The 111,125-nt window shown below is 70.4% G+C and carries 109 protein-coding genes, 1 pseudogene and 1 riboswitch (1 of these 111 running past the window's edge); of the genes and pseudogenes, 60 read left to right on the top strand and 50 right to left on the bottom strand.

The features are described 5' to 3' along the window. Positions 1–835: the 3' portion of an alpha/beta fold hydrolase gene (locus Pmi06nite_RS24575; protein ID WP_203955466.1), read on the top strand. The gene continues 23 nt to the left of window position 1, outside the view; the window shows 835 of its 858 coding nt (coding positions 24–858); its start codon lies beyond the left edge, outside the window; the stop codon is at positions 833–835. Further along, positions 828–1,211, top strand: coding sequence for a DUF4180 domain-containing protein (locus Pmi06nite_RS24570; RefSeq protein WP_203955465.1), 384 nt, complete (start codon positions 828–830; stop codon positions 1,209–1,211). The genes Pmi06nite_RS24575 and Pmi06nite_RS24570 overlap by 8 nt, the downstream gene beginning before the upstream one ends. A 164-nt stretch (positions 1,212–1,375) precedes the next feature. Here Pmi06nite_RS24570 and Pmi06nite_RS24565 read toward each other — a convergent pair whose 3' ends face one another. Beyond that, positions 1,376–1,942: an NADPH-dependent FMN reductase gene (locus tag Pmi06nite_RS24565; protein ID WP_203955464.1), complete on the bottom strand. Its 567-nt coding sequence runs from the start codon at positions 1,940–1,942 to the stop codon at positions 1,376–1,378. Between the two features lie 143 nt (positions 1,943–2,085). Here Pmi06nite_RS24565 and Pmi06nite_RS24560 point away from each other — a divergent pair, with 143 nt between their 5' ends. Further along, positions 2,086–2,535, top strand: coding sequence for a MarR family winged helix-turn-helix transcriptional regulator (locus tag Pmi06nite_RS24560; protein ID WP_203955463.1), 450 nt, complete (start codon positions 2,086–2,088; stop codon positions 2,533–2,535). On the opposite strand, the gene soxR is transcribed toward Pmi06nite_RS24560, so the two are convergent. After that, positions 2,520–2,996 carry a redox-sensitive transcriptional activator SoxR gene (gene soxR, locus Pmi06nite_RS24555; RefSeq protein ID WP_203955462.1) on the bottom strand — a complete coding sequence of 159 codons (477 nt, stop codon included), beginning with the start codon at positions 2,994–2,996 and terminating at the stop codon, positions 2,520–2,522. The two genes, Pmi06nite_RS24560 and soxR, sit on opposite strands and share 16 nt — an antisense overlap. 119 nt (positions 2,997–3,115) lie before the next feature. Between soxR and Pmi06nite_RS24550 the strand changes: the two genes are divergently transcribed. Further along, complete coding sequence (locus tag Pmi06nite_RS24550; RefSeq protein WP_203955461.1) at positions 3,116–3,964, top strand: NAD(P)H-binding protein; 849 nt, start codon at positions 3,116–3,118, stop codon at positions 3,962–3,964. Between the two features lie 42 nt (positions 3,965–4,006). On the opposite strand, the gene nicT is transcribed toward Pmi06nite_RS24550, so the two are convergent. Continuing rightward, positions 4,007–5,080: a Nickel transporter NicT gene (gene nicT, locus Pmi06nite_RS24545; protein ID WP_505882077.1), complete on the bottom strand. Its 1,074-nt coding sequence runs from the start codon at positions 5,078–5,080 to the stop codon at positions 4,007–4,009. A gap of 174 nt (positions 5,081–5,254) precedes the next feature. Beyond that, positions 5,255–6,097: an alpha/beta fold hydrolase gene (locus Pmi06nite_RS24540; RefSeq protein ID WP_203955459.1), complete on the bottom strand. Its 843-nt coding sequence runs from the start codon at positions 6,095–6,097 to the stop codon at positions 5,255–5,257. 135 nt (positions 6,098–6,232) lie between these two features. On the opposite strand from Pmi06nite_RS24540, the gene Pmi06nite_RS24535 reads away from it, so the two are divergent. Next, positions 6,233–6,796 (top strand): TetR/AcrR family transcriptional regulator C-terminal domain-containing protein, encoded by a 564-nt coding sequence (locus tag Pmi06nite_RS24535; protein WP_203955458.1) that lies wholly within the window; start codon positions 6,233–6,235, stop codon positions 6,794–6,796. 70 nt (positions 6,797–6,866) lie between these two features. On the opposite strand, the gene Pmi06nite_RS24530 is transcribed toward Pmi06nite_RS24535, so the two are convergent. From Pmi06nite_RS24530 to sucC, 8 genes are all read right to left on the bottom strand, one after another. Further along, a complete protein-coding gene (locus tag Pmi06nite_RS24530) occupies positions 6,867–7,898 on the bottom strand; it encodes an NAD(P)/FAD-dependent oxidoreductase (RefSeq protein WP_203955457.1) in 1,032 nt (343 codons plus the stop codon). Between the two features lie 557 nt (positions 7,899–8,455). Further along, entirely contained in the window at positions 8,456–9,688 is a 1,233-nt protein-coding gene (locus Pmi06nite_RS24525) for a glycerate kinase (RefSeq protein ID WP_203955456.1), read from the bottom strand. Positions 9,689–9,803: 115 nt separating this feature from the next. After that, complete coding sequence (locus Pmi06nite_RS24520) at positions 9,804–11,342, bottom strand: aldehyde dehydrogenase family protein (RefSeq protein WP_203955455.1); 1,539 nt, start codon at positions 11,340–11,342, stop codon at positions 9,804–9,806. 11 nt (positions 11,343–11,353) lie between these two features. Further along, a complete protein-coding gene (gcl, locus tag Pmi06nite_RS24515; RefSeq protein WP_203955454.1) occupies positions 11,354–13,078 on the bottom strand; it encodes a glyoxylate carboligase in 1,725 nt (574 codons plus the stop codon). Positions 13,079–13,154: 76 nt separating this feature from the next. Continuing rightward, positions 13,155–14,024 (bottom strand): 2-hydroxy-3-oxopropionate reductase, encoded by an 870-nt coding sequence (locus tag Pmi06nite_RS24510; protein ID WP_203955453.1) that lies wholly within the window; start codon positions 14,022–14,024, stop codon positions 13,155–13,157. Then, positions 14,021–14,806 carry a hydroxypyruvate isomerase family protein gene (locus Pmi06nite_RS24505; protein ID WP_203955452.1) on the bottom strand — a complete coding sequence of 262 codons (786 nt, stop codon included), beginning with the start codon at positions 14,804–14,806 and terminating at the stop codon, positions 14,021–14,023. The genes Pmi06nite_RS24510 and Pmi06nite_RS24505 overlap by 4 nt, the downstream gene beginning before the upstream one ends. A 91-nt stretch (positions 14,807–14,897) precedes the next feature. Continuing rightward, on the bottom strand, positions 14,898–15,782 hold the full coding sequence (gene sucD / locus Pmi06nite_RS24500) for a succinate--CoA ligase subunit alpha (RefSeq protein ID WP_203955451.1): 885 nt from the start codon (positions 15,780–15,782) through the stop codon (positions 14,898–14,900). Between the two features lie 79 nt (positions 15,783–15,861). Next, on the bottom strand, positions 15,862–17,025 hold the full coding sequence (sucC, locus tag Pmi06nite_RS24495) for an ADP-forming succinate--CoA ligase subunit beta (RefSeq protein ID WP_203955450.1): 1,164 nt from the start codon (positions 17,023–17,025) through the stop codon (positions 15,862–15,864). A 100-nt stretch (positions 17,026–17,125) separates the two neighbouring features. Here sucC and Pmi06nite_RS24490 point away from each other — a divergent pair, with 100 nt between their 5' ends. The 3 genes from Pmi06nite_RS24490 to Pmi06nite_RS24480 all read left to right on the top strand — a co-directional run bounded on the left by Pmi06nite_RS24490 (position 17,126) and on the right by Pmi06nite_RS24480 (position 19,874). After that, positions 17,126–18,427, top strand: a complete 1,302-nt coding sequence (locus tag Pmi06nite_RS24490) for an MFS transporter (protein WP_203955449.1) — start codon at positions 17,126–17,128, stop codon at positions 18,425–18,427. Positions 18,428–18,546: 119 nt separating this feature from the next. Beyond that, entirely contained in the window at positions 18,547–19,284 is a 738-nt protein-coding gene (locus Pmi06nite_RS24485) for a GntR family transcriptional regulator (protein ID WP_203955448.1), read from the top strand. Between the two features lie 410 nt (positions 19,285–19,694). Beyond that, a complete protein-coding gene (locus Pmi06nite_RS24480) occupies positions 19,695–19,874 on the top strand; it encodes a hypothetical protein (RefSeq protein ID WP_203955447.1) in 180 nt (59 codons plus the stop codon). A 58-nt stretch (positions 19,875–19,932) separates the two neighbouring features. Here the strand turns inward: Pmi06nite_RS24480 and Pmi06nite_RS24475 are convergent, their stop codons facing one another. From Pmi06nite_RS24475 to Pmi06nite_RS24445, 7 genes are all read right to left on the bottom strand, one after another. After that, entirely contained in the window at positions 19,933–20,919 is a 987-nt protein-coding gene (locus tag Pmi06nite_RS24475; RefSeq protein ID WP_203955446.1) for a TerC family protein, read from the bottom strand. Beyond that, positions 20,916–21,455 (bottom strand): hypothetical protein, encoded by a 540-nt coding sequence (locus Pmi06nite_RS24470; protein WP_203955445.1) that lies wholly within the window; start codon positions 21,453–21,455, stop codon positions 20,916–20,918. The genes Pmi06nite_RS24475 and Pmi06nite_RS24470 overlap by 4 nt, the downstream gene beginning before the upstream one ends. Continuing rightward, on the bottom strand, positions 21,455–22,960 hold the full coding sequence (locus tag Pmi06nite_RS24465) for an Nramp family divalent metal transporter (RefSeq protein WP_203955444.1): 1,506 nt from the start codon (positions 22,958–22,960) through the stop codon (positions 21,455–21,457). Before Pmi06nite_RS24465 ends, Pmi06nite_RS24470 begins: the two co-directional genes overlap by 1 nt. 75 nt (positions 22,961–23,035) lie before the next feature. Then, positions 23,036–25,180: an acetate--CoA ligase family protein gene (locus Pmi06nite_RS24460; protein WP_203955443.1), complete on the bottom strand. Its 2,145-nt coding sequence runs from the start codon at positions 25,178–25,180 to the stop codon at positions 23,036–23,038. Then, positions 25,180–26,406 (bottom strand): formyl-CoA transferase, encoded by a 1,227-nt coding sequence (gene frc / locus Pmi06nite_RS24455; RefSeq protein WP_203955442.1) that lies wholly within the window; start codon positions 26,404–26,406, stop codon positions 25,180–25,182. Before frc ends, Pmi06nite_RS24460 begins: the two co-directional genes overlap by 1 nt. A 9-nt stretch (positions 26,407–26,415) precedes the next feature. Further along, positions 26,416–28,101, bottom strand: a complete 1,686-nt coding sequence (locus tag Pmi06nite_RS24450; protein WP_203955441.1) for a thiamine pyrophosphate-binding protein — start codon at positions 28,099–28,101, stop codon at positions 26,416–26,418. A 122-nt stretch (positions 28,102–28,223) separates the two neighbouring features. Then, the gene (locus tag Pmi06nite_RS24445; RefSeq protein ID WP_203955440.1) at positions 28,224–29,465 is read right to left on the bottom strand and encodes a molybdopterin molybdotransferase MoeA; all 1,242 of its coding nucleotides are present in this window, start codon (positions 29,463–29,465) and stop codon (positions 28,224–28,226) included. A gap of 71 nt (positions 29,466–29,536) precedes the next feature. Here Pmi06nite_RS24445 and Pmi06nite_RS24440 point away from each other — a divergent pair, with 71 nt between their 5' ends. The 5 genes from Pmi06nite_RS24440 (at position 29,537) to Pmi06nite_RS24420 (ending at position 34,026) form a co-directional block, all read left to right on the top strand. Further along, positions 29,537–30,541, top strand: a complete 1,005-nt coding sequence (locus Pmi06nite_RS24440; RefSeq protein WP_203955439.1) for a 2-dehydropantoate 2-reductase — start codon at positions 29,537–29,539, stop codon at positions 30,539–30,541. A gap of 85 nt (positions 30,542–30,626) precedes the next feature. Further along, positions 30,627–31,460, top strand: a complete 834-nt coding sequence (gene fdhD, locus Pmi06nite_RS24435) for a formate dehydrogenase accessory sulfurtransferase FdhD (RefSeq protein ID WP_203955438.1) — start codon at positions 30,627–30,629, stop codon at positions 31,458–31,460. A 50-nt stretch (positions 31,461–31,510) separates the two neighbouring features. Next, on the top strand, positions 31,511–31,825 hold the full coding sequence (locus Pmi06nite_RS24430) for an ArsR/SmtB family transcription factor (protein ID WP_275409599.1): 315 nt from the start codon (positions 31,511–31,513) through the stop codon (positions 31,823–31,825). Beyond that, positions 31,825–32,349, top strand: a complete 525-nt coding sequence (locus tag Pmi06nite_RS24425) for an SRPBCC family protein (RefSeq protein WP_203955437.1) — start codon at positions 31,825–31,827, stop codon at positions 32,347–32,349. The genes Pmi06nite_RS24430 and Pmi06nite_RS24425 overlap by 1 nt, the downstream gene beginning before the upstream one ends. A gap of 210 nt (positions 32,350–32,559) precedes the next feature. Beyond that, the gene (locus Pmi06nite_RS24420; protein WP_203955436.1) at positions 32,560–34,026 is read left to right on the top strand and encodes an SDR family oxidoreductase; all 1,467 of its coding nucleotides are present in this window, start codon (positions 32,560–32,562) and stop codon (positions 34,024–34,026) included. 3 nt (positions 34,027–34,029) lie between these two features. Here the strand turns inward: Pmi06nite_RS24420 and Pmi06nite_RS24415 are convergent, their stop codons facing one another. After that, a complete protein-coding gene (locus Pmi06nite_RS24415; RefSeq protein WP_203955435.1) occupies positions 34,030–34,521 on the bottom strand; it encodes a hypothetical protein in 492 nt (163 codons plus the stop codon). Positions 34,522–34,915: 394 nt separating this feature from the next. Between Pmi06nite_RS24415 and Pmi06nite_RS24410 the strand changes: the two genes are divergently transcribed. Then, positions 34,916–37,402 (top strand): hypothetical protein, encoded by a 2,487-nt coding sequence (locus Pmi06nite_RS24410; RefSeq protein WP_203955434.1) that lies wholly within the window; start codon positions 34,916–34,918, stop codon positions 37,400–37,402. On the opposite strand, the pseudogene Pmi06nite_RS24405 reads toward Pmi06nite_RS24410, so the two are convergent. Beyond that, positions 37,354–37,554 (bottom strand): annotated as a pseudogene (locus Pmi06nite_RS24405) (helix-turn-helix domain-containing protein); the annotation flags it as partial. The gene Pmi06nite_RS24410 and the pseudogene Pmi06nite_RS24405 sit on opposite strands and share 49 nt — an antisense overlap. A gap of 91 nt (positions 37,555–37,645) precedes the next feature. Between Pmi06nite_RS24405 and Pmi06nite_RS24400 the strand changes: the two are divergent. Beyond that, positions 37,646–38,734, top strand: coding sequence for a winged helix DNA-binding domain-containing protein (locus Pmi06nite_RS24400; RefSeq protein ID WP_203955433.1), 1,089 nt, complete (start codon positions 37,646–37,648; stop codon positions 38,732–38,734). An 85-nt stretch (positions 38,735–38,819) separates the two neighbouring features. Here Pmi06nite_RS24400 and Pmi06nite_RS24395 read toward each other — a convergent pair whose 3' ends face one another. The 3 genes from Pmi06nite_RS24395 to Pmi06nite_RS24385 are packed head-to-tail and all read right to left on the bottom strand — an operon-like array spanning position 38,820 to position 41,707. Continuing rightward, positions 38,820–39,719 (bottom strand): GNAT family N-acetyltransferase, encoded by a 900-nt coding sequence (locus Pmi06nite_RS24395; protein WP_203955432.1) that lies wholly within the window; start codon positions 39,717–39,719, stop codon positions 38,820–38,822. 42 nt (positions 39,720–39,761) lie between these two features. Further along, a complete protein-coding gene (locus tag Pmi06nite_RS24390; protein ID WP_239114172.1) occupies positions 39,762–40,448 on the bottom strand; it encodes a response regulator in 687 nt (228 codons plus the stop codon). Beyond that, positions 40,445–41,707 (bottom strand): sensor histidine kinase, encoded by a 1,263-nt coding sequence (locus tag Pmi06nite_RS24385; RefSeq protein ID WP_203955430.1) that lies wholly within the window; start codon positions 41,705–41,707, stop codon positions 40,445–40,447. The genes Pmi06nite_RS24390 and Pmi06nite_RS24385 overlap by 4 nt, the downstream gene beginning before the upstream one ends. 178 nt (positions 41,708–41,885) lie before the next feature. Here Pmi06nite_RS24385 and Pmi06nite_RS24380 point away from each other — a divergent pair, with 178 nt between their 5' ends. After that, the gene (locus Pmi06nite_RS24380; RefSeq protein WP_203955429.1) at positions 41,886–42,116 is read left to right on the top strand and encodes a hypothetical protein; all 231 of its coding nucleotides are present in this window, start codon (positions 41,886–41,888) and stop codon (positions 42,114–42,116) included. On the opposite strand, the gene Pmi06nite_RS24375 is transcribed toward Pmi06nite_RS24380, so the two are convergent. After that, complete coding sequence (locus tag Pmi06nite_RS24375) at positions 42,111–42,416, bottom strand: hypothetical protein (protein ID WP_203955428.1); 306 nt, start codon at positions 42,414–42,416, stop codon at positions 42,111–42,113. The genes Pmi06nite_RS24380 and Pmi06nite_RS24375 overlap by 6 nt on opposite strands. A gap of 135 nt (positions 42,417–42,551) precedes the next feature. Between Pmi06nite_RS24375 and Pmi06nite_RS24370 the strand changes: the two genes are divergently transcribed. Further along, entirely contained in the window at positions 42,552–42,935 is a 384-nt protein-coding gene (locus Pmi06nite_RS24370; protein ID WP_203955427.1) for an FAD-dependent oxidoreductase, read from the top strand. Here Pmi06nite_RS24370 and Pmi06nite_RS24365 read toward each other — a convergent pair. Further along, the gene (locus tag Pmi06nite_RS24365) at positions 42,895–43,788 is read right to left on the bottom strand and encodes an NAD(P)-dependent oxidoreductase (protein ID WP_203955426.1); all 894 of its coding nucleotides are present in this window, start codon (positions 43,786–43,788) and stop codon (positions 42,895–42,897) included. The genes Pmi06nite_RS24370 and Pmi06nite_RS24365 overlap by 41 nt on opposite strands. Positions 43,789–43,938: 150 nt before the next feature. Between Pmi06nite_RS24365 and Pmi06nite_RS24360 the strand changes: the two genes are divergently transcribed. Next, positions 43,939–44,523: a CGNR zinc finger domain-containing protein gene (locus Pmi06nite_RS24360; protein WP_203955425.1), complete on the top strand. Its 585-nt coding sequence runs from the start codon at positions 43,939–43,941 to the stop codon at positions 44,521–44,523. Between the two features lie 145 nt (positions 44,524–44,668). Further along, positions 44,669–45,637: a zinc-binding dehydrogenase gene (locus Pmi06nite_RS24355; RefSeq protein ID WP_203955424.1), complete on the top strand. Its 969-nt coding sequence runs from the start codon at positions 44,669–44,671 to the stop codon at positions 45,635–45,637. A gap of 30 nt (positions 45,638–45,667) precedes the next feature. On the opposite strand, the gene Pmi06nite_RS24350 is transcribed toward Pmi06nite_RS24355, so the two are convergent. Further along, positions 45,668–46,378, bottom strand: coding sequence for a YoaK family protein (locus Pmi06nite_RS24350; RefSeq protein WP_203955423.1), 711 nt, complete (start codon positions 46,376–46,378; stop codon positions 45,668–45,670). Positions 46,379–46,414: 36 nt separating this feature from the next. Then, the gene (locus Pmi06nite_RS24345; RefSeq protein ID WP_203955422.1) at positions 46,415–47,206 is read right to left on the bottom strand and encodes a TetR/AcrR family transcriptional regulator; all 792 of its coding nucleotides are present in this window, start codon (positions 47,204–47,206) and stop codon (positions 46,415–46,417) included. Positions 47,207–47,284: 78 nt separating this feature from the next. Between Pmi06nite_RS24345 and Pmi06nite_RS24340 the strand changes: the two genes are divergently transcribed. From Pmi06nite_RS24340 to Pmi06nite_RS24260, 17 genes are all read left to right on the top strand, one after another. Then, a complete protein-coding gene (locus tag Pmi06nite_RS24340) occupies positions 47,285–48,247 on the top strand; it encodes an ATP-binding cassette domain-containing protein (protein WP_203955421.1) in 963 nt (320 codons plus the stop codon). Further along, positions 48,244–49,068, top strand: coding sequence for an ABC transporter permease (locus tag Pmi06nite_RS24335; RefSeq protein ID WP_203955420.1), 825 nt, complete (start codon positions 48,244–48,246; stop codon positions 49,066–49,068). The genes Pmi06nite_RS24340 and Pmi06nite_RS24335 overlap by 4 nt, the downstream gene beginning before the upstream one ends. A 184-nt stretch (positions 49,069–49,252) precedes the next feature. After that, on the top strand, positions 49,253–49,669 hold the full coding sequence (locus Pmi06nite_RS24330; protein WP_203955419.1) for a hypothetical protein: 417 nt from the start codon (positions 49,253–49,255) through the stop codon (positions 49,667–49,669). Between the two features lie 246 nt (positions 49,670–49,915). Then, complete coding sequence (locus Pmi06nite_RS24325; RefSeq protein ID WP_203955418.1) at positions 49,916–52,372, top strand: ATP-binding protein; 2,457 nt, start codon at positions 49,916–49,918, stop codon at positions 52,370–52,372. Beyond that, the gene (locus Pmi06nite_RS24320; protein ID WP_203955417.1) at positions 52,369–52,653 is read left to right on the top strand and encodes a helix-turn-helix domain-containing protein; all 285 of its coding nucleotides are present in this window, start codon (positions 52,369–52,371) and stop codon (positions 52,651–52,653) included. The genes Pmi06nite_RS24325 and Pmi06nite_RS24320 overlap by 4 nt, the downstream gene beginning before the upstream one ends. Before the next feature lie 202 nt (positions 52,654–52,855). After that, a complete protein-coding gene (locus Pmi06nite_RS24315) occupies positions 52,856–53,656 on the top strand; it encodes an alpha/beta hydrolase (protein WP_203955416.1) in 801 nt (266 codons plus the stop codon). Between the two features lie 180 nt (positions 53,657–53,836). After that, positions 53,837–54,442: a DedA family protein gene (locus tag Pmi06nite_RS24310; protein ID WP_203955415.1), complete on the top strand. Its 606-nt coding sequence runs from the start codon at positions 53,837–53,839 to the stop codon at positions 54,440–54,442. Positions 54,443–54,644: 202 nt separating this feature from the next. Next, positions 54,645–55,610, top strand: coding sequence for a GntR family transcriptional regulator (locus tag Pmi06nite_RS24305; RefSeq protein ID WP_203955414.1), 966 nt, complete (start codon positions 54,645–54,647; stop codon positions 55,608–55,610). A gap of 33 nt (positions 55,611–55,643) precedes the next feature. Continuing rightward, a complete protein-coding gene (locus tag Pmi06nite_RS24300; RefSeq protein ID WP_203955413.1) occupies positions 55,644–57,323 on the top strand; it encodes an APC family permease in 1,680 nt (559 codons plus the stop codon). 49 nt (positions 57,324–57,372) lie between these two features. Next, complete coding sequence (locus Pmi06nite_RS42675) at positions 57,373–59,427, top strand: PfkB family carbohydrate kinase (RefSeq protein WP_203955412.1); 2,055 nt, start codon at positions 57,373–57,375, stop codon at positions 59,425–59,427. After that, positions 59,424–60,239, top strand: coding sequence for a nucleotidyltransferase family protein (locus tag Pmi06nite_RS24290; protein WP_203955411.1), 816 nt, complete (start codon positions 59,424–59,426; stop codon positions 60,237–60,239). Before Pmi06nite_RS42675 ends, Pmi06nite_RS24290 begins: the two co-directional genes overlap by 4 nt. Next, on the top strand, positions 60,226–61,185 hold the full coding sequence (locus Pmi06nite_RS24285) for a metallophosphoesterase family protein (protein WP_203955410.1): 960 nt from the start codon (positions 60,226–60,228) through the stop codon (positions 61,183–61,185). The genes Pmi06nite_RS24290 and Pmi06nite_RS24285 overlap by 14 nt, the downstream gene beginning before the upstream one ends. Beyond that, a complete protein-coding gene (locus tag Pmi06nite_RS24280; RefSeq protein ID WP_203955409.1) occupies positions 61,160–61,756 on the top strand; it encodes an LOG family protein in 597 nt (198 codons plus the stop codon). The genes Pmi06nite_RS24285 and Pmi06nite_RS24280 overlap by 26 nt, the downstream gene beginning before the upstream one ends. Further along, positions 61,749–63,140: an allantoinase AllB gene (gene allB / locus Pmi06nite_RS24275; RefSeq protein WP_239114171.1), complete on the top strand. Its 1,392-nt coding sequence runs from the start codon at positions 61,749–61,751 to the stop codon at positions 63,138–63,140. The genes Pmi06nite_RS24280 and allB overlap by 8 nt, the downstream gene beginning before the upstream one ends. Continuing rightward, positions 63,137–63,889 (top strand): aspartate/glutamate racemase family protein, encoded by a 753-nt coding sequence (locus Pmi06nite_RS24270; RefSeq protein ID WP_203955407.1) that lies wholly within the window; start codon positions 63,137–63,139, stop codon positions 63,887–63,889. The genes allB and Pmi06nite_RS24270 overlap by 4 nt, the downstream gene beginning before the upstream one ends. Then, complete coding sequence (gene alc / locus Pmi06nite_RS24265; RefSeq protein WP_203955406.1) at positions 63,889–65,076, top strand: allantoicase; 1,188 nt, start codon at positions 63,889–63,891, stop codon at positions 65,074–65,076. Before Pmi06nite_RS24270 ends, alc begins: the two co-directional genes overlap by 1 nt. Before the next feature lie 1,215 nt (positions 65,077–66,291). Beyond that, entirely contained in the window at positions 66,292–66,699 is a 408-nt protein-coding gene (locus Pmi06nite_RS24260; RefSeq protein WP_203955405.1) for an Imm10 family immunity protein, read from the top strand. On the opposite strand, the gene Pmi06nite_RS24255 is transcribed toward Pmi06nite_RS24260, so the two are convergent. Both Pmi06nite_RS24255 and Pmi06nite_RS24250 read right to left on the bottom strand, forming a co-directional pair. Further along, complete coding sequence (locus tag Pmi06nite_RS24255) at positions 66,675–67,445, bottom strand: Imm32 family immunity protein (RefSeq protein ID WP_203955404.1); 771 nt, start codon at positions 67,443–67,445, stop codon at positions 66,675–66,677. The two genes, Pmi06nite_RS24260 and Pmi06nite_RS24255, sit on opposite strands and share 25 nt — an antisense overlap. A 37-nt stretch (positions 67,446–67,482) precedes the next feature. Continuing rightward, a complete protein-coding gene (locus Pmi06nite_RS24250; protein ID WP_203955403.1) occupies positions 67,483–67,920 on the bottom strand; it encodes a GNAT family N-acetyltransferase in 438 nt (145 codons plus the stop codon). A 114-nt stretch (positions 67,921–68,034) separates the two neighbouring features. Here Pmi06nite_RS24250 and Pmi06nite_RS24245 point away from each other — a divergent pair, with 114 nt between their 5' ends. From Pmi06nite_RS24245 to Pmi06nite_RS24225, 5 genes are read left to right on the top strand one after another with little or no spacing between them, the layout of a single operon-like run. Beyond that, positions 68,035–69,186: an AAA family ATPase gene (locus tag Pmi06nite_RS24245; protein WP_203955402.1), complete on the top strand. Its 1,152-nt coding sequence runs from the start codon at positions 68,035–68,037 to the stop codon at positions 69,184–69,186. Beyond that, positions 69,183–69,581 (top strand): bpX5 domain-containing protein, encoded by a 399-nt coding sequence (locus Pmi06nite_RS24240; protein WP_203955401.1) that lies wholly within the window; start codon positions 69,183–69,185, stop codon positions 69,579–69,581. Before Pmi06nite_RS24245 ends, Pmi06nite_RS24240 begins: the two co-directional genes overlap by 4 nt. Then, entirely contained in the window at positions 69,578–71,290 is a 1,713-nt protein-coding gene (locus Pmi06nite_RS24235; protein ID WP_203955400.1) for a hypothetical protein, read from the top strand. The genes Pmi06nite_RS24240 and Pmi06nite_RS24235 overlap by 4 nt, the downstream gene beginning before the upstream one ends. Further along, positions 71,287–73,998, top strand: coding sequence for a bpX6 domain-containing protein (locus tag Pmi06nite_RS24230; RefSeq protein WP_203955399.1), 2,712 nt, complete (start codon positions 71,287–71,289; stop codon positions 73,996–73,998). The genes Pmi06nite_RS24235 and Pmi06nite_RS24230 overlap by 4 nt, the downstream gene beginning before the upstream one ends. A gap of 58 nt (positions 73,999–74,056) precedes the next feature. Then, the gene (locus Pmi06nite_RS24225; RefSeq protein ID WP_203955398.1) at positions 74,057–75,016 is read left to right on the top strand and encodes a tyrosine-type recombinase/integrase; all 960 of its coding nucleotides are present in this window, start codon (positions 74,057–74,059) and stop codon (positions 75,014–75,016) included. A 35-nt stretch (positions 75,017–75,051) separates the two neighbouring features. On the opposite strand, the gene Pmi06nite_RS24220 is transcribed toward Pmi06nite_RS24225, so the two are convergent. After that, positions 75,052–75,582: a GNAT family N-acetyltransferase gene (locus Pmi06nite_RS24220; protein ID WP_203955397.1), complete on the bottom strand. Its 531-nt coding sequence runs from the start codon at positions 75,580–75,582 to the stop codon at positions 75,052–75,054. 221 nt (positions 75,583–75,803) lie between these two features. Between Pmi06nite_RS24220 and Pmi06nite_RS24215 the strand changes: the two genes are divergently transcribed. The 3 genes from Pmi06nite_RS24215 (at position 75,804) to Pmi06nite_RS42670 (ending at position 78,422) form a co-directional block, all read left to right on the top strand. Continuing rightward, complete coding sequence (locus Pmi06nite_RS24215; protein ID WP_203955396.1) at positions 75,804–76,010, top strand: hypothetical protein; 207 nt, start codon at positions 75,804–75,806, stop codon at positions 76,008–76,010. 32 nt (positions 76,011–76,042) lie between these two features. Next, positions 76,043–76,693 (top strand): lysophospholipid acyltransferase family protein, encoded by a 651-nt coding sequence (locus Pmi06nite_RS24210; protein ID WP_373317332.1) that lies wholly within the window; start codon positions 76,043–76,045, stop codon positions 76,691–76,693. Positions 76,694–76,799: 106 nt separating this feature from the next. After that, positions 76,800–78,422 carry a penicillin-binding transpeptidase domain-containing protein gene (locus Pmi06nite_RS42670; RefSeq protein WP_203955395.1) on the top strand — a complete coding sequence of 541 codons (1,623 nt, stop codon included), beginning with the start codon at positions 76,800–76,802 and terminating at the stop codon, positions 78,420–78,422. Positions 78,423–78,492: 70 nt separating this feature from the next. On the opposite strand, the gene Pmi06nite_RS24200 is transcribed toward Pmi06nite_RS42670, so the two are convergent. Together Pmi06nite_RS24200 and Pmi06nite_RS24195 are read right to left on the bottom strand one after the other, a co-directional pair. Further along, positions 78,493–79,353 carry a helix-turn-helix transcriptional regulator gene (locus tag Pmi06nite_RS24200; RefSeq protein WP_203955394.1) on the bottom strand — a complete coding sequence of 287 codons (861 nt, stop codon included), beginning with the start codon at positions 79,351–79,353 and terminating at the stop codon, positions 78,493–78,495. Positions 79,354–79,459: 106 nt separating this feature from the next. Beyond that, positions 79,460–79,726 (bottom strand): DUF3040 domain-containing protein, encoded by a 267-nt coding sequence (locus tag Pmi06nite_RS24195; protein WP_203955393.1) that lies wholly within the window; start codon positions 79,724–79,726, stop codon positions 79,460–79,462. 136 nt (positions 79,727–79,862) lie between these two features. Here Pmi06nite_RS24195 and Pmi06nite_RS24190 point away from each other — a divergent pair, with 136 nt between their 5' ends. The 3 genes from Pmi06nite_RS24190 to Pmi06nite_RS24180 all read left to right on the top strand — a co-directional run bounded on the left by Pmi06nite_RS24190 (position 79,863) and on the right by Pmi06nite_RS24180 (position 83,082). Next, a complete protein-coding gene (locus Pmi06nite_RS24190; protein ID WP_203955392.1) occupies positions 79,863–80,897 on the top strand; it encodes an Rv2578c family radical SAM protein in 1,035 nt (344 codons plus the stop codon). A gap of 50 nt (positions 80,898–80,947) precedes the next feature. Further along, the gene (locus tag Pmi06nite_RS24185; protein ID WP_203955391.1) at positions 80,948–81,715 is read left to right on the top strand and encodes a class I SAM-dependent methyltransferase; all 768 of its coding nucleotides are present in this window, start codon (positions 80,948–80,950) and stop codon (positions 81,713–81,715) included. A gap of 77 nt (positions 81,716–81,792) precedes the next feature. Next, positions 81,793–83,082: a glycosyltransferase family 4 protein gene (locus Pmi06nite_RS24180; protein ID WP_239114170.1), complete on the top strand. Its 1,290-nt coding sequence runs from the start codon at positions 81,793–81,795 to the stop codon at positions 83,080–83,082. Here Pmi06nite_RS24180 and Pmi06nite_RS24175 read toward each other — a convergent pair. Further along, positions 83,062–84,039, bottom strand: coding sequence for a helix-turn-helix transcriptional regulator (locus Pmi06nite_RS24175; protein ID WP_203955390.1), 978 nt, complete (start codon positions 84,037–84,039; stop codon positions 83,062–83,064). The two genes, Pmi06nite_RS24180 and Pmi06nite_RS24175, sit on opposite strands and share 21 nt — an antisense overlap. 42 nt (positions 84,040–84,081) lie before the next feature. Here Pmi06nite_RS24175 and Pmi06nite_RS24170 point away from each other — a divergent pair, with 42 nt between their 5' ends. Then, positions 84,082–84,807: an alpha/beta fold hydrolase gene (locus Pmi06nite_RS24170; protein WP_203955389.1), complete on the top strand. Its 726-nt coding sequence runs from the start codon at positions 84,082–84,084 to the stop codon at positions 84,805–84,807. A 24-nt stretch (positions 84,808–84,831) separates the two neighbouring features. Here the strand turns inward: Pmi06nite_RS24170 and Pmi06nite_RS24165 are convergent, their stop codons facing one another. Beyond that, complete coding sequence (locus tag Pmi06nite_RS24165; RefSeq protein ID WP_203955388.1) at positions 84,832–85,746, bottom strand: S1C family serine protease; 915 nt, start codon at positions 85,744–85,746, stop codon at positions 84,832–84,834. A gap of 142 nt (positions 85,747–85,888) precedes the next feature. On the opposite strand from Pmi06nite_RS24165, the gene Pmi06nite_RS24160 reads away from it, so the two are divergent. The 5 genes from Pmi06nite_RS24160 (at position 85,889) to Pmi06nite_RS24140 (ending at position 90,357) form a co-directional block, all read left to right on the top strand. After that, positions 85,889–86,776, top strand: coding sequence for an ABC transporter ATP-binding protein (locus tag Pmi06nite_RS24160; RefSeq protein ID WP_203955387.1), 888 nt, complete (start codon positions 85,889–85,891; stop codon positions 86,774–86,776). Continuing rightward, complete coding sequence (locus Pmi06nite_RS24155; RefSeq protein ID WP_203955386.1) at positions 86,776–87,501, top strand: ABC transporter permease; 726 nt, start codon at positions 86,776–86,778, stop codon at positions 87,499–87,501. The genes Pmi06nite_RS24160 and Pmi06nite_RS24155 overlap by 1 nt, the downstream gene beginning before the upstream one ends. A gap of 22 nt (positions 87,502–87,523) precedes the next feature. Then, the gene (locus Pmi06nite_RS24150; protein WP_203955385.1) at positions 87,524–88,657 is read left to right on the top strand and encodes a sensor histidine kinase; all 1,134 of its coding nucleotides are present in this window, start codon (positions 87,524–87,526) and stop codon (positions 88,655–88,657) included. Beyond that, positions 88,654–89,259, top strand: coding sequence for a response regulator transcription factor (locus Pmi06nite_RS24145; protein WP_203955384.1), 606 nt, complete (start codon positions 88,654–88,656; stop codon positions 89,257–89,259). The genes Pmi06nite_RS24150 and Pmi06nite_RS24145 overlap by 4 nt, the downstream gene beginning before the upstream one ends. A gap of 168 nt (positions 89,260–89,427) precedes the next feature. After that, positions 89,428–90,357: a lysozyme family protein gene (locus Pmi06nite_RS24140; RefSeq protein ID WP_203955383.1), complete on the top strand. Its 930-nt coding sequence runs from the start codon at positions 89,428–89,430 to the stop codon at positions 90,355–90,357. 110 nt (positions 90,358–90,467) lie between these two features. On the opposite strand, the gene Pmi06nite_RS24135 is transcribed toward Pmi06nite_RS24140, so the two are convergent. Next, a complete protein-coding gene (locus Pmi06nite_RS24135) occupies positions 90,468–91,298 on the bottom strand; it encodes an SGNH/GDSL hydrolase family protein (RefSeq protein WP_203955382.1) in 831 nt (276 codons plus the stop codon). Positions 91,299–91,464: 166 nt separating this feature from the next. Here Pmi06nite_RS24135 and Pmi06nite_RS24130 point away from each other — a divergent pair, with 166 nt between their 5' ends. Further along, positions 91,465–92,688, top strand: a complete 1,224-nt coding sequence (locus Pmi06nite_RS24130; RefSeq protein ID WP_203955381.1) for an isochorismate synthase — start codon at positions 91,465–91,467, stop codon at positions 92,686–92,688. 74 nt (positions 92,689–92,762) lie between these two features. Here the strand turns inward: Pmi06nite_RS24130 and Pmi06nite_RS24125 are convergent, their stop codons facing one another. Then, positions 92,763–93,383, bottom strand: a complete 621-nt coding sequence (locus tag Pmi06nite_RS24125; protein ID WP_203955380.1) for a YigZ family protein — start codon at positions 93,381–93,383, stop codon at positions 92,763–92,765. Positions 93,384–93,409: 26 nt separating this feature from the next. Beyond that, positions 93,410–93,892 carry a cupin domain-containing protein gene (locus Pmi06nite_RS24120; RefSeq protein WP_203955379.1) on the bottom strand — a complete coding sequence of 161 codons (483 nt, stop codon included), beginning with the start codon at positions 93,890–93,892 and terminating at the stop codon, positions 93,410–93,412. 264 nt (positions 93,893–94,156) lie between these two features. On the opposite strand from Pmi06nite_RS24120, the gene Pmi06nite_RS24115 reads away from it, so the two are divergent. Then, positions 94,157–94,894: a GntR family transcriptional regulator gene (locus Pmi06nite_RS24115; RefSeq protein WP_203955378.1), complete on the top strand. Its 738-nt coding sequence runs from the start codon at positions 94,157–94,159 to the stop codon at positions 94,892–94,894. Positions 94,895–94,908: 14 nt separating this feature from the next. Here the strand turns inward: Pmi06nite_RS24115 and Pmi06nite_RS24110 are convergent, their stop codons facing one another. The 3 genes from Pmi06nite_RS24110 to menB all read right to left on the bottom strand — a co-directional run bounded on the left by Pmi06nite_RS24110 (position 94,909) and on the right by menB (position 98,210). Beyond that, positions 94,909–95,559, bottom strand: coding sequence for a DedA family protein (locus Pmi06nite_RS24110; RefSeq protein WP_203955377.1), 651 nt, complete (start codon positions 95,557–95,559; stop codon positions 94,909–94,911). Between the two features lie 102 nt (positions 95,560–95,661). Beyond that, the gene (gene menD, locus Pmi06nite_RS24105) at positions 95,662–97,311 is read right to left on the bottom strand and encodes a 2-succinyl-5-enolpyruvyl-6-hydroxy-3-cyclohexene-1-carboxylic-acid synthase (RefSeq protein WP_203955376.1); all 1,650 of its coding nucleotides are present in this window, start codon (positions 97,309–97,311) and stop codon (positions 95,662–95,664) included. A 68-nt stretch (positions 97,312–97,379) separates the two neighbouring features. Beyond that, a complete protein-coding gene (gene menB / locus Pmi06nite_RS24100) occupies positions 97,380–98,210 on the bottom strand; it encodes a 1,4-dihydroxy-2-naphthoyl-CoA synthase (protein ID WP_203955375.1) in 831 nt (276 codons plus the stop codon). A 129-nt stretch (positions 98,211–98,339) separates the two neighbouring features. Between menB and Pmi06nite_RS24095 the strand changes: the two genes are divergently transcribed. After that, on the top strand, positions 98,340–99,446 hold the full coding sequence (locus Pmi06nite_RS24095) for an AMP-binding protein (protein WP_203955500.1): 1,107 nt from the start codon (positions 98,340–98,342) through the stop codon (positions 99,444–99,446). A 149-nt stretch (positions 99,447–99,595) separates the two neighbouring features. Further along, on the top strand, positions 99,596–100,933 hold the full coding sequence (locus Pmi06nite_RS24090; protein WP_203955374.1) for an RNA polymerase sigma factor: 1,338 nt from the start codon (positions 99,596–99,598) through the stop codon (positions 100,931–100,933). 95 nt (positions 100,934–101,028) lie between these two features. Here Pmi06nite_RS24090 and Pmi06nite_RS24085 read toward each other — a convergent pair whose 3' ends face one another. Both Pmi06nite_RS24085 and Pmi06nite_RS24080 read right to left on the bottom strand, forming a co-directional pair. Continuing rightward, the gene (locus Pmi06nite_RS24085; RefSeq protein ID WP_203955373.1) at positions 101,029–101,796 is read right to left on the bottom strand and encodes a VOC family protein; all 768 of its coding nucleotides are present in this window, start codon (positions 101,794–101,796) and stop codon (positions 101,029–101,031) included. Positions 101,797–101,897: 101 nt separating this feature from the next. Next, positions 101,898–102,293 carry a hypothetical protein gene (locus tag Pmi06nite_RS24080; protein WP_203955372.1) on the bottom strand — a complete coding sequence of 132 codons (396 nt, stop codon included), beginning with the start codon at positions 102,291–102,293 and terminating at the stop codon, positions 101,898–101,900. Between the two features lie 114 nt (positions 102,294–102,407). Between Pmi06nite_RS24080 and Pmi06nite_RS24075 the strand changes: the two genes are divergently transcribed. Next, positions 102,408–102,983 (top strand): TetR/AcrR family transcriptional regulator C-terminal domain-containing protein, encoded by a 576-nt coding sequence (locus Pmi06nite_RS24075; RefSeq protein WP_239114169.1) that lies wholly within the window; start codon positions 102,408–102,410, stop codon positions 102,981–102,983. 382 nt (positions 102,984–103,365) lie between these two features. Next, the gene (locus tag Pmi06nite_RS24070; RefSeq protein WP_203955371.1) at positions 103,366–103,566 is read left to right on the top strand and encodes a DUF5999 family protein; all 201 of its coding nucleotides are present in this window, start codon (positions 103,366–103,368) and stop codon (positions 103,564–103,566) included. Here Pmi06nite_RS24070 and Pmi06nite_RS24065 read toward each other — a convergent pair. Continuing rightward, positions 103,553–104,149, bottom strand: a complete 597-nt coding sequence (locus Pmi06nite_RS24065; protein WP_203955370.1) for an alpha/beta hydrolase family protein — start codon at positions 104,147–104,149, stop codon at positions 103,553–103,555. The genes Pmi06nite_RS24070 and Pmi06nite_RS24065 overlap by 14 nt on opposite strands. A 93-nt stretch (positions 104,150–104,242) precedes the next feature. Between Pmi06nite_RS24065 and Pmi06nite_RS24060 the strand changes: the two genes are divergently transcribed. After that, positions 104,243–104,617: a hypothetical protein gene (locus Pmi06nite_RS24060; protein ID WP_203955369.1), complete on the top strand. Its 375-nt coding sequence runs from the start codon at positions 104,243–104,245 to the stop codon at positions 104,615–104,617. Here Pmi06nite_RS24060 and Pmi06nite_RS24055 read toward each other — a convergent pair. From Pmi06nite_RS24055 to Pmi06nite_RS24030, 6 genes are all read right to left on the bottom strand, one after another. Further along, positions 104,595–105,140 carry a hypothetical protein gene (locus Pmi06nite_RS24055; protein ID WP_203955368.1) on the bottom strand — a complete coding sequence of 182 codons (546 nt, stop codon included), beginning with the start codon at positions 105,138–105,140 and terminating at the stop codon, positions 104,595–104,597. The two genes, Pmi06nite_RS24060 and Pmi06nite_RS24055, sit on opposite strands and share 23 nt — an antisense overlap. Positions 105,141–105,271: 131 nt before the next feature. Then, entirely contained in the window at positions 105,272–108,097 is a 2,826-nt protein-coding gene (gene gcvP, locus Pmi06nite_RS24050) for an aminomethyl-transferring glycine dehydrogenase (protein ID WP_203955367.1), read from the bottom strand. 178 nt (positions 108,098–108,275) lie between these two features. Beyond that, positions 108,276–108,366: riboswitch (glycine riboswitch) on the bottom strand. 74 nt (positions 108,367–108,440) lie between these two features. Beyond that, positions 108,441–109,058 (bottom strand): MerR family transcriptional regulator, encoded by a 618-nt coding sequence (locus Pmi06nite_RS24045; RefSeq protein WP_203955366.1) that lies wholly within the window; start codon positions 109,056–109,058, stop codon positions 108,441–108,443. 143 nt (positions 109,059–109,201) lie between these two features. Then, entirely contained in the window at positions 109,202–109,672 is a 471-nt protein-coding gene (locus Pmi06nite_RS24040; RefSeq protein ID WP_203955365.1) for a bifunctional nuclease family protein, read from the bottom strand. A gap of 76 nt (positions 109,673–109,748) precedes the next feature. Further along, a complete protein-coding gene (gene ftsR / locus Pmi06nite_RS24035; RefSeq protein ID WP_203955364.1) occupies positions 109,749–110,405 on the bottom strand; it encodes a transcriptional regulator FtsR in 657 nt (218 codons plus the stop codon). A 19-nt stretch (positions 110,406–110,424) separates the two neighbouring features. Beyond that, complete coding sequence (locus Pmi06nite_RS24030; protein ID WP_203883930.1) at positions 110,425–110,928, bottom strand: FHA domain-containing protein; 504 nt, start codon at positions 110,926–110,928, stop codon at positions 110,425–110,427. Positions 110,929–111,125: the final 197 nt, after the last annotated feature.

Genomic DNA, 111,125 nt, shown 5'->3' with positions numbered 1-111,125 from the left:
GGAGGGCGCGCGGGAAGTGGAGCGGCGCTACCGCGAGTTCCTGGAGCACTGGCCGGTGCCCAGCGAGCACCTGCGCGTCCCGACCCGTGAGGGCGAGACGTTCGTCGTGTCCTGCGGACCACGGGACGCCCCGCCTCTGGTGCTGCTGCACGGGTCGAAGGCGAACACCGCGATGTGGGCGGCCGACGCCGCCGTCTGGTCCGCGCGCTTCCGCGTCCACGCGATCGACATGATCGGCGAGCCGGGTCTCAGCGCGCCGTCGCGACCCGCCCTCGGGTCGGACGCCTACGCGTCGTGGCTCGACGACGTGCTGGACGCGCTCCACGTCGAGCACGCGTCGGTCGCGGGAGTCTCGCTCGGCGGATGGCTGGCCGTCGACTACGCGACCCGGCGTCCGGAGCGGATCGACCGCCTGGTCCTGCTGTGCCCCGGCGGCATCGGCAGGCAGAAGTACGGCGTGCTGGTCGCGGCACTGCTGCTGGCGCCGTTCGGGCGACGCGGACGGCGGGCGCTGATGCGGTTCGCCCTCGGAGCCCGGCCGCCCGCGGAGCCCCACCAGGAGCCTGAGGGCGCACGGGCCCTCGCCGACTTCGTCATGCTCATCGCCCCCGTGTTCGGCGACGACCTGCTGCGGCGCCTGACCAAGCCCGTCCTGGTGATCGTCGGCGGCAGGGACACCATGCTCGACTCGTACGGCACCCGCCGGCGTATGGCGCGGAACGTGCCGCAGGCGACGGTCGACCTGCTGCCGGAGGCCGGGCACCTCCTGCGGGGACAGGCCACGCGGATCCTCGAGTTCCTGCGGGCGACGGAGGGGACCCGGCACCATGTCTGACTCGCTCCGGCACATCAGTGGTGTCCCCGTGCTCGTCTGCGAGCCTGACGGGCCGGTTCTGCGTGGCGAGCGTGACGCGCTGGACCTCATCGGCGAGGCGTTCGGCGCCGGCGCCGAGTGGGTCGCCGTGCCCGCGAGCCGTTTCTCCGAGGAGTTCTTCCGGCTTCGCACGCGCGTCGCCGGCGAGATCATCCAGAAGTTCGTCAACTACCGGCTGGGCCTGGCCGTACTCGGTGACGTGTCGCGGCACACGACCGCGAGCCCCGCTCTGCGCGACTTCGTGTACGAGAGCAACAGGGGCGCGCAGACGTGGTTCGTCCCCGACGCCGAGTCCCTCGCCAACCGGCTGGCAGGCGCCGGCTCCGCCGGCGGGTGAGGCGGCGGGGAGGGCGCCCGGCTCCCATTCTCCGTCCGCGGCCCGAACGATGAAGCCGCCCCCCGCGGTGTGTTTCACCACGGGGAACGGCTTCACCCGGCGACGCCGCGGTACGGCGCGCCCGACGGCGTCACCACGGTACGGCGCGCCGTTGTCCGGGAACCTCAGACGGCCGGCGCGCGGAGCGGCTCCAGGGCGCGGCTCCAGGCGACCAGCTGGTCGAACAGGGTGGTGAGGTTGTCCTCGTGGTAGGCCGCCGGGGTGAAGATGTGGTAGTTCTCGAAGTCCGTGGCCAGCGACAGCGCCACCTGCGCGCGCACGTCCGCGATCTGCAGCTCGGCCATGATCAGGCGAAGGTGCTCCACTGCCCGGGTGCCGCCGACGGAGCCGTAGCTGACGAAGCCGGCCGCCTTGTTGTTCCACTCGCCGTACAGGAAGTCAATGGCGTTCTTCAGGGCGCCGGACGTGGAGTGGTTGTACTCCGGCGTCACGAAGATGTAGCCGTCGTAGGACGCGATCTTCGCGGCCCACTCGTGGGTGTGCGGCTGGGAGTACTGGCCCATCGACGGGGGGATGGCCTCGTCGAGGTGGGGCAGGTTGTAGTCCTTCAGGTCGACCAGCTCGAACTGGGCGTCGGTGCGCTTGCTGGCGTGCTCGTGGACCCACTTGGCCACAGCCTCGCCGTTGCGGCCGGGGCGGGTGCTGCCGATGATGATCGCGATCTTGGTCACGGAAGATGCACTCTCTTTCAGGCCGGGGCGCTCGCCCGTTCGGGGGGACGAATGGGCAGGTCAAGGCGGCGCGCCCCAACTAGTTGCTGAACTAACTAAAAGGTAGCACGGTCGTTGCTTAGTCAAAGAAGTAGACTGGGGCCATGGCAGCCACACACCCCCAGCCCCTGTCAGCTCAGGAAGAGGCCGCCTGGCGGGCGCTGGCTCAAGCGATGGTCGTCCTTCCGCGCGCCCTGGACGCCGACCTCATGGCCAGCCATGGCATGAGCGTGAGCGAGTACGGCGTGCTGGTGCAATTGTCCGAGGCGCCCGACCGGCAGCTCCGAATGAGCGAGCTGGCGTCGGTACGCAGCTTCACCCCCGCCGGGATGACGCGCATCGTCGACCGGCTCGCCGCCCACGGATTCGTCGAGCGCCGCAAGTGCGCCGAGGACGGCAGAGGATCGTTCGCGGTGCTCACCGAGGCCGGGTTCCGCCGTCTTGAGGACGCCTACCCGAGCCATCTCGCGAGCGTTCGCCGTCACGTCATAGACCACGTCGACCCGGCCGACCTCGACGCGTTCATCCGGGCCCTGAGTCACATCCGGGAGTAGGCGGAGGGCTGATCCCGGTCCCCCGCGTCGTCGACGGCCCGATCGGCCGCGTCCGCGCCCGGGTTCACCAGGGCGCACCGGTCGAACGCCAGACAGCCGCAGTTCGCGCAGCCGCCGAACGCCTCGCGGGCGCGCTCCAACCGCGATATGCGCTCGTCGAGGTGTGTGCTCCAGCACTGGGCGGCCCTGATCCAGAACCCCTTGGTCGGAGCGGCGCCTTCGGGAAGGAACGCGAGGACTTCCCCGATCATCGCCAGCGGCACGCCGGCGCTCTGCGAGGCGCGGATGAACGCGATCCTCCCCAGTGCCGCCCTGCCGTACCTGCGCTGGTTCCCTGGGGTGCGGCGGCTTTGGAGCAGGCCCTGCCGCTCGTAGAACCGCAGCGTCGTCGCCGGCACACCGCTGCGTCCTGCCAGCTCGCCGATCGTCAGCTCGCCGGCCTCCCTCGGTAACGACGTCACGCGATCACCCTAGCTTGACTTACACCATTGTTTAAGTCCGAGCCTTTCCCTGAGGTTCCCGCGCGGGTTCCTCCCGCCGGCCGATGCGGCCGGCGGTCTCGACATATGAGGGGATTCCCATGCCTGATTTCCTGGTGATCGGCGCCACCGGCAACGTGGGGAGGCACGTCGTCTCCCATCTGCGGGACGCCGGAGCCGGCGTACGGGCCCTTGCCCGCAGGCCGACGGCCGGAGGTCTCCCCGCCGGAGTGCGCGCCGTCCAGGGCGACCTCACCGATCCGGGCACGCTCGACGCCGCGCTGGACGGGGTGACGTCGGTCTTCCTGCTCTGGCCGTTCCTGACCGCCGAGGCGGCGCCCGCGGTGGTGGACGCACTCGCCGGGCACGCCCGCCATGTCGTCTACTTCTCCGCGATGTCGGTGCGCGACGACCTGGAACCCGAGGAGAACGGGATCTGGGGCGAGGTCGAGCACCTCATCGAGCGGTCGACGCTCGACTGGACCTTCCTCCGCGTGGGCGGCCTCGCGGCCAACACCCTCGGGTGGGCGGACCAGATCCGCGCCGAGGGCGTCGTGCGATGGCCGTACGGCGCGGCGCCCCGGTCGCTGATCCACGAGCGGGACATCGCGGCCGTGGCGGCGCGAGCCCTCCTCGAGGACGGCCACGCGGGCGCGAAATACGTCCTCACGGGACCGGAGTCGGTCACTCAGGCCGATCAGGTGCGCATCATCGGCGAGGAGATCGGCCGGTCCGTGCGCTGGGAGGAGTTGCCCCCTGAGCAGGCGCGGGAGCAACTGCTGACCTCGTGGGGCGACCCCGCCTTCGTCGACGGCGCGCTGGGGTACTGGGCCTCGCTCGTCGCCGAGCCGGAGCGGGTGACGCACACGGTGGAGGAGGTCACGGGCACCCCGGCGCGGACGTTCCGCGAATGGGCGCGCGAGCACGCCGGCGACTTCTCCCCCGTGTGACCGCACCCGGCGCGTCCGCGCTCAGGAGTGAGCGCGCCGGGGTCACGCGTCGGCGTCGGCCGGCCGCACCGAGGCCGACCATCGCTGCTCGATCCGACCGAAACGCCAGACGGCCAGCGCGACGACCCAGGTGAGCACGAACAGCGCGACGATCCCGTAACCCACGTAGTTCAGGTCGAGACCGGCGATCGCGGCCAGCGGGCCGGTCTCGATCCCGAGCTTGTCCGCCAGCAGCCCGAGTAGTTCGACCGCTCCGATGATGACCGCGACCGCGACCGACAGCGCCGTGATCGTGATGTTGTAGTAGACCTTGCGGACCGGCTTGGAGAAGGCCCAGCCGTACGCGAAGTTCATGAAGCAGCCGTCGATGGAGTCGAGCAGGCTCATCCCGGCGGCGAACAACACGGGCAGCGTCAGCACGGCGTACCAGGGCAGGTTGAACACGGCCGCGCCGCCGGCGAGGACCAGCAGGGACACCTCGGTGGCCGTGTCGAATCCCAGCCCGAACAGCAGGCCGATCGGATACATGTGCCAGGGCTTGCGCACCGCCTTGGTGGCGCCGGACAGGATCCGGTTCATGAACCCGCGCTTGTTGAGCTGCTCCTCCAGGGCTGCTTCGTCGAAGGCGCCCCTGCGCATCTGACGGAACACCTTGAGGATCCCCCACAGGACCACCGTGTTGATCAGCGCGATGATCACGAGGAAGACGCCCGACACGAGCGTGCCGATGAGCCCGGTCACGTTCTGCAGGGTGGAGGACTCGCTCTCGACCTGGCCGGCCAGGGTCCGCACGCCGAGGCTCAGGAGCAGGCACAGGCCGAACACGATCGAGGAGTGGCCGAGGGAGAACCAGAACCCCACGGAAAGGGGGCGCTGCCCGTCGGCCATCAGCTTCCTGGTCGTGTTGTCGATGGCGGCGATGTGGTCGGCGTCGAAGGCGTGCCGCATGCCCAGCGTGTACGCGGTGAGGCCCAGGCCCACGGTGAAGGCGCCGGACGCACCGAGCTGGTAGTGCTGCGGGACGACCAGCGCGAGGAGGGAGAACCAGCCGGCGATGTGCAGGGCGATGACGAAGGCCGCCATTCCCGCTATGCGAATCCACTCCTCGCGCGACATCCCCGACATTCGGCGCCTTATTGTGGCCGCCGTACTTCCCATAGGAGCCCCCCTCCGGACATTCCGGATATTAGGGCTATTGCAAGTTCTTTGCAATTGGGAACCGGCTGTGGAACGACACCGTCGCCGACGCCGACGCGAAGGCCGCGCTGACGAACCACGGCAAGGCGCCCGTCATCGCGCGCCGAAGAAGTCACGCAGAGCCTGGGCCACCACGAGGGGGTCGTCGTCCGGCGCCGAGTGCCCGACGCCCGGCAGAGTGATGCTCCGCGCATGCGGCACCACGGCGGCGAGTCTCTGCAGCGCGGCGTCGAAGTAGGCGGGACTCCTCGTCCCGCCGAGGAGCAGCACGCTCGCCCTGAGCGTGGCGTAATCCTCGAGGGTGTCGGCCACTTCCCTGATGATGTGCATGTCGTAGTGCTGCGTGGGGACGAGTTCGGCGACGGGCACGTCGTCTTCCGGAAGGTCGCGCCGCAGGCCCGAGCCGAACGCCATGAGCGGCACGAGGACGAATCGCGGGACGCGCACGAACACCGGTTCTGCGCCCAGGCCCTTCATCACCGTGACCAGGGCTGAGCCGATCTTGCCCGCGGCGACCTCCCGGTCGTAGCGCGGCACCCAGTCCATCGGCACCGAACCCGCCAGAGACAACGGGGGCTCGTACAGGGCGAGCCGGTCGATCTCGGGCATGACGAGGGCCGTGCGCAGCGCGACGAGCGCACCTGAGCTCAGGCCGAAGACCCGCGTGGCCTCGGTCTCCGCGACCAGCGCCTGGAGGTCTTCGACCTCCCGCGTGACGCCGAAGTCGTCCCCGTGGGGTCCGCTGAGCCCGCGTCCACGCCGGTCGGGCACGTGGACGGTGAAATCGTCCGACAGGGCGCCGGCGAGCTTCATGAGGTGCTGCGCGGCCAGCATCCCGCCGTGCATGAGGATCAGTCCGGGGCCGCGGCCGACTCGCCGGTACCCGATCGCCGTCCCGTCGCCCGAACGAACCTGGCCTTTGGTGTATCCGTGCACCGCAATCCCTCCGTCGATGTGATCGATGCGCGGTGACCCCAGGGTCACCACCCTCGACCGCCCACGTGAACAACGTTCACGTGTACATTGTTCACGTACGAGGAGCCGAACTGTCAACCCGATCAGGAGGACCCAGTGGGAGAGCGGCGCGCCCAGGTGCTTCAGGCGGCGATCGAGTTGCTCGACGAGGTCGGCCTGGACGGGCTGACCATGCGGCTTCTGGCGAGCCGGCTGGGAGTGCGGGCAGGCGCCCTGTATCGGCACTACGCCAGCAAGCAGGCCCTGCTGGACGCCATGGTCGCGCACCTGGCCACGGCACCGGCCGACGCCGGCCCGTCCCCCGACAGCCCCTGGGACGAGCGGCTGCGCGGGGTCGCGACCGGCCTGCGCGAGGTCATGCTGGCCCACCGCGACGGCGCGCGCCTCATGTCCACCTTTCACCACCCGGGTGGCGAGGCCGTCGCCACTTTCCACGGGCTCGTCGCCACCCTGGCCGCCGCGGGCGTCCCCGCGGACACGGCCGTCGTCGCCATGGACACCGTCCTGGCCTACGTCAACGGCTACACGATCGAGGAACAGGCCCGCGAGGCCGTCACCGGCGCCCGGACGAGAGAACGTCGCGACCGCGCATTCGGCGACGGCCTCGAATTGATCATCGCCGGCATCAGGGGATTTGCCGCGCTGTCCGATTCTCGTTGAGGCGACCGCCACGAAGCTCGGCATTCCCGGCGTCGCCGCCGGTGTGGGGTCGGGCGGCAGGCCCGCCCTGTCAGAGGCCGTGCCGGCGATCGCCGAGCACGGCCTCGCAGACCTCGCGTTCCATCGCCGCGGAGAACGGAGCCCGGCGGGCGGCCACCGCGCGGCGCGTCTCCTCGGCGATCAGGTCGGCGTTGATCGCCGCACCGGCGCGCACACCCGCGGCGGCTGAGCCGATGACCTGATCCATCAGGTTGGCCACGTTGCCGGCCACCCACACACCGGGCACGCCGGTGGCTCCTGACGGGTCGGCGGCGATGTAACTGCCGATCACGTGGCCGCCCATCTCCTGGTCTGTCGTCTCGAGGCCGAGACCGGTGAGCAACTCGGCCCGTGCGGTGAACCGCGGAGTCGTCGCGAGAGCCCTGCGGGAGACCACCCGGCCGCCTGCCAGCCGTACGCCGGTGAGTCTGTCATCCTCGACCTCGAGTCCGGTCACCTGTCCTTCCACCACGGCGACGTCGCGGGCGGCCAGTCGTTCCCGCTCGTCGTCGGTGGGCGCGGGCGCCGTGTGGAGGAAGAGGATCACGTCCTTGCTCCACTGCCGCCACAGGAGCGCCTGGTGGACCGCCATCGGGCCGGTGGCGATGACGCCGATCGGTTCGTCGCGCACCTCCCAACCATGGCAGTACGGGCAGTGCAGCACGTCGCGTCCCCACCGCTCCGCCAGCCCGGGCACCTGAGGCAGCTCGTCGACCAGACCGGTGGTCACCAGCAACCGGTCCGCGGCCACCGTCGACCCGCCTTCGAGCACGACCAGGAAGCCTCCGGCGTCCTGGCGCTCGGCCGCCACGACGTGGCCCTTCACGACCTCCCCGCCGTAACCGGCCACCTCGGCGCGGCCCGTGGCCAGCAACTCCGAGGGCGGCGTCCCCTCACGGGCCAGGTAGGTGTGCACCTGCGCGGCCGGGGCGTTGCGCGGCCGTCCGCCGTCGATCACCAGCACAGAACGACGTGCCCGTGCCAGGGTGAGGGCCCCGCTGAGGCCGGCCGCTCCCCCGCCGACGACCACGACGTCATAACGCTGTACTTCTTCTGCGGTCATGGGTTGTACCTCCATTCGCCGAAATGGTCGGCGACTGAGGCGGCAGCTGGCAAAGTTTGTTGCCATACCGGCAAGCCAACACATGATGACGCGTGATCATGCACAGGTTCGTGATCATGGCCACCAACCTGCCCCTCCCTAGTTGGTGATCATGCACAGGTTCGGCGAAAGCCCCACTGAACTGCGCCTTCACCCGGCGTGATCATGCACAGGTTCGGTGAAGGCCCTGTCTGCCTGGACGTTCCCACTCCGTGATCATGCGCAGATTCGCATTCACCCCTGCCGACCTGCACTTGAGGGCCACGCGATCATGCATTCACCCCATCGCCACGCAACCGCCAAACGCCCCCAAGGCCAGCACTCCGTCCAGGAACGCCCCTCGAAGACCATCTGCATGATCACGCAGGGTGTTTCCCCTGGTCCGCCCACCTCTCGGCGAGCTTGCGCATGATCACGACGCGAGAATGGCCAGGCAGGCAGGGCCTGCACCGAATCTGTGCATGATCACGCCGGGTGAAGGCGCAGGTGGGAGCACTTGATCACGAACCTGTGCATGATCACGGCAAATGGGTGGCGGCGATGGTGTGGGCGACGCGTTCGAGCAGCGGTCCCGCCTCGGCGATGCAGCGCCGGACGTCGGACTCGATGTCGGTCAGGGCGTAGACCGCCTCGATCCCCACCGCCTGAAGCTCGGCGTCGCCGATGGACCGCCGTCCGCACACGGCCACGACCGGCACCCCGTGCTTGGCGGCCGCCGCCGCGACGCCCACGGGGGTCTTGCCGCGCAACGACTGTTCGTCGATCGATCCCTCTCCCGTGACGACCAGGCGTGCGCCTTCGACCTGCCGGTCGAACTCCAGCAACTCGAGGAGGTATCCGATCCCGGGGCGGATCTCCGCCCCCAGGAAGGCGAGCGCGGCGAAACCCACTCCCCCTGCCGCCCCGGCTCCTGGGCGGCCGGCCACCCCCATGCTCCGCACAACGCCGTCGTGCTCGATCGATCCCGTGAGACCGTGCGTGTGCACCGCGACCGCGGCCAGCCTGGCCAGCCCCTTCTCCAGGACCGCCACATCCTGCGGCGAGGCCCCCTTCTGCGGGCCGTAGACGGCGGCCGCGCCGTACGGCCCGAGCAGCGGATTGTCCACATCGCTCGCGACGACGAACTCCACCCCGCCGACGCCGGTTCCTCCCCCCGCTGGGTCGCCCGGGGCCGGCTGAGCGAGCGCCGACACATCGATCCTGTCGAGACGCCGCAGCGCGGCGCCGCCGAAGGGCAACTCCTCGCCGTCCTCGTCCAGCAGCCGCGCGCCCAGCGCCTGCACCATGCCCGCTCCCCCGTCGGTGCAGGCGCTGCCGCCCAGCCCGAGGACGATCCTCGTCGCGCCGTGCCGTACGGCATGGGCGATGAGCTCCCCGGTCCCGTAACTGGTCGCGGTGAGCGGGGCGGGCGCACCGGGCAGCCTCCGCAGCCCTGACGCCTCCGCGAGCTCGATCACCGCCACCCTGCCGCCAGGCCGGGGGGACGCCGTGCTTTCGTCCGCCGCGTCATGAGGCTCGTCGCGCACGGCGTACGAAGCGGGGACCGGCTCCCCCGTCGGGCCGGTCACCTCGACCTCGACCCGGGTGAAGCCGGAGGCCACCACGGCGTCCACCGTTCCTTCGCCGCCGTCGGCCACCGGCAGCCCCACCACCGGCACCCTCCCCAGCCCCGCCGCCACATGGGCGACCACCTGGGGCGCGGTCAGCGACCCCCTGAACTTGTCCGGCGCGATGACGACGTGGCCCTTCATGGTCCCCTTCTTGCGGCTCGGCGGTGATGACGCCGTCCATCATCCCGCCGGGTCCCGGTGCGTGCGCACCAGAACCCCGGCCCGGGAACACCTTTTGACGCGAGGCGTGCGCTCCCTAGTGGGGCAGGCCGGTGTAGCCGGGGAAGTTGCCGGGCAGGCGTTCGCCCTCCGGCCCGAGCGTGACGGCCCTGACCAGCAACTCCCCTCCGACGAACGCTCCGCGCCACGAGGCGCCGAGACCGCCGAACAACTCCTCCCGGTCTCCTCGCGAGCGAGGCGCGTTGACCCCCACCTTGAAGGCGCGCACCTCGGAGGCCAGCCGCATGGCGGTCTCCTCCTCGTCACAGGAGATGGTCGCCACCAGCGCGCCGTTGCTGGCGTTCATCGCGGCCAGCAACTCCGCCTCGGTGTCGACCACCACGATGGTGTCGACCGGCCCGAACGGCTCCGCGTGACGCAGGGGCGACGAGCCGGGCGGTGCCAGGATCGCCACAGGCGCCAGGTACGCGGAGGTGTCCTGGCCGGGAAGGAACCGGCCGTCGGCCAGCGAACCCCGGTAGAGCGGCACCCCGCCCTTCGTGATCGCCTCGTCGACCTGGTCGGCCAGGTCCTTCACCTTGGTGTTGTTGATGAGCGGGCCGAAGTCGAGCTCCGGCAGCGGGTCGTCGGGCGACTCCACCGCGAGCGGATGCCCGAAGCGGACCGATCGGACAGCCGGGAGGTAGGCCGCCAGGAAGTCGTGGAACAACGCGCGCTGGACGATGAACCGCGGGTAGGCGGTGCACCGCTGCTTGCCGTAGTCGAAGGTCTTGCGGATCTGGCCCGCCAGCCGGTCCCAGTCGCTGTACTCCCAGACCCCCCAGCAGTTGAGGCCCTCCTGTTCCAGGATGTGCCTCCTGCCGAGGTCGGCGAGCGACGTCGCGACCTTGGCCCCCGCGTCGCGCCCCCCGACGAACGAGACGCACCCGAGTTCCCGGCTGCGGACCAGTGCCGGGGACAGCTCGGCGCCTCCGCCGCTCACCAGGGTGATCGGCAACCCCTCGCTCACGGCCAGTGCGCACGCGAGGGTGAGGCACGCGAGCCCGCCGTCCGTGGGCGTCTTCGCGATCGCGGCGTTGCCCGCGAGGGTCTGCACCAGCATCGCGTGCATGAGCACGCTCAGCGGATAGTTCCAGCTCGCGATGTTGCTGACCGGCCCCTGCAGCGGGGCGCGCCCCTCCACCATGGAGTCGACCTCGTCGACGTACCAGCGCACCCCTTCGATGCACCGGTCCACGTCGGCGAGGGCGAGCTTCCAGGGCTTGCCGATCTCCCACACCAGCAGCAGGGCCAGCAGCTCCCGGTGCGCGGTCATCGCGTCCAGCGTGGCCGCCACACGAGCTTTGCGCTCGGCGAGCGGCACGTGCCGCCACTGCTGGTGCTCGTCGAGGCTCGCGCGCACCGCCCTCGACGCGGTGGACCGGTCGAGGCGCGGGGGGCCCGCGATGGTGGTCCCGTCGACGGGCGACGCCGCCGGCGCCGGGCGGCCGTCACGCTGCCACATCCCGGCCCAGTGGTTGAGCACCCTGTCGTCGTGGAAGGCTTCCGGCGCCGCCGTACGGCATCGGCTGTAGGCGTCGGTCCAGGTGGTGCCGGGCTTGAGCAGGAGTGGCATGCGCGTTCTCCTCAGTCGGACCAGTCGATGGCGAGGGCGAGTTCCGGGAGCGGTTCGAACTCCTTGATCGCGTCGAGGGACGGCCCCATGGCGGCGTTGGCCTCGCGTTCGACCATCACCTCGACCAGCACGGGCAGTTGTGCGTGCTCCGCCTCGGCGGTGGCCCAGGCGAGGGCGTCGCGGATGTCGCCGGGCACCTCGACCCTGCGCGCGGGACAGCCGAAGGCCTCCATGACCTTCACATGGTCGATCCCGCCTTCGCCGTAGTGGAGGTCCACGGCGTAGTTCATGTCGTACGGCAGTTCGGCCTGCCGGATCAGCCCGAGGTACTCGTTGTTGATCATCACGATCACGAACGGGATGCGGTACTGCGCGGCGACCGCGACCTCCTCCATCAGGAACTGGAAGGAGTAGTCGCCGACGACGGCCACGACCTGCCGGTTCGGATAGGCGCACTTGACGCCCATCGCGGCCGGCACCTCCCAGCCCAGCGGTCCCGCCTGCCCGCACACGAGGTAGCGCCGGGGAAGGTAGGTCTTCTGGAACTGCCCCGACCAGATCTGGTAGAGGCCGATCGCGGTGACGAAGGTCGTGTCCTGGCCGAAGAACTCGTTGATCTCCTTGAAGACTCGGGGCGGCTTGATCGGCACGTCGTCGAAGTCGTCCCGTCGCGGCAGCGCCGTGCGCAGCTTCTCGACCTTCTTCACCCAGCGTCCCGGCTTCCTCTGCGGGGTGTGGCGCCGGGCCTCCTCGCTGAGGGCGGCCAGCGTCGGCCGCGCGTGGCCGACCAGCCCCAGGTGGGGCTCGAAGACCTTCCCGATCTGGGTGGGCTCGATGTCGGCGTGGATGAAGGTGCGGCCCTTCCTGTAGACGTCCAGGTCTCCGGTGTGCCGGTCGCCGAAGCGCGCGCCGACCGCCAGGACCAGGTCGCTCTCCAGGAACGCCGCGTTCCCCCAGCGGGTCTGGGTCTGGATTCCGGCCATGCCCGCGAAGAGGGGATGGTCCTCGGGGAAGGCGCCCTTGCCCATGAGGGTGACCTGGACCGGCACCTGCAGGTGCTCGGCGAGGGCGCGCAACTCGGCCGACGCGTCCCCGATGACGACGCCGCCACCGGCGAGGATCAACGGCCGCTGCGCCTCCATCAGCAGGTCGACGGCCGCCCGGACGGCCTCCGCCCGCGGCTCGGGCACGTCGACCGGGAACGGGCCGTCGAGCTCGGGGTCGTAGAGGCAGGTCCCGCGTTGCACGTCGATCGGCAGGTCGATGAGGACAGGCCCCGGACGGCCGGAGCGGGCGATGCGGAAGGCCTCGCGGAACACCCAGGGGGCCTGTGCGGGCTCCTTGAGCTGCACCGCCCACTTGGTCACCGGCTTGGCGATCTCCACGATGTCGACGGCCTGGAACGACTCCTGGTGCAGCTTGCTCCGCATCGCCTGACCGGTGATGCAGATCATGGGGATCGAGTCCGCCAGCGCGGTGTACAGCCCGGTGATCATGTTCGTGCCGGCCGGTCCCGACGTGCCGATGCAGACGCCGACGTTGCCGGTCACGCGGGACCAGCCGTCGGCCGCGTGGGTGCCGCCCTCCTCGTGCCGGACCGTGATGTGCCGGATGGAGCTGTGCTGCAGCGCGGCGTAGAGCGGCAGGATGGCCGCGCCGGGGATGCCGAAGACGGTGTCGACGCCCTCGGACTCCATGACGGCGACCGCCGCCTCCATGCAGGGGATCCGCTTCACCTGGCCTCCCCCGAGAATATGCGCGGGAGCGTGCGCGAAGTCGTGCGGCGCGTGTCGGTTGTCGCGCTTCGCTCGTTCACGAGTTGATCCTTTCGATCACCTTGAGCAGTGCGGAATGGTCGAGCGACCCGTGGCCCTGCGCCTTCGCCGCGGCGACAAGCTGGGCGACCAGGCCGGTGAGCGGCAGGGACACCCCCGCCTCACGGGCGGCCGCGACCGCGATGCCCATGTCCTTGTGGTGGAGGTCGATCCGGAAGCCGGGCGCGAACTCGCGCTTGATCATGGATTGGCGCTTGAGATCGAGGATGCGGGAGCCGGCCAGCCCCCCGGCGAGCACGTCCATGCCGGGGCCGGGATCGACCCCCGAGGCCTCCAGCAGGACGATCGCCTCGGCCACCAGGCCGTAGATCCCGCCGACCACCAGTTGGTTGGCGGCCTTGACCGTCTGGCCGGCGCCGTGCGGCCCGACGTGCACGATGGTCGTGCCGAGGTGACCGAGGATCTCGCGGGCCGCCTGGAAGTCCTCGGCCCGGCCGCCCACCATGATCGACAATGTGCCGTCCACGGCACCGCGCTCCCCGCCGCTCACGGGCGCGTCGAGCACGCTGACACCCCTGTCCGCGGCCTCCTGCGCGACCTTGCGTGAGGTCTCCGGCTTGATGGTGCTCGCGTCGATGTACAACAACCCGGGCTTGGCATGCGCGAGCAGGCCGTCCTCGCCGAAGGCGACCTCCTCCACCTGGGGGGAGTCGGGCAGCATGGTGATGGCCACATCGGCGCCGGCCACCGCCTCGGCGACGCTCGCGGCGGTTTTGCCGCCGATCGCGGCCAGGGCGGCGAGCCGTTCGGCGCTGACGTCGTAGCCGACGACCGTGTAGCCGGCCCGCACCAGATGGGCCGCCATCGGGCTGCCCATGATCCCGAGCCCGACGAATGCGATGTTCATCCGTTCCTCCATGCGAAGCTCTCGGCGCTCGCGCCGACGGGCCGGTACTCGAGACCGACGTGGCCGCGGTATCCCACGGCCTCCAGGCGCTCGAAGATCTGCTTGTACGGCATGGCCCCGGTCCCCGGCTGGCCCCGTCCGGGGTCGTCGGCGATCTGGACGTGACCGAACCTGGCGGAGTGCGTGTCGATGAGGGCGATCACGTCCTCGCCCATCCGGTGCAGGTGGTAGAGGTCGGCCAGGAAGGCGAGGTTCGGGGCGCCCACCTCGTCGATCACCTCGAACGCCCCGGCGGACGACCAGATCGGATAGTGCGGGTTCTCGTGGGAGTTGATCGCTTCGACGACCACCGTGGCGCCGATCCCCGCAGCGGCCTGCGCCGCGAGGGAGAGGTTGGACAGGGCCAGGTCGCGTTGCGCCTGCGCGGGCTCGCCGGGTACGCGGTTGCCGTAGAGCGCGTTGAGCACCCGGCAGCCCAGTGCGCCGGCCAGGCCGACCGCGACGTCGATGTTCGCGCGGAACCGCGCCGACCCGTCCGGCCGGGACAGCAGGCCCCGGTCGCCCGCGGCCATGTCGCCGGCGTCGAAGTTCAGCCCGGCGAGACGGACGCCGGCGTCCTCGATCGCCCGCTGGAGCCGGTCGAGTTCACGCTGCTCGGGAACCGGACCGCTGAAAGGCCACCACAGCTCCACCGCGTCGAACCCCGCCTTGGCCGCCGCGGCCGGACGTTCCAGCAGCGGCAGCTCGGTGAAGAGGATGGAGAGGTTGACGTCGAACTTCACGATGCCTCCAGGAACGTCACGATGCCTCCGACGGTGGTCGCCATGGGCCGGAGCCCGGCGCGATGGGCCGATCCGCGGAAGACGCGGTTTCTCAGCGGGTCTGGACGGTGTCTCTCATGAGGCGGGCGGTCTCGCTGGGGGTCTTGCCGACGCGGACGCCGACCTTCTCCAGCGCTTCCTTCTTGGCCTGGGCCGTACCGGCCGAACCGGACACGATCGCGCCCGCGTGACCCATGGTCTTGCCCTCGGGCGCGGTGAACCCCGCCACATAGGCCACGACCGGCTTGGTCACGTGCTGCTCGATGTAGGCCGCCGCCCGCTCCTCGGCGTCGCCGCCGATCTCACCGATCATCACGATCGCGTCGGTGCCCGGGTCGTCCTGGAACGCCTGCAGCGCATCGATGTGCGTCGTCCCGATGACCGGGTCACCGCCGATGCCCACCGCCGTCGAGAAACCGATGTCCCGCAGCTCGTACATGAGCTGGTAGGTCAGCGTGCCCGACTTCGACACCAGGCCGATACGGCCGGCGGAGGTGATGTCGGCCGGGATGATGCCGGCGCTGGCCTGCCCGGGGCTGATCAGGCCGGGGCAGTTGGGCCCGATGATCCTGGTCCTCCCCGTGGCCTGGGCACGTGCCCAAAAGCGCAGCGTGTCGTGGACGGGAACGCCCTCGGTGATCACCACGCAGAGCGGGATCTCGGCGTCGACGGCCTCCTCGACCGCGCCTCTGGCGAATCTCGGGGGCACGAAGACCACGGAAACGTCGGCGCCGGTCTCGGCCATCGCCTCGGCCACCGAGCCGAAGACGGGCACCCGGCGCTCAGCGAAGTCCACCGCCTGCCCGCCCTTGCCGGGAGTCACCCCGGCCACGATGTCGGTCCCCGCCGCGAGCATCCGGGCGGTGTGGCGGGTGCCCTCCGCGCCGGTCATGCCCTGGATGAGCACCTTGCTGTCCTTGGTCAAGAAGATCGCCATCGTCGCTGCTCCTCTCCGCGGCGCACGTCGGTCGTACGGGCGTCGCTGCCGGCGTTCACTTCGGCGCTCCTGGCGGAGCTCACACGGCGGCCAGCTCCGCGACGAGCTCGGCGGCGCCGTCCATGGTGGTGACCACGCGGACCATCGGATGTCCCGCGTCGCTGAGGATCTCGCGGCCCAGCTCGGCGTTGTTGCCGTCCAGCCGGACCACGATCGGGCACCGCGCGCCCTGCTCTCCGAGGACCTCGAGAGCGGTGACGATGCCGTTGGCGACCGCGTCGCACGCCGTGATCCCACCGAAGACGTTGACCAGCACCGCCCGGACGTCGGGGTCGGACAGGATGATCTCCAGCCCGTCGGCCATCACCTGGGCCGAAGCCCCGCCTCCGATGTCGAGGAAGTTGGCCGGCCGTACGCCGTCGAACCGCTCGCCCGCGTAGGCCACGACGTCGAGCGTGCTCATGACGAGCCCGGCTCCGTTGCCGATGACGCCGACCTGGCCCTCGAGCTTCACGTAGTTGAGGTGCTTGGCACGCGCCCTCGCCTCGAGGCCGCCGTCGTCGGAGCCGTCGGCGAAGGCCGCGAGGTCGTGGCGGAACGCGGCGTTGTCGTCGAGGGTGATCTTCCCGTCGAGCGCGAGGACCCTGCGGTCCGAGGTGCAGGCGAGCGGGTTCACCTCGACCATCAGCGCGTCCTCCTCGACCAGGACCTCCCACAGGCGGACGAGCGTGGCGGCCACCGCGTCCTGGACGTCCTCGGGCAGGCCTGCGCGAGAGGCCAGCAGGCGGGCGGTCTCGAGGTCGACACCGGACGCGGCGTCGATCGGGATCCGGACCAGCGCCTCGGGCTTGGTCGCCGCCACCTCTTCGATGTCCATCCCGCCCTCGCTGGACACCATGGCCAGCAGCGTGCGCTCGGCCCGGTCGACGAGATAGGCCGCGTAGTACTCCTCGAAGCCGCCCGTGGCCTTCTCGACGAGCACGGTGTGGGCGGTGTGTCCCTTGATGTCCATCCCGAGGATCCGCCGTGCCTCGTCTTCGGCGGCCGAGGGACCGGGCGCGAGCCGCACTCCGCCCGCCTTCCCCCGGCCGCCTGTCTTCACCTGGGCCTTGATGACCACCGGGGCCTTCAGCTCCGTCGCGATCGTGCGGGCCTCCTGGGGGGTGGCCGCGACCTGGCCCGGCGGAACCGATATCCCGTGCCGGGCGAACAGCTCCTTGGCCTGGTACTCGTACAGGTCCATGGGGGGTCTCCTTCAAGAGGGCTCGTAGACTGTATACCGTATGGAATCGACTTGGTCCAGGGTCTCGACAGCCGCTCAGTTCCGGGATATTCCATACAGTATGGAGAAGCCAAACGTCGTCCGAGACTGGCAGGGCCGCGCCTATCTCGTCGGCGAATCGCCGCACGACCTGATCAGTCGACCGAGGTCATGGATGCTCTGGCTGCCGTGGGCCGCCATGATCGCGATCGCCCCCCTGCAGTACGGCTACGCGGCGGCCGTGCCGGGACTGCTCGGCCCCGGAGACCGGTCCGTCGCCGGAGTCCTCGGGCCGCTGGCCGTCTGGATCGTCTGCCAGGCCGTCGTCGCCTATCCCACGGCGTATCTGGTGCGCGGCGGCCGACTCGGTGTGCGCGCCGCCCTCGGCGCGGGCGCCGTGCTGACCGGCACGGCCCTGCTCACCCTGGCCCTCGCCGACGGCGCCGCGATGATCCTGGCCGGGTACGCCCTGCTCGGCGGGGCGGGCGCCGGGCTGGTCTACGGCGTGTGCACCGAGGTCGTCGCCCGGTGGTTCCCGGAGCGCCCGGGCACTCAGGTGGCCTTCGCGACCGGCGCGTTCGCCTACGGCGCCGCGCCCCTCGCCGTGGTCGCCGGCGCCGGTCCCGATCATCTCGGTGTCGCGTTCGGCGTCTCGGCCGTCGTGGCGGTCGCCGCCATCGGCCTCGCCGCCCGGTTCGTACGGCTCCCGCCTCCGCGCTGGTGGCCCTCCCACGTCGATCCGCGTGATCACGCGCTCGACAGCCTGGCGCTGCGCAGGACTCCCCCGGCGCTGCGGGAGTTCTCCACGGGCCAGGCGCTGCGGACGGGGGCCCTGTCCAGCCTGGTGGCGATCCTCGTCCTGGCCGGTGCGGTGTCCATCTTCGACGTCGTCGTCCTGGCCACGCTGGAGGCGCCGGCGTCGTGGCTCGCCCTCACCCTTCTCATCGCCCTGAACGGGGCCGGCCGGGCCTGCGCGATGCTCGCCTCCGAGCGGTTCGGCCGCAGGCGCGTGCTCAGCGCCGTGCTGGCCCTGCTGGCCGTGGGACAACCGCTGTTCGCCGCGGGGGCGACCTCGGGCTCCGCCGCCCTGATCTTCGTGGCGGCGGTCTTCGCGGGGCTGGGCGGCGGCGCGTTCTACCCGCTCATCGCGAGCCTCGTCCGGGAGTTCTTCGGTCAGGAGCGAACGGCCGAGATCCATGGGGTGGTCTACAGCACCAAGGCCGTGGCGGGGGTCGTCGGCGTCGGCCTCGCCTATGCGGCGCTCACGTCCGGGAGCCAGGCGACGGTCTTCGTGGGAATGACGATGGCCGCGGTGCTGTCGCTGGTGGTGAGTCATCGTCTGCGCCGTCCTGGATGTCCGGCGACACTGCCGGCGGGCATGTGATTGGCTTCACAGACGGGCGGCAAGCGTTCAACTGTATGCTGTAGGCGGTCTACGAGAAACAGTGACGGGATATATATGGCATTCGGCCACTCCTGTCGCGTCATTCTGGAGTGATGGACATGTTGCGGACGGAATTGGCGAACCAGGGAGCCGCTCCCAAGATCGCGCGGCCCGTACCGCTGCGGGAGAGCGTATTCGAGGCGCTCCTCGAACTCATCCTCACCGGCCATCTCAAGCCCGGGCAACACCTGGCGGAAAGCGAACTCGCCGGCCTTCTCGGCGTTTCCCGGCAGCCGATCAGAGAGGCCCTGCAGCTGCTCAGCGGAGAGGGCTGGGTCGATCTCCACCCCGGTCACGGCGCGTTCGTCCACGCGCCGACCGTGGAGGAGGCGGATCAGCTCCTCGCCGTGCGCACGCTGCTGGAGACCGAGTCGGCCAAGCTGGCCGCCCGTCATTCGACCCCCGACGGCGTCCAGCGCCTTCGTGCGCTGTGCGTCCGCGGTCTCGCCGCGGTGGACGCCGACGACGTCGACACGTCGGTCGCGATCAACTCCGAGTTGCACGCCGCGATCACCGAGCTCTCCGGCAACAAGGTGCTGGCTGAGCTGGCCTCCCTGGTGTCCCGGCGGGTCCGGTGGTACCACACGCCTGTGGCGCGCAAGCGGGGCAGGGACTCCTGGAGCGAGCACGCCGAGTTGGTCGACGCCATCGCCGCGGCCGACGAGGACCGCGCGGCCGAGATCATGCGCAAGCACACCGAGCACACGCGCGACTCCTACCTGGAGCAGCGCGAGGCCGAGCCGATCGAGTCGGCGCCGGAGCCCACGCGGCGCCGCCGGCCGCGTTCTCCCAAGTGAAAGACCGGAAAAGGGCTTACTGAAAGACATTCATACCTGACGCGTTTCCCCGGAAACACGTCAGGCGGGTCATTGATGCGCGCCGCGGGCGAACAGGCGAATAAGGCCCCCGCTTTCGTGGCCGGCTCCGCCCGGCGGACGACCCAGGCGTGCCCGCAGAATTGGCATCCCAGATCTGCCTCCTGGGATGGCGTATCGGATTCTCGGAATTGACATGGAATTCACGAAGGCTCCGTTTGGTTGAAACACCTCGGGTAGAGAATTTCAATGGCACCGAAATTGTGGCCCGCCGAAGCCCCGGCGGCCGCGGACGCAGAGCGTTCGACCAGGCCTGAGCCGCAGGGATCGAGAGTGGGAACACGTCTCGGACATCAGACCGGGCACGGAGAGATCAAGGAAGGAAGAATTCGATGAAAACGCTTCTGGACAGATTCCGCGCACTCCTCCAAGAGCCGGCGGGACATCCGGCGGACGGCCGGATGATCGGCGTCGGGCTTGCGGCCGCCATGCGCAAGCACGGCTCGGCCGACGGCGTGGAGCGCTACCTCGAGGACTGGGCCGGCGACCACAGGATCGACGTCTCCCCATGACCAATGGGCAGGAGGCTCCGGAGTGGAGGCCTCCCGCCCATGGCCGCGGTTGCGTCGATCAGGTGTCCACGGACACCTGATCCCGTTCCACGTCGACGTCCTTCCTGCGATCGATGCGCGACTTCAGCAGGCTGGCGACCGTGGTGAGGGCCAGCGTGCCGATGATGACGCCGAGGGACGCCACGATGGGCACCTCGGGCGCCCAGGAGACGCCGTCGTGGTGGAGGGCCTCCATCACGAGTTTCACGCCGATGAAGGCGAGGACCACCGCCAGGCCCTTGTTGAGGTAGACCAGACGCTCCAGCAGTCCTCCCACGAGGAAGAACAGCTGGCGCAGGCCCATCAGGGCGAAGACGTTGGCCGTGAACACGATGTAGGGCTCCTTCGTCAGGCCGAAGATGGCCGGGATGGAGTCCAGGGCGAACAGGAGATCGGAGGTCCCGATCGCCACCATCACGATCAGCATCGGGGTGACGAGCCTGCGCCCGTCGATCCGCGTCGTCATCGCGGCACCGTGGTAGGTGTCGGTGGACGGCACGAGCCGCTTGACCGTGCGGAGGGCGAGGTTCTCCGAGAAGTCGGCCTCCTCTTCCTTCTCAGTGATCAGCTTGTACGCGGTGTAGGCGAGGAAGGCTCCGAAGATGTAGAAGAGCCAGTCGAACCGTGTGATCGCCTCCGCGCCCACCGCGATGAAGGCGCCCCTCATGCCGAGTGCCAGCACGATTCCCGTCATGAGCACCTTCTGCCGATACCTGTGGGGTACGGAGAAGCGGCTCATGATGATCAGGAAGACGAACAGGTTGTCGACGCTGAGGGAGTACTCCGTGATCCAGCCGGCGAAGAACTCGCCGCCGTGTGTCGGGCCGGCGACGAACACCATGCCCAGGCCGAAGATCACCGCGAGCAGGACGTAGAAGGACACCCACCAGACACACTCACGGAACGACGGCTGCCGCGGATTGCGTGAGATGAGGTAGAAGTCGATGGCGAACATGGACAGGAAGCCGCCGACCGTGACCAGCCACACCCACACGGGCAGGTTCATCGTGCTCCTTTCTCACGGCGCCTGAACGCCCGCCTCTGCTCCCGCGCCCGCCAGAGGGTCTCAGCGTGAGCGACGTAGCGGCCGAGCAGCTCGTGCGCCATCGGATTGCGATCCGCGACACGCATGAGCCAGTACGGCGCCAGGCGCTCGTGCAGCCAGACGAAGCCGATCGCGAAGCCGAGGCTGACGACCGCCTGGAAGGCCAGGAAGGCCGGCAGGTCGTCCGACAGCGCGACCCGGCCGAAGACGACCTGGCTCGTAACCGTCTCCTGGACGAGCCGGCCGAGTGGGAAGCCGACCAGCCAGTAGACCCCGGCCGGGGCGAACACGCCGGGCTGGAACAGGTTCCGGCCGAGCAGCATGCCGTACCCCGCTCCGAGCAGGCCGAGAGGAACGGCCAGTGACAGCGCGGAGACCAGCGCCCAGGTCGCGGAGTTTCCCGCGACCAGGGTCAGCCCGCCGGCCATGGCGCCCGCGACGAGCCCGATGAGCAGTCCGGGCAGGGCGACCTCTGCTTGTGATCGGGCGCGATCCATCAGTCGAGCACCACGCCGTACTTGAAGAGGCTGTAGAACAACATCCCGAGGTAGAACACCGCGCCGAACCCGATGATCAGGTTCGTGTACAGCTTGGGCCGGATCGGTTTGGGCAACATCCGGTTGTTCACCAGCAGGAGGGTGACGCAGTAGGCGCCCATGGCGAACGTCGACAGGAACGCGAGCGTGTCGAGGATCGCTCCGGGGCCGTCCGCGGGCCCGAACAGCAGGATGAGGATGCCGAAGACGATCACGCCCCACAGGAAGCCGGCGTAGAGCTTGGAGATGCCGAACTTCTTGGCGCCGGGCACGAAGTGGTAGCTCATGTCCGCCTGCCCCCGGGAGAAGGAGTCGAACAGGCCCAGCGTGGCGTTGAGACCGATCAGCGCGATGAAGCCGAGGAAGACCGCACCGAGCACCGAGCTGCCGGCGGAGGCGAAGGAGTCGGACATCGCGTTGAGCGACGCCTCCCTGTCACCGGCGAGGATCAGCTCCTTGACGTTCGAGTTCTGCCGTGACGCCGCCTGGGCGAGCACGGTGAACGAGACCGTCACCAGCATCGTGATGCCCCAGAAGAGCAGGAAGGCGTCGAAGGTGACCCAGCGCCGCCAGCCCTTCCACTTGCGCATCTCCTCGGGGTTGTCGGTGTCGAACATGAAGCCACGCGAGGGCATGGCCTCCTCTTCACCGGCGTGCCGCAACCCGCGGATCTTCGGGATGTGGGCGCCCATGCCGGCCCCGGAGTCGCGCAGGTGCAGGGTGTACCACATCTGCTGCATCCCCGAGGGACCGGCGAAGGCGATCGAGCCGACGATGACGGGGAACCACGTCGGGGACAGCGCCTCATCCGGAATGTAGCCGAAGGCGAACATGCCGGTGATCGTGCTGGACAGGTCCGACCAACTGCCCACCATCGCCGCGATGATCGCGGTTCCGATGACCAGCACGCCGATGAGGATCGACAACACGTTCTCGAGCAGGTTGTAGATCACCTTGGCCAGGCTGAACACGATGCCGACCAGGACGAGCCCGACGCAGGCCGTGACCACCCAGGGTATTCCGGTGATCTTCTCGAAGGCCGCGGCACCCGCTGACAGGTGCCCCGGCCAGATGTAGACCAGGATCGCCACCGTGAAGAAGAACCACATGAGCGGCTTGAAGACGCGGGCCGCGCCGAAGAAGATGCTCTCCCCCGTGGCCATCGCGTATCGGGCCATCTCCAGCATGACCACGGCCTGGAGGGTGACGCCGATGAGGAAGAGCCAACGGATCTCGGGCCCGAAGAGTAGAACCAGCCGGGGCCACATGTAGGACTCGCCCATGCCCACGCCCAGCGCGACCAGGAACACGGTCGGGCCGAGGATGTGCACCGAGGGAGGCGCGTCGGGTAATGACCGGATGGGCATCGGCTCGAGCCGGCCCGCTTTCCATACTCGTTCGTCCTGCACCGGCGAGACGCCGGTCTGGCCGGCTCCCGACGTCGCCGGTGTTTTGGATGTCTCCACCTAAATCCTCCTGGGGAGTTGATCACTTCTAGGGCAGCCTTGAACGCCCCCTCACTCGCCCCGAAAGCGGCCGGCTCAGCCGCTCAGCAGTCCCGCGGCCCTGGCCCAGCGATATTTCGCGCCGAGCACGGCCACCGGCTTCTCGGTCGTGTATGGATAAGCCACCACGCCGTGGTCGAACAGGTACTCGCATGCCTCCTCTACTTCCGTGTCGCCCGCGAGCGACGCGACCACCGGCTTCGTGTTGCCCTTCGCGCGCTCGTCCGCCACCACGCGGGCGATGAGCTCGGCGAAGACCATTGGGGGGGTCACGATGGTGTGCCAGTAGCCGAGGACCAGTGCGTGGATCCGCGGATCGGACAGGCCGAGTCTCACGGTGTTCTCGTAGGTGCTTGGTGGCTCACCTCCGGTGATGTCGATCGGGTTTCCCGCCGCCCCGAAGGGGGGGATGTAGGCGCGGAAGGCCTCGTCGAGATCCGGGGGGATCTCCATGAGCGTGAGGCCGTTGTCCACGCAGGCGTCGGAGAGCAGCACGCCCGAGCCGCCGGCTCCGGTGATGATGACGACGTTCTCGCCCTGCGGAGTGGGCATCAGCGGCAACGAGCGGGCGTACTCGAGCATGTCGTTCAGCCCGGGCGCCCGGACGACGCCGGCCTGGCGGAGGATGTCGTCGTAGACCTTGTCGTCGCCGGCCAGCGCGCCCGTGTGCGACCCGGCCGCTCTCGCCCCCATGGCGGTGCGGCCGGCCTTCAGCACGATCACCGGTTTGGTCTTCACCACCCGCTGGACGGCGTCGAAGAAGCCGCGCCCGTCCTTGAGGTCCTCCAGGTGCATGGCGACACAGCGGGTGTTGTCGTCCTGCTCGAAGAAGGTGAGCAGGTCGTCCTCGTCGACGTCCGCCTTGTTGCCGACGCCGACGATCGCGGAGACGCCCATCTTGGTGGTGCGGCTGAAGCCCAGGATGGCCATGCCGATGCCGCCGCTCTGCGAGGTCAGGGCGACGCTGCCCTTCACGTCGTACGGCGTGCAGAACGTCGCGCAGAGGTTCTCCGGCGTGTAGTAGTAGCCGTAGATGTTGGGCCCGAGCATGCGGACGCCGTGCCTGCGGGCGATCTCGACGATCTCCTGCTGGCCCTCGACGTTGCCGGTCTCGGCGAAGCCCGAGGGGATCATGATCGCCCCGGCGACGCCCTTGCGGCCGGCCTCCTCCAGGGCGGCGGCCACGAACTTCGCCGGGATGGCGAACACGGCGACGTCGACGTCGCCGGGGACGTCGGCGATGCTGGGGTAGGCGGGCAGGCCGAGGATCTCCGGCGCCTTCGGGTTGATCGGGTAGATGTGGCCCTGGTAGCCGCCGTTGATGAGGTTCCGCATGACCGAGTTGCCGATCTTCCCGGTCTCCCCCGACGCGCCGATCACGGCCACCGACCGGGGCTTGAAGATCCGGTTCATGGAGGCGAGGATCTGGTCGCGCGGGAGCCGTACGGGCTCGACGACCGGCCCGGCGGCCAGCAGGATGCGCACGTCGGCGGCGATGGCGCCCTCGGCGGTCGCGAAGACGGGGTTGAGGTCCACCTCGGTGATCTCGGGGAAGTCGCTGACGAGGGCGCCGACCCGCTCGATCATCGCCGCGAGCGCGGCCCGGTCGGCGGGAGCGGCTCCGCGGGCGCCCTTCAGGACCTCGGCCGCCTTGATGTCGTCGAGCATCCTGGTGGCCTCATCCCCGGAGAGCGGGGCGAGACGGAAGGTCACGTCCTTGATGACCTCGACGAGCACGCCGCCGAGGCCGAAGGCGACGACCTTGCCGAAAGTGGGGTCGGTGACCGCACCGATGATCACCTCGTGGCCGCCGCCGACCATCTGCTGCACCTGGACGCCGTCGATCGCCGCGTCGGCGTTGTAGGCGCCGGCGGCGGCCATGATCTGCGCGTAGCCCTCGCGGACCGCCTCGGGCGTGGCGAGCCCGACGAGCACGCCGCCGGCCTCGGTCTTGTGCAGGATGTCCGGGGAGACGATCTTGAGCACGACGGGGAGGCCGATCTCGGCGGCGAGCGCCGCCGCCTCGTCCGCGGAGGTCGCGAGGCCCTCGCCGGGGGTGGTGATGCCGTACGCGTCGCAGATCCGCTTGCCCTCCGGGGCGGTCAGGCCGGTACGGCCCTCGGCCCTCGCCTTGTCCAGAACCTCGCGCACCGCCTGGGGGTCGGGGGTGACGTTCGGCATCAGATGACTCCGTTCGACTTCAGCTCGGCGAGCTCCTCGGCGGTGACGCCGAGGCTCGCGTAGATCTCCTGGTTGTGCTCGCCGAGAAGCGGCGGGGTGGTCACGTCGACCGGGGAGTCCGACAGGTGCAGGGGGCTGCCCACCGTCGAGAAGACGCCGCGCTCGGGATGATCGACGTCGACGATGATGCCCTCGGCCCTCAGCGAGTCGTCCTCGATGAGCTCCTTGGTCGACAGGATCGGGCCGCAGGGGATGTTCTCGGCGTTCAGCGCGTCGAGCACCGCCCACTTGCCGTGCAGACTCGTCCACTCCTCGATCAGCTGGAACATCTTGTCCAGCTTGGGCAGACGGGCCGCGGGCGTGGACCACTCGGGGTCGTCGGCGAGCTCGGGGCGGCCGATGATCCGGGCCAGGGGGGCCCAGCCGGGAGGCTGCACGATCACGTAGATGTAGTCGTTGGGCCCGCCGGGGGCGCACTTGACCGCCCATCCCGGCTGACCGCCTCCTGAGGCGTTGCCCGAGCGGGGGACGTCGTCGCCGAAGGTCCGGTTGGGATACTCGGCGAGCCCCCCGTGGGCGAGGCGCTGCTGGTCGCGCAGCTTGACCCGGCACAGGTTCAGCACGGCGTGCTGCATCGCGACCTGGACCCGCTGGCCGCGGCCCGTCTGGGTGCGCTGGTAGAGGGCGGCGAGGATGCCGGCCACCGTGTGGATCCCGGTGCCCGAGTCGCCGATCTGGGCGCCCGTCGCGAGCGGCGGGCCGTCCTCGAAGCCGGTGGTGCTCATCGAGCCGCCCATCGCCTGGGCGACCACCTCGTAGGCCTTGAAGTCGGCGTACCGCCCGGGGCCGAAGCCCTTGATGGAGGCGTAGATCAGCCGCGGATTGAGCTCCTGGAGCCGCTCCCAGGTGAAGCCCATGCGGTCGACGGCACCCGGACCGAAGTTCTCCACGAGGATGTCCGCGTCGCGCACGAGCTCCGTGAAGATCTCTTTCCCCCGCTCGCTCTTCATGTTGAGCGTGATGCTCTTCTTGTTGCAGTTGAGCATGGTGAAGTAGAGGCTGTCCACGCCCGGGACGTCCCGTAGTTGCTGCCGGGTGATGTCGCCCGTGGGCGACTCGAGCTTGACGACGTCGGCCCCGAGCCAGCCGAGGAGCTGGGTGCAGGAGGGGCCGGACTGGACGTGGGTCATGTCGAGGACGCGGACACCTTCGAGTGCGCTGCTCATCGAGGCCCCCTACTTGTACATGGTCTGGTTCATGGTCCCGGGGGCGTAGACCTCCGGGTCGACCCATACGTTGATCAGCGAGGGCTTGCCCGACTCGCGGGCCCGCTCCAGCGCCGGGCGGATGCCGGCCGGGTCGCGGACCTCCTCGCCGTACCCGCCGAGCATCCGGGCGAACTCGTCGTACCTGACGTCGCCCAGGGTGTTGCCGACGCGGCCCCGGGCCTCGCCGTACTTGGCGGCCTGGCCGTAGCGGATCTGGTTCATCGAGGAGTTGTTGCCGATGACCCCGATGAACGGCAGGTCGAAGCGGACCATCGTCTCGAAGTCCCACCCGGTCAGGCTGAAGGCGCCGTCGCCGAACAGGCACAGCACCTCCTTGTCCCGCTGGGCGAACTTCGCCGCCATCGCGAAGGCGACGCCGACGCCGAGGGTGCCGAGCGGGCCCGGGTCCATCCAGTGGCCCGGCGACTTGGGCTGGACGACCTGGCCGGAGAAGGTGACGATGTCGCCCCCGTCGCCGATGTAGATCGTGTCCTCGGTGAGGAACTCGTTGATCTCGTGGACGAGCCGGTAGGGGTCGATCGGCTGCGAGCCGGACAACTGCCGGGGCAGTCGCTTCTCGAACGCCTTGGTCTCGACCTCGCGCAGTTCCTCGATCCACTTCTTTCTGCGAGCGCTGCCGTTGTCCTCACGGCCGGTGGCCGCGGCGGCGGCCGCCGACAGCACGAGCCCGGCGTCGCCGACGATGCCGAGGTCGATGTCGCGGTTCTTGCCGACGGTGCGGTAGTCCAGGTCGATCTGGACCACCTTCGCGCTCGGGGAAAGGCGCTTGCCGTACCCCATGCGGAAGTCGAACGGCGTGCCGACGATGATGATGAGGTCGGCCTCGCTGAAGGCGTAGCGCCGGGACAGCTGGAAGTGGTGCGGGTCGCCGGGCGCCAGCGTGCCGCGGCCCGAGCCGTTCATGTACGCCGGGACGTTGAGCGCGCGGACGAAGTCGATGGCGTCGTTGGTCGCCCGGCAGGTCCAGACCTGGCTGCCCAGCAGGATCGCCGGCTTCTCCGAGTGGACGATCAGGTCGGCGAGGCGCTCGATCGCCGCCGGGTCGCCGGCCTGGCGGGTGGAGGCGCGGTAGCGCCCCGCCTCCGGGATGCGCGCCTTGGCCAGCGGGACCTTGGCGTCGAGCACGTCGCGCGGGATCTCCAGGAACGACGGCCCGGGGGCGCCGTTGTAGCACTCCCTGAAGGCCATCGACACGATGTCGGCCACCCGCTCCGTCGACGGCACCGTCGCGGCGAACTTGGTGATCGGCGTCATCATGTCCACATGCGGGAGGTCCTGCAGCGAGCCCATCTTGTGCTGGCTGAGCGCCCCCTGACCGCCGATGAGCAACATCGGGCTCTCGGCCCTGAAGGCGTTGGCCACGCCGGTCACGGCGTCGGTGGTGCCGGGGCCCGCGGTCACGACGGCGCAGCCGGGCTTTCCGGTGATGCGCGCGTAGCCGTCGGCGGCATGCGCGGCGACCTGCTCGTGCCGGACGTCGACGACCTCGATGCCCTCGTCAATGCAACCGTCGTAGATGTCGATGATGTGGCCGCCGCACAGCGTGAAGATCACATCGATCCCCTCCGCCTTGAGCGCCTTGGCCACCAGGTGACCGCCGGAGATCGTTTCCGGTACGGCATCCGCTGTCATCTGTGTTCGTCCTCTCGCTGTCGCGATTCTCGTTAACTCCATACTGCATACCGTATGTTGCAGGTGTACTCCGGTGTCCGGGCGATGTCCAGACCCTTTCGCCCGGGGGACCGGAGGACGTCTCAGCCGGGAAGGGCGAGCAACTCGACCTGACCGCCCTCCCACCTGGGCGGAACCACGGCCAGCGCGTCGGCCAGCGCCGCGCCCCACAACGACCCGGGACGGTCGTGCCCGACGGGGATCGCCCCCCGGGCCGAGCGGCGGACCGCCACCAGGCGGGTGTCCGACGGGTGCGCCGGCACCGGCCCGGCCAGCGAGGTGCGCTCGCCGCGGGCCTCCGGCAGGCCGAGCAGCCCGCGGATCGCCGGGACGAGCAGGGTGAGCGCCGCGGACAGGGCGGCGTAGGGATTGCCGGGCAGCCCCACGACGAGCCGGCCCCCTGGAAGGCGCGCGAGCAACTGCGGATGGCCCGGCCGTACGGCCACGCCGTCCACGAGGATGTCGGCGCCGAGCCGCGCCAGCACGGGCCGCAGGTGATCCGCCCGGCCTTTGGAGGACGCCCCGCAGACGGCCGTCACGTGCTCGAACCCGCCGTGTGCGGCGAGGGCCGCGGTCAGCGCGGCCTCGCCGTCCGGCACCCACCTCGACTCCCCCGCCGTCCCTCCCGCCCAGCCGATCAGGCCCGGCAGGAAGGGCCCGACCGCGTCGCGGACCCTCCCCTCCGCGGGCAGGCCGGAGCCCACCACCTCGTCTCCCGTGACCAGCACGGTGACATGGGGGCGCGGGCGGACCCGCAGGGTGTCGTGCCCGAGCGCGGCGGCGAGCCCGAGGACCACCGGCGTCACCGGCGTCCCGGCGGCCAGGACGGCGGTGCCCTCGGTGCACTCCTCGCCGCGGCGGCGGATGTGCCTGCCGGGCGGGGACTCCCCCGACACCTCGATCAGGGTCAGGTCGCGCCGCACGGCCGCCCCTTCGTACGGCAGCACCGACTCCGCGCCCTCGGGGACGGGGGCGCCGGTGGCGATCTCGACGGCCGTGCCCGGAAGCAGGACGCCCTCGTGCCGGGCCCGTCCCGCCAGCACCCGGCCGACGACCCCCCAGGGCGGGGGGCCCGCCACCGCGTAGCCGTCCATCGCGGACACCTCGTCACGGGGCAGGTCGACCAGGGCGCGCAACGGCTCCGCCAGACGGCACCCGGCGGTCCGCGGAAGGGGCAGGTCGGAAGGGGGAAGCGGGCGCACCGCCTGGGCCGCGATCCGCCGCGCGGTGTCCCACGGGACCGCGCCCCCGGGCCGGCCCCGTCTCGGCGGATCCGCCACGACCGCGGTCGATCCCCTTAACCGAACCCTGTCGGTGACGGTCATCAGCGGCTCCTTGACCTCAATTTTGCCATACTGTATACCGAATGCACAGTCGACGCGAGAACGGAGCAACTGTGAAGGTCGCTGTTCTTGGCGCCGGCGCCATCGGTGCGTATGTGGGGGCCGCCCTGCATACCGCCGGCGTCGAGGTGCATCTCATCGCCCGCGGGGCCCACCTTGCGGCCATGCGGGAGTCAGGCGTCCGCGTGCTGAGCCCCCGAGGGGACTTCACCGCCCACCCGCACACGACCGACGATCCGAGTGAGGTCGGCCCGGTCGACTTCGTCTTCCTCGGCCTCAAGGCCAACTCCTACGCCTCGTCCGATCACATGATCCGCCCGCTGCTCCACGAGGAGACGGGCATCGTCGCGGCGCAGAACGGCATCCCCTGGTGGTACTTCCACCGGCTTCCCGGCCCCTACGAGGGCTACCGCATCGAGAGCGTGGACCCGGGCGGCAGCGTGACGGCCGCGCTCCCCCTGGAGCGGGCCATCGGGTGCGTCGTCTACGCCGCCACCGAGATCGAGGAGCCGGGCGTGATCCGGCATCTGGAGGGCACCCGCTTCTCCATCGGCGAGCCGAGCGGGGAGTTGTCCTCCCGGTGCCTGTCGCTCAGCGAGGCCATGGTCGCCGGCGGGCTCAAGTGCCCCGTCGAGTCCGACCTGCGGCGCGACATCTGGGTGAAGCTGATGGGCAACATCGCCTTCAACCCGATCAGCGCCCTGACCAGGGCCACCATGGCCGGGATCTGCCGGCACCAGGGGACGCGCGACCTCGTCGTCGCGATGATGCGCGAGACCGTCGACGTGGCCAGACGCGTCGGCTGCGACCCGCACATCTCGATCGAGCGCCGCCTCGCCGGCGCGGAGAAGGCGGGTGAGCACAAGACCTCCACGCTCCAGGATCTGGAGAAGGGGAAACCACTGGAGCTGGACGTGATCCTCGCCGCCGTCGTGGAACTGGCCGACCTCACCGGCGCTTCGGTCCCCACCCTGCGGGCCATCCACTCGGTGACCGACCTGCTCGACGAGCAGGTGAGGCAGAGCCTTGTTCCGGTCGCATCAGCGGGAATGCCGTAGACCGCATACAGGACCGAGAAGGGACGGCACATGAAGGAACGCGCGGGACGCCGACTCGGGCTCCCCGTCCGGAGCGTCTCGCGCCATGGGTAGGGTCACCGTCCAGCGCCGCATCCTGCGGCTGCGCGACTCGGCCGCCACGCGCAAGATCGACGCGCTGGCGGCCGAGGAACCGCTGGAGATCCGGCTGAACGGGAGTCCGCTCACCATCACGATGCGGACTCCCGGCGACGACTTCGACCTCGCCGCGGGATTCCTCGTGAGCGAGGGGGTCATCGGCTCCGCGGAGGACGTCGACACCATCCGCTACTGCGCCGGGGCGACGGTGGACGGCGAGAACACCTACAACGTCCTCGATGTACGGCTCTCGCCCGGCGTCGCACCCCCGGCCATCTCCCTGGAGCGCAATTTCTACACCACCTCCTCCTGCGGGGTGTGCGGCAAGGCCTCGCTCGAAGCGGTCAACACCGTGGCCCGGTGGGAGGTCGCCGGCGATCCCGTGCGGCTGGAGCCCGCGCTGATCTCGACCCTGCCCGACCGGCTCAGATCCGCCCAGCGGGTGTTCGACCGGACCGGCGGTCTGCACGCGGCGGGGCTGTTCACGTCCTCGGGCGAGATGTTGTGCGTGCGCGAGGACGTCGGGCGGCACAACGCCGTCGACAAACTGCTGGGATGGGCGCTGCGCGGAGGCCGGCTCCCGCTGGCCTCCACGGTGCTGATGGTGTCGGGGCGCGCCTCGTTCGAGCTGGTGCAGAAGGCGGTCATGGGCGGCATCCCGGCGCTCGCCGCCGTCTCCGCTCCCTCGTCGCTGGCCGTCGAGCTCGCCGCGGAGCGGGGGCTGACGTTGCTGGGCTTCGTCCGCGGCACCTCCATGAACGTCTACGCCGGGGAGCACAGGATCACGCGGAAGGCCGCCTGAAAAAAGAATATGCCTTGCCAGGCATATTCCGGCTGTGGCATGTTAAGGGAGTGTCCGACGCGATCTGGTCCGTGCTGATCGACCCCAACCGCCGCGCGATGCTCGATCTGCTGCGCGAGCGTCCCCGCACGGTGGGCGAACTGGTCGATGAGCTCGACCTGACCCAGCCGACCACGTCCAAGCACCTGCGGGTGCTGCGTGACTCGGGCTTCGTGCGCGTCCACAAGGACGCGCAACGTCGCGTCTACGCCATCGACCCGGCTCCGCTCGCCGCGCTCGACGCGTGGCTCGCGCCGTACCGGCGGTTGTGGAACGACCGGCTCGACGCCCTCGGACATCACCTCGACACCACCAAGGAGCCCTGATGGACCGCGGAACGTTCATCCAGCACGAAGGCCGCCCCGCCGTGCGCTTCGAGCGCACCTACGCGCACCCGGTCGAGCGGATCTGGCAGGCCGTCGCGACCCCGGAGGGACTGGCCCACTGGTTCCCCTCCAGGGTCGAACTGGAGCCGCACACCGGAGGAAAGATCACTTTCTCCGACGATCCGAACACCGAGCCGACGGCCGGTACGATCCTGGCGTTCGAGCCGCCCCTGCGCCTGGCCTTCTCGTGGGGCGGCGACGAACTGCGCTTCGACCTCGAACCGGTCGACGCGCACCACTGCCGGCTCACCTTGATCAACGTCCTCGAGGCACGGGACACCGCCGCGCGCAACGCCGCCGGATGGTCGGTCTGCCTCGCCGAACTCGGCAAGCACCTGTCCGGCGCACCCGTGGACGGGCCGCACAGTGAGGCGGCCGAGCCGTGGCGGCCCCTCTACGACGAGTACGTGGCGTCGGGCATGCCGTACGGCGCGGCCATTCCGGGCGCTCCTTCCGGCGCCTGAACCAGAGGGATCCCGGGCCGGCCGAGCCGAGAACTCCGACCGGCGGACACCCCTCGATCCGCGCCGCCGCACGGTCACCCTCGGGCGACCGCGATTGACGCAAAGCGCTTTTCGCGAAAATGCGCGGAACCGGGTCCCATACCGGCGCATGCCCGTTGCGGCGAAGAGTCCTGTTCTGACCGGGTATGCATCCCTTCGGGGGTGGGGGCGATGACCCGGTGTCTGGTGACGGGGGCCACGGGCTACATCGGCGGAAGGCTCGTGCCGCAACTACTGGACGCCGGTTATGAGGTGCGGTGCATGGCCAGGGCCGCCGGCAGGCTGCGCGACCAGACCTGGCGCGACCGGGTGGAGGTCCGCGAGGCGGACGCGCTGATGCCCCGGCAGACCCGCGCCGCACTCGACGGCGTCGAGGTCGCCTACTACCTCATCCACACGATGGGATCGGGACGCGACTTCGCCAGGAGGGACCGGCGGGCGGCCGAGGTCTTCGCCGCCGCGGCAGAGGCGGCGGGCGTCCGGCGGATCGTCTACCTCGGCGGCCTCACCACGGCCACCAGGCCGTCGCCCCACATGCGCTCACGAGGAGAGGTCGAGCGGATCCTGCTCGCCTCGGGCGTCCCGACCATCGCGTTCCGCGCCGCGGTGATCATCGGCTCGGGGTCGGTGTCGTTCGAGATGTTGCGCCACCTCACCGAGCGACTGCCGATCATGACCACGCCCCGCTGGGTGCGCACGCTGACGCAGCCGATCGCGATCAGGGACGTGCTGCGCTACCTGGTGGCCGGCGCGGCACTGCCTGCCCAGGTGAGCCGGGCCTTCGACATCGGCGGCCCCGACGTCCTGTCCTACGCGGACATGATGCAGGGATACGCCGACGTCGCCGGCCTGCCTCCCCGAGTGATCATTCCCGTCCCGGTGCTCACCCCGCGGTTGTCGAGCTACTGGGTCGGGCTGGTCACTCCGGTGCCCGCCGGAGTCGCCCGGCCGCTCGTGGAGTCGCTCCGCAACGAGGCGATCTGCCACGAGCACGACATCACCCGATACGTCCCCGACCTGCCTGAAGGGCTGATCGGATTCCGTCAGGCCGTGGATCTGGCCCTCCGGCGGATCAAGGAGGCCGACGTCTCCACCCGCTGGTCGTCGGCCTCGACGCCGGGCGCGCCGAGCGACCCGCTTCCGACGGACCCCGACTGGGCGGGCGGCAGCCTCTACGTCGATGAGCGCAGCAAGGTCGTCGACGCCTCCCCTGGCGCGCTGTGGCAGGTCATCGAGGGTGTCGGCGGCGACAACGGGTGGTACTCCCTGCCCGTCGCCTGGCGGATCCGCGGGCTGCTGGACCGCCTCATGGGCGGGGTCGGCCTGCGCCGGGGCCGCCGCGACGCCCACAGGCTGCGCGTCGGGGACGCGGTCGACTTCTGGCGGGTGGAGGAGATCATCCCCGGGACGCTGCTCCGGCTGCGCGCCGAGATGCGGCTGCCCGGCCTGGCCTGGCTGGAGCTCGCCTGCCACGAGGAGGACGGACGGACGGTCTACCACCAGCGGGCGATCTTCCACCCGCACGGCCTGCTCGGCCACCTCTACTGGCGGGGCATCTCCCCCTTGCACGGCCTGATCTTCGGCCGCATGCCGGGCAACGTGGCCAGGGCCGCGGCGCGACTGCCGCACCCCGTCTGACGGTCAGCGGGCGGCCACCGCCGGGACCAGAGCTCCAACGGCGTCGGCGTAGTAGGTCGATCCGCCCAGGTGAAGGGCGAGCCGGCGGAAGGTCCAGCCGTCGCCGGGCGAGTGGTCGAGTTGTTCGGGCGTGAGTGCGTCCAGCCGGTCGGTCCAGATCTGGGCGAGGCGGGTGATCCGGCTGCGGGCCTCATCCAGGTCCTGCTCGGTGAAGGGGGCGAGGTCGGCGGGGGTCGTGGTCGCCGACGCGTGCCAGTGATCGGGTATGGCATCGTGCCCGGCCAGCCGGGCCTCCATCTCGGCGAGGTGGTCGACCAGGTGATCGGAGACTCGGCGGATCGCCTTGTGCGGGGTGTAGGTCCGCCCGTCGTCGGTGTGCAGGGGAACGCCGTCCCACGCGGTCCACGTGGCCGCCAGCCGGAGGACGTGGTCGGTCATCGCGGTCACCACCAGCGCGGGCCTGCGCTCAGCGGCGGCCGGGGATTCATCGGTCATCATCGATCTCCATTTCATACAAGGAGCGCTCTTTCGTTTCTCATGGAATCCCTGAAGATTTCCGTGAGAAACGAAAAGGACGCGACTGTCCGAGCGGCACGATCGCCGGGCGTGGGAAGGCGAGCCGTCGGCGACACGTCCCCGTCGGCGAGGTCCTCCCGCGGGTTCCCTTCCAGGGCGTGAAGCAAGCGGTCATGCGGTCCGGGAGGACCCGGTCCCGACACCGTAGGTTCCGGATGTTTCGGCGGCGGACGAAGCACAACGGCATGCCGTTCAGGTGATAGAGGCGGCCTTCGGGAACCGCAGGAGATCATGTCGAGGAATATCGTGCGTTGCACCGTTCCATGTGGTCCAATCACGGCACAGCCGATCGGCGGGCGAACAGGAGGCCGTGATGGCCGTGTCCGAGACGGAATCAGTGTCAGGCCCGGCGGCAGGACTCGTCCCGCCGGAGCCCCACTCCGACGGCGTGACCGAGATCCGCCTCCACGGCGTGGGCGGCACGTCACCGCAGAGTCTGCTGGGCGATTATCCGCTCCAGCAGGTCGGCGGTGACGCGATCGCGGGGTTCTACCGCAGGCCCGACGGGGAGGGCCGCCACATCGAGGCGTACTCCTGGGGCGGGCTGACCTCGCGGAGCGGCACCCGGGTGTTGTGGTTGCTGCTCCTGCCGTTCCTGCTGGCGAACCTCGCCGGATGGATGTTCCCGTCCCGGTTGCTGCAGCGTCCACGCACCTTCGCGCTCTACCGGGCGGCGGTCCGCTGGGCGGCGCTCGCCGTGACGCTGAACGCCGTGTTGTTCCTCACCTGGATCCCCGCCGACTACCTCGGATACCAGTGCGGCGGTCGCGCCGAGTGCGTGGGAACGTGGCCGCTGTACGGGTTCGGGCTCCAGTTCGGGTTCGTCCAGGACCATCCCGGGCGGCGGATCCTGGTCGCCGCGGCCGTCCCCCTGCTGGCGATCTTGATCATGATCCTGCTCTCCCGCAGGACGCTGGGGCGGTATGAGACGGTGCGGCCACCGGCCCGCGGCCCTCTTCCCGCGCCCGATCCCGCACGCAGCGCGGCGGCGCTGACCACCGGACTCGCACACCCGGATTTCTGGAACGGCAGGCGCGCGACCTCCCGGCTGGGCACGGCGCATCTGGCGGCGGCGGTCGCCATGCTGGCCGCACTGATCGCCCACACCGTACGGTCGACCGTGAACGTGGAACAGCGACCCCTCGCGATGAGCGCGCTGGTGCTGAGCGGCGTCGTCCTGGCCGGCGTGGCCGTCGCGCTGGTCGCCGAGACGGCGAAGCGGTGGCCGGAGAAGCTGGCCGGCACCATGCTCGGACTCGCCGCGGCGGCACTGGTCCTGTCAGCGGTGTTCGCCTGGGTCCAGCCCGCGGTGCCCTTCGTGGAGGGCGAGTTGCCTGGCATGGGGCAGGCTGTGAACCTCACCAACAGCGTGGTCGCCGCGACTCTCACACTGGTGCTCCTCGCGGTGCTCGCCGGCACGGACCTGCGGACGGGCGGATGGCTCCTGTTGATCGCCATCGTGGCGGCGACGGTGCTGGCGCTCTGGGTCACGGATGTGGCGGAGTTGACCGGCGTCCGCATGGCGGCCGTGCTGGTGCTCGCCGTCGGGCTTGGCCTCGCGGGACAGGTGGCACGCCGAAGCTACGACAGATTCCGCTGGGCGGCGCCGTTCGTCGTGATGGCGCTCGCGGCGGGGGTGCTCAACGTCTTCATGCTCGGGTTGCTGATCAGAGTCGCCGACACCGTGGGCGCGATCCACTACTCGGAGACGGACTACCTCCTTCCGCCCGAGGAGCCCGTCATCGCCGTGTTCCAGGTCATCCGGCCATTCGCGCCGTACCTGGTCCTTCTTCCCGGGGCGATTCTGGTGCTGTTCCTGCTCTGGCAGGGCGTCCTGATCTGGCGCGCCGCGAGCGGCCCGATCGCGGAGCGGACCCGGCAGACCTATCTCGCGCAGGAGCGGGACGCCGCCCCGCCCCTCGACTGTCCCGCGGACTGGGTGGCCTCCACCGTCTCCGATCCCGCCCTGCAGGATCCGGCCGTCCACGACTGGCTGGGCGTCCGGTCCTGGGTCAGGACGGTGGCCGCCTGGCAGCGCATCGCGCGGTCGCCCCTGGACCTGGATCTGCTCTTCACCGGCATCGTCGTCGGAGGGGTGTTCCTGGTCGCGTCCATGCAACTGGACGACGGCGTCGCCGGCGGGGCGCCCCCATGGATGATCGGCCTCGGCACGACGGTCGCCGCGGCGCTCCCCCTGTTCCTCATCGTGCTGCTGCGATCCGGCTGGAGCGATCTCTCCAAGCGCAAGGTGATCGGCGTCCTGTGGGACGTCGGCACGTTCTGGCCGCGTTCCTACCATCCGTTCGCTCCGCCGTCGTACGCCGAGCGCGCCGTGCCAGAACTTCAGCGCCGGATCTGGTGGTTGCACGACAACGGCGGCCAGGTACTGCTCACCGCGCACAGCCAGGGATCGGTGCTGGCGGCCGCCGCTCTCGCGCAGCCGGATCGCCGCAGCCCGGACGACCAGGTGTCGCTCGTGACATTCGGCTCTCCGGTCCACAAGCTCTACAACTGGGGCTTCCCCGCCTACTTCAACCACGACATGCTCAGCCGCCTGCGGACGGAACGGTGGGAGAACCTGTACTACCTGACCGACTACGTGGGCGGACCCGTCGCGGTCGGTGCCGCCGACGTCGAGCTACCCGATCCGCCCACCAGCAGGTTCCGGTACGGCGAGCCGGCTCCCCGGGTGGGCAGCCACACCGGCTACTGGGACGACCCCGCGCTGTGGAAGGCCGTCGACCAGGCGGCGGCGCTGCTCGCGGCCGGACGGACGCCGTCTGAGGAGTCGCGGGTGTGAACGGGATAGCCGAGGGCGCGTAGCCGCTCCACGTCGTTGCGGACGGTCCGCGTGCTCACCGACAGCCGCTCGGAGAGCTCCGTCCCGGCCCAGTCGCGCGGTGTCTGCAGCAGCGACAGCAGGCGGAGCAACCGCGCCGAGGTTTCCAACATGGATCCAGTCTGCCGACCAATTAGGAATCAAACGCTCCTAACTGCCCTCTACCGTTCAAGGCATGGAGAACAGCGACGAAATCCGTCCCACATGCTGAGCCGCCGCGCCCTCAACCGCGCCACCCTCGAGCGGCAACTCCTGCTGCGCCGCCACCGACTGACGGCCCACGAGGCGATCGAGCACCTGGTGGGCCTCCAGGCCCAGACCCCGCACACCTGGTACGCCGGCCTGTGGACCCGGCTGGCCGGCTTCGACCCCGCGGAGGTGTCCGCCCTGCTCACCGAGCGGCAGGCCGTTCGCATGGCGCTCATGCGCTCGACGATCCATCTGGTCACGGCGCGGGACGCCCTCAGGATTCGCCCGCTGCTGCAGCCGGTGATCGAGCGGAGCACGCGAGCGGTCTTCGGCAGGGGCGTCGCCGGGATCGACCCCGGCGAGCTCGCGCTGGCGGGCAGGCAGGCGGTCGAGGAGAGGCCGCGGACCTTCAGCGAGCTCGGCAGAGTCCTCGGTGAGCGATGGCCGGGCCACGACCAGGCGGCGCTCGCGCAGACTGTGCGCGCCGCGTTGCCGCTGGTCCAGGTGCCCCCTCGTGGGGTCTGGGGCGCGAGCGGCTCAGCCAGGCACGCCTCGGCCGAGGCCTGGCTCGGGGAGCCGCTTCGCGGCGACTACCCGGTGGAGGAGATGCTCCTGCGTTATCTGGGCGCGTTCGGCCCGGCGAGCGTGCGTGACATGCAGACCTGGTCGGGGCTGACGAGGTTGTCCGAGATGGCGGAGCGGCTGCGGCCGCGCCTGGTCACCTTCAAGGACGAGAACGGGGTCGAGTTGTTCGACCTGCCGGACGCTCCCCGGCCCGATCCGGAGACCCCCGCGCCGGTCCGTTTCCTGTACGACTTCGACAATCTCCTGCTCTCCCACGCCGACAGGTCGCGAGTGGTGACCGATTCCTATCGGGAGCAGAACTTCGACGCCCACGGGCCCATGCCCCGGCTCATCCTCCTCGACGGATTCACAGCCGGGACGTGGACGCTCGCCGTCCAGCGCGGGACGGCGACGCTGACGATCCGCCCGTTCGCAAAGCCGTCGGACGAGGACGCCGGCGCGCTGGCCGAGGAGGGCGCGGCGCTCGCCGCCTTCGCGGCCCCTGAGGCCGATGTCCGCGAGGTCCGGTTCGCCTCGTGAACCGGACGCGGCACGGCACGCGGTACGGCTCGGCCTCCAGGGCCCGCCGGCCCGCGTGGCACGGGTCGGCGCGACTCGGCGCGGGTCAGCCGAGAGCGAGCGCCGCCGGGAGGAACAACCGGTCCCGGTCGCCGGGCAGGTCCGCGCCGCGAATCATGACGGCCGTCGTGAACGCCCGGCTGAGGCCGTGTTCCACGGCCCAGTCGATCAGGGCCGGCCATCGGTGCTCCACGTCGACGCGCAGCGTGCCCTCGGCCTCCGTCGCCAGGTCGGACAGCAGCGCCAAGGCCGTCGGCTCGTCACCGGCGATCAGTGGTCCGAGCGCGGTGACGCTCTCGTTGCGCCAGGCACCGCCGTACCCCGTGATGCCCGAGGGCCCTTCCACGACTCGCAGCGACGTGCAGAACGCGGGCAGCCGGGTGACGAGTTCGGTGCGCGGCACGCCGCACACCTCGGCGTCCAGAGCGAGCACCGCGGGGAGGTCGGCGGCGGCCATCGGGCGCGACACGGGCCGGGCCGGGTCCGAGCGCAAGGAGCGGAACGACCCCGTGTACGCGCTGCAATGGCCGATGGTGCGAAAGCCCAGGCGTTCGTAGAGGGGGCGCCCGTAGTTGGTGGCGCTCAGCCAGACGCTTGCCGTGCCGCTCCGGTCGAGTGCGTGCGTCATGAGCCGCCTGCCGAGGCCCCGGCGTTCGTGTTCGCGCGCGACGAGCATCATGCCGATCGCGGCGATCCCCGTGCCGTACCGGCTCGACACCACCGCCCCGGCCAGCCCGCCGCCGGGGGCGTCGATGCCGTAGACCTCGCCCACATCGAACAGCAGGCGCCATCTGTGCTCTTCGCTCAGCCACTCGCGGTCCTGCGCCAGCAGCATGCAGTCGGGGAGGTCGTCGATGCCGAGCCGGCGGATGGGCATGTCCGCCGGAAGCGGCCTGCCGCGGTTCTGGTCGACATCTGCCTTGATTTCCGCATCGATTTCCTGCACGACCAGGGAGAATACCGGCCCGCGGCACGCCACGTCGATCGATTAACCGGCCGCGTCCTGCTCGTCGAGGAGGCCGGCGTCGTGGACCAGCAGGGCGATCTGCACGCGGTTGTTGAGCCCGAGCTTGGTGAGGATGCTCGACACGTGTGTCTTGACCGTGGGCACGCCGAGATAGAGGACGGCGGCGATCTGCGCGTTGGATCTGCCTTCGCCGACCGCGACGGCCACCTCGCGTTCGCGGTCGTTGAGACGCGCGAGGCGCCGCCCGGCGTCGGCGCGCCGCCGGTCCTGGCCGGAGTCGGCGACCCGGGCGATGAGGCGCCGGGTCACCGCCGGGGAGAGCACGGGGTGGCCCTTGGCGACCTGGCGCACCGCGGCCACGATCTCGTCGGGCGGGGTGTCCTTGAGGAGGAATCCGGCCGCCCCGGCGCGCAGGGCGCGAAGGACGTGCTCGTCGGCGTCGAAGGTGGTCAGGACGACGACCTCGGGCGCGTGCGGGCGCGCCCGCAGGGCCTCGGTGGCGGAGAGCCCGTCCATCGCGGGCATCCGGATGTCCATCAGCACCACGTCGGGGCCGTGAAGGTCGACGAGGGGCAACACTTGGGTGCCGTCGCCCGCTTCGGCGACCACGCGGATGTCGGACGCGCCGCCGAGCATCATCGTCAGGCCGGCCCGCACCAGGGGGTCGTCGTCGACGATGAGCACGCCCACGGGGAGAGGGTCTGTCATGTCGGCCAGGGTAACCATGCCGACAGCCGCCAGCCGCCCTCCTCGGTCGGGCCGTGCTCCAGCCGCCCGCCGGCGAGCGCGACGCGTTCGCCCAGCCCGAGAAGTCCCTGGCCGTGCCGCCACTGATGGTGCCGCTCACCCTGCCGCCGCTCTCCGGGCAGGGCCGGAGGTGCGGCCACCGGGGTGGCGCCGGGCGCCGTGACCACATCGGCGCCCGGGATGATGCCGGGTGCGGCGTCGGGTGTCGCGTTGGGTGTCGCGTTGGGTGCGGCGTTGCCCACCTCGACGGTCAGCCCCTGTCCGGGGGCCCCCGCCGCCCGCAGCCGCACATCGGCCCCTGCGGCGTGCTTCCTGGCGTTGGTCAGGCCTTCCTGGATCACGCGGTAGGCCGTGCGGCCCATGCTGTCGGGGACCGGGCCGTCAGTCTCCTGACACAGGTCGATCCGCATCCCCGCCTCGACCGACTCGGCGACGAGTTGGTGGATGTCCGCGAAGGTCGGCTGCGGCAGCTCGCCGACCGGGGCGCGGAGGACGCCGATGACCTCGCGCAGGTCCTGCAGCGCCTGATGGGCGCTCTCCCTGATGACCTTGGCCGCGCGGGCGATGTCCTCGGGCGGGGCGTCGGGGCGGTATTCGAGCGCGCCCGCGTGCACGCTGAGCAGGGACAACCGGTGGCCGAGCACGTCGTGCATCTCCCTGGCGATGGCCTCACGCGTGCGCGACTGGGCCTGCTCCGCACGGAGGTGCGCCTCGGTCTCCGCACGGGCCGCCCGGTCACGCAACGACTCCACCAGCTGCCGCCGGTGATGGATGAACATGCCCCAGCCCACTGCGGCGCCCTGGATCGTGAGGCCGAGTAGCCACAGCAGGAACCCGGGTGTGTCCGGCTCAGGACGCAGCTCGACGTAGACGACGCCGGCGACCAGGCTCAGCCCGAAGACGATCCCCGTCGTCCGCGGCGGCCGGTGGACCGCGACCGTGAACAAAGCCACCAGCATCGCGCCCGCGACCAGCTCGGAGAACGTCGACAGGGCGATCAGCACCATGGACAGCTCGACCGGCCTGCGGCGGCGCAGCCACAACGCGGCGCAACCCGCCGCGGCGACGATCTGGTCGAGGTCGAAGAGCCACGCGGGGTCCGGCATGGCGATCCGAACGCGCTCGGTCCCCGTGAGCAGTCCGAAGCCTGCCGCGAACAGGAACAGGCAGGTGTCCACGATCCAGTCCCGGGTGCTGCGCCGGGCCGCGGAGGTGTCCATCGCCTCGAGGCTACCGATCGGCCGGGGTCCGGTCCCCTGCGGAAAAGGCGGACGGTACCGAAGTCCGGGCAGACGCTACTTTGGTCGGCGGTGGCCCGCCAGACGGATACGCCGGACGGGCCGCGGAAAGCCTCATGGCCGTTCCGCGGCCCGGCGACGGTTCCCTAGCGTTCCGACCATGCGAAAAGTCGTTCAGTTCGCCGGGTTCGTCATGGTCCTCCAGGGTGTCAGCGGCGCGATCGACCACCTACTCGTTCAGCCGTTCTTCGGGATCGTGCTGAACCTCTTCAACCGCGTCGTCGTCCCCCGCGTGAACCTCCTGGCCGAGTACCCGCTCTTCGCCAACCTGACGCTGGCCTTCCTCGGCGTGCTCGTGGTCATCGCCGCGGAGCCGCCCAAGCGGTCATGACAGGGCTTCGGCCCCGGTCCCCGTCAGGTTCTCCAGCATCCGCTGGAGCATCCCGGCGCTGCCCGAGGACGTCTTCTTCGGAGTCAACCGGTTGACGCTGCGCGAGATCCTGCTGTCCGGCCTCGACGACGTCCGCCACTTCGGCAAGACGTTCGTACGGTACGACCATGCCGGGGACGGCCGGGTGCGCGCGCACTTCGCCGACGGGACCTTCGCCGTCGGCGACCTGCTCGTCGGCGCCGACGGAACCAATTCGGCGGTCCGCCGCCAATTGCTGCCCGGCGCCGAGGTCGACGACATCGGGAACTTCGTCTACGGCAGGACGCCCATCACGCCCGGCATGCTCGACTGGGTCCCCGAGGTCCTCGTCGACAGCTCAGCACCGAGCAGTTCAGGCAGGGCGACGGGGAGAGCCTGCACCGTCTGGCGTACGAGATGGTCGCCGGCTTCCACCCGCTGGCCCGGCGGATCCTCGACGAGGCCGACGTCCCGGCCACCTTCCCGGTCGGCCTGCGCAACGCGCGGCCCGTCGCGCCCTGGCCCACGACCGACGTCACGCTCCTCGGCGACGCCGTGCACACCATGTCGCCCGGTCGCGGCGAGGGCGCCAACACCACCCTCCGCCACGCCGAACTCCTGCGGCAGGCGCTGGCCGGCGTCGCGGCGAAGGGCGTGCCCCTGCTCGACGCCGTGGGCCGTTACGAGGCGGAGATGCTCCGGCACGGCTTCCAGGTCGTCTCCGCCTCGCTGGGCAACCCGCTCATGCCGCGTCCCGCCGTCACGAGCCCGCCTCGGCCAGGCCCGCGCGGCGCCGGATGACCTCGGCGACGGCCGCCCAGTCGAGGTCCGCGTCGCCGTGCGCGATCGCGTCGACGAAGGAGTCGCGCAGCACGCTCCCGAACGGCAGCGGCACGTTCGCCTCCGCTCCGGCGGACAGCGCGAGGGAGACGTCCTTGAGCCCGAGCACGACGCGGAAGCCCGCGGGCTCGTAGCGCCGCTCGGCGACCATGGATCCGTAGCCGGTGTAGATCACGCCCGGGAAGATCGTGCTCGTGAGCAGGTCGACGAGATCGGTGGAGTTGATCCCTCTCGCCTCCGCGAGGGCGCAGGCCTCGGCGACGGACTCGATCGCGCAGGCGATGAGGAAGTTGCCCGCGATCTTGACCACGTTGGCCTGGTGAGGCCTGTCGCCCATCCGCCATGTGCGCTGCCCCATGGCCGCGAACAGCGGCTCCACATGGTCGAGCAGACCGCTGTCGCCCGCCGCGACGATGTTGAGCTTCCCGGCGGCCGCCACGTCGGAGCGGCCCATCACCGGCGCGGCGAGGTAGCCGAGACCGTGCTCGGCGTGGAGGGCGGCGGCGCGGTCGGCCAGGTCGACCGAGATCGTCGCCATGTTGACGTGGACGGTCGCCGCCGCTCCTTCGAGCAGACGCGGATCCAGCAGGACCGACTCGAAGGCCGCGTCGTCGGACAGGATGGAGATGACGACGTCGTTGGCGAAGACGGCCTCCAGACCGGCCGCCTCGGAGGCGCCCTGGGCGACGAGTTCGGCCACCGGCCCAGGAGACCGGTTCCAGACCTGTACGGCGTGGCCCGCGCGAACCAGGTTGGCAGCCATCCCCCTTCCCATGGCACCGAGCCCCACGAAGCCGACGTTCATCGCTGTCATCTCTGGATCCCCTCGATCTTCCGCGCGTGAGACGGGGAGGCCGTACACGCCTCTCATCGTCAGGGTCTGGCGCTCGTCCTACCCAGCACCCGCCGGACGTGCACGTTAGCACCTGGCCACCATCGATGGTGAACCGGTTATAGTGGTTCCATGGCGAGTGTGGACGGCGTCGGGGACAGCGGCTTCAGGTTCGGCAACGGGCGGCTGTGCTTCACGTTCACCGCGACTCTCGGTGACCGGGGCGCGCCCGTCCCCCTTGAACGGCTCGCGGTCCCCGGCGATCTCGCGCGATGGTGTGTGGAAGCCGGACTGCTCGACGAGACTCCCCCGGCCGGCCCCGCCGCGCTCGCCGGAGCACGCCGCCTGCGCGAGGCGATCGACCGTGCCGCCGAGCAGGTTCGCACCGGAGCCTCACCCCGCCCGCAGGACGTGGAGATCCTCAACGACTGGGCCGCGCGACCGGCCCTCGCACCCCAGTTGGACGGGACCGGCGGGCTCGGCTGGCGCCAGGAGGGTGCCCAGGTGGGGCACGTTCTCGCTCTCGTCGCACGCGACGCGGTTGACGTCCTCACCGGCCCGATGAGATCGCGCCTGCGCCGCTGCGCCGGCGCGGACTGCGAGGGCCTGTTCGTCGACGTCTCCCGGCCGGGGAACCGCCGCTGGTGCTCGATGAACACCTGCGGCAACCGGGCCAAGAAGGCGGCCTACCGGCAGCGCCACGCGCAGTCTGCATGATTCACGCCGCCACGGCCGGGCCTCTGCCCGCGACGCCGAGCCGGGACCCGGAAGAACCGGCTCCCCGGCGGTCCGACTTGACTTCAACTTAAGTTCAAGTCTGAAACTGTCCGCACAAGGTCGATCACGACGGGGATGAGGACATATGCGGGCAATCCAGGTGCGGGAGTTCGGCGGTCCGGAAGTGCTGACGCTGGAGGAGGTTCCCGATCCGGTCGCCGGTCCGGGACAGGTCGTGGTGGGGCTGACCGTCGCCGACGTCATCTACCTCGACACGCTGCTGCGCAGCGGCTGGGGACAGGAGTTCTTCCCCCGTCAGCTGCCGTACGTGCCCGGCGGTGGCGGAACCGGGAAGGTCCTGTCCCTCGGAGAGGGCGTGGACCCCGGGTGGATCGGGCGCCGCGTCGCCACCCGGGCGTCCACCGGCTACGCCGAGCGGATCGCCGCCGACGTGGACGGACTGGTGGAGGTGCCCGCAGGCCTGGGCTCCAACGAGGCGGCGGCGATGCTGCACGACGGCGTCACCGCGTTGAGTTTCGCCCGCGCGGCCGGGATCGAGAAGGGCGAGTGGGTGCTCGTGACCGCCGCGGCCGGAGGGGCGGGATCGTTGCTGGTGCAGCTGGCGCGCGACGCCGGCGCCCGGGTCGTCGCCGCGGCCAGGGGTGAGCGCAAGCTGGCGCTGGCCCGGGAGTTCGGCGCCGAGGTCACGGTCGACTACTCCGAGGACGGGTGGGCGCACCGGGTGCGCGAAGCGGCCGGCGGCAGGGGCGTCGACCTGGCCTTCGACGGCGCGGGCGCGGAGCTCGGCGAGGTGGCGTTCACGGCGGTGGCCGAAGGCGGCCGGTTCGTCACCTACGGCACCTCCAACGGAGGTTTCGTCCAGATCGACCCGAAGGCGGCCGAGCAGCGGCGGGTGCGGGTGAACAACCCTCTGATGGCGGGCCCGCCCGCTCAGGACACCGTCCGGGAGTTGCTCACGGAGGCGCTCGCGCTGGCCGCGGAAGGGCGGATCCGTCCCTTCATCGGCGCGACCCACCCGCTTGACCGGGCCGCGGACGCACACCTCTCGCTCGCCGAACGCAACACGGTCGGCAAGTCGCTGCTGCTCATCTGAGCGCTCGCCGTACGGCCGGAGTCCACTCGATCACGCCGCCGTACGGCCCGGCCGTACGGCGAGCGGCCACAGACCGGCGAGCACGAACGCCAGGAGCGCGACGGGGACCACGGGCCCATAAGGCCCCCCGTGATCGACCATCCACCCGCCGGCCGCGGCCCCGACCGCCACCGATGTGAGCAGCACGACGTTGTGCCACTGCACCCTTCCCTCGGTGACCAGGCCCGCCACCACGCCTGTGAGCGTCCCGGTGAAGAAGGTGGTCGACAGGCCGGGGATCCCGAAGGTCCTGACCACCGCGCTCTGCGCGCCCATGGCCAGTGAGGCCACGCCGGCCAGCGTGAGACGCATGCCACCCGTGGGGTGACCCCCCTCCGCCGCCCACACCCCCAGCAGCCCGGCCAGCATCAGGAACTCGGCCCCCAGCACGACCGCCACCCGGACGCCCCAGCCGGGATGGCCCGGCCCGGTCCGGCCGATCACGTGGCTACCCGCGAGCACACCGGCGACGAACCCGGCGATCGCTCCCGTCGCGTGCGCGGCGAGCGTCGCGTCGGGACGGCCCACGGCGAGGCCGAGCAGGACGAGGTTCCCGGTCATGACACTGGTGAAGACGCCGCCCAGCCCGAAGAAGCTGATCGCGTTGGTGGCCCCCGTCGCAAACGTCAGCGCGGTCGCCAGGATCTGCGGCCCGAGCCGGGTCCACCATCCCGCATTCGCGGCGGTCGCCGAAGCCCGCATCCCGCCTCCCCCGGACACCGCCCCGGACGGACGGACCTACCGTTCAGCATCCCCGGACTCGGCCGGGCGCACCGCGCGGGACCCGATGAACGTCTCGATGCCGTCGAGCACCCGCTGCAGGCCGAACTCGAACGCGTGCCGGGGGTCGTAGGCCGCGTTGTGCGCCTCACCCGCCGCCGCGCCGACGCGGGTCGCGATCGGGTAGCGGGCCGGATCGAAGACCTTCGCGAAGAACGGGGAATGGGCGTACCACCACTCCTCATCGGTCATCCCGGTGCTCCCCTCCGCCTGGGCCGCCTCCACGGCGCCCCGCGCGGCACCGGCGACGTAGCCGTCGACCAGTGTGATCACCGAGTCCATCTCGACGTCGTCAAGCCCGATGCCGTCGACCGCGCGCAGTTCGTAGTCGTACTTGGCGACGATGTTCGGCCCCAGAGGCGGACGGCTGGCCGAGACCTGCAACATCCACGGGTGCCGCTGGAAGAGGGCGAGATTCTCCCTGGCGATCAGCTCCAGCCTGCCGCGCCATCCCCCGGGGGCGTCCTCGGGCATGGCCACCTCGCCGCACACCGTGTCGAGCATGACGTCGAGCAGCTCGGCCTTGCCCGGCACGTAGGTGTAGAGCGACATCGTGCCGACGCCGAGCCGCTCGGCCACCTTGCGCATCGACAGCGCGGCGATCCCCTCGGCGTCGGCCACCTCGATGGCCGCCCGCACGATCAGGTCCACGCTCAGGTCAGGCTTGCCCTTCCTGCTCGCCCGCTCGCCCGTGCGCCACAAGATGGCCAGGCTGCGTGCCGGATCTCCCCTGCCCGTGTACTCCGTCATCGCCGCGCAGTCTATCCTCGCCGCTGTACCGTATGCTGTACGGTACAGCGTACGGAATCGAGTGGACGGAGGCTGTGAATGACGTTCGCAGTGGTCGCGGAAGGGCTGCGCAAGCGCTACGGCGGCACCTGGGCGGTCGACGGCTTCGACCTGGCCGTGCCCGAGGGCACGGTGTGCGGGCTGCTCGGCCCCAACGGCGCGGGCAAGACGACGGTCGTACGCATGCTGACCACGCTGCTCCGGCCCGACGGCGGCCGCGCCGCCGTGGCGGGTCACGACGTCGTACGGCAGGCCGCACAGGTCCGCTCGCGCATGGGACTGGTCGGGCAGAACGCCGCCGTCGACGAGGTCTTGAGCGCGCGGCAGAACCTGGTCATGTTCGGACGGCTTTCACATCTGGGTCTCGCCAGGGCCCGCTCCCGCGCCGATGAGCTGCTCGAGCGGTTCGACCTCGCGGAGACGGGCGGCAAGCCGGTCAAGCAGTTCTCCGGTGGCATGCGCCGCCGCCTCGACCTGGCGGTCAGCATGATCCTCTCCCCGCCGGTGCTGTTCCTCGACGAGCCCACGGCCGGCCTGGACCCGCGGGGACGCAACGAGGTGTGGGAGGCCGTGCGGGCGCTCGTCGCCACGGGCTGCACGGCGCTGCTCACCACGCAGTATCTGGAGGAGGCCGACCAGCTCGCCGACCGGATCTCCATCATGGACACGGGGAAGGTCATCGCCGAGGGGACGCCGGGAGAGCTCAAGTCGGCGCTGGGCGGCGACCGTGTCGAGGTGGTCCTCCACGACGCCGCCGACCTGCCCGCCGCGGCCGGCCTCGTCGAGCGGGCGACCGGCGCGGAGCCCTCGCTCGATCCGGACACCCGTCGCGTCGGTGCGCCCGTACGCGAGAAGGCGGCGGCCCTCGCCGAGCTCGCACGCCTGCTGGAGGCCGCCGGTCTGGCCGTGGAGGACATCGGCGTCCGCAGGCCCACCCTGGACGAGGTGTTCCTCCACCTGACCGGAGACGCCCGCGACCCGCGGAAGGAGGTGGCCGCATGACGACGGTCACCGCGGAGGTTCCGTACGGCCCGATCACGCGGCTGCGGTGGGCGGTCGCCGACGGCTGGACCATGACGCTGCGCATCCTCGCGCACTGGGCCCGCCAGCCCGGTCAGGTGGCCGTCGGCCTGCTGTTCCCCGTCATGATCGTGCTGATGTTCGGCTACCTGTTCGGCGGCGGCATGGCCGTACCCGGGGGCGGTGACTACCGGGAGTTCCTCATGCCCGGCATGTTCGCCATCAGCATGCTCTTCGGCATCGAGGCGACCTTCACCGCGGTCGCCGCCGACGCGGCCAAGGGCGTGACCGACAGGTTCCGGTCGATGCCGGTGGCCCGGTCCGCGGTCGTGGTCGGCCGGTGCGTGGCCGACATGCTCAACGCGGCGCTCGGCCTCGCCGTGCTGATCCTGTGCGGGCTCGCCGTCGGCTGGCGGTGGCACGACGGCTGGGGCAGGGCGGCCGCGGCGATCGGCCTCCTGTTGCTGCTGCGCCTGGCGTTCCTGTGGGTCGGCATCCACCTCGGGCTGGTCGTCGGCTCCCCCGACGCCGTCGTGGCCGTCCAGATCCTGGTGTGGCCGGTCGGCTTCCTGTCCAACGCGTTCGTGTGGACGGACACCATGCCCGGCTGGCTCGCGGCCGTCGCGGAGTGGAATCCGCTGGCCGCCACGGTCACCGCCGCCCGCGAACTGTTCGGCAACCCCACCGGCGGCGGGTCGTGGATCGCCGAGCACGCGACGCTGATGGCCGTGGTCTGGCCGCTGGCGCTGATCGCGATCTTCTTCCCGCTCGCCGTACGGCGCTACGCCCGGCTCGACCGCTGACAGAGCCGTCCCGTGCCGATGCCCGGCGGGCGTCGGCGCGCAGCGGTCGGGCGGGCGGCACGGCCCGCGCCGGGCATCGGTATATACAGATGATCTTTCTATTAACCGTCCCGGAAAGGCGGCCCGCCAAGTCCGACATATCACTTCATGGGAAACTTGAAGGGCGATGCCGACGGACATAGAGGTGATCCTCAATGACCGACCCGGTGAGCTGGCCCGATTGGGGGAGATCACCGGGGAGTCCGGCGTGAACGTGCTCGGCCTCGCGGCCGTGACGGGCGAGGGTAAGGGCGTGGTCCACATCCTCGTCGTCGACGAGGTGGCGGCCCGGTGCAGGGAAGCACTCGAATCCGCCGGAATGGGCGTGGTCGAGGTGCGCCCGGTCATGGTCGTCGACGTCGAGCACCGCCCCGGCACACTCGGCGAGCTGGCCAGGGAACTCGCCGAGGCCGGCGTCAACATCGACCTGGCCTACACGACCTTCGGCGGCGTGCGGCTCGTGATCGCCACCGACGATCTGGACGCCGCGTCCGCCGCACTCGACTGGCCGCCGGATCGTCCGGCGCCCGATCCCCCCAGCATCTGGGACCAGCCCGAGTGACCCCCGTGGGCTCGCGCCGTCCGCCGTGATCAAGAAGACCTCGCCTCACAGGAAACATCCAGAAAGAGCCGGGGAAGCCTTTTCCCGACCTGGACCCGGCACGCACGCGCTGGTTCAATGATCTCGCCGCGACACCATTCGTGATCTCTTGGTGATCGCCGGTGACGCCGCACGACCTCGGGCGTCGCACTCTTCGGAAGTCTGTACACGTCCGTGTCACCGATGTTTCCAGAGAGGCGTGCGCCCATGGTGTTGTGGGGACGCGACAAAGAGCGCGGCGCGCTGGACGCCCTGGTCGAGGCGGCGCACCAGGGCCTGAGCGGGGTGCTCGTCCTCCGCGGCGACGCCGGGATCGGCAAGACGGCGCTCCTCGACCACCTCGCCGAGTCGGCGCGGGACATCCGCGTCATCCGGGTGGCCGGCGTCGAGTCGGAGGCGGACTTCCCGTTCGCCGCCCTGCACCGGATCTTCGTCCCGTTCCTGCGACGCCAGAACAGGCTCTCCCCTTCCCAGCAGACGGCCCTGCTCGTCGCCTGCGGAGTGGCGGACGGCCCACCTCCCGACCGCTTCCTGGTCAGCCTCGCGGCCCTGTCCCTGCTCGCCGAGGTGGGTGAGTGCGGCCCGCTGTTGTGCTGCGTGGACGACGCGCAGTGGCTCGACGGCGAGTCGGTCGACGTCCTCGCCTTCATCGGCCGCCGGATGTACGCCGAGGGAATCGGCCTGGTGTTCGCCGTGCGCCCCGGCTTCGCGCCTCTGGAGGGCCTGCCGACCCTGGAGGTCGCCGGCCTGGAGGAGCGTCACGCGCTGGAACTGCTGCGATCGGTGGTGGACGGCCCCCTCGACGCCCGGGTCGCCGCACGGATCGTGGAGGAGACCGGAGGCAACCCGCTCGCCCTGACCGATCTGGGCAGAGAACTGTCCGCCGAGCAGCTCAAGGGCGGCCTCGCACTGCCCGAGCCGCTGCCCGTCGGAGGCCGCCTCGAGGCCCACTACCTGCGCCGCGTGCGCGCCCTGCCGCGGGCAGGCCAGACCTGGTTGCTCCTGGCGGCGGCCGAACCGGCAGGTGACCTGGTCTACATCACCGAGGCGGCCGCGCTGCTGGGCGTCACGCCCGACGCCTCCCATCCCGCCGAAGCCGTCCACCTGATCGCGTTGCGGCAGACCGCCGAGTTCCGGCACCCGCTGGTGCGCTCCGCGGTGTACGGCGGGGCCACCAGCGTGGAACGACGCCGCGTACACAGCGCGCTGGCGGCCGTCACCGACCGCCCGGAGCACGCGGACCGCCGCGCGTGGCATCTGGCCGCCGCCTCGATCGGGCCGGACGAAGCGGTCGCCACCGAGCTTGAGAAGGCCGCGGAGCGGGCGGCCGGACACGGCGGGTACGCCGCGCGCGCCACCTTCCTCGCCCGGGCCGCCGAGCTGACACCGGACGGCCACGCCCGCGCTGGACGGTCGCTGGCCGCGGCAGAGGCGGCCTTCGCCGCGGGGGCGCCGCTCCAGGCGCAGACGCTGCTGGACGGGCTCGACACCGTCCTGCTCGACGACATCGGCCGGGGCAGGGCGCTGATGGTGCGCGCCGGCGCCCTCATCGGGCTGGGCGCCGCCAGAGCGTTCGCGCAGGCGCCGCTGCTGGGCCTGAGCGCCGCGTCGGCCTTCGAGGAGCAGGCGCCGGAACTGGCCCGTGACGCCTTGCTGTACACCCTCGAGCGCGCCCTGTCCGCCGAGCATCTCCTCCGGGGCACGACACCGGCCGAGATCGCACGGGCCTGTGATGCCCTGCTGGCGCGCACAGGCGTGTCGGCCGCGCCCGACCTCGTTCTGCGTGCCTTCGCCACGCTGATCAACGACGGCTACGAGCGTGCCACACCGCACCTTCGGCTCGCGGTCGACGCGTTGCTGGACCCGGACACCCCAGACGAGCACGTGACGCGCGGATACAACACTGCCGTCACGTTCTGCATGCTGACGTGGGAATACAAGCAGCGCACCGCACTCGTCACGCGTGCGGCCGACATCGCCCGAAGGACCGGCGCCCTGTGGCACCTGGACTCGGCGTTGTTCTGCGCCTCGATGAACGAGACCATCTACGGCGATCTGGCGGCCGCCGACGCCCTGCTTGTGGAGGGCCACCAGGTGCGCTCGGCCATCGGCGCGACGGCCGACGTGTGGGAGATCTACCGGCATCCCGAGCTCCTCGCCTGGCACGCCGGCGACACCGGGCTCGCCACGACGCTGCGCGGTTCGGCGCGGGCGGCCACCACGCTCGGCCTCGGGGCGATGGAGTCGATCAACCGCATCGGCCTCGTCATCCTGGCTCTCGGCAGAGGCGACTACGCCGAAGCCTGCGCGACCGCACACCATCTCGTGGACACCGACGCTGTCGGGGTGCACTCCCGGGTGCTGCCCGATCTGGTCGAGTCGGCCGCCCGCTCCGGCGACCGCGTGCTCGCGACGTCGGCGCTGAAGACCCTGACGTCCCGCGCCACCGCGAGCGGCACGCCCTGGGCCCACGGCCTGCTGGCGCGTTCCGAGGCGATCCTCGCGCACGGCGACCACGCGGAACCGCTCTACCTCAAGGCGATCGACATCCTCGCCCCGACACGGGCCGCGCCGACCTGGCGCGCGCCCACCTGCTCTACGGGGAGTGGTTGCGGCGGCAGAGACGACGCAGGGACGCCCGCGACCGGCTCCGTACGGCCATGACGGCGTTCGAGGAGATGGGAGCGGCCGGATTCGCGGAAAGGGCCAGGAAGGAACTGCTCGCCACCGGGGAACAGGCCCGCCGGCGGTCCGCCGACGCGACGTCCGATCTCACTCCCCAGGAGATGACGATCGCCAAACTGGCCAGAGGCGGAGCCACCAACGCCGAAATCGCCGCTCACCTGTTCATCAGCACCAATACCGTCGACTACCACCTGCGGAAGATCTTCAGGAAGCTCGGCGTCGGCTCCCGGCGTCAGCTCGTCACGGCCCTGCCCGACTGAACGCGCTCACGACTACGCGCACCACGTGGTTCGAACCCCTGCCGTCTCGATCGACGATCAAGCCGTTGGAGCGACCGCCCCACGACAGGAGCGTGCATGGGATTCGTCACCGCCGTCCCCACGCCTCCCCTGCCGTGATGACGTCGTCGTCCGGCAGGACTTCGCCGCCTACGACGCCGATTTCTTCGGAAGGAACCGCCTCATGACAGCTCCGGACACCATCGTCCTGGTTCACGGCTTCTGGGTGACGCCCCGGTCGTGGGAACACTGGATCACCCATTACGAGAGCAAGGGCTACCGCGTCCTCGCGCCCGCCTACCCCGGCTTCGAGGTCGAGGTGGAGGCGCTGAACGCCGACCCCACGCCCATCGAGCAGGTCACCGTGCCGCAGATCATCGCGTCCCTGGAGAAGCTGATCGACGGTCTGGACACCAGGCCGATCATCATGGGGCACTCGGCGGGCGGCGTCTTCACCCAGATCCTGCTCGACCACGGGTACGGCGCGGCCGGGGTGGCGATCAACTCCGCGCCCACCGAAGGCGTGAAGGTGATCCCGCTCTCCCAGGTCAAGGCGACCTTCCCGGTGCTGAAGAACCCGGCCAACCGGCACAAGGCCGTCGGATTCACCTTCGAGCAGTGGCAGTACGCCTTCACCAACACCTTCCCCGAGGACGAGGCGCGGGCGACGTACGAGCGCTATCACATCCCCGCCTCGGGCAACATCTTCTGGGGCAGCGCGCTGGCCAACATCCATCCCGGCAAGGACGACAACTACGTCGACTACCACAACGCCGATCGGGCGCCGCTGCTGTTCATCTCCGGCGAGCTGGACCACCTCATGCCGCCCAAGATCCAGCAGTCGAACGCCAAGCACTACAAGGCGCCGGACACCGTCACCGAGATCAAGGAGTACGCGGGCATGGCCCACCTCCTCCCCGCGCAGAAGGGCTGGGAGGAAGTCGCCGACTACGCCCTGACCTGGGCGCTGAACAACGCGCGGTAGGACCGTACCGCCGGCCGGGGGGCGGCTCCCGCGAGGGCCGCTCCGTGCGCGCGGTAGGAGACGCGGGCCGATCGGACGACGGGAGTACTCTCCGTCTCCTCCTTGTGGCCGAGGGGAATCAGGGGCATGTCAGGGTCGCGCCCGATGTCCCCTGAATCCTGCTCGACAAGGCTTGATCTCGTGCTGGACGTCCTGCGAGACCAGAATCTCCTCATCGTCTGCGCCGCCCTGTTCGGTTTCCTCGTCCTCGACGGCATGCTGCTGATCGGTCTCGTCATCCCGGCCGACGCGCTCATCCTCCTGGCGGGCACCACGGCGGGCGGGCCGGCGGAGGTGGCGGCAGTGATCGCCTCAGGCGTGGCCGGATGTGTCACGGGCGCCTCCGCCGGCCATTTCCTCGGCCACCGGTACGGCTCCCGCCTGTTGCACGGCCGGTGGGGCTCCCGAATCGGCGACGACCGGTGGCGGCAGGCCCGCGACGTCCTCAACCGCAGCGGCCCGGCCCTCGCGTTGTCGTATTTCCTCCCGGTCATGGACTCGGTCATCCCGGTCCTGGCCGGGACGCTCGGCATGCCGTACCGGCGGTTCATCGTCTGGGTCGTCCTCGGCGGAACCGCATGGGTGTCGGCGGACACGATCGCGGGATACGCCGCGGCGGAGATCGGGAACGGCTATCTGCTGCTCATCGTCGCGGTCGTGCTGATCGGCGCGTCCGCCACCGTCCGGCTGCGCCGCTCCCGCCGTACGGAGGACGTCGAGACGCCTGAGACCGCCGACGCCGCATGATCACGCACGGTGTCTCCCCTGGTCATGGGGTGAATTCCCGAACCTGCGCATGATCACGGTTGGCGTTCGCCCTGATGGGAGGGCATCTCGCCGAACCTATGCATGATCACGGCCGAGGGGAGGGGGCGGGAGTGGGGTATCGCCGCTGAAACGCAACATCGGAGTAATAGATTAGAAACTTATAATCTATTAGGTTCCCTCTATGAGGCCGACAGAGTCGACGGACTCCCCATCCGCTGAACTGCCCGTGGAGATCGATCGTGCGTCACCGCTCCCCTACCACGAGCAGATCTACCGGCTGCTGCTCGACCTGATCGTCTCCGGACGCCTGGCACCCGGTCAGAAGCTGGTGCAGGAGAAGGAGTACGCGGCGCGCCTGGGAGTCAGCCTCGCCCCGGTGCGGCAGGCCATCCTGGCGCTCACCAAGGACGGCTATCTGACCAGGACCCGGGGACGCGGCACCTACGTCCGCGAGGTCAAGGTCGGCACCGACATCCAGTTGCTGTCCAGCTTCACCGCGACGCTCGCCGCGACCGGCCTGCCCGTCGCCATGCGCATCCTGGCCGCGGAGACCGTCCCGGCCTCCGAGCAGGTCGCCGCCGCACTGGGGCTGCCCGTCGGAGCCGAGGTCCTCCATCTGCGCAGGGTCGCGTTCCTGGCGAGCGAGCCCGTGGTGCTGCTGTCGGCGTCGTTACCGGTGTCGCTGTTCCCCGGCCTTCCCGACGCCGACCTCAGCGGCTCGCTCTACGACCTGCTGCGCGAGCGGCACGGGACGGTGATGACCTCCGCGCGCAACGTCATCGAGGTCGTCAGGGCGCTCCCCGAGCACGCCGGCCACCTGCAGGTCCCCGTCGGGGAGGCACTGCTCCGCATCGAGTCCGTCACCCGTGACCAGCACGGTACGGCGGTGGAGTTCTCCCGGGTCCTCTACCAGGCCGACCGGTTCAGGTTCGAGATCGAAAGTCGCCCCGAACACGGCGTCGGCTTCCATCCGTCCCCGGCACCCGCCGAGCAGGCGGCCCCCAGTACTCCCGCCACGACCACCGACTCCACCGACTCCACCCCCCACCTCCCATCCGGCCAGATCTCCCAAGCACACCAGACACCCCCGACGGCACCACGCGAGAGTCCGGCCGCACCGACGCTGCCTGGCTCCGCAGCTCCATAGCACCACCGCTCCGCAGAGAGAGGGGCCATCGCCGTGGCCATACCGAGTCAACTCCCAGCGTCGTCCTCTGACGGGCAGGCAGGCGTCTTCATCCGGAACGCCACCGGGCTGATCCGCGAGGTGTCGTTCTTCGACGCCTTCGTCATGAACACCTTCGGCATGAACGTCGCGGTCGGCGGCGTCTTCCTCTTCCTCCAGGCACAGACGGCGTTCTCCGGGGGCAACATGCTGCTCTCGGTCGTCATCGGCACCGTGCTCATGGCGTTCACGCTGCTGCGGGTATACGCGGAGTTCTCCGCCGCGATGCCGCGCTCCGGCGGGGACTACGTGTTCGTCAGCCGGACCCTGCACCCCATCCTCGGTTTCCTCCTCTCCTGGAGCCAGGGCCTCTGGATGATCTTCTTCTGGATCGGGTTCAACGCCTACTTCGCCCTGACCTTCGCGGTCCCCGCGGCGCTGGCCACCCTCTCCTCGGTCACCGGCCAGTCGGTGTGGCTCGACATGAGCAACGGCCTGCTCGCCAAGCACGACCTGCTCGGCATCACCACCCAGTGGTGGGTGCTCGGACTCGGCACGATCATCACGGTCGGCTTCGGCGTGCTCATCGTCCTGGGCGGCCAGCGCTACTGGCGGTGGCAGAAGGTCCTGTTCGCCGTCGCGGGGCTCAGCCTGCTCGTCTCCTTCGCCCTGCTGCTCTTCAGCGGCGGTCACATCTCCGCCGGCTGGAACGACTTCGCCGGCAGGAACCACGGCCTGACCTTCGACCAGATCATCCCCGCGGCCGAGAAGGCCGGTTACACCGGCAACGGCGCGTCGTTCAGCTTCAGCGACACCCTGCTCATGCTCCCGTGGGTGTTCTTCGTCGTCGGGTACGCCCAGGGTTCCGCGCAGATCGGCGGCGAGATCAAGCGCGCGTCCAAGACCCAGTACCGGGCCATGGTCGGCGGCGTCCTGATCAACGGCCTCGTCCTCGCCCTGATCACGATCGTGCTCACCGCGCACGTGAGCCCCAAGTGGCTGGGCAGCCTGGGATACCTGGCCAGTTCCGCCCCCGACACCCTCGGCCTGCCCGCCGGGCTGCCTCCGGGGTTCAACTTCCTCGCGGCCCTGCTCACCCACAACGTCGTCCTGCTCCTCCTGATCGGCATCGGCTTCGTGATCTGGGCGGTCATGGGCACCCCGTTGTCGATGATGCAGTCGACCAGGTACATGCTGGCCTGGTCCCTGGACCGGACGGTCCCGCAGCGGCTCGGCGACGTCAGCGAGCGTTTCCACACCCCGGTCAAGGCCATCGCCCTGTGCGTCGTCACCGGCGAGATCGCCCTGGTCGCGCTGGTCAACTGGTCCGACGCCAGCCTGCTCGGTGCCCTGCTGGCGCAGATCCTGGCGTTCATCATCGTGTCGCTGGCCGGAATGGTGTTCCCGTACCGGCTGCGCAACATCTGGGAGTCGGCCGGCGGCAAGCGCGTGCTCGGCGTCCCGACGGTCGCTCTGGCCGGGGCGGGAGGCGTCGTCGCCCTCGGCGCCCTGATGGTCATGTTCATCACCGACGACACGATCAACTCGACGTTCGCGGTCACGCGGCAGCTGTCCCTGTGGTTCATGATCGGCGTCGTCGTGATCGGAATCGTCTGGTACGCCGGCGCCCACCTGGTCAACAAGAGCCGGGGAGTCGACCTCGGCCTGGTCTACCGGGAGATCCCTCCGGAGTGACCCTCCGCCCGCGTCCCGGCCATCCCGCGATATCGAAGGAGCTGTTCAGATGCGTCCCATCCGTGCCGCCGGCCCGCGGCGAGTGCTGGTCATCGGCAACCTGACCATCGACGACGTCGTACGGTCCGACGGCACGGTGCGCATGGCGAGCCCGGGCGGCAACGTCGTGTACGCGGCGCTCGCGGCGCGGCTGTGGAACCCGGCAGTGGGGATCGTCACCCGGCGTGGCGACGATCTTCCCGCCGAGATCCTGACCACCCTCGAACGCCTGGATGTGGACACCTCGGGAGTGCGGACCGTGGACGGCCCCACGATCCGCAACTGGGTGATCTACGAGCAGGACGGGCGGCGGCACTGGATCTACCGCACGCCCGCGGAACGCTCGACGGAGGTGGCGGTCCGGCCGGAGGACATCCCCTCAGGCCCGCTGGGCGAAGCCTCGGTCGTGCACCTCGCGGCGATGCCGCTCGCCGCGGCCGCCGCCCTCGTCGAGCACATCAGGAACGAGGCCCCCGACGCCCTCATCACCCTCGACACCCACGAGGACTGGGTGGGCGACCCCGAGGCAGTGCTCGACCTGGCCGCCCGCGTCGACGTGTTCGTCCCGAGCCGGGAGGAGCTCGCCGGAGTGGCCGGCTACGACGACCCCGCCAAGGCCGCGGCCGGCCTGCGGCAGCGGGGGGTTCCCGCCGTGGTGGTGAAGCTCGGCTCCGACGGCGCGCTCGTCGACGCGGAGGGGCTGCCCGGCCAGGCGCGCGTCGGCGCCTACCCGGCCGATGTCGCGGACACCACCGGCGCCGGCGACACCTTCTGCGGTGCGCTGGCGGCCGCGCTCGCCGCGGGATTGCCCCTGCTCGACGCCGTACGGCGCGGCGCGGCGACCGCGGCCTGGGCCATCGCCGAGTTCGGGTCGCTCGCGCTGGCCGGACTCGACGCGGAGACGGCACGACGAAGGTTCGAGGCCCTCGAGCACGCCCCGGAGGCCTCGGCATCAGGTTCCGCGGCCATGCCGTACGACATCGACGTGATGCGCCGGGAGATCGACATGATCCCGGAAGTGATCGTCCAGCGGCTGGCCGACCCGGACGGGCAGTCGGAGCGGATCGCGCGCATCCTCACCGAACGCGGCATCGAACACCTCTTCCTGGTCGGCTGCGGCGACTCCCACTTCGCAGGTCTGGCCACGGCCCTGGCGTTCCAGCGGCACACCGCGATCTCCGCACGCGCCGTGCACGCCCTCGACTTCGCCCGCTACCAGGTGCGCTACCTGCCCGAACGCAGTGCCGTCATCTGCGTCTCGTTCTCCGGGAAGGTGGGCCGCACCACGGAGGCGGCGACGCAGGCCCGCCGCTTCGGGCACCTGTCCATCGCCCTGACCAACAACCAGACCGGCGCCCTGGCCGAGGCGGCCGAACTGGTGCTTCCCATCGGTGTGCCCACCCTGGGGTTCTCCCCCGGCACCAGCACCTACCTCGGCATGGTCGCCACCCTCGACGACCTGGCGCTGCGCTGGGCCGCCGCCCGGGGACGCGACACCGCGGCCGCGCGCGACGCGCTCCTCGCGATCCCACGGCTGGCCGAGCAGACCCTGCGCGCCAACGCCGGGCCCGCGGAGAAGGCGGCCCGCTCCCTCGCGGGGCAGAGCTGGATCACCTTCCTCGGCGGGGGTCCGAACGAGTCGTCGGCCAAGTTCGGCGCGGCCAAGCTGTTCGAAGGCCCCCAGGTCCTCGGAGTGAGCACGAACATCGAGGAATGGGCGCACGAGGAGTACTTCGTCAGCTCCGCAGGCACCCCCGTGGTCATGGTGGCGCCCTCAGGAGCATCGGCCGACCGGGCCGCGGAGATCCTGAGCGAACTCGACTTCATCGGAGCCTTCCCGATCGTCGTCAGCGACGTCGCCCCCCGAGTGCCCGCGCTGCACCTGCCCCTCGCCGCCGCCGTGCCGGAGGAGTTCTCGCCCCTGCTCGCCGCGCTCCCGTTGAGCCTCCTCGGATTCCATCTCGCCGAGACCCTGGGCAAGAAGAGCTACAACTTCCCCAGCGAAGCGGCGAAGTCCGAGCATTACGACACGATCCACCGCATCGTGATTGGAGAGCCGGCATGACCACCGCTGGGCCGTCTTCCGCATCCCCTCCGGGCGCACCCCTCGCCGACATCGAGGCCGAGGCGGCCCGCCTCATCTCCGCCTTCGCCACGCGCGGCCTGGCCGTACGGCTCGTCGGCGGTCTCGCGGTCGCCCGGCACCGGCACCGCGACGTCCCCGCCACGCTGCGCCGCACCTACGGCGACATCGACCTGGTGATCCACCCGAAAGAGGGCAAGGCGTTCAAGTCGGCCATGGTGGACCTCGGCTACGCGCCCAACGTGCGCTTCAACAACATGCGCGGCGACCGGCGGATGTTGTTCACCGACGAGCCGAACGCCCGCAAACTCGACGTCTTCGTCGGCGGCTTCCAGATGTGCCACAGCATGGACCTGGCCGGACGCCTGTCCCTGCATCCGGAGACCCTCTCGCCCGCCGACCTGCTCCTGACCAAACTGCAGATCGTGGAGGTCAATCGCAAGGACCTGACCGACGCCCTCACGATCCTGCTGACCCACGAGGTCGCACCCTCCGACGTCCGAGGCGCCGACCCCGACCACGTCAGCTCCGACCGGCTCATCGATGTGACCAGCGGCGACTGGGGCTGGTACACGACCGTCACCGACAACCTCGCCCGCCTGCCCGAACTCGCCGCGGAACTCCTGCCGGAGCCGGAGGCGACGGTCGTCACCGACCGGGCGCGCGGGATCGCCGACACCCTGTCCGCCGCCCCGAAGTCGCTCAAGTGGCGAGCCCGCAACACCGTGGGCCGTCGTATGACCTGGTATGACCTCCCCGACGAGATCGGAGGGCCGATCGATGCGCAGCCATGACATCAAGATCTTCTTCGCCACCGACATCCATGGATCCGACCGCTGCTTCCGCAAGTTCGTCAACGCCGGCAAGTTCTACGGCGCCGACGTGCTCATCATGGGCGGGGACATCACCGGCAAGATGCTCGTCCCGATCGTGGAGGCCGCGGGCGGACGGTACCGGTCCCACGTGTTCGGCCGAGACCGCGAGGTGGAAGCCGAGGAACTTCCCGCCCTGCGCAAGCTGATCGCCGACGGCGGCCTCTACGCCTACGACACCACACCCGATGAGATCGCCGAGTTCCGCGAGCGGCCCGAACTCGTCGAGGAGACCTTCCGCAAGCGCATGCACGCGACGCTGACGGCCTGGATGTCCCTCGCAGAGGAACGCCTGGCCGGGACCGGCATCATGTGCCTGCTCGCCCCCGGCAACGACGACCCGTTCTTCATCGACGACGTGCTCCGGTCCTCCACCATGCTGATCAACCCCGAGGGACAACTGGTCGAGCTGCCCGGAGGATTCACGATGATCTCCGTCGGCTACTCCAACCCGACGCCGTGGGCCTCCCCCCGGGAACTGCCGGAAGACCAGCTCGCCGAGCGCATCGACCGCGAGGCCGCCAAGGTCGCCGACACCTCCAAGGCGATCTTCAACCTGCACGTGCCGCCCAAGGACACCCCGATCGACCAGGCCATGGCACTGGACGAGGAGTTCCGCCCCGTGCTGAAGTCCGGCAGCCCGGTGATCACCGGAGTCGGCTCGTCGGCCGTCCGCGACGCGATGGCGACCTACCAGCCCCTCCTCGGCCTGCACGGGCACATCCACGAGTCCCGGGGCGAGGCTGCGATCGGCAGGTCCCGCTCGATCAACCCCGGCAGCGAGTACTCCGAGGGCGTCCTGCGCGGCGCACTGATCAGCCTGTCGACCAGGAAGGGCGTCCGTGGGTACCAGCTCGTCGCCGGATGACGCCCCCACGGCGCCGTCGCCGGTCGTGGCCGTCATCGGTTCCGCGCGCATCGAGGAACCCGACCCGGCCTGGCAGGAGGCCCTCACACTCGGCACCGCGCTCGGCGCACGCGGCTGGACGGTCATGACCGGCGGGTACGGCGGCCTCATGGGCGCGACCGCACGCGGCGCCCACGAGGCCGGCGCCACCGTGATCGGGCTGCCCATGCGCGGCTGGGCGACGCTGACCCCGAGCCCGTGGTGCACCGAGCTGCGCTGGGCCGGCGACTACTCCGACAGGCTGCGCCATCTACTCACCGCCGACGCGGTCGTCGCCCTGCCCGGAGGGATCGGCACACTCGCCGAGGCCGCCGTCGTCTGGTCGGCCCTGCAGACCGAGCCCGGCGCGGCCCGGCTGGTCCTGCTCGGACCGCGATGGCGCAGGCTGCGCGAGGCCTTCGCCGCCGACCTGGTCATCGGCCCCGACGACCTCGGCCTGGCGCCCGTGGCCGGCGATGTCACCGAGGCGGTCTCCCTGCTGGACGCCGCGCTGGCCTCCGGACCCGCCACCGCGCTGGGCCCCCGTGGCTGACCTGCCCGCACCCTCCCCTGAGGCGGCGCCCGACCTCGTGATCCGGGCCGCACGGGCGGTCACCCCCGATGGAGAGGTCCCGGCCGTCGTGACCGTCCGGGCCGGCCGGATCGTGACGGTCGAACCGTACGTGACGGACGCACCGCCCGGCGGCTTCGCGGAGGTCGTCGACCTCGGCCCCGACGTGGTGCTGCTCCCCGGGCTGGTCGACACGCACGTGCACGTCAACGAACCCGGCCACTCCGACTGGGAGGGCTTCGCCAGCGCCACCCTGGCCGCCGCGGCCGGCGGCATCACCACCCTCGTCGACATGCCGGTCGACAGCGTCCCCGCGACCGTCGGCGTCGCGGCCCTCACCGCCAAGCGGGCCGCCGCCACCGGCCGATGCCACGTCGACGTCGGCTTCTGGGCCGGAGTCACCCCCGGCAACACCGCGGAACTCGCCGCGCTCCACCACGCGGGCGTGCTGGGCTTCAAATGTTTCCTGGCGGACACCGGCGCCCCCGATCTCCCGCCGCTGTCGCCCGACCAGCTCACCTCGGCGATGCGGACGCTGCGCGACTTCGACGGCCTGCTCCTCGTCCACGCCGAGAGCGACGCCGAGCTCACCGTCAGCCCGCCCGCGCACGGGCGCCGCTACGAGGACTTCCTCGCCTCACGACCCGGCCGAGTCGAGGACACCGCCGTGGCCGCGGTCGTCGACGCCGCACGACGAACCGGAGCACGCGCCCACATCGTCCACCTGTCCAGCGCCACCGCGCTGCCGCTGATCGCCGCCGCTCGGCGCGACGGAATCAGAATCACCGTCGAGACGTGCCCCCACTACCTGGCGCTGACCGCGGAGGAGATCCCCGACGGCGCCACCGAGTATGCGTGCTGCCCGCCGATCAGGGACACCGCCAACCGCGACCTTCTCTGGGCGGCGCTGCGCGACGGCACCCTCGACCTCGTCGTCTCCGACCACTCCCCCTGCGCCGCCGGGCTCAAGCACCTCGACACCGGGGACTTCGGCGCCGCCTGGGGAGGCATCTCCTCCCTCCAACTCGCCCTGCCCGTCGTGTGGACCGAGGCCCGCGGGCGCGGGATCCCCTTGACCGAGGTCACCCGGTGGATGAGCGAACGCCCGGCACGCCTCGCGGGCCTCACCGCCAAAGGCCGGATCGCCCCCGGCCACGACGCCGACCTGTGCGCCTTCGCCCCCGACGAGCAGTGGACGGTCCACCCGGACGACCTGCACCACCGGCAGCCCGTCACCCCCTACACCGGCCGCCGCCTCCACGGAGTCGTCCGCCGCACCTGGCTGCGCGGACGCGACATCGACCCGCTCCGCCCCGCCGGACGACTGCTGACCCCTACGGCCGACCGCCTGGAGGACACCCCGTGAAGATCCTCGTCGTCAACCCCAACACCTCGGCGTCGACGACCCGCGCCATCAAGGAGACCGCCCTGCGCGCGGCCTCACCGGGCACCGAGATCCTCGCCGTGCAGCCGGCCTACGGGGCCGACGCCATCGACTCCGCGATGGAGAGCTACCTGTCCGCGGTCGCCGTGATGGACCGCGTCCTGAGCGTCGCCGAGCCGTACGACGCCGTGGTGATGGCCGGGTTCGGCGAGCACGGGCGAGAAGGCCTGCAGGAGATCGTCGACGTCCCCGTCCTCGACATCGCCGAGAGCTCCGCCCACGTGGCCCAGATGATCGGCCGCAGCTACTCGGTCGTCACCACACTGCAGCGGTCGGTCGGCGCCATCGAGGACCGGCTGCGGCTCGCCGGCCTGGCCGACCGCTGCGCCTCCGTCCGCGCCTGCGGCCTGTCCACCTCGGACGTCGACCGCGACCCGGCCGCCGCCATGGAGGCCATCGTCGCCGAGGCCTCCATCGCTGTACGGTCCGACCACGCCGAGGTCGTCTGCCTCGGCTGCGGCGGCATGGCCGGCCTGGACGAGGCCATCTCCGCACGCCTCGGAGTGCCGGTCGTCGACGGCGTCGCCGCGGGCGTGCGCCTGGCCGAGGCGGTGGTGGGACTCGGCCTGCGCACCAGCAAGGTCTGCACCTACGCCCGCCCGGAACCCAAGGAGATCACCGGGTGGCCGATCTCCTGGATCCTCGGCGGCGACGTCGGCACGGAGGCCTGATGAACACCTTCGCGCCCGCAAGCGCCGACCTCGCGTCCCGCTGGCTCGGTGGCAGCGTGATCTCCGCCAGCGACGAGTCGTTCGGCTTCAAGGAGAACCTGCTGGTCCCGGCCGCCGCCGACTTCACCCCCGGCCGCTACGACCACCGGGGTGAGATCGTCGACGGCTGGGAGACCCGGCGCAGACGCGGCGAACCCGGACACGACTGGGCCGTCGTCCGGCTCGGCGCGCCCGGCGTGATCACCCGGATCGACGTGGACACCAGCTTCTTCACCGGCAACTTCCCGCCGACCTGCCAGGTCGAGGCGTGCGGGCTCGAGGGCTATCCCGCACCCGCCGAACTCGCCGCCGCGGACTGGGCCGAGATCGTGCCGGTCAGCCCCCTCAGGGGAGACAGCCACAACCTCTTCACCGTGACCGACCTCCGCAGGTTCACCCATGTCCGCCTGTCGATCCACCCCGACGGAGGAGTCGCCCGGCTCCGCGTCCACGGCGTGGTGGTCCCCGACCCCCGGCGATGGGACGGTCTCACCATCGATCTGGCGGCGCAGGAACACGGCGGACTCGTGGTGGCCGCGAGCGACGACTTCTACAGCTCTGCCGAGGTGCTCAACCGCCCCGACCGCGCCCGCACGATGGGCGAAGGCTGGGAGACCAGCCGCCGCCGCGACGACGGCCACGACTTCGCCGTCATCAACCTCGCGGCGACCGGCCGACTCCGCCAGATCGAGATCGACACCAGCCACTTCAAGTACAACGCCTCCGCGGAGGTCGAACTGCACGGCTGCGTGCTCGGCGACGGCACGCCGCCTCCCCCGGCCGACTCCTCCTCGTGGTTCCGGCTGCTGCCGCGCACCGCCGTACGGCCGGACACGCGGCACCTGTTCACGCTCGACCGGCCCAGCGCCCCGGTGACCGCCGTGCGGATCGACGCCTATCCCGACGGGGGCATCTCACGAGTCCGGCTCGTCGGAGCACCGGAGCCGGGCGCCCGCCGCAGCGCGGGACTGCGCTGGTTCGGCCTGCTCCCCGACAGCCAGGCCGCGGCCTGCCTGACCGGCGCCGGCGTCTCCCCAGAAGACGTCTCCGCGGTGCTGGCCGCCCGGCCACTCGGCGAGGACCTCTCCGCGGTGCCGGCGGGCCTCGCCGTGACGGTCCTCACCGAGTGGATCGACGGCCGGCCGTAGGCGCGTTCGTCGGGACTTCGTGCCGCCCCGCGCCCGACCTCGTGGACCGCCCTCTCAGCGGACCCCCAGCCAATAGAAGACGAAGACGAGAGCCCATAGCGCAATAATGGCCATTGGCAGGCCAGGCATTACTTGAACTGCCGTCCGTCGAACCCGGATCAACCGCCTAGGTGCCAAGCCGACGAAGAGCCCCACTACCAGCCAAACAAGGGGAGTGGCAAGCCATCCGAAGCTACCTATGGTTAGCCACATACCCATTGGGCCACATGCAGTGGCCCAGGATTTCCTGTACAGATCAAAATCACACCCATGCATGACCTGCCCGCTCACCATGGCACCGGCGACGAAGGCCGCGACCCACGCCATGATCGCGGTAAGCATCGCCCGGGAAACCCGCACCTCCGGTCGCGAGGACTCCGCACCCGCGACCGTTGAGTCGGTCGAAACATCAGCCATGATCGGCATCGTACGTTCGCCTCGATCGTCAGCGAGTCGAGGGCAGAGATGGCCGGGGCTCTTTGGGGGCGCACGGCTTCATAAAGTGCCGGCAAGCGATGACAACGAACGGAAACGTTTTCCAGGCCGCTTGTGGTTCAGAGCGAATCCGTGCAGGTAGAGAGCGTGCGCAATCTGAACCCGGCCTACGGTCCGACTCGATCCCCGTCTCCCAATCGCTGCGTCGGCCCCCGGTCCTTCCCCCGTAGTTGAAGGAGGGTATCCGCAAACGAATTCACCAGTAGGAGGCCGGACATGATTCCCAAGATTATGAGCCAGTACGACCAAGGCATGTTTGCGAACACAGGGCTGAACGCTATGCCAGCGGCCAACCACCCGAACATGACCAGCGCGAGACCACGCGCAATCCTAAGGCGAAGAGATCGCGGAGGCTGCATGCCGCACACTCTCCCACGAGCGGAGGTCCTCCCGCCAGATCACCTCCGCGCACACTGGTCCCCGCCTGAGTGACGAACTGTGTGACAACGCCGATGGATGACCATGGACACTCGCGGACGACAGCAGTCGGTTCCCACCGACGAATACTCGACGTGGTCGGCTCAAACCAGTAGTGCCGTTACCTGATAAGGAAGCCGTCCCCACCGCCAGGCTTGGCCCTCCGACGCCGGCCTGCTGCCGCTACGCGGTGGGTCGGCAGCCCACAGACGAGAGATCCGGGCAAGGGCAAGCGCTGCGATTCCAGAAACGAGGTGTTAGTGCGTGATCACGATAATGATTCAAGAGGTCGGCATTGAGGATGAACCCCCTTTATTGTTGGTGGGAATGGCCGAATCTTCCGAAGACGAGGGGCGAGACTTCGTCTTCCAGTGTGATCTCCGACGCAACGACTATCAGGAAAATAGCAACTGGCCGGAAGGAGAGTCTTACTGTGTCGCAAACGAAAGTGGACTCACCAATTATGGTGCAGTGCGTGAAGTCGAGCTTAAGAATGACTCTCTTCGCGTGGTCTTCACTGACGCAGCCGTACAGGGCCTGAGATTGGACGATTCCGAATACGAGTTTCGCATCGACTCTGACGGTTTCCATCCACAGGAGTTTCGCCGATATCTGCGCAAGGTTCTTACATGTGGAAGGCCGGAGTATCACCCTCGGCTTCTTGGGTTATAGGTCGGCGACGCCACTGAATGCAGTGTCCGCTCAGGAGCCGACGGCCACTTCTCCAATGCTGTGACGATCTCCGCCAACTGGGTCTCGAAGGTCGCCGGGTCGGCCTCGACGTTTTCAATGGTGCGCCACAAGTCGACGAGTCGGTCTTCCAACTCGCCTCGCTCGATGAGCTTGTCAGCGAGCGAAAGGCCGTCCAGAGAAGGCTTCGCTACTTCGCGTGCCCAACGATTTCCGGCCGCGTCCGCAGTGATCCCTCGCCCCGCAAGTTCCACGGCTGTGAACCGAACCCTGGGATGAGCCGCTACCGCGAGGAACACGCCCAGGGACACTGAGTTCCGCACGGCCATTCCGTGCGCGGGCATTCCACCATGGGGGCTGTTGACGACCAAGGGGGCTGAGCCTTCTGCGAGGTAAGCATGGTCGGGGTAGAAGTCGATGTGGAGATGGCCGCCATCATTGCTTTCTGCTAAGGCCAGGATGTTGTCAGCGAGAAGCTTGAGAGCGCCGCGCGCACCGGCAATGGACAGGGATCGACTCTCAGGGACGGCGGCAACAAGGACTGATTGACCATCCACCGTGTCGACGCGCACGTCTGTGAGCACGGTCTGGCCGACCACGGTGTCGGGAGCGATCTCGGCGGCCATCGAGCCCGAACCACGGGTCAACAGCTCGGCGAGGTGCCTGAGGGCGGCACGATCGGCAGACAAGTCGATCTCGCCGGTTGAGGTGAAAAATAGGATCTTCATACTGCCCCCAGGGCCCGCAGGCCGACTCGTCCGGTGCTCACTGAAGTCTCAGGGTGATGAACGGGTCGTCGTCTTCCGGTGGAAGGTAGCGGGACACCTCCACGAACCCGTGGGACAGCGCGAACCGCAACCCGTCCACGTTGGACGCCAGAACTATGGTCTCGATCGTCCTGGCGCCCGACGCCCGGGCGTGCGCCATCTCCCGCGCGAAGAACTCCTCCCCGTACCCGTTTCGCCGATGAGCGGGAAGCACCCGGACGATCACCGTGGCGGTCGCCGAGTCGCCCACCGGGGGACGCACGGTCGCGCAGCCGACGAGCACGTCGTCGAGATACGCCACCTCCAGGCGGTTGCGCACGACCCGCTCACGCACGTCGTCGGGCGACAGGGGGTCGGTCGGAATGATCGCGTTGTGGACGTGCCGCCAGTCTTCGAGCGTGGCGTCGCCCACCGGTTCGATGCGGAGGAGAGGCATCGCGACACTCAACGGCATCGGCCATTGGAACGTCAACCGCTTAATCACCCAGTACCCCTACAAACCGCGCAATTCGGGTGATCTTTTGCCCTCGACTTCCGTACACTCCGGCGCGTGAAAACTGATTCCGAGCTGAGCATCGACCTCGCTCAGGACGCCGCCGCGGTCCGCGACGCGGTGGCCGCCGCACGCGCCGGACTGGTCCAGCGAGAGCTGATCGCCGAGTTGGTCGCGCTGTGCGCTGTGGCGGGCGAACATCTGCTCGTGATCGGCGCACCCGGCACGGCCAAGTCGGAAGCCGTCCGCCGCGTCGCCGGAAGTCTCGGCGGCAGATACTTCGAGTACCTGCTCGGGCGTTTCACCGAGCCCAACGAGGTGTTCGGACCCGTGGACCTGCGCCGCCTGCGCGACGGCGTGGTGGAAATCGAGACGGCCGGCATGTTGCCCGAGGCGGACGTCGCCTTCCTCGACGAGGTCTTCCTCGGCTCGACCGCCATCCTGAACACCTTGCTGGGCATTCTCAACGAACGGGTCTTCCGGCGCGGCCGCACCGCCCTCTCCTCACCGCTCAGAGTCTGCGTCGGCGCGGCCAACGCCCTGCCCGACGACCCCTCCCTGGCGGCGTTCGCCGACAGGTTCCTCGCCAGGCTCTTCATCGAACCGGTCCCCGACGCGCGGCTCGAGGAACTCCTGGAGGCAGGCTGGCGACTGCCCGACACGGTCGAGCACGAACCCGCCGGGCTGATGGATGCGGTGGACCGCCTGGCCACCGCCGCACGGGGATGCGAGATGTCGCCGGTCCAGCCTCTCATCGGCACCGCCGTCCGGCGGCTCCGCGCCGCGGGCATCCACATCACCGACCGGAGAGCGGTCCGCGTCCAGCGACTGGTCGCGGCGGCGGCGATCCTGGACGGGCGGTCCGCCGCCTCCGCGGCCGACCTCTGGGTGCTGCCTCTGATCGTCCCGACCGCGGACACACAGGCCGCCGCCCGGGAGACACTCGCCGACCTGATGGAGAAGTCCGACAACCACAACCTGGCCCACGCCGCCGAGGAGTTCTCCCGCGGCGCGCAGGCACGTGCCACCCGTCTCGCGGAGACCGGCCACACCTTGCTCACCGAACTGGACGCGACACGACCCGACCGTGACCAGCGTCTCCGCGTCGAGGCGACGCTTCGAGAGATCGACGCCTGGTTCGCGACCGACGACCTCGCCGAGCCGCTCAGGTCGGTCAGGGCACGACTGGTCGCCGCGGTGAGCCCGTGACCCTGCGGTTCGCCCTGGAATGGGTGCCACGCGAGCCGCCTCTGCCCGCCGTGGCGGTGGCCGGTTCCGGTCCGGTCGCGGCCGCCCTCGCGGCGTCGGCCCGTTCCCGGGTCCTCGAAGGCGCGGAGTTACGCGTCGCGGCGGCCGACGACTGGATCCTCGTCCTGGGCGACGGCGACGACCTGCCCTGGGCCGACGGCGCCCACTACCTGGGCCTCGACGCCGGACTGCTCGTGCCGACCACGCGGACGCCTGTTCCCCGGGCCGAACTGTGGCGCGACCACCTCGTGGGCGGCCGCCCGAGCGGCGGGATCGCGGCGCTCATGCCGGACCAGGCCCTGGTCACGGACATGCCGTTGCGGCCCGCCGACCCCGCCTGGCTGGAGGGGAGATGAGACTCCCCTCCGGGCTGGGCCCGTGGTCGGAATCGTTGTCCTCCCTCACCCCCGAACTCGCCCTGGCACTAGGGCCACTGGTCCGAGGCGTCGACCGGCTCGTCTCCGGCCAGAATCCGGCCCGGCCAGGACCGGGCACCCTCAACGGATTCGAAGGGGTGACCACACACGGCCACCCCGAGCTCATGCTCGTGTCCGAATGGCTTCTCGCCGACGAGGCGCCCGACGAGTTCCTCCGCCGCGCCGCCCAGCGAGAACTCCTCCACCTGGCCCCCGCCGTCCACACTCCGACGGCCAGAGGCCGCGTGGCCGTGCTCGCCGACACCGGCCCCGCCCAAGCGGGAGCCGGACGCCTGGTCCAGCTCGCCTGCATGATCGTCCTCCATCGCCGCGCCGCGACGCTGGGAACAGAGCTCGCGGTCGGAATCCTCGGTCGCACACCTGGCGACTGGCACACCGGGGACCTGCCCGAGCTGCTCAAGACCTGGCTGGACAGCCGTGGTCCGGCGGACTCCGACGCCGACGACGTCTCCGCCTGGACCCGTGACATCGCCCACGGCGACGACGTCTGGATCCTGACCGGCCCCCGCCTGTCCGCGAAACTCCATGGACGGCGCCGCGTGGTCAGCAGCCGTGAATCGGCCTGGGGAGAGCATGGGGCCACTCACGTGCGTGTCACCTGCGACGACAGCGGCGCCGAACTCGCCCTGCCACCCGGCCCGATCGCGGTGCGGGCGCTGAGAGGCCGTGAGTTCAGGCGCGAGCCTGCCCCGGGCAGGCGCGAGTCTGCCCCGGCCGGAACCCCGGAAGTCCCCGGGACGCTCCGGTTCCCCATCTTCCCGAGCTCGGCATGGCGGATCCTGGCACGCGGCGCGACCTCGGCCGAACTCGTCTCCATCCACGTGCCCCAGACCCCTGGGCGAGGCCCCGTCCGGAAACGCCTGCACCGTCTCGAAGGGCCGGTCCTGGCCGCCTCCGCCCTCGGCAAACGCATCGTCGCCGTCATCGAGAGCGACGGCCGGCTGCGCGTCCAGGTGATCGGGCACCCGCTGGGCAGGGTCGCGTCCATGTCCGTCCCCGTCGAAGCCGCCGGGCTCGACATGGACGACGTGCACCAGATCTGTGCGGAAGGACTCGTCCCCCTCTACTACCAGTCCGGGGATGTGATCTGCCCCCTCCGCGACGGCCGCTGGTGGAGACTCGCCCAGGACGGCGGAGCCGTCCGGACGGATCTTGTCACCGTCGGGCCGGCGACGAGCGAACAATTCGACCAGCCCCACCACGTCACTCACGGACCCCACGGCAAGCACGTGTCCATCCCACGGCTCTGGGCGCCGATCGAGCCCCAGGACGACACCGTCATCCTGGGCGGCGGCGGATACGCCCGATCGGCCGACGCCCGCACGTGGCATGTCGTCCACCCGAACGGCTCGCGGGCGATCATCACGATCGAACCGCGATCCCACGTCCTCGGACTCGTCTTCGACGGACGCGAACCGGTTCTGGTGACCTCAGGACCAGGCGGAGTCCTTCTGCGCCTGGTACGCCGGTCGGGCACGGTGACGCTCACCGGCTGGTCCGGGTCGCCGGCGCCGCCCGTGATCCACCCGACCCTGCCGTTGATCGCCGCACTCGACGACACCGGACGGCTCAAGGCGGGCAACCTCGTCACCGGCAAGATCCTCCTTCACACGGCGGCAGGTGCATGAACCACCAGGACGGATTCCGCGGCAGGGTCGGCGCGGCGGGCTTCATCATCGACGCCCCCGTGCTCGGCGAAGCCGAAGCACGCAGCCGCGTCATCGCCCACTGGCGCGACGGCGCGGAACTGCGCGTACTGCCTGACGGGCGCTGGTTGCTCAGACTCGCGACCCCCCTCGACGTGCGTGCGGAGACCGCGCCCGGCCTCCCGGTCCGCGCCGTCGCCGGAGGCCTCGTCACACCCGGCGCGTACGGCACCCGCCCCGGCGAGATCACCTGGCTGCACGCGGGGACGGCACGGACCGGCCACGTGGAGAGCCTGCCCGTTCTCCGCCCCGCCGAGTGGCTGGACTCGACAGGACTGACGATCACCGAGCTCGGGCCCGTCCAGGCCCCCGAGCCACCGGTGTCCCCGATCGAGCGGCTCGACGAGATCAAAGCACCGGACCTGCGCGTGGCCGCCAGGATCGGACGGCCATCCGGTCGAACCGGACGGGTGGCGGCGGAACTGCGCGAGGGTGCGCCCACGACGAGCTCACACGGGGGCCTGGCCGGCTGCCTCACCCTCCTCATCGTCCTGATCCCGGCCGTCACGGTGGTGGTGGCGACCGTGTTCCTGTTCGGAGCCTTGTTCCACGACACCGGACTGCACCTGAGTCCCATCGGCGTCGCAGCGATCGCGGTGATCCTCTACCGGCTCGGCAGACACCGCCGCCGCCCCGTGCGCGGCCGGGCAGGCTCGACCGCCGGGCGGCCGGGCGAACGGCATGACGGACCAGGCCGGCGCCGCCGGCATCTCCTCCGCCGTGCTCTGACCTGGTTGACCGTCCGAACGCCCGCCATGCCGATCGTGCGACGCCGGCACGAGCGATACCTCCATGCGCTCACGCGCGCGTTCGAGCAGAGCCGATGGGACGACGCACTGCGCGAGGCGATCGCATTGGGCGGCGCCGGCGGTCAGCAGGGCCTGCTGACCCTGCGACTTCCCCCACGCCGGAATTCGCTCCGCCCGACCCCGACCGCCGGTTCCGGATCGGCGTCTGTGCCCTACGGACCGACGGTCTACGGGCACCTTCACGATCTCTACCGATCCGCCGCGGCGAACCTGGAGAAGGAAGGCCGTATCGAGGAGGCCGCGTTCACACTCGCGGACCTTCTCGACGTACCCGGCGAAGCCGTCGAACTTCTCGAACGCCACAAGAAATGGCAGATGGCCGCCGAACTGGCCGAGGGGCGCGCGCTGTCACCGGATCTCACGGTGCGGCTGTGGTGGCGGGCCGGCGACCGGGACCGGGCCGTCGACATCGCCCGATCCCGCGGCGCGTTCGCCTCCGGGATCACCCTTCTCGCGCGTGTCGACGCCGCCGCAGCCCGGGATCTGCGCCGGGCCTGGGTTCTCGACAGGCAGGCGGCCGGAGACCACATCGGCGCCGTCGAGGCGGCCTGGCCCGAGGAGTCCCTGCGGCCGTTGGCCCTCGCAGATATCCAGGCGGGCCTCGCGCTGGGCGGCCCGGACGCAGCGCACCTGTTCGCCCACCTTGTCGCGCAATGGCCGGGCGACGCCGCACGCAGTACGGCGCAGGCGTTGCTGGACGGAGACGACGCGGACGGCATGGTGGCCAGATCGAGGTTCGGCCTGGCGTTCGCGTCCCTGCGGAGCACCGATCCGGCAGCCGACCGCCACCTGGCCACCGCCGGCCTGAGGGCACTCGTCCGGGACGAGGGCTGGTCTCTCGACGGCCGCACTCTCGACCGCGTGACACAGGCCCTGTCCGACCGGGCGGATCCCCTCGCCGCGGCGGACCTTCCCAGGCCCACGCGGCGCCGCCCGTCGCAGAGCGAACCACCGGTCGTCGCCGCGGCCTCCCCCGGTACGGTCACCGTCTTCGACGCAGCCGTCCTGGGCGGCGGCGCGGCCCTGGTCGCCTGCGGAGACGCGGGCACACTCCTGCTCACCGGGGACGGCCGGGTCCGGGCACGCTGGGACATCCCGGCACATCAACTGGTCGTCGCCGACCACGGTGGCACCGCTCTTCTCGTGACCCGCCGCGAGTCCGTCAGCGACGTGCACCGGCTCGACCTCGTCACCCGCAAGGTCCGTCACTGGGCCACTCTGCGCGTCCAACTGGTCCTGCCGTCCTATGACGGCGGGTTGCTGACGGCTGTGCAGGAGAACGGCATCGTCGTGCTCGACACCCTCTCCGACCTTCCTCGGGTGGTCTGGCGGGAGATGTGGGAGGCCGACGCGATCCTTTCCATCAGTCGCACGCCGTCGACAGTCACAGCTCTGGGTCTGATCCCCGTGACGGACCCGGGAGCCGGTCAGCTTCTGCAGGCATGGACATGGGACCTGCCCACGTGGACGCTGCGCGGCCGGCCGGTCGTGGAATCCGGCGTGGCGCCCGGAATGCGGGTGCTCGCCTCAGGCCGTGTTCTGAGCCCCGATCTCCAGGACGACCCCGTGATCTCGACGGACGGCGACCTCTACTCGACCGCCTCGGGAGGGACCGTCAGCGTGCGCGGCCCGTCGGGAGACGCGATGTTCCACGTCGACTTCCCCGACCCCGAGGGACAGGTCGTGGGGCTGCGGTCTCACGCCGGAATCGCGACGGTCTTCGACCATCGCGGCCGGGTCGTCGGCCTGGACGCCCAGGGGATCGTCCAGGCCAACCTGCGCGTCATGGTCGGTGCGGGTTTGGGGGTTTTGGTGGGTTGAGTGAAATTTCTCAGCGCCATCGCCTTTACATTGTAGATTTCTATTACGATCGGACGTGATGGACACCCCCGCCGTGCCGGATCGCAGCCCGGTTCCCCGGTCCGCGCCCGATCCCTACAACGCCTATCTCGACGCGCTCCCCAGCCCCGAGTCCAAGCGCACCATGCGCGGGTGCCTCGACCGGGTCGCCCGCCTCATCACGGGAGACCCGGACGCGACGGGGGCCGGCCAGCCGTGGGAACGGCTGCGCTACGAGCACACCGTCCGCCTCAGGACCGTGATGCGCGAGCAGGGCTGGTCCCCCTCGCACGTCAACAAGCATCTGGTGGCGCTGCGCCGCGTACTGAAGGAGGCCTGGCGGCTCGGGCTGATGACCGGTGAGGACTACCAGCGGGCCGCCGACCTGCCCGCCTTCAAGCACACCCGGCTCCCCGCGGGAAACCATGTGCCGGCCGAGGTCCTCGCGGCGTGCCTGGACGCGTGCGACGACGACCACTCCCCCGCGGGACGGCGGGACGGCGCCATGCTCGCGGTCCTGTATTCGACCGGGTGCCGCAGAGCCGAGCTCGCCGGTCTGAAACTCGGCGACTTCGACCGGCCGGCCCGATCGCTGCGTGTCCGAGGAAAGGGCGACAAGGAACGTCTCGTGTACCTGACGGCCGAGGCCGTGCAGCGCCTCGACCTGTGGCTGGCGGAACGCGGGAAACAGGCAGGGCCGCTCTTCTGCCCCATCAACAAGGCCGGACGGCTCCGCCTGTCGCACATGACCGGCCAGGCCGTCGCCGACATCGTGACGCGCCGGCTCACCTCGGCCGGGGCGTCGAAGAGGACCCCGCACGACTTCCGCCGCACGTTCATCGGCGAACTGCTCGACGCCGGCGTCGACCTCGCGACCGCCCAGGCCCTGGTCGGGCATGCCTCCCCCGCCACGACCGCGCGGTATGACCGGCGCCCGGAACGCCGGCGCAGGGAGGCCGTCGACCGTCTCCGGATCCCCGGGGCCCCGCCACCGAGCTGACATCGCGTTCGCGGACGGGGTCGCCGCATGAGCGGTTACCCGGCCGGCCGCCTGATCCGGTAGAGAACATGGCGCCGCAGGGGGCTGCCCTCGGGGAGCACCGGGTGGTCGAAGTCGCCCGCGAGATCACGCGACATGCCGATCCGGCGCATCACCGCCTGCGATCTGAGATTTTGGACGGCCGTGAAGGAGACGACCTCCTCAAGGCCCAGCCGCCCGAACGCGTCTCCCAGCGCGGCGGTCGCGGCCTCGGTGGCGTAGCCGTACCCCCAGGCGCGCCTGGCCAGCCGCCAGCCGATCTCGACGCACGGAGTGAAGCCGGCCGTGAAACGCGGAACCGTCAGGCCGGTGAAGCCGATGAAGGCCCCCTCCGCCTCGACGGCCCACAGCCCGAACCCGCGCTCCTCGAAGCCCTCCTCGATGCGCCCGACCAGCGCGTCGCTCTCGTCCCGGGAGAGGAGGGCGGGGAAATGCTCCATGACCTCGGGGTCGGCGTTCAGGGCCGCGAAGGGCTCCCGATCGCTCTCACGCCATCTCCTCAGCGACAACCGCTCGGTCTCGAGCATCTTTCTCCCACCTCACGACAGACCTGCCCGGCCGAGGGTATCGGCCCGAATGCCGGCTCAGAAAAAGATTCCCCCCAAACAGGTCTATAACGGACATTCGACCTCACCGCCGGAATAGGCACCTCGGAGAGTCCGTTAAGCTCTGTGTTGGCCGATGTGGTTTGTGTCCCCCGGGCCGCAATTACCGCCTTCACGGAATACCGTTCGGCTGGAGCCGTGTTGTGCATCTCGCCGAGGAGGCGACCGCCACATCGGCCCTCGGCATGAACGCCCCGCGAGACATCGTCTCGCGGGGCGTTCGTCTTTCCGGCGACGGTGAAGCGGCGGTTTGCTCCAACCCGGCGGGCGCCGATTTGGAGGAGCCGTACAAAATATGTGAACGGCAGTTGCCCGAGCCACACACTCCGCACGGCATCGGCCAGGCCTAGGGTTGACCGCATCGCCCGTCGGAGGAGATCCCGTGCTTTACCGCAGTGCCAAGATGGTCACCGCTCCACTGGTCCGCCTGTTGTGGTTGCCGAAGGTCGAAGGCCGGGAGCACGTTCCCGCGAACGGCCCGGCGATCCTGGCCTCCAACCATCTCTCGGTGCTGGACTCCTTCTTCCTGCCCGCCCTGCTGCGACGCCCGATGCGGTTCGTCGCCAAGAAGGAGTACTTCACCGGCAACCGCCTGACCGCCACGTGGATGGGGGCCATGGGGACGATGCCGATCGACAGGGAGAACGCGTCCGCCGCCCAGGCCATGCTCGACTCGGCGGTGGAGGTCCTCAACGCCGGTGAGATGTTCGGGATCTACCCCGAGGGCACCCGCTCCCCCGACGGCCGCCTCTACCGGGGCAAGATCGGTGTGGCGTGGCTCACTCTCACGACGGGCGCCCCCGTGATCCCCGTAGCGATGCTGGGGACCGAGAGGGTGCTGCCGCCCGGAACGTCCGTTCCGCGACTGCACCGGTTCGGCATCCGCCTGGGCGCCCCCATGACCTTCACCGGAGACGCGGCCAGCGCCCGTGACCGGCGGGACGTGACCGACGAGGTGATGACGGCCATCCAGAAGCTCTCCGGTCAGGAGTACGTCCCGCGGTACGCCGCCAGCGTGAAGAACGCCACCTGACATCGGTGTGGATAACGATTTGTCCACGCTAGGCTCTCCGTCGTCCCGCAATCTCGGCGAACCGTTCTGAGGATCGCCGTGCCGGCTCAAGGACATGGGGGTGCACATGCCGCGCGGACGGATGATCGCCATCACATCGGTCGCCGGTGTGCTCGTGGTGGCCGCGGCCGCCGGAGGCGCCTACTACGTGCTCCACACCCGCGGCACACCCCAGGAGACGGCGCAGCGCTTCACCGCGGCATGGACGAGCGGTGACCTCACGGCCATGAAGACCGATCTCGTGGCCCCCGCCCCGGGGTTCGACGCCGCCTACGCCGAGCTCACCAAGAACCTCGGCGCGACCAAGGTGGCCGTGAGCGACCTCAGCGTGGGTCAGCCGGTGAACGACCACGCCACGGCCACCTACACCGTCACCGCCACGCTCAAGAACATCGGCGACTGGTCCTACAAGGGCACGCTCGACCTCGCGGTCAAGGATCACTACTGGAAGGTGGACTGGTCGCCGAAGGCGGTCCACCCCGACCTCGACGGCTCCAGCCACCTGGCGATCAAGACGTCGTGGCCCCAGCGCGCGGTGATCATGGCCTCGAACGGCGAGCGCATCGACACCGGGGACGTCGGCGGCTCGGTCCAGCAGCTCGTGGGATATCTCGACAAGGCCACCGCCAAGGACGTCAAGAAGCTCGGCGCCGCCTATCGCGTGGGGAACGCCGTGGGCCGGGGCGGTCTCCAGGAGACCTTCCAGAAGCAGTTGGCGGGCACGCCCACCACCGAGATCCAGGTGACCGGGCCGGAGAAGAAGACCCTCCACACGATCAAGGGCAAGCCCGGCAAGGACGTCACCACGAGCATCGACCTGCGCGTGCAGACCGCCGCGGCCAATGCCGTACGTGACAACAAGAAGCCGACGTCGCTCGTCGCCATCCGCCCCTCGACCGGCGAGATCGTGGCCGTCGCGAACAGCGTGGGCGGCTTCAACAGGGCGCTGGGCGGCACCTATCCCCCGGGCTCCACGTTCAAGACGATCACCGCGGCCGGACTGCTCGCCGAAGGGCTGACGCCCTCCTCCAAGGTGACCTGCCCGGAGAAGTCGAAGATCGGCGGACTGGACATCCGCAACTCCGACCACGAGGCGTTCGGCTCGTTGTCGTTCCTCGACTCCTACGCCCACTCGTGCAACACGACCTTCGCTCCGCTGGCCGCGTCGAAGCTGGGGGCGCAGAAGCTCTACGACATGGCCACGCTCCTCGGTTTCAACCAGCCGCTCAACATCGGCGTGACGACGACGAAGGCCAGCATGCCCAAGGCCACCAGTGACGCCGAACTGGCCGCGGAGGCCTTCGGGCAGGCCAGGATCACCTCGAGCCCGCTCGTGATGGCCACCGTCGCGGCGGCCGTGGCGGACGGCAACTGGCGGCCGCCCACGCTGGTCCCCACGCTCAAGCAGAAGCTGAAGGTCAAGCCGCTGCCCGGCGGGGTGAAGGCCCCGCTCCAGCAGATGATGCGGGCCGTCGTCACCAAGGGCACCGCGCACGCGGCAGGACTGCCCTCCGGCACCGGGGGCAAGACCGGGACGGCCGAGTTCGGTCCCGCGGGCAAGATCCAGACCCACGCCTGGTTCATCGGCTTCCGGGGGGACATCGCGTTCGCCGTGGTCGTCGAGGCCGGCGGCATGGGCGGGGACGTGGCGGCTCCGATCGCCGCCGACTTCCTCAAGTCCCTCGGGTGATCGCGGCCCCCGAGCACCGGGCGCAGGGGCTCATCGGGACCCTCTCACGAGGCCTGCGCCGCCCCGGCCGCTAGTTGTCCGATTTCGTCCGTCCGGACCACTCGACCTGCCGGGAACCCCCGGCGAGTCCGGACAGCAGGGCCAGCCCCTGCTCGGAGGCGCTTCCCGGCTCGGCATGGTAGACGACCAGGACCTGGCCCTCCGTGCCGACGACGGCCAGTTTCTCGTAGCGCAGTTCCAACGGTCCGACCTGGGGATGGTCCAGGTGCGAGATCCCGCTGCTTGTCGGCTTGACGTCCTGACGGGCCCACAGGCGCCGGAACCGCTCGCTGGACACCGACAGCTCTCCCACCAGCTCGGCGACGCGCGCGTCGCGCGTCTCATCGCCGACGAGCGCGCGCAGCCCCGCCACGGTGCTCGCGGTGATCTTCTCCCAGTCGCGGTAGAGGGCCCGCACGGCGGGGTCGAGGAACGCGGCCCGCACCTGGTTCACTCCCCGGGCGTAGATGGGCGACAACGCCGTCGCCAGGGGGTTGGCGAGCAGGACGTCCAGGTGGCGGCTCTGGACGTAGGCGGGGGTGTCCGACCACGACATGACGAGTTGCTGGATGCCCGACGGCACCCGCTCGGGCTTGCGCGGCGTGCGCCGGCGCGGCGTGGGACGGGCGAGCCGATACAGGTGGGCCGTGCCGTCGGCGTCGAGTCGAAGCGCCTGGGCCAGCGCGTCGAGCACCTGCTCGGACGGGTGCTGGTCGCGGCCCTGCTCCAACCGCACGCAGTAGTCGATGCTGATGCCCGCCAGCATGGCGAGCTCCTCACGGCGTAGGCCGGGCACCCGGCGGCGCCCCATGGCAGGCAGCCCGACGTCCTCCGGGCGCACCAGCTCTCGCCGCGCCCGCAGGAATTCCCCCAGCGAGTTGCCTTCGTCCATGCCTTCCACGTTATGTGCGTGGCGGCGAAAGATCCTGTCCCTGCTACTCCCAGGAACACCGGATCCCGGCCCCTGAGGGCGAGGTTGCCCGGAACCGCGGTCTGGCTCACATGGGGAACGCGGCGGCGTCGTTCCGGATGGCCATGACCAGTAACGTGGCGATCAGCGTCGCGATCAGGAGCCAGCTCACGATGATGATCACCGTGGAGCGCTGGGGCCGCCTCGCCCGGGCCGGCCTCTCGCGCCGTCCCTGCGAGCGCCGCTCCACGCGCTCGTTGAACGACTCGAGCCGGGCCGCGAGGCGGGGATCCTCATCGGTGAGATGCCGCTCGATCATCGCCAGCATCCGCGCTTCGTCCTGCGACCAGGCCATGGCGCACCTCCCCGGAACGCAAGGTGTGTGCGGACGTTCTGCCCAACGATGAAGATCGTTAGCCGCTTTCGAGGGCCCGTATTTACCCGCGCGTTGTGAGTTGCGATCTTCATCGAACTTTTGTTCCAATCAAGGAATGCGCTGGGACAATCTGCGTCTGACCGATCACGATGCGGACACGGCGGCCACTCCGCTGTTCGCGCGGAACGCGGTCGCGAGGACATTCGACACGCCCGATTTCCGCGGGATCACGTTCTACGAGGTCCGTGCCCGGTCGATCATCAATCGCGTCCCGGGAGCGAGCCAGGTGCCCTTCGAATGGACGATCAACCCCTACCGGGGCTGCAGTCACGCGTGCACCTACTGCTTCGCCAGGAAGACCCACGAATACCTGGATCTGGGATCGGGCGAGGACTTCGACTCGAAGATCATCGTCAAGGTCAACGCCCCCGATCTGGTCCGCAGGGAACTCGCCGCCCCGAAGTGGGCGGGCCACCACATAGCGATGGGCACCAACGTCGACTGCTACCAGCGGGCCGAGGGCCGCTACCGGCTGATGCCCGGCATCCTGGCGGCCCTCAGGGACGCCGCCAACCCGTTCTCCATCCTCACCAAGGGGTCCCTCATCCTCCGCGACCTCGACCTGCTCGTCGAGGCCGCCGAGGTGACCGACGTCAGCACGGCCGTGTCCGTCGGCTTCGTGGACGACGCCCTGTGGCGCGCGGTCGAGCCCGGCACGCCCCATCCGCGCAAGCGACTGGAGATCTGCGCCACCCTCAACGACCACGGAATCCGCTGCGGCGTCCTGATGGCCCCGATCCTCCCTTACCTCACCGACTCGCCCGCGATGCTCTCCGAGACCGTCGAACGCATCGCGGACAGCGGCGCGACGCACGTCGCCCCCATCACGCTCCATCTGCGCCCCGGCGCGCGGGAGTGGTTCATGGCCTGGCTGTCCCGCGAACACCCGCGCCTCGTGCCCCGCTACCTGGAGTTGTACGGCAGAGGCGCGTACGCCCCCAAGGCCTACCAGGAGCGCGTCCGCCGGGAGGTCGAGGCACTCGCCCGGCGATACGGCATCGGCAGGACGAACGCCCGTGAAGCCCGGCGGATCACCCCGCGGCCGCGGCCCGCCGCGCCTCCGGCGCCGGAGCAACTCACGCTCATCTGAGACCGCCGCGAGCCACGACCATGGGATCCGGCCCGATACGATCGCCGGCCGTGGAGGAGTTCACCGAGTTCGACGATCCGGGCGGGTTCGATCGTTTCGTCCGTGCCCATACGGCGCTCGGGGCCGTGCCGTACGTGCCGGAGATCCGGCTGTACCTGGCCCGCCCGGGCACCGCACCGCCGGATGACCCTCCGGCCGGCGCCCGCTCGACGCCCGCGGGCGCACCGGGCCCCCAGGCCGCCGATCCCCCTGCCGGCGTGGACCCCGCGACGGCGACCGGCGAGGAGACGGACGACCGGCTCTATGAGATGTGGGAGCGGCTCGGGCGGCTGCCGTTCTGGGCCTACGCCTGGGCGGGCGGCCAGGCACTCGCCCGCCACGTCCTCGACAACCCGGAACTCGTGCGCGGCCGCACGGTGCTCGATCTGGCCACCGGCTCAGGCCTGGTCGCCGTCGCCGCCGCCATGGCGGGCGCGGCCCGGGTGATCGCCAACGACGTCGACCCGCACGCCCTCGCCGCGGCGGTCCTGAACGCACGCGCCAACGGAGTGGCGGTGACGGTCCGGGGAGGCGATCTCCTCGATTCGACGCCCGCGGAGGACGTGATCCTCGCGGGGGACGTCTTCTACGAGCGTCCTCTCGCCCGCCGGGTCATGCCCTTCCTGGAGCGGGCGGGCGGCGTGGTGCTGGTCGGCGTCCCCGAGCGCGCATGCTCCTACCTGCCCCGAGATCGCTTCCAGCCGGCCGGGCGGCACATGGTGCCTGCGCCGCTGGAGAACGCGCCGATCACGACCACCACGGTCTGGCATCGAGTGTGACGTAGATCACACCAACGCAAGTCGCCTTGATCGCGTCTCAGAAAGGGGAATTGAACACGAGATAAACGGGGCATGACTTGTCATATACCTTCCGCGCCCATCCAGCCCGCATCGCGAAGAAAACAGGCCGGGCGGTGCTCAGGTCGTTGCTCAACGCGGTCCGGCGGACACTCCTCGCGGGCATGAGTGCCCGCGACTGGCAGCGCGCCCGTTCGGCGCCGCCACCGAGCGACCGGCAGATCCGGATCCTGCTCCTGCACGCCAACGGCATGGGCGGCACCATCCGCACGGTCTACAACCTGGCCGGCCACCTCGCGCGGACCCACGACGTCGAGGTCGTCAGCGTGGTCAGGGCTCGCGAGAAACCCTTCTTCCCCATCCCGCCAGGTGTCCGCGTGCGCTACCTCGACGACCGGGTGTCCGGGCGCAAGGGTTTCCTGTCGCGGATCCCCGGCGTCCTCGTCCCGAGGGAGGAGGCGGCCTCCGACTCGTTCACGCTCGCAGCCGAGATCAAACTGATCCGGTACATCCGTTCACGCCGCGAGGGCATCCTCATCAGCACCCGGCCCGCCCTGAACCTCCTCACCGCACTCTTCGCGCCGCCCGAGGTCGTCACCGTGGGGCAGGAGCACCTCAACCTCGCGTCCCACAAGAAGCCGATTCGCCGGCAGATCGTCCGCCGGTACGGCAAGCTCGACGCCCTCGTCACCCTGACGGAGACCGACCTCGTGGCCTACGACGCCGCGCTGCTCAGCAAGCCGAAGGTCCTCACCCAGATGCCGAACGCGGTGACGGCTCTCAACGGCGGCATCTCCCCGCTCACAGGCAAGACGGCCATCACCGTGGGCCGTCTCACCCACGCCAAGGGCCATGACCTGCTGATCCGGACCTGGGTGCACGTCGCGGCACGCCACCCCGACTGGACCATGCGCATCTTCGGCAGCGGGCGCAAGCGCGACAAGTTGCTGACGTCCATCGAGGAACACGGGCTCATCGGCAAGGTCGTCCTGGAGGGCGCGGCCACGGATGTCGGCTCGGAGATGGCCAAGGCGTCGATGTTCGTGCTGAGCTCTCGCCTCGAAGGCATGCCGATGGTCCTCCTCGAGGCCATGAGCAAGGGCCTGCCGGTGGTGAGCTTCAACTGCCCCACCGGGCCCGCCGAGCTGATCACGAGCGGCCACGACGGGCTTGTGGTCGACATGGGCGACGTCGAAGCCCTCGCCGACGCCATCTGCGCGGTCATCGAAGACCAGAGCCTGCGCGACACGCTCGGCGCCCATGCCGTGAAGACCGCGGCGGGCTACGACATGGAGATCATCGGCAAGAGGTGGGAGGACCTCCTCGCGTCACTCGTCCAGCCGAGGTGAGCCCGGCTCCGGCGTCTCCGTGAACATCAGGAGGCGCCGGGCCAGCGCCCTGACCTCGTCCCTGAGCCCGTCCGGCCTGATCACGGTGAACGGCCAGCCGAGCCCGGCCAGCAACTGCGCCATGCCGTCCAGCCGCTCCGCCCGGCCGGTCATCCGCGTGCCGCCTTCGTCCGGGACGAGTGGGGCCACGGAGGCGGGGATCCGCCGCCGGGCCTCCTCGAGCGTCGTGGCCAGCACGACCTCGACCTCGTGCCGGTACGGCACGGCGGCCAGAGACTCCATGACATGCCCCACGGGATCGAACCGTCCCGGCGGCGAGAACGTCACCTCGGTGACATGCGCGCCGGCGACCCGGTCGACGCGGAAGGTCCGCACCTGTCCGCTGCGGTGGTCGAGGCCGGTCGTGTACCACCGGCCGGAGTGGAAGACCAGGCCGTAGGGGTCGAGTTCCCGCTCGCTGTCCTCCCCCTTGAAGGAGCGGTAGGCCAGCCGTACCCGCCGGCGGCGCCGGACCGCCTCCGCGAGCGTGAGCAGGGCTGCGGCGCTCGGCCGGTGGTTCCCGGCGGCCCGCGTCGTGAGCGCGACGATCTCCTCCACCGCGCCCACCCGCTCACGCAGGTCCTTCGGCAGAACCCGCTGGATCTTGGCGAGCGCGCTCTCGGTCGCCGTCTCCCCCACCGACAGTCCCGTGCGCCGCCCGGACAGCAGGCCCAGCACCACAGCGGTCGCCTCGTCGTCGGTCAGCATCAGCGGCGGCAGTTTGTATCCCGGCGTCAGGCGGTAACCGCCGTAGCGGCCGCGCTCGGCCTCGACGGGCACGCCCAGGTCGCACAGCCGTACGGCGTAGCGCCTGACGGTGCGCTCGCCCACCTCGAGGCGCGCGGCGATCTCCGGGCCGGTGAGGCCGGGGCGGGCCTGGAGGAGTTCCAGAAAGGCGAGCACACGATTCGTCGACATATCAGGACCGATTCTGACCGGATTCGGTCCTACCGTCGACTCATGACGACATACGTACTCGTTCCTGGTTTCTGGCTTGGCGCCTGGGCGTGGCAGGAAGTGGCGGCTCCGCTGCGCGCCGCCGGGCACACCGTCTTCCCGCTCTCACTCACCGGTCTCGCCGAGCGCTCACACCTCGCGTCGCCGGATCTGGACCTCGACACCCACATCTCCGACATCACGAACCTGCTCGCCTTTGAGGACCTGCACGACGTCGTCCTGGTCGGGCACAGCGGCAGCGGCGCCGCGGTCACCGGAGCGGCCGACAGGGCGGCGGACCGGATCGGCCACGTCGTCTATGTCGACAGCGGGCCCGTGCCGTCCGGGGTCGCGCCGATCGACCTCACCGGCCGCGAGGCCGTAGAGGCGAACGCGGTCGACGGGTGGCGGTACCCGTTCCCCGCGTGGGAGGCGTTGGCGGAGTCGGGGGCGAGCCCCGAAGGGTTAGGACCCCGCGAGCGGGAGCTCATGTCCGCACGGGCCACCGATCAGCCCATCGGCACGATCACGCAACCGCTGATCCTCACCGGCGCCTTCGACAAATCGCCCAAGACGCTGATCAGCTGCTCCTTCCCTCTCGACGAGGTCAACGCGATGATCGCCGCAGGACACCCGTTCTTCGCGGCATTGTCGGGCCCGGAGTGGGAGCTGCTCTCCCTGCCGACGGGGCACTGGCCGATGCTCTCCCGGCCCGCCGACCTCGCGACGCTCCTCGCGAGCATCGGCTGATCCTCCGCCGCATGCGGCCGGGGATCAGATCGTGGACAGGCCGAGCTCGACCGGCTCGGCGATGACGTCCACGAGGGCGTCGTTGCGCAGGACCGTGATCGGCAGCGGTCTCCCGATCGCGTCGGCGAACATCAGCCGCTGCAGGCCCTGGGCGTCCTCCACCGGCTTCCTGCCCGCGGTCAGCATCAGGTCGCCCGCGCGCAGGCCCGCCTTGGCGGCGGGAGATCCGGGCACCACCTCCATCACCCGCAGCGCACTGCGCCGCCCGACGCGTTCGCGGATGTCGGGCGGGAGCGGCGCCGGCGTCGTCACCAGGCCCAGGTAGGCGCGCCGGACCCGGCCGTCGCTCATCAGCGCGGCGATGATCGAGCGGGTGGTGGAGTTGATCGGCACCGCGAGCCCGAGGCCCGCGCCCGCCACGGCCGTGTTGATCCCGACGACGTGGCCCTCGGCGTCGGCCAGGGCTCCTCCGGAGTTGCCCGGGTTGAGCGCGGCGTCCGTCTGGATGACGTCCTCGATCAGCCGGACGGCGGAGCCGCTCCTGGCCGGCAGCGACCGCCCGAGCGCGGACACGACGCCCGCGGTCACCGACCCGGCCAGACCGAGGGGATTGCCGACGGCGACGACCAACTGCCCGACGACCAGGGCGTCGCTGTCGCCAAGCACGGCGGGCCGCGGTGTAGTGCCGAGCGCGCGGATCACGGCCAGGTCCGACAGCGGGTCGGCGCCCACGACGGTGAAGTCGCCCGAGACGCCGTCGGAGAACGCGACCGTGCCGGTCTTCGCGCGGCCGACCACGTGGGCGTTGGTGAGCAGGAAGCCGTCCGAGGTGAAGACGACCGCCGACCCGCTCCCCCGCCCGGCCGTGACGGCCGCGACCTTCGGGGTGAGCTCGGCGGCGACCGAGGAGACGATCTGGGAGTACGCGTCGAGCGCCACAGGACCTCCCGCCATTTCTGCTTACTTGATTACACGATAAGCGCACGGCGGATCCGCCGGTATTCCCTGAGGACTTTTGTCCCATCGAACCCCGGATCGATGGATCTACTGGCGAAGATCACGCCTTTCTAGCGTTGTCCTCATGGAAATCGACGCTGTGTCACTGACCGCGGTGACCAAGAGCTTCGGAGCCGTCCGCGCCGTCGACGGCCTCACGCTCGCCATCCCCCGGGGCCAGACCGTGGCCCTGCTCGGCCCCAACGGCGCCGGCAAGTCGACCACGATCGGCATGCTCCTCGGCCTGATCCCCCCGGACTCCGGGAAGACCGCCATCTTCGGCATCGACCCCGGCCAGGCCGTACGGCAGGGCCTCGCGGGCGCGATGCCCCAGGAGGGCGGGCTCATCCCCCGCGTCACGATCCGCGAGTTGCTCACCTTCATCGCGGGCACCTATCGCGCGCCGCTGCCCCTGGAGCAGGTGCTCGCACTGGCGCTGATGACCGGCCTGGAGGACCGGCGGGTGGACAAGCTTTCCGGCGGCCAGGCCCAGCGGGTGCGCTTCGCCATGGCACTGGTCGGCGACCCCGACCTGATCGTGCTCGACGAGCCGACCGCAGCTCTCGACGTGGAGGCGCGGCGCGAGTTCTGGAACGGCATGCGGACGCTGACCGGCCGGGGCAAGACCGTCCTGTTCTCCACCCACTACCTCGACGAGGCCGACGAGCAGGCCGATCGCGTCGTGGTCATCGACCGGGGCCACGTGGTCGCGGACGGCACCAGCGCGGAGATCAAGAAGATCGTCGCCCTCACCACGGTGAGCGTGACGGCCGTCGGCGAGGTCGCCTGGCTCGGCGACCTTCCCGGCGTGAGCCGCCTGGAGGTCAGGGGTGACCGGGTGCACCTGCGCAGCGCCGATCCCGACGCCACCGTGATGGCCCTCGCCCAGGCGGGAGCCGTACGGAATCTCGAAGTGACCCCCGCCGACCTCGAGGACGCCTTCGTCGCCCTCACCGCCAAGGAGACCGTGTGATGTTCGGCTACATCAGGCTCGAGTTGCTCAGGACCATCAGGGACGGCGGTTTCATCATCTTCGGGATCGCCTCCCCCGTCGTCATGTACCTCGTGCTCTCCAACCTCGCCCTCGCCCCCGGCGACAGGCACACCGGCGCGATCGTCACGATGGTCAGCATGGCCGCGTACGGGGCGCTCGGCGGCGCGTTCAACAACGGCAGCGGCATCGCCGAGGACCGGGCCGCCGGGTGGCTGCGGCAGTTGCGCCTCACCCCGCTGGCGCCCGCCCAGGTGGTGACCGGCAAGGTCATCACCGGCGTGCTCGGAGTCGTGCCCAGCATCGCTGCCGTCCTGCTCACCGGTGTGCTCGTCAACCACGTCACGCTGAGCCCATGGCAGTGGCTGTCCATCGTGGGGCTCCTGTGGGCGGGGACGATCCCCTTCTCGCTGCTCGGGCTGGGCAACGGTTACGCCCTCACCGGGCAGACCGCCGGGATGGCCAACATCGCGGCCTTCCTCGGCCTGTCCATCGTCGGGGGCCTGTGGGTGCCCACGGCGGGGTTCCCCGGCTGGCTGCGCGCGATCGCGGAATGGACGCCGTCGAACAGCTACGCCGCACTCTCCTGGGACGTCGCCTCCGGCACGGCCCCTGGGGCCCGTGCCGTGGTGATCCTGTGCGGATGGCTGGTCGTGTTCGGGCTCTGGGCCCTGTACGCCTACCGCCGCGCGGGCCGGACCGCGTGACCCTGTGGGACGATCGCTGCCGATGAAGCAGAACGAACCGGCCGAAGTGAGCTGGATGAACCCGCTCGGCGAAGACGAGCAGGGGCCGGACGCCAAGGGCATGTACATCTGGGCCGTCCTCTGCGGGGGCCCCATATGGGACATCGCGCACGGCCGGCCCCATTCGCTCTGGGCCGCCTGGGCGGTGACGGCGGTCGGCGCCGCGCTCTACATCGTCACCGTCCGCCTGTCCTTCGCGGGCTCACGACTGGCGGAGCGGCTCTTCCTGCCGCTCCTCGCCGCGGTGGCACTCGCCGCCACCGCGGTCTTCCATGGGAACTTCAGCCTCCTGCTCGTCATGACCGCGATCGCCTTGGGGGTGACCGTCAGGGGGCGCAGGCCCCCCTTCCTGCTGTCCGCCCTCGCCCTGGCCTCGCTCGGCGTGCAGATCGCGATCGGCTCCGGCGTCCGCGACACCGTGTTCCTGATGTGGGGGATCTTCACCGCCGGGCTCATCCCGGCGATCATGATCCGGTTGTGGGACGCCATCACGGAGCTCAAGCAGACCCGGGAGGAACTCGCCCAGGCCGCCGTGTCCGAAGAGCGGCTGCGCTTCTCCCGGGATCTGCACGACCTCCTCGGGCACACGTTGTCGGTCATGGTCGTGAAGGCGGAGGCCGTACGACGCCTGGCGCACAAGGACGCCGACGGCGCCGCCGGGCAGGCCGCGGACATCGAGCAGATCGGGCGGGAAGCGCTCACCGAGGTCCGCGCGGCCGTCACCGGCTATCGCGGGCGCGGGCTGACCGCCGAACTGGAGTCGGCCCGCACGGTGCTCGCCGACGCGGACATCGACGTCACGATCCGCACCCCCGTCGTACGGCTCCCGCCGGAGACCGACGCCCTGCTCGGCTGGGCCGTACGCGAGGGTGTGACCAACGTCATCCGCCACAGCGGCGCGCGCACGTGCGAGATCGACCTGGGCGTACCGGGCGACCTCGTGCTCGAGGTCCGCGACGACGGCGCGTCCTCGGCCGGCCCGGTCCGCCGCGGCAACGGACTCGTCGGGCTCGGCGAGCGGGTGGCCGCGGCGGACGGGACACTGGACGCCGGGCCGCGGCCCGGCGGCGGCTTCCTGCTCCGCGTGACGCTGCCCGAGCAGGGAGAGAACGCGTGATCAAGGTTCTGCTGGCGGAGGACCAGGGCATGATGCGCGGCGCCCTGGCCCTGCTCCTCGGCCTGGAGGACGACATCGAGGTCGTCGCCCAGGTGGCGTCAGGTGACGACGTCGTGACGGCCGCCCTGGAGGCGCGGCCCGACGTGGCCCTGCTGGACATCGAGATGCCCGGCCGCACCGGGCTCGACGCGGCGGCCGACCTGCGCGACCGCCTGCCGGCCTGCCGGGTCGTGATCCTCACCACGTTCGGCAGGCCCGGATACCTGCGGCGGGCGATGGAGGCGGGCGCCTACGGCTTCCTCGTCAAGGACGGCCCCGTCGAGGAACTGGCCACCGCGATCCGCCGGGTGCTCCAGGGCGAGCGGGTCATCGACCCGGCGCTGGCCGCGGCCGCGCTCAGCGCCGGGTCGAGCCCGCTGACCGACCGGGAGCGGGACGTGCTCGCCGCGGCGGCCGACGGCTCGACCATCGCCGACATCGCCCTGCGCCTCCACCTGTCGGAGAGCACGGTCCGCAACTATCTGTCCTCGTCGATCGGCAAGACCGGGACCCGCAACCGGATCGAGGCGGCCAGGACCGCGCGCCACAACGGCTGGCTCTGACCCCGACGTTCACTGGGGGGCCGCCGGGGAGAAATGCAGCTCCTACGGTCGGTCGCAATGACGACATTGGACATCTCCGATAAGTGAAGATCACAAAGTTCTGTCGTTAACTGGACGCCCGTCCAGTATAACGATGTGCGGGTCAGCCCCTCCACGTAAGGGACATTCATGGCCATCCGCACCTCCGCCCGCCGAAAACTCCTGTCGACCGTCATCGCGACCGCCGCGCTCGTCCTCTCGAGCCTCGTGGCGACGACCACCATGGCCGCACCCGCTCTCGCCGCCGCGCCCTGCGCCGGCGGCGGTATGGCGGTTCCCGTCGAAGGCACCGATCCCACGGCCCCGGAGAACCCGGAAGATCAGGGCCAGCAGATGACGCTTGAGCAGATGCAGGCCTACGTGGCTTACAACGAAGGGCCCTACGGGCTCGCGGGCAACGCCCACGTCTACCCCGACAGCGCCACCCCGCCGCACCCGACCGTGGGCATCGGATTCAATCTCGACCGAGCCGGCGCCCGTGAGACGATCACCGCTGTCGGAGCCGACTACGACGCGGTGCGAGCAGGCACCCAGAACCTGACACAATTCCAGATCACCACATTGTTCGTTAACGACTGGAACGCCGCGGTCAAGACCCTCCGCACCGTGATACCGAACTTCGACCAGTTGTCGTCGGCCAGGCAGGTGGTGCTGATCGACATGGCGTTCGCGATGGGCGGCGCGAAATTCCTGACGTTCAAAAAGATGATCGCGGCCGTGAACAGCGGTGACTGGAACGCGGCGGGCTACGAGGTCGTCCACTCCGACTGGGCGTCACAGGTCGGGCAGCGAGCCCAGAAGAACCAGCGGCTCATGACCGCCGGAGCGGTGTGCCGGCCGACCGACATGCCGAAGAAGACCACGGCCACGCCCCGAGGTGGCAACTCCGGTGGCACGGTCTACCCGGGCGGCATCTACAGCGAGCCCCTGCCGGGCGGCGGCGGGATCCGAACCTACTGGGTGCTGACCGTCTGCACGATCACCGATGTCTACCAGGTCAGGGATGGCGTGCCGGTCTACATCGGGTCGAACATGGTGTGCTCCAGCACGGCGGCCTGATGTCCGTGGGCCTTACAGCGCTCATCTTCTGACCTTCTGACCCTCTGACCGAACGTCGAAGGGCCGGCAGCGGTGGGTCGATCCCTCCGCTGCCGCGGTGTCGCCGGGACTCAGGGTTGCGTCGCCGAGGGGACGAACCCGGCGTCGAAGGTGATCGCGGCGAGGGCCTTCTGTCCCGCGGCGTTGGGGTGGAAGTAGTCCCAGCCGCTCAGGTGCCTCAGCGTGAAGGGGAAGGAGAAGACCGCGCCACCGTCGTACCGGCAGGCCGTGCCGTACAGGGCACATGCCTGGCTGAGCTGTTCGTTGTAGGCGATCACCCGCTCGCGGACCCGGTCCCGGCGCGCCTCGTCGGTCTTGCTGACCGACGCCGAGTTCGCCAGCATCGACGGGCAGATCCCGCCGAGGGCCCAGAACGCGCGGGCCCAGGCGTTGTCCTTGCCCACCCGCCACAGACGCTTCAGGTCGGGAATGCTGGCGACGAAGACCCGTGTGCCCGTCGTCCGCAGGACCGCGAGCGCCGCGTCGATCCGCTGGCGGTAGGTGGCGACCGGCGTCATGGCCGCCTCCGAGTCCCTGCAGGCGTCCTGCGCTCCGATCAGGATCGTCACGTACTCGGCGCCCCTGGCCACCGCCTGGCGGGCCTGCGCCAGGAGATCGGCACTGGTCGCGCCGGGAACGGCGAAGTTCAGATTGTGCCCGTTGATCGCCGGCCCCTGCGCCAGCAGTCGCAGGTAGTGACTGTCGACGCCCGGATTGTCACCCGCTGCCCACGAGCGTGACGTACACGACACATACCAGCCACAAGCATTGAATCCAGAACTAATAGAGTCCCCCAGCGCGGCCATTACCCTGGGCATCGCCTGCGGCATCGTCTGCGCGTTGGCCGTGCCGGCTCCGACGAGGACCGACGCGAGGACGACCGATGCGATCTTCTTGATCATGAACACCTCCGGGAGACCAAAGCTAGGGATCACGCCGGCGATCGTTCTATGACCACAAGGGGAGCCGAGCCTTCCATGACCAAGTTCCTATCGGTGCTTGACACGGTCGCCCCGGCGTTCGGGGGTCGGTGTCGAACGTGTTCAGTTCCTGCGTAAAGTGAGGCAAATGAGTGTCGCGCTGATCCGCCCCCTCACGGTTCGCACGATCGCCGTGAGCGATCCGGACGATCTGCTCTCGCGCCTTCCCGGCGCGGGGCCGTACGCCTGGGTGAGGCATGGCGAGGGTCTCGTGGGCTGGGGAGAGGCCGCCCGCGCCACGGTTCCGCCGGGCCCCGGCCGCTTCCAGTGGGCGCGTGAGTGGTTGTCGTCGCTTTTCGACGACGCGTGGATCGACGACGAGGTCGGGATGCCGGGATCCGGCCCCGTGGCGTTCGGGTCGTTCACCTTCGACGCCAACGCCGAGGGCTCCACCCTGGTGGTCCCCCAGGTGATCCTCGCCCGCTCCGGAGGCCGCGCCTGGCTCACCACGGTCGGCGACGCCGGCTCCGACGCCGTCGCACCGTTAGTCACCGCCCGGGGGATCACGTACGGCGACGGCTCGCTGACCGCCCCCGAGTGGCAGGAAAGGGTCGCGAGAGCCGTACGGAAGATCAAGGGCGGCACGCTGGACAAGGTGGTGCTGGCCCGCGACCTCCTGGCCACGGCGGACCGGGAGATCGACACACGGGTGCTGCTGTCCCGGCTGGCCACGCGGTATCCGGAGTGCTACACCTTCTCCGTCGACGGGCTCGTCGGCGCCACCCCTGAGCTTCTCGTCCGCCACAAGGGGCAATCGATCGAGTCGCTCGTCCTCGCGGGCACCATCGCGCGCGGGTCGGGTCCCGCCGACGACGCCGCCCGCGGCGAGGCGTTGCTCGCCTCGGAGAAGGACCGCTACGAGCACGTCTGCGCGGTCGTGTCCGTCAGGGAGGCGCTTGCACCGCTCTGCGCCGCACTCGAGGTGCCGGACAAGCCGGAGCTGCTCGTGCTGCCCAACGTGCAGCATCTCGCCAGCCGGGTGACCGGCCGCCTGTCCGACGGCGCCTCGGTGCTCGACGTGGTGGCGGCCATGCACCCCACCGCCGCCGTCGGAGGCACGCCCACGGCGAAGGCGCTGAGCGTCATCCGCGAACTGGAGGGCATGGACCGCGGCCGATACGCGGGACCGGTGGGATGGATCGACTCACGCGGCGACGGCGAGTGGGGCATCGCCCTGCGCTGCGCCCAGGTCTCCGGCGACCGCGCCCGCCTGTTCGCCGGCTGCGGCATCATGGGCGGGTCCGATCCCGAGGCGGAGCTCGCCGAGGCGCAGGCGAAGTTCCGCGCCATGCAGTACGCCCTGGAAGGCTGAGGCCCGCCGCCGAACCACGGGTCCGGAGCCCGGCAGGCCCGCACCGCCGCCCGGACCCGCCGGCCCGCGCTCCCTCAGCCGGCCAGGTAGACCAGGCCCCCGAGCGTCAGCACGGCGCGTCCGGCGGTGACGGTCGCCAGCCATTCCTCGAAGGCCGGCACCCTCTCCTGCGCGACGGCGACCTCGAAGGTGACACCCGGCCCGTAGGCCACGCCCCGCAACGCGTACGGCGAAGCCCGCAGGTCGTTGTCCAGGCGTCCCGCGTGGGCGTGGTCGATCGTCACCGTGACGACCGTCGCCGGAACCATCGAGACGCTCTCCGCGCGGTCGAGCGTCTCCCCCACGGCTCCGCCGTACGCCCGGGCGAGGCCGCCCGCGCCCAGCAGCACACCCCCGAAATGCCGGGTGACCACGGCGACGACGTCGGCGAAGCCCCGGCGGCCGAGCATCTCCAGCATGGGTGTGCCCGCCGTGCCTCCCGGCTCGCCGTCGTCGTCCGCCTTCCTGACCCGGTCGCCGATGATGTACGCCGTGCAGTTGTGCGTGGCGTCGGCGTGCCGGCGCCTGATCCCGGCGATGAACTCGCGGGCCGCCTCCTCGGTGCTCGCCGGGGCGAGGGCGCAGATGAAGCGCGAACGGCGGACCTCGATCTCGTGCTCGGTGATGTTCTTGATCGTCAGGTACGGCGCGGCCACCGCGTCAGGCTACACACCCCGCCGGCTCAGCCGGCGCGCCCGTCATGCCCCCGGGCCACGGGGCCCTCCCATCGCAGATCCGGCAGGTTGACCACGATGGCCTCCTGGGTGCTGCGCGCGATGACGACGACCGCCTCGTTGCCGGGGTCGGGGTTCTCCTCCCGATGCGGCACGAACGGCGGGACGAAGATGAAGTCGCCCGGCCGGGTGTCGATCCGGGTCTCGCGTTCCTCGTCCCCCTCGATGTCGAGGAAGACGAACGACGGAGTCCCGCTGACGATGTAGATGGCCGTCTCGGAATCACCGTGGTGGTGGTTGGCCGAGACCGTCGCCGGTGCGACGCGGGTCTGTCCCATCCAGAGGCGCTCGGAGTGCACGCTGGCGCCGCTGATGGCGGCCTGGCGGTACATTCCCGACGTCTGTGCCGTCTCCGAGGTGAGCGCGCCGGGTGCGATGCGGTGCAGCCGCCGGTGGAACGGGTCCTCCGGCAGCACCAGGCCTTCCGCCATCAGGATTCTCCTTCTCCGTGCCATCCGTGTCCGGTGTTCCGCAATCATGGCCCCCAGCCCGCATTCGGGCGTGCGGCTCACCCGTCGCCGGTCGGTTTTCGTGGGATGTGTGACCACGCGGACCCGCCCAGCGCCTTTACATAGTAGATTCATTAGCAGCGCCATCCGCGCAGTTGACAACCAGGTATCGGAGGACTTTCTTGCCCGTGTTCTTTGTCCGGACATTCTGCGCTCGATAAGATCGATCCGGCTGAGGAGGAGAACATGAGCGAGCTCCAGATCGACCTCGACCGGTCGAGCCCGGTGCCCCTCTACTTCCAGGTCGCCGAGCAGATCTCCGAGGCCATCAGGCGCGGCGACCTCCCGCCCGGCTCCCGGCTCGACAACGAGATCCTGCTCGCCGACCGCCTGGGCCTGTCCCGGCCGACGGTCCGCCAAGCGATCCAGTACCTCGTCGACAAGGGGCTGCTCGTCCGCAAGCGGGGAGTCGGCACGCAGGTCGTGCACGGCCAGGTGAAGCGCTCGGTCGAGCTGACGAGCCTCTACGACGACCTCCGCCGGGCCGGCCAGGAGCCCGCGACCAGCGTGCTCGCCATCGACACCGTCGCCTCCGACGAGAGCATCGCCCAGGTGCTCGGTCTCACCACCGGGGCGGAGGTGCTCAGGATCGAACGGCTCCGTTACGCCTCAGGCGAGCCGCTCGCCCTCCTCCACAACTGGCTGCCACCGGGGCCCGCCACCCTCACCGCGGCGGCGCTGGAGGAGCGCGGCCTCTACGAGGTGCTCCGGGCCGCGGGGGTCCGGCTGAGGGTCGCCAACCAGCGGATCGGTGCGAAGGTCGCGAGTCCGGCGGAGGCCCGGCTGCTCGGCGAGCGCCGGGGCGCGCCGCTGATCACGATGGTCCGCACGACGTACGACGACCAGGGCAAGGCCGTCGAGCACGGATCGCACGTCTACCGTGCGTCGCACTACTCCCTCGAGGTGACGTTGATCGAGCGGTAGCCCCCGCTCGAGGGTCAGGCGCCGACGGCCTCGGCCTCGGCGGCCTGCTCCTCCTCGGCGGCGACCGACTTGGCCGCCTTGCGCTTCAGCCACATCGTGGTCGCGATGCCGAAGACGACCGCGACGCCCAGGCCGGCCCAGGAGAAGTTCTTCATCCACTTGTCGGCGACCACGCCCAGGTAGTAGACGCCCGCCGTGGTGCCTCCCGCCCACAGGACGCCGCCCAGGACGTTCGCGACGGCGAAGCGCCAGTACGGCATGCGCAGCGCCCCGGCGAGAGGGCCGGCGAGGATGCGCAGCAGGGCGACGAAGCGGCCGAAGAACACCGCCCACATGCCCCACCGGTGGAAGACCTGCTCCGCCTTGGCGATGTGAGCCGGCCCGAAATGCTTGGGGAAGCGCCGGCCGAGCCGATCGAACAGCGGCTGCCCGCCCTTGCGCCCGATGACGTAGCCGATCGAGTCGCCCACGATCGCCCCCGCGCTGGCGCAGATCCCGACGACGAGAGGATGGACCACGCCCTGGGCCGCCAGCAGCGCGGCGCTCACCAGCACGATCTCTCCCGGAAGGGGGATCCCGAGGCTCTCGAGCCCGACCACCAGGCCCACGAGAACGTAGACCCAGACAGAGGGAATGGTCTGCAACCACTCGTCGACGACGTGCATGTCACTCCACTTCTGTCCGGCGAACCAGGTACATCATGCCGCCGCGACCGGGGCGGCGCATCCCTCTCGGGGACCAACGGGGATCGGCCACGAGGACGAGGCCTACGCGCGCATCGCCTCCCGGACGGCGTCGCGCATCGCGACGTGGACGGCCGCGTTCTCCGTGCGGTCGGTGCGCACCTCGACCATCCGGAGACCATCCCCCTTGATCGCCCTCGGCAGGTCGTCGATGTCCTCCACGAGCGTGTGCGGCACCCCGCTCGCCGCCGCGACGTAGCTGAGGTCCACCCCGTGCGGCGTGCCGAAGACCCGCTCGAACGGCCCCTCGAGAGCGGCCTGCGGCAGCAACGAGAAGATCCCGCCACCGTCGTTGTTCACGACCACCAGGCACAGGTCGGGCCGCGGCTCACGCGGGCCGAGCACCAGCCCGTTCTGGTCGTGCAGCAACGTCAGGTCGCCGATCAGCGCGTACGTCGGGCCGTTGTGGGCGAGCGCGGCGCCCATGGCCGTGGAGACGAGGCCGTCGATCCCCGACGCCCCCCGGTTCGCCATCAGGCGCAGCCCGCGGCGGGGCCGCATGGTCTGGTCGAGCTCCCTGATCGGCGTCGAGGACCCGCAGAAGAGGAGCGAACCGTTGGGCAGCAGCCCGGCGAGGTCACGGGCGAGGCGCGGCTCCGTCAGCCCCGCGGAGCCGAGGACGCCGTCGATCGCCTCCCTGGCCACGTGGTCGGCCTGCCGCCAGGAACGCAGCCACGAGTCGTCGCCCGCCGCGATGGGGATCTCCACGGCCTGCGCCACCTGCGTGGCCGACCTGGTGGGATCGGGCCAGCGGGTGAGGTCGGTGGCGACGACGATGTGCTCGTCGGCCCGCCGCAGCCACGACATCAGCGGCCGCGACAGGCCGGGACGGCCGAGGGTCACCACGACGTCGGGCCGGTGGGCCCGCGCGAACTCCGGGTCGGACAGAAGGAAGTGATAGGCCGAGATGGCGTGGTCGCCGTACCGGCCGCCGCCGTTGGGCTCCGACAGGACCGGCCAGCCCGCCATCCCCGCCGCCGCGACGTAGCGCCGGACACCGGGTGCGCCGTCGCCCACGACGAGGACGCCCCTGCGGGTCGGCGGGATGTGCAGGGCGGACGAGGGCGGCGCGACCCTGGCCCTGATCCACGCGCCTCCGGCGTCGCCGTCGAGCGACTCGCACCAGGTCGTGTCGCCGTCCGGGATCAGCGGCTCCCTGAACGCCACGTTCAGGTGGACCGGTCCCGGGTCGGACGGGCCGAGCGCCCGCTGGTAGGCCCGCCCGGCGAGCGACCGCCAGTAGGCCACCTGGCCCGGCCGGTCCTCGGGCACGCCGATCTCGGCGTACCACCGTACGGCCGAGCCGTACAGCTTGACCTGGTCGATGGTCTGGTTGGCGCCGGTACCCCGCAACTCGGCCGGCCGGTCGGCGGTCAGCACGAGCAGCGGCACGCCCGACTCCGAGGCCTCGATGACGGCCGGGTGGAAGTTCGCCGCCGCCGTGCCCGACGTGCAGATCACCGCCACCGGCCGCTCGGACCGCTTGGCCAGCCCGAGCGCGAGGAAGGAGGCCGACCTCTCGTCGATGCGCACGTGCAGCCTGAGACGTGACTCGGCGTGGACGGCCAGCGCGAGCGGCGCGGAGCGCGATCCGGGCGCGAGGACGACGTCGGTCACGCCGCAGCGGACGAGTTCGTCGGCCAGCACGGTGGCGAGCGCGGTCGCGGGGTTCACGGCCGCGGCTCCACGATCCGCCTGACGGCGCGGCGTCCCTCCGGGGACGGGTCGGCGATCATCCCCATCTACGGGCGGCGCGGGAACTTCGAGAAGTCAGGGGTGCGCTTCTCCTTGAAGGCGTCGCGGCCCTCCTGGGCCTCCTCGCTCATGTAGTACAGGAGCGTGGCGTCGCCCGCGAACTGCTGCATGCCCGCGGCGCCGTCGGTCACGGCGTTGAGCGCGCCCTTCAGCATCCGCAGAGCGAGCGGCGACTTCTCCAGCAGTTCGCGTGCCCACTGGACGGTCTCCTCCTCGAGCCGCTCGAGGGGAACGACGGCGTTGACGAGCCCCCACTGCAGAGCGGTCTCCGCGTCGTACTGGCGGCAGAGGTACCAGATCTCGCGGGCCCGCTTGAGCCCGACCGTCTCGGCGAGCAGCCAGGAGCCGTAACCGCCGTCGAACGAGCCCACCTTGGGACCCGTCTGGCCGAACTTGGCGTTGTCGGCGGCGATCGTCAGGTCGCAGCAGACGTGCAGCACGTGGCCGCCGCCGATCGCGTAACCCGCGACCATCGCGATGACCGGCTTGGGGCAGCGGCGGATCTGGACCTGGAGGTCGAGCACGTTCAGGCGCCCGATGCCGTGGGTCTTGTCGTCGACGTAGCCGTCGTCACCGCGGATCTTCTGGTCGCCGCCCGAGCAGAACGCCTTGTCGCCCGCACCGGTGAAGATGATCACGCCGACCTCGGGGTCCTCCTGGGCCACGTTGAACGCGTCCCGGAGTTCGAAGAGGGTCGTCGGGCGGAACGCGTTGTGCCGCTCGGGCCGGTTGATCGTGATCTTCGCGATTCCCTCCACCGTCTCGTAGACGATGTCTTCGTAATCGCCGGACCGCTTCCAGTCGAGCCCGATGGTCACGCTCGCTCCTCAGTCGTCTCGTATCTGCGGTCGTCACGTATCGGCCCCCGCACCGGACGCGCCCGTACCCGGACTAACCTTACGACCGTGCCGACCCGATTTGGACAGCGACCGGTCCATGCCCTGCTCATGCCGCCGGGACCCGCCCTGTTCGACGCCGTACGGCACGCCCTGTCGGGGGACGGTCCCGCCGTGTTGCCGCTCTCCCCCGACCTGCCGCGACCCGCACTGGAGGCGGCCCTCGCCGCCCTGCGGCCCACCCACGTCGTCACCCCCGACGGCGTACGGCGGGAACCGGACGGCGTGCCGACCGACGCGACTGTGATCATCGCCACATCGGGGTCCACCGGGCCTCCGAAGGGCGTCGAACTGACGGCCTCCGCGCTCACGGCGTCGGCGCGGGCGTCCCTCACCCGTGTGGGCGCGCATGAGGGGGAGCGCTGGTTGTGCTGTCTGCCTCCGGCGCACATCTCCGGGATGCAGGTGCTGGTCAGGTCGCTCCTGAGCGGGAGCGAGCCGATCATCCACGAGGGCTTCTCCCCCGGCCACGTCGCCGCGAGCGGCGCGGATCACGTGTCCCTCGTGCCGACCCAGTTGCGGCGGCTGCTCGACGCGGGCGCGGACGTCTCCGTCTTCCGCACGATCCTCCTCGGGGGCGCTGCCGCTCCCCCCGGCCTGATCGACGAGGCGACCCTGGCCGGCGCACGGATCGTCACGACGTACGGCATGAGCGAGACCAGCGGCGGAAGCGTGTACGACGGCGTCCCCCTTGACAATGTAGATCTCGAAATCGGCGCCGACGGCCGGGTCCGGATCGCCGGGCCCGTCGTCTTCTCCGGTTACCGCCTGCGCGAGGACCACCCCTTCGACGGGAGGTGGTTCGTCACCTCCGACCTCGGGGTGATCACCGATGGCAGGCTCTCCGTGCTCGGCCGGGCCGACGACGTCATCAACACCGGCGGCCAGAAGGTCGTCGCGGGGGTCGTGACGAAGGTCCTCGCCGGCCATCCGGGCGTGCGGGACGTCGCCGTCGTCGGCAGGCCCGACCCCGAATGGGGCGAGATCGTCGTGGCGGTCGTGGTCGGCGAGGTCACCCTCGACGATCTCCGTTCGTTCGCGAAGGAACGGCTGCCCGCCTACGCGGCCCCACGCGTGGTGGAGGTGGTGCAGGCGATCCCCGTCCTGTCCAACGGGAAACCCGATCTCGCCGCCCTCAGGGATCCGTCCCGGCGATAGCCCGGCGGGCGGGGCAGGCCCCTCCGGAACGTCCCTCCGGGAACAAACTGAGGCCGCTGGCGTTATTGCTACTGGTGCGCGTGCCGTACCGCCACCACCCACCCGACCACCGCACGTATGAGAACTCCGGTAAAGGAGGAGGTGCCTTCATGCCCCGCACTGCCGTGGCGACCGCGCCCGACAGCGAGGTGCCCCCGACCACCCTCGGCCGCCTTCTGGACCAAGGGCGAGCGCAGGGTCACCTTTCCCTGTCGGAACTTCGCGAGGCGTTTGCCCGGTTCGGGGTCAGCCCCACCGAGGGCCGCTCGATCCTCAGCGAGCTCACCGAGGCGGGCGTGAAGCTGGCCTCGGAGGACGACACCGCCGTACCCGCCCAGAACGCGGGTAAGAAGACCCCGGCGAGGAAGACCCGCAGGGCCGCCGCGACCGCCGCGACCCGGCGCTCCGCGGCGAAGACAACCGCCAAGCCCGGCGACGACGCGGCCGACGCGAACACCGACGACGAGGACTGGTCGCCCGAGGACGCCGAGCACACCGGGACGATGGACCTCGACGACAACTCGTCCGTCATGGGCGACTCGGTGCACACCTACCTCAAGTCGATCGGGCGCCGCACGCTGCTGACCGCCGCGCAGGAGGTCGAGCTCGCCAAGCGCATCGAGGCCGGGCTGTACGCGGAGTACAAGCTCGAGACGGCCCTGGAGAGCGGCGAGAAGCTCGCTCCGGGCGTCCGCGAGGACCTCCAGTGGGTCATCGACGACGGCAAGCGCGCCAAGGACCACATGCTGGAGGCCAACCTCCGCCTGGTCGTGTCGGTCGCCAAGAAGTACACCGACCGCGGCATGTCCCTCCTCGACGTCGTCCAGGAGGGCAACCTCGGCCTGATCCGGGCCGTGGAGAAGTTCGACTACACCAAGGGCTACAAGTTCTCGACCTACGCCATGTGGTGGATCAGACAGGCGATCCAGCGCGGCTTCGCCGACTCCGCCCGCACGATCCGCCTGCCCGTCCACGTGCTGGAGATGTTGTCCAAGCTGTCGCGCGTCGAGCGTGACATGCACCAGCGTCTCGGCCGTGAGCCCACGCCGGAAGAGCTGGCGGTGGAGCTCGACAAGACGCCCGACCAGATCGAGGAGCTGCTCCGTACGAGCAGGCAGCCGATCAGCCTCGACTCCACGATCGGCGAGGACGGCGAGACCAGGATCGGCGACCTGATCGAGGACGTCGACTCTCCCGAGGCGTCCGAGGTCGTGGACCGCCAACTGCTGGCCGAGCAGCTCAAGGGCGTACTGGGCAACCTGAGCCCGCGCGAGGCGAAGATCATGAGTCTTCGTTTCGGGCTGACCGACGGCAAGCCGCACACCCTGGACGAGATCGGCAGGCACCTGGGCCTCACCCGGGAGCGGATCCGCCAGCTGGAGAAGGAGTCGCTCTCCAAGCTCCGCCACCCGAGCAACGCCCGCCCGTTGCTCGACTGGGCCAGCTGACCCGTAGGGCTCGCGTCCAGCCGGTCGCGAGCCCGAGCGGTGTTCCCGTCACGCCCACGTTCGCGCGCGCATGATTTTCGCGCGCGCCCGTGCCGTCAGCCGGCCAGCGCGATGATCGAGAAGACGGCGCCATCAGGGTCGTCGACCACGGCGACCCGTCCCGTCTCGATGTCGAACGGCGGGACGGACACGACGCCGCCCAACTCGGCGACCTTCGCGCAGGACGCGTCGCAGTCGCCGACCGCGAAGTACACCATCCAGTGGGCGGGGATCTCCTCCGGCCACATCTCGTTCATCGCGACCATGCCGGCGACGGTCCGGCCGCCGGTGTCGAAGTCCGTGTAGGTGCTCGCACCTCCGGGATGCGGCCGCTTGCGGCCCCGCCATCCGAACAGGCGGCCGTAGAACGCGGCGGCCTCGCCGGCGTCGCGCACGGCGAGCTCACTCCAGCACAGCGTCCCGGGCACGCCGGTGACCGCGGCACCGGCGAACCCCGCCGCCTGCCACACCGCCAGAGCGGCGCCCGCGGGATCGGCGAGGTAGGCGCTCCTGCCGTGGTCGAAGACCTCCAGCGGTCCCGCGGTGAGGCGGCCTCCGGCCTCGACGGCCAGCTTCGCCGCGAGGTCCGCGTCCCGCACCGCGACGTAGGTCGTCCACCAGCGCAGGCCGTCGTCGGTGGCCGGCCCGATGCCGGCCACCGGAGCGCCGCGCAGGTGGGCCACCGCGTACTCCTCCCGCTCGGGCATGGCGACGAAGTCCCACCCGAACAGCGCGGAATAGAAGTCCTTCGCCGCGCCCACATCGGAGGCGCCGAGATCCACCCAGCAAGGAGATCCCGGCGCGAACGCGATGTTCTCCGACATGGCCGGCCCTCCACACGTGCGGCGTCGGCGCCCACGGTACTCAGGTCGCCCGCCTTGAGGGCCGGAAAGAACAGTCCGGTACGGCTCTCGCCCAACCTCGCCTAACGGGCGGCGGAGGAGGCCCGGGGAACGCGTGCGATGCCGGTCAGCCGGTGCTCCTCGCGCAGCGTGCGGAGGCGGTTCACCTCGGCGGTCCACTTCGCCCCGTCGGGGGTGGCCCTGGCCTTGCGCCGCGCGATGCGGTCGTCGTAGGCCTTCTCCCCCAGCGTGACCCGCTGCACCGCCTCGGCCGCGCGCAGCGCCTCGGTCAGGGCGCGGTCGAAGTCGATTCCCGCCGCCCGCAACTCCTCCGCAGAGGCGCCCTCGGCCCGCTTGGCCCGCAGCGCCTGCTCGGCCTCCCTCGCCCTGTCCAGCAGAGCACCGAAGTCGCCACCGAGCTCCTGGTCGGCATGGTAGCGGTCCGCCTCACGGCTCACCCGCCGACGGAAAATCGCCATCGTCAGCCCCTCCAGATCGAACAAACCATCGCTGGCGAAAGCGTACGCGCTTCTCACGGGGTCTCGCACACCAGGGTGCGGTGCGCTTTACGAAGTAAGGACGCATGTGGCAGCATGATCGATATGCCTGCCAAGCGACCACCCGTCCCGCTGTCCCTGGAACGCATCATCGACGCCGCCCTCCACATCGCCGACGGGCAGGGCCTGCGCAGGCTCACCATGCGCCGGCTGGGCGACGCGCTCCAGGTCGAGGCGATGGCCATCTACCACCACCTGCCACGGGGCAAGGACGCGCTGATGGACGCGCTGGCCGAGCACGTCACCGCCGTCCAGGTCGGCCCCGAGGGCCTGGACGGCTGGCAGGACAGAGCCCGCGCCTGGGCCCGCGCGAGCCGTGCGGCGCTGCTGGAGCATCCCGGGGTGTTGTCCCTCGCGCTGACCAAGCCGCCGAAGGGCTCGGCGCTGATCGCGATCAGGGAGCAGGCCGAGCAGCTCCAGGAGGCCGGACTGGGCGACGCCAGCGAGGCGGTGCGCGCACTGCGCGCCTACGTGTTCGGCAGCGTGGCGGTGGAGGTCCAGCAGTCCGGCTGGGCCGATCCGGACGCGACGGTGCAGCACGCCCGGACCGCGGACGGCGAGCGGGAATTCGAACACGGCCTCGACGCCCTCATCACCGGCCTGGAACGCTGATCCGCAGGTCGGAGGGCCAAGACCCGACGAACCACGCAGAACGCTCAGCGAATCCAAAGAAATGGTAATCAGTCAGTTACCAGACGGACGGCGTGTCGAGGTTGGCCCGTTATCGTCCATGGGGCAACCTTGTGTTACAAGTCACATCAGCGAGACCGGTCCACTCAGGCCGCACGCGGGCCCCCCACCCGGACCGGCGATATCGTCCGAACGGACTATGTCATGCCGATGCGACCGGCCAGCAAACTGGTGAAGTCCATAAATACGTCAACCCCGAAGGCTCGCCCCCCGTACAAAAGAGGGAAGGAAGACATCGGTGACGGCCACCACCGTCCGCCGGTGAACGACCACGAGCGATCGATAAAGACACGGAGCCCCGGCGATGTGCCCTCATGACCCGGCCTGTCCCCACGCGGACGCGAAGGACCGAGAAGCCGCCCGCACGATAGCGACGCACCCTGAGCAGGGATGGAGCCTGCTCTGCAACGGTGTCGTGCTGTTCGAGGACACGGGAGAGCTCCTGCCGGACGGAGGCGTGATCGCTCCCCACCGCCCCACCGACATGGCCGTCAACGCAGCCTGAGCTCCAGCAGCCACTCGGCCACCTCCTCGCCCACGCGGGCGGGATCCCTCTTCAGATCGTGACCCTCTCCCGCCAGGACCACCAGTCGCGCGGCGTCGGCCGCGTCGGGGACCCCGAACGGATCCCGGTCTCCGTTGATCACCAGTACGTCGGTTCCCGCCTGCCGCAGCTCTCCGGCCCGTGAACGCTCGGGCCGGCCGGGCGGGTGCAGGGGGAACGCGAGCGCGATCACCGCGTCGGCCCCGACCGCCGACGCCGTACGGCAGGCCACCCGGGCCCCGTTGCTCCGGCCGCCCTGAACGAGCGGCAGCCCCGGCCGGCTCTCCCGCAGCCCCGCGACGATGCTCACCCACGCCTCGTCCTGTTTGACCGCGGACCCCGGCGCCCGTGCGCCCCTGAGCCGGAACGGCTGGACCACCCGCGCAACGGTCCCCCCGATGGCCAGCACGGCGTCCCGTACGGCGAGCAGGTCGGGTGCGTCCACTCCCCCCGCCGAGCCGTGGGTCAGGACGAGCAGCAGCCGGGGATCGGCGGCCTCGTCGATCTCGACCCGCGCGGGGCCGTGCGGTGTGGCGACGTCCATGCAGGTGACCGTACCGGCTCCGACTTTGGCAGGATGGGCGACCCGTCCGGACGGAGGATGGCGCACGGCCCGCCCTCCCGCCACAATGTGATCGTGCCCGATAACCCCCTGCAGCAGCACACGACGTCCGACGCCACCCGGCAGGATCTACGCGCCATCATCGCGACGCGCCGAGACCTGGGCCCGGACTACGAGGACGCCCTCGTCGACTCGTTCCTCGACAAGCTCGACGTCGAGATCGCCGCACGCGTCCGGTCGGAGGTGGCCGCGCAGACCGCCGGGATCGCCAAGGACACCCACCGCGGCAAGGACACCACCGTCCCCGTGGCTCTCGGATCACTCGGCATCGGCATCCCCCTCACCGCCATCGCATCGAGCAACGCGGGAGGCGCCGGTCTGCTCCTCGCCTGGGCCGGGATCATCTGCGTCAACGTGGCCTACGCGCTCAGCCGCCGGTCGAGTCGCTGACGACGTCGCCCGTCACGGGCCGGACGTCGCGGTTGAGGCGGAGCCGGACCTGCTCGGCGAGCACCTGGTCGGGGTGATCGAGACCGTAACGCCAGACCGTCTCGGCGTCGGCGTCGCGGCCTCGCAGCGGCAGCGTGCGGGCGAGCAACTCGATGGCGAGCGCACCCGTCTCCGCCTCGCCGTCCTCCCAGCGGCCCTCCTCGACCGCTCCGGCGAACTGCCCGCAGGCCATCTCGAGATGCGCGATGCCGAGGAGCACCCGCAGGCGCGCCACATCGGTCACGGCGGTGACGGACAAGGCCTCCAGCAGGACGTCTGCCGCCTGCTCCGGCTCCCCGTCCGCCAGCAGGTCCGCCGCCATGCGCTCGGCGACGACGGACAGCCCCTGGGCCGCGTCGGCCTGGTCGGGGCCCTCGGCGTCCGAGGCGAGCTCCGCGAAGATCGCCGCCGCGGCGTCGAGATCACCGGTCTCGGCTAGCCGGCGGGCCTGGTCGATCGGCCGCCCGGGGTCGATGGCCGTCATGAGGGGGGCCTCACAGGGATGAGGAGGGGTGGGGAACGATCAGCAAGATCTTAACGACCTGTGCCCCGGTGCGGGAGTGACATGCGCAACTGGTCCGCCACCATGCCGTTCCCCTGCCCCCCTTCGACCGCTCAGTCCTCGTACGCCTCGAGCGGCGGGCACGAGCAGACCAGGTTGCGGTCGCCGTAGGCCTGGTCGATCCGGCGGACCGGAGACCAGTACTTGTTGTCGCGCAGCGAGGGCAGCGGGTAGGCCGCCGCGGCCCGCGAGTACGGGTGCGACCACTCACCGGAGACCAGGGAGTCCGCCGTGTGGGGCGCGTTCCGCAGCGGGTTGTCCACCCGGTCGTACTCGCCGGAGGCCACCCGGGCGATCTCCTCACGGATGGCGATCATCGCCTCGGCGAACCGGTCGAGTTCCGCCAGGTCCTCGCTCTCCGTCGGCTCGATCATCAGGGTGCCCGCCACGGGGAAGGACATGGTCGGCGCGTGGAAGCCGTAGTCGACCAGGCGCTTGGCCACGTCGTCCACGGTGACCCCGGTCTCCTTGGTGATCTGCCGCAGGTCGACGATGCACTCGTGCGCGACCAGGCCGTCGCGTCCGGTGTAGAGGACCGGGTAGTGCGGCGCGAGCCGCCTGGCCAGGTAGTTGGCCGACAGGATCGCCTGCTCGGTGGCCTGCCTGAGCCCGTCGCCGCCCATCATCCGCACGTACGCCCAGGAGATCGGGAGGATGCCCGCCGAGCCGTACGGCGCGGCCGACACGTGCGTGGGGAGGTGGTCGGCGAGATGGGCCTTGACCGCCACGGGGCCGACGCCGGGGCCTCCGCCGCCGTGCGGGATGCAGAAGGTCTTGTGCAGGTTGAGGTGGGACACGTCCGAGCCGAACTCACCGAGCTTGGCCAGGCCGACCAGCGCGTTGAGGTTCGCGCCGTCGACGTAGACCTGTCCCCCGGCCTCGTGGACCCGCGCGCAGATCTCGACGATGGTCTCCTCGTACACGCCGTGCGTCGAGGGGTACGTCACCATGATCGCGGCCAGCGCCTCACGGTGCTTGTCGATCTTGAGGGAGAGGTCGTCCAGGTCGACGTTGCCGTCGTCGTCGCACGCCACCACGACGACCCGCATGCCCGCCATGACGGCGCTGGCGGCGTTCGTGCCGTGAGCGGACGACGGGATGAGGCAGACGTTCCTGCCGACGTCCCCACGGGAGCGGTGGTAGGACCGGATGGCCAGCAGTCCGGCGAACTCTCCCTGGGAGCCGGCGTTCGGCTGGATCGACACCCGGGCGTAGCCGGTGATCTCGGCGAGCCAGCCCTCGAGGTTCCCGATCAGCTCCAGGTACCCCTCGGCCTGCGCGTCCGGCGCGAAGGGATGGATGCCGGCGAACTCCGGCCAGGTGATCGGCTCCATCTCGGTGGTCGCGTTCAGCTTCATCGTGCAGGAGCCCAGCGGGATCATCGACCGGTCGAGCGCGATGTCCTTGTCCTGGAGCCTGCGCAGGTAGCGCAGCATCGCGGTCTCCGACCGGTAGGAGTGGAAGACCGGGTGGGTCATGAACTCGGAGGTCCTGACCAGGTCTCCCGGCAGGGCGTCGGCCGTCGCCCGGTCGAGGTCGTCCACCACGACGCCCTCGCAGCCGAAGGCCTCCCACACCACGGCCAGGTGGGCCGTGGTCGTCTTCTCGTCGCAGGCCACGGCGACGTGGTCGCCGTCCACCCGGCGGAGGTTGATCCCCCCGGCGGCCGCGGCCGCGACGACCTCGTCCGCCCGGCCCGGCACCTTGGCGAGCACGGTGTCGAAGAATTCGTCGTGCACCACCTCGACGCCGTTGTCCCGCAGGCCGGCGGCGAGGATGGCCGCGTGCCTGTGGGCGCGCTGCGCGATCCGCCTCAGCCCGTCGGGCCCGTGGTAGACCGCGTACATCGAGGCCAGCACGGCGAGCAGGACCTGCGCGGTGCAGATGTTGCTCGTCGCCTTCTCCCGGCGGATGTGCTGCTCACGGGTCTGCAGGGCCAGCCGGTAGGCGGGGCGCCCGTCGGCGTCCACGGACACGCCGACCAGGCGGCCGGGCATCTGCCGCTGGAGCCCCTCGCGGACGGCCATGTAGGCGGCGTGCGGGCCGCCGAACCCGAACGGGACGCCGAAGCGCTGTGTGGAGCCGACGGCGATGTCGGCGCCCAGTTCGCCCGGGGAGACCAGCAGCGTCAGGGCCAGCAGGTCGGCCGCGGCCACCACCTGAGCCCCCTGCGCGCGGGCCCGCTCGGCCAGTGCGCGGAAGCCCGCGAGACGGCCGCTCGCCCCCGGATACTGCACGAGCACCCCGAAACACTCGGGCAGGTCACCCGTGAGGTCCGACTCGACGAGCGTGATCCCGAGCGGCTCGGCGCGGGTGGCGAGCACGGCCTTGGTCTGCGGCAGCGCCTCGGCGTCGACCACGAAGACGTCGGCCTTGACCTTGCTCGCCCGGCGGGCCAGCGTCATCGCCTCCGCGGCGGCCGTGGCCTCGTCGAGGAGGGAGGCTCCCGCGACGTCGAGGCCGGTCAGGTCCGTCACCACGGTCTGGAAGTTGAGCAGCGCCTCGAGCCGTCCCTGCGAGATCTCCGGCTGGTACGGCGTGTACGCGGTGTACCAGCCCGGGTTCTCCAGCACGTTGCGGAGGATGACACCGGGGGTGATCGTGTCGTGGTAGCCCAGCCCGATCATGGAGGTGAGCACCTTGTTCCGGCCGGCGAGGGCGCGCAACTCGGCGAGGGCCTCCTGCTCGTTCACGGCATCGGGCAGCGCCATGGCGGTCGCCGTCCTGATGGCTCCGGGAACGGCCATCGCCACCAGATCGGCCACCGACTCATAGCCGACGGTCTGCAACATCCGCGCCTGTTCGGCGTCGGACGGACCGATGTGGCGGGTCGCGAAAGGCGGGGCGGAAAGATCGCGGAGCGGGGACCGATCGGTCATGACAGGGGCCTCCTGGGCGGGTCGAGACCAGCGCGCGCCGTACCTGCTGGCACGGCCCGTCGTCTTGCGGTCTCCCCCTCTGTCATCGGACCTGAGAGCTTCACCGGGCCATCGACGCGCCCGGCTTTCCCCTTCGGTGAGGCTCCACCTGGCTGGTGCGCCTGCTTTTCAGAGTCGCCTCGTCCGTGCGGTACCGGTTACCTGAGAGATTCCGGGGAGGTTGCTCCTTCGGCGCCCCTGGTGAAAGGGGACTCTCCCGCACGAGGTCATCAGCCAGACCAACTCTACCGGCTACCGGAATGGGCGGTGACGCCCCTATGGTCCCGGTCGGCGGACCGGTCCGTCAGCCGGTCTTGCGGGCCTTCCTGCGGCGGGCCAGTTCGTCCGCCGGATGATCACCCTCCGCATCGGAGGCGCTCTCGGCGCGCTCACTCGGGAGCTCGGCGAGCGATCCCTCCACCTCGCGCCAGACCCTGCCCAACGCGATGCCGAAGACGCCCTGACCACCCTGGAGCAGGTCGATCACCTCGTCGGCCGACGTGCACTCGTAGACGCTGACGCCGTCGCTCATGAGCGTGATCTGCGCCAGGTCGTGCACCCCGCGATCACGCAGGTGCTGCACGGCGGTGCGTATCTGCTGGAGGGAGACGCCGGTGTCGAGGAGCCGCTTGACCACCTTCAGGACGAGGATGTCGCGGAAGCTGTACAGGCGCTGCGATCCCGAGCCCTGTGCGGCTCTTATCGTGGGCAGCACCAGCTCGGTGCGCGCCCAGTAGTCCAGTTGCCGGTAGGTGATGCCGGCCGCCGCGCAGGCCGTGGGACCGCGGTAACCGACGTCATCGGGCAGAGACGCGGGCTGCTCGTCGAACAGCAGACCCTGCTCGCCGGCACGCTCGCGTGCCGCCTGCCGGACCGGATCATGTTGTCCGGCCGACTTACCCTCGCCGCTGCTGACCGCCACTGCGGACCTCCGGCTTTCTCTCATCCCACGGTCTGATCTGGGGGTTCGTGAATTACAACCGTGGTTTCCCTTGCACCGTAGGACCGGGGCCATCCTCAGTCAACGACCCCGTCCGGCGCGTCGTGAAGCGCAATATCCCGAAATCAACCCGCACGGCCGAAGTCTTCCGGGGTGATGTTGTCCAGGAACTGGCGGAACTTCTCCACCTCGTCCTCCTGGTCGTCCGGCATGCTCACGCCTGCCTCCTGGACCACGTCCTCGCTGGCGTAGATCGTCGCCCCCGTCCGCAACGCCAGCGCGATCGAGTCCGACGGACGCGCGCTCACTTCTACGCCGTTGGAGAACACCAGGTCGGCAAAGAAGATCCCGTCACGGAGGGCGACGATGTTCACGGTGCGCAGACGCACCCCCAGCGCCTCCAGCACGTCCCTGAACAGGTCGTGGGTCAGCGGCCGGGGCGGCGGTTCCTCCGCCTGCGCCAGCGCGATGGCGGTCGCCTCGGTCATGCCAATCCAGATCGGCAAGTACCGATCACCGCTCGTCTCCTTGAGGAGAACGATCGGCTGGTTGGAGGGCATCTCAACGCGAACCCCCACGACCTCCATCTGCAACACGGGCGACTCCGTCTCAAAGCGTCGCGGCATATCACCAGGCATTCAACGTAACACCGCGACGGAGCGAATGAGCCGGTCACCGTCCCAGAACGCCGCGAACACTGCCACGAAGTAATGCACTGTGCAATTTCTGGAGAAGTCCGGAGATCTCCCGACCCGTCTCGCCCGCTTGATCGATCGCCCCCGGCGCGCGGCGCCGCAACAACGGCGCCACGGCCTGCTCCACGAGGCCGGCCTCCCGCTCCACAACCGCCTTGACGGCCCGCAGATGCCGGGGATGCAGGCCGAAACGGGCCAACTCCGCGACGTTCCTGGCCACGTCCAGCGCGTCGGCGTCGTAGCGGCGCGCGACCGGCACGACCAGCCCGAAGCTCTCCATCTCGGCGAGCGTCTCGTCGTCGATGCCCGCGGCCTCGAGCAGTTCCTCCCTGCTCAGCCGTACGGCAGGGACCTCGGAGGACACGTCGCGCGGACGGGTGGCCTGCTCCTCCAGATGATCCTTGATCACACGGAGCGGAAGATAGTGGTCACGCTGCGCGGTCAGGATGTAACGAAGGCGCTCCACGTCGTTGTGCGTGAACTTGCGGTAGCCCGAGGGGCTCCGCTGGGGCTCGATGAGCCCCTCGCCTTCCAAGAACCGGATCTTGGAGATCGTGACGTCGGGGAACTCGCCCTGTAGCAGGGCGAGCACCTCCCCGATGCTCATGAACGCCCTTACGGCCTGCGCGCCCATGACTCCACCTCCTCACCGATCACGGTCCTCCAGGGCCACGTGTGAGGAACACCAGTCGGAACTTCCCGATCTGCACCTCGTCGCCCCCGGCGAGCGGGAACTCCTCGATCCGCTCACGGTTGACGTAGGTGCCGTTCAGGCTTCCGACATCACGCACGGTGAACTGGCCACCACGCCGGTAGAACTCCACGTGCCTCCTGGACACGGTCACATCGTCCAGGAAGATGTCGCTTTCCGGGTGACGACCCGCCGTAGTGAGGTCACTGTCGAGCAGAAAACGGCTGCCCGCGTTCGGCCCGCGCATCACGACCAGCAGCGCGGTCCCCGGAGGCAGTTGCTCGAGGGCCGCCCTGTCGGGAAGCAGCGTCTGCCCGAGCTCCGCCTCGATCGCGTCAAGCGAGATCGTCGAGGTGGTGTCGGGTGCGACGGGCGCCGGAGCGCTCAGCGGCGAACCGCATCGTGAACAGAAACGGGCATCCTCGGGGTTGGCATGACCGCACTGCGTGCAGTAGACGCTGGGCATCGATCGGCTCGGCCTCTCTCACGACTTGCTCAGACTGCGAATGCCGCAACTTACGCTGATCAGGGACAAAGGTCAAGAAGCGTCGCTGGGCGTGGACTGCCCAACGCTACAGCCCCCAGCCGTCCATGGTCCATCCCGCCACACGTGCCCATGGCCGCGCCTCCGGCACGGCGTGCGCTGTGTCCCCTTGCCGCGCC

Source organism: Planotetraspora mira (assembly GCF_016863275.1).
GTDB lineage: Bacteria > Actinomycetota > Actinomycetes > Streptosporangiales > Streptosporangiaceae > Planotetraspora > Planotetraspora mira.
The sequence above is the reverse complement of the archived record's forward strand: the minus strand, read 5'-3'. Positions and strand labels throughout refer to the sequence as shown.

What these genes read in the sequence shown, in the direction of transcription:
- Pmi06nite_RS24340 (WP_203955421.1), top strand. Translation starts at nt 47,285, where the DNA reads ATGACGTTCGCAGTGGTCGCGGAAGGGCTGCGCAAGCGCTACGGCGGC.
- Pmi06nite_RS24220 (WP_203955397.1), bottom strand. Translation starts at nt 75,582, where the DNA reads ATGCTCGAGACCGAGCGGTTGTCGCTGAGGAGATGGCGTGAGAGCGAT.
- frc (WP_203955442.1), bottom strand. Translation starts at nt 26,406, where the DNA reads ATGAGCAGCGCACTCGAAGGTGTCCGCGTCCTCGACATGACCCACGTC.
- sucD (WP_203955451.1), bottom strand. Translation starts at nt 15,782, where the DNA reads ATGGCGATCTTCTTGACCAAGGACAGCAAGGTGCTCATCCAGGGCATG.
- Pmi06nite_RS24470 (WP_203955445.1), bottom strand. Translation starts at nt 21,455, where the DNA reads ATGGATCGCGCCCGATCACAAGCAGAGGTCGCCCTGCCCGGACTGCTC.
- sucC (WP_203955450.1), bottom strand. Translation starts at nt 17,025, where the DNA reads ATGGACCTGTACGAGTACCAGGCCAAGGAGCTGTTCGCCCGGCACGGG.
- Pmi06nite_RS24140 (WP_203955383.1), top strand. Translation starts at nt 89,428, where the DNA reads ATGGCCATCCGCACCTCCGCCCGCCGAAAACTCCTGTCGACCGTCATC.
- Pmi06nite_RS24065 (WP_203955370.1), bottom strand. Translation starts at nt 104,149, where the DNA reads ATGGACGTCGCCACACCGCACGGCCCCGCGCGGGTCGAGATCGACGAG.
- ftsR (WP_203955364.1), bottom strand. Translation starts at nt 110,405, where the DNA reads ATGGGCGCGCAGGCCGTAAGGGCGTTCATGAGCATCGGGGAGGTGCTC.
- Pmi06nite_RS24160 (WP_203955387.1), top strand. Translation starts at nt 85,889, where the DNA reads ATGGAAATCGACGCTGTGTCACTGACCGCGGTGACCAAGAGCTTCGGA.
- Pmi06nite_RS42670 (WP_203955395.1), top strand. Translation starts at nt 76,800, where the DNA reads ATGCCGCGCGGACGGATGATCGCCATCACATCGGTCGCCGGTGTGCTC.
- Pmi06nite_RS24230 (WP_203955399.1), top strand. Translation starts at nt 71,287, where the DNA reads ATGAACCACCAGGACGGATTCCGCGGCAGGGTCGGCGCGGCGGGCTTC.
- Pmi06nite_RS24055 (WP_203955368.1), bottom strand. Translation starts at nt 105,140, where the DNA reads ATGACGGCCATCGACCCCGGGCGGCCGATCGACCAGGCCCGCCGGCTA.
- Pmi06nite_RS24080 (WP_203955372.1), bottom strand. Translation starts at nt 102,293, where the DNA reads ATGGCGATTTTCCGTCGGCGGGTGAGCCGTGAGGCGGACCGCTACCAT.
- Pmi06nite_RS24325 (WP_203955418.1), top strand. Translation starts at nt 49,916, where the DNA reads ATGGTGTTGTGGGGACGCGACAAAGAGCGCGGCGCGCTGGACGCCCTG.
- Pmi06nite_RS24320 (WP_203955417.1), top strand. Translation starts at nt 52,369, where the DNA reads ATGACGGCGTTCGAGGAGATGGGAGCGGCCGGATTCGCGGAAAGGGCC.
- Pmi06nite_RS24475 (WP_203955446.1), bottom strand. Translation starts at nt 20,919, where the DNA reads ATGAACCTGCCCGTGTGGGTGTGGCTGGTCACGGTCGGCGGCTTCCTG.
- Pmi06nite_RS24480 (WP_203955447.1), top strand. Translation starts at nt 19,695, where the DNA reads ATGAAAACGCTTCTGGACAGATTCCGCGCACTCCTCCAAGAGCCGGCG.
- nicT (WP_505882077.1), bottom strand. Translation starts at nt 5,080, where the DNA reads ATGTCGCGCGAGGAGTGGATTCGCATAGCGGGAATGGCGGCCTTCGTC.
- Pmi06nite_RS24380 (WP_203955429.1), top strand. Translation starts at nt 41,886, where the DNA reads ATGCGAAAAGTCGTTCAGTTCGCCGGGTTCGTCATGGTCCTCCAGGGT.
- Pmi06nite_RS24305 (WP_203955414.1), top strand. Translation starts at nt 54,645, where the DNA reads ATGAGGCCGACAGAGTCGACGGACTCCCCATCCGCTGAACTGCCCGTG.
- Pmi06nite_RS24225 (WP_203955398.1), top strand. Translation starts at nt 74,057, where the DNA reads ATGGACACCCCCGCCGTGCCGGATCGCAGCCCGGTTCCCCGGTCCGCG.
- Pmi06nite_RS24235 (WP_203955400.1), top strand. Translation starts at nt 69,578, where the DNA reads ATGAGACTCCCCTCCGGGCTGGGCCCGTGGTCGGAATCGTTGTCCTCC.
- Pmi06nite_RS24070 (WP_203955371.1), top strand. Translation starts at nt 103,366, where the DNA reads ATGTGCCCTCATGACCCGGCCTGTCCCCACGCGGACGCGAAGGACCGA.
- gcvP (WP_203955367.1), bottom strand. Translation starts at nt 108,097, where the DNA reads ATGACCGATCGGTCCCCGCTCCGCGATCTTTCCGCCCCGCCTTTCGCG.
- Pmi06nite_RS24355 (WP_203955424.1), top strand. Translation starts at nt 44,669, where the DNA reads ATGCGGGCAATCCAGGTGCGGGAGTTCGGCGGTCCGGAAGTGCTGACG.
- Pmi06nite_RS24090 (WP_203955374.1), top strand. Translation starts at nt 99,596, where the DNA reads ATGCCCCGCACTGCCGTGGCGACCGCGCCCGACAGCGAGGTGCCCCCG.
- Pmi06nite_RS24570 (WP_203955465.1), top strand. Translation starts at nt 828, where the DNA reads ATGTCTGACTCGCTCCGGCACATCAGTGGTGTCCCCGTGCTCGTCTGC.
- Pmi06nite_RS24360 (WP_203955425.1), top strand. Translation starts at nt 43,939, where the DNA reads ATGGCGAGTGTGGACGGCGTCGGGGACAGCGGCTTCAGGTTCGGCAAC.
- Pmi06nite_RS24460 (WP_203955443.1), bottom strand. Translation starts at nt 25,180, where the DNA reads ATGCCGAACGTCACCCCCGACCCCCAGGCGGTGCGCGAGGTTCTGGAC.
- Pmi06nite_RS24525 (WP_203955456.1), bottom strand. Translation starts at nt 9,688, where the DNA reads ATGAAGGGCCACGTCGTCATCGCGCCGGACAAGTTCAGGGGGTCGCTG.
- Pmi06nite_RS24190 (WP_203955392.1), top strand. Translation starts at nt 79,863, where the DNA reads ATGCGCTGGGACAATCTGCGTCTGACCGATCACGATGCGGACACGGCG.
- Pmi06nite_RS24175 (WP_203955390.1), bottom strand. Translation starts at nt 84,039, where the DNA reads ATGTCGACGAATCGTGTGCTCGCCTTTCTGGAACTCCTCCAGGCCCGC.
- Pmi06nite_RS24195 (WP_203955393.1), bottom strand. Translation starts at nt 79,726, where the DNA reads ATGGCCTGGTCGCAGGACGAAGCGCGGATGCTGGCGATGATCGAGCGG.
- Pmi06nite_RS24400 (WP_203955433.1), top strand. Translation starts at nt 37,646, where the DNA reads ATGCTGAGCCGCCGCGCCCTCAACCGCGCCACCCTCGAGCGGCAACTC.
- Pmi06nite_RS24285 (WP_203955410.1), top strand. Translation starts at nt 60,226, where the DNA reads ATGCGCAGCCATGACATCAAGATCTTCTTCGCCACCGACATCCATGGA.
- Pmi06nite_RS42675 (WP_203955412.1), top strand. Translation starts at nt 57,373, where the DNA reads ATGCGTCCCATCCGTGCCGCCGGCCCGCGGCGAGTGCTGGTCATCGGC.
- Pmi06nite_RS24345 (WP_203955422.1), bottom strand. Translation starts at nt 47,206, where the DNA reads ATGACGGAGTACACGGGCAGGGGAGATCCGGCACGCAGCCTGGCCATC.
- Pmi06nite_RS24135 (WP_203955382.1), bottom strand. Translation starts at nt 91,298, where the DNA reads ATGATCAAGAAGATCGCATCGGTCGTCCTCGCGTCGGTCCTCGTCGGA.
- Pmi06nite_RS24095 (WP_203955500.1), top strand. Translation starts at nt 98,340, where the DNA reads ATGCCGCCGGGACCCGCCCTGTTCGACGCCGTACGGCACGCCCTGTCG.
- Pmi06nite_RS24075 (WP_239114169.1), top strand. Translation starts at nt 102,408, where the DNA reads ATGATCGATATGCCTGCCAAGCGACCACCCGTCCCGCTGTCCCTGGAA.
- Pmi06nite_RS24170 (WP_203955389.1), top strand. Translation starts at nt 84,082, where the DNA reads ATGACGACATACGTACTCGTTCCTGGTTTCTGGCTTGGCGCCTGGGCG.
- Pmi06nite_RS24390 (WP_239114172.1), bottom strand. Translation starts at nt 40,448, where the DNA reads ATGACAGACCCTCTCCCCGTGGGCGTGCTCATCGTCGACGACGACCCC.
- Pmi06nite_RS24445 (WP_203955440.1), bottom strand. Translation starts at nt 29,465, where the DNA reads ATGACCGTCACCGACAGGGTTCGGTTAAGGGGATCGACCGCGGTCGTG.
- Pmi06nite_RS24155 (WP_203955386.1), top strand. Translation starts at nt 86,776, where the DNA reads ATGTTCGGCTACATCAGGCTCGAGTTGCTCAGGACCATCAGGGACGGC.
- Pmi06nite_RS24560 (WP_203955463.1), top strand. Translation starts at nt 2,086, where the DNA reads ATGGCAGCCACACACCCCCAGCCCCTGTCAGCTCAGGAAGAGGCCGCC.
- Pmi06nite_RS24030 (WP_203883930.1), bottom strand. Translation starts at nt 110,928, where the DNA reads ATGCCCAGCGTCTACTGCACGCAGTGCGGTCATGCCAACCCCGAGGAT.
- Pmi06nite_RS24250 (WP_203955403.1), bottom strand. Translation starts at nt 67,920, where the DNA reads ATGCCTCTCCTCCGCATCGAACCGGTGGGCGACGCCACGCTCGAAGAC.
- Pmi06nite_RS24550 (WP_203955461.1), top strand. Translation starts at nt 3,116, where the DNA reads ATGCCTGATTTCCTGGTGATCGGCGCCACCGGCAACGTGGGGAGGCAC.
- Pmi06nite_RS24115 (WP_203955378.1), top strand. Translation starts at nt 94,157, where the DNA reads ATGAGCGAGCTCCAGATCGACCTCGACCGGTCGAGCCCGGTGCCCCTC.
- Pmi06nite_RS24490 (WP_203955449.1), top strand. Translation starts at nt 17,126, where the DNA reads ATGGAGAAGCCAAACGTCGTCCGAGACTGGCAGGGCCGCGCCTATCTC.
- Pmi06nite_RS24200 (WP_203955394.1), bottom strand. Translation starts at nt 79,353, where the DNA reads ATGGACGAAGGCAACTCGCTGGGGGAATTCCTGCGGGCGCGGCGAGAG.
- Pmi06nite_RS24110 (WP_203955377.1), bottom strand. Translation starts at nt 95,559, where the DNA reads ATGCACGTCGTCGACGAGTGGTTGCAGACCATTCCCTCTGTCTGGGTC.
- Pmi06nite_RS24290 (WP_203955411.1), top strand. Translation starts at nt 59,424, where the DNA reads ATGACCACCGCTGGGCCGTCTTCCGCATCCCCTCCGGGCGCACCCCTC.
- Pmi06nite_RS24255 (WP_203955404.1), bottom strand. Translation starts at nt 67,445, where the DNA reads ATGAAGATCCTATTTTTCACCTCAACCGGCGAGATCGACTTGTCTGCC.
- Pmi06nite_RS24510 (WP_203955453.1), bottom strand. Translation starts at nt 14,024, where the DNA reads ATGAACATCGCATTCGTCGGGCTCGGGATCATGGGCAGCCCGATGGCG.
- Pmi06nite_RS24150 (WP_203955385.1), top strand. Translation starts at nt 87,524, where the DNA reads ATGAAGCAGAACGAACCGGCCGAAGTGAGCTGGATGAACCCGCTCGGC.
- Pmi06nite_RS24385 (WP_203955430.1), bottom strand. Translation starts at nt 41,707, where the DNA reads ATGGACACCTCCGCGGCCCGGCGCAGCACCCGGGACTGGATCGTGGAC.
- Pmi06nite_RS24485 (WP_203955448.1), top strand. Translation starts at nt 18,547, where the DNA reads ATGTTGCGGACGGAATTGGCGAACCAGGGAGCCGCTCCCAAGATCGCG.
- fdhD (WP_203955438.1), top strand. Translation starts at nt 30,627, where the DNA reads ATGGGTAGGGTCACCGTCCAGCGCCGCATCCTGCGGCTGCGCGACTCG.
- Pmi06nite_RS24370 (WP_203955427.1), top strand. Translation starts at nt 42,552, where the DNA reads ATGGTCGCCGGCTTCCACCCGCTGGCCCGGCGGATCCTCGACGAGGCC.
- Pmi06nite_RS24415 (WP_203955435.1), bottom strand. Translation starts at nt 34,521, where the DNA reads ATGACCGATGAATCCCCGGCCGCCGCTGAGCGCAGGCCCGCGCTGGTG.
- Pmi06nite_RS24130 (WP_203955381.1), top strand. Translation starts at nt 91,465, where the DNA reads ATGAGTGTCGCGCTGATCCGCCCCCTCACGGTTCGCACGATCGCCGTG.
- Pmi06nite_RS24335 (WP_203955420.1), top strand. Translation starts at nt 48,244, where the DNA reads ATGACGACGGTCACCGCGGAGGTTCCGTACGGCCCGATCACGCGGCTG.
- Pmi06nite_RS24425 (WP_203955437.1), top strand. Translation starts at nt 31,825, where the DNA reads ATGGACCGCGGAACGTTCATCCAGCACGAAGGCCGCCCCGCCGTGCGC.
- Pmi06nite_RS24085 (WP_203955373.1), bottom strand. Translation starts at nt 101,796, where the DNA reads ATGTCGGAGAACATCGCGTTCGCGCCGGGATCTCCTTGCTGGGTGGAT.
- Pmi06nite_RS24315 (WP_203955416.1), top strand. Translation starts at nt 52,856, where the DNA reads ATGACAGCTCCGGACACCATCGTCCTGGTTCACGGCTTCTGGGTGACG.
- Pmi06nite_RS24365 (WP_203955426.1), bottom strand. Translation starts at nt 43,788, where the DNA reads ATGACAGCGATGAACGTCGGCTTCGTGGGGCTCGGTGCCATGGGAAGG.
- Pmi06nite_RS24410 (WP_203955434.1), top strand. Translation starts at nt 34,916, where the DNA reads ATGGCCGTGTCCGAGACGGAATCAGTGTCAGGCCCGGCGGCAGGACTC.
- Pmi06nite_RS24375 (WP_203955428.1), bottom strand. Translation starts at nt 42,416, where the DNA reads ATGTCGTCGACCTCGGCGCCGGGCAGCAATTGGCGGCGGACCGCCGAA.
- Pmi06nite_RS24120 (WP_203955379.1), bottom strand. Translation starts at nt 93,892, where the DNA reads ATGGCGGAAGGCCTGGTGCTGCCGGAGGACCCGTTCCACCGGCGGCTG.
- Pmi06nite_RS24350 (WP_203955423.1), bottom strand. Translation starts at nt 46,378, where the DNA reads ATGCGGGCTTCGGCGACCGCCGCGAATGCGGGATGGTGGACCCGGCTC.
- Pmi06nite_RS24450 (WP_203955441.1), bottom strand. Translation starts at nt 28,101, where the DNA reads ATGACAGCGGATGCCGTACCGGAAACGATCTCCGGCGGTCACCTGGTG.
- Pmi06nite_RS24530 (WP_203955457.1), bottom strand. Translation starts at nt 7,898, where the DNA reads ATGACCGCAGAAGAAGTACAGCGTTATGACGTCGTGGTCGTCGGCGGG.
- alc (WP_203955406.1), top strand. Translation starts at nt 63,889, where the DNA reads ATGAACACCTTCGCGCCCGCAAGCGCCGACCTCGCGTCCCGCTGGCTC.
- Pmi06nite_RS24520 (WP_203955455.1), bottom strand. Translation starts at nt 11,342, where the DNA reads ATGCCACTCCTGCTCAAGCCCGGCACCACCTGGACCGACGCCTACAGC.
- Pmi06nite_RS24420 (WP_203955436.1), top strand. Translation starts at nt 32,560, where the DNA reads ATGACCCGGTGTCTGGTGACGGGGGCCACGGGCTACATCGGCGGAAGG.